Annotated in this window: 87 protein-coding genes, 2 tRNA genes, 1 other RNA gene and 3 pseudogenes (2 of these 93 running past the window's edge); 59 read left to right on the top strand and 34 right to left on the bottom strand. The window is 62.4% G+C overall.

Annotated elements, in window-relative coordinates:
• From IM733_RS22780 to IM733_RS22820, 9 genes are all read left to right on the top strand, one after another.
• Window positions 1–45, top strand: the 3' portion of a protein-coding gene (locus tag IM733_RS22780) for an efflux RND transporter periplasmic adaptor subunit (RefSeq protein WP_248918577.1). It extends 1272 nt beyond the left edge of the window; the window shows 45 of its 1317 coding nt (coding positions 1273–1317); its start codon lies off the left edge, out of view; its stop codon occupies window positions 43–45.
• Window positions 42–2138, top strand: a complete 2097-nt coding sequence (locus tag IM733_RS22785; protein ID WP_248918578.1) for an HlyD family efflux transporter periplasmic adaptor subunit — start codon at window positions 42–44, stop codon at window positions 2136–2138. The genes IM733_RS22780 and IM733_RS22785 overlap by 4 nt, the downstream gene beginning before the upstream one ends.
• A gap of 121 nt (window positions 2139–2259) precedes the next feature.
• Complete coding sequence (locus IM733_RS22790) at window positions 2260–3060, top strand: aspartyl/asparaginyl beta-hydroxylase domain-containing protein (RefSeq protein WP_248918579.1); 801 nt, start codon at window positions 2260–2262, stop codon at window positions 3058–3060.
• Window positions 3048–4031 carry a sulfotransferase family protein gene (locus IM733_RS22795; protein ID WP_248918580.1) on the top strand — a complete coding sequence of 328 codons (984 nt, stop codon included), beginning with the start codon at window positions 3048–3050 and terminating at the stop codon, window positions 4029–4031. Before IM733_RS22790 ends, IM733_RS22795 begins: the two co-directional genes overlap by 13 nt.
• A gap of 175 nt (window positions 4032–4206) precedes the next feature.
• Window positions 4207–4701: a GNAT family N-acetyltransferase gene (locus IM733_RS22800; RefSeq protein ID WP_248918581.1), complete on the top strand. Its 495-nt coding sequence runs from the start codon at window positions 4207–4209 to the stop codon at window positions 4699–4701.
• Between the two features lie 12 nt (window positions 4702–4713).
• Complete coding sequence (locus IM733_RS22805) at window positions 4714–5022, top strand: DUF6916 family protein (protein WP_248918582.1); 309 nt, start codon at window positions 4714–4716, stop codon at window positions 5020–5022.
• 75 nt (window positions 5023–5097) lie between these two features.
• The gene (locus IM733_RS22810; protein WP_248918583.1) at window positions 5098–5688 is read left to right on the top strand and encodes a phage tail protein; all 591 of its coding nucleotides are present in this window, start codon (window positions 5098–5100) and stop codon (window positions 5686–5688) included.
• 138 nt (window positions 5689–5826) lie between these two features.
• Window positions 5827–14130 carry an Ig-like domain-containing protein gene (locus IM733_RS22815; RefSeq protein WP_248918584.1) on the top strand — a complete coding sequence of 2768 codons (8304 nt, stop codon included), beginning with the start codon at window positions 5827–5829 and terminating at the stop codon, window positions 14128–14130.
• A gap of 62 nt (window positions 14131–14192) precedes the next feature.
• Window positions 14193–15689: a TolC family protein gene (locus IM733_RS22820; RefSeq protein ID WP_248918585.1), complete on the top strand. Its 1497-nt coding sequence runs from the start codon at window positions 14193–14195 to the stop codon at window positions 15687–15689.
• Between the two features lie 143 nt (window positions 15690–15832).
• Here IM733_RS22820 and cysC read toward each other — a convergent pair whose 3' ends face one another.
• Together cysC and IM733_RS22830 are read right to left on the bottom strand one after the other, a co-directional pair.
• On the bottom strand, window positions 15833–16396 hold the full coding sequence (gene cysC / locus IM733_RS22825) for an adenylyl-sulfate kinase (RefSeq protein WP_248918586.1): 564 nt from the start codon (window positions 16394–16396) through the stop codon (window positions 15833–15835).
• 64 nt (window positions 16397–16460) lie between these two features.
• Window positions 16461–17831, bottom strand: coding sequence for an HD domain-containing phosphohydrolase (locus IM733_RS22830; RefSeq protein WP_248918587.1), 1371 nt, complete (start codon window positions 17829–17831; stop codon window positions 16461–16463).
• Window positions 17832–18045: 214 nt separating this feature from the next.
• Here IM733_RS22830 and IM733_RS22835 point away from each other — a divergent pair, with 214 nt between their 5' ends.
• The 3 genes from IM733_RS22835 to IM733_RS22845 are packed head-to-tail and all read left to right on the top strand — an operon-like array spanning window position 18046 to window position 22258.
• Window positions 18046–19047, top strand: a complete 1002-nt coding sequence (locus IM733_RS22835) for a cytochrome-c peroxidase (protein ID WP_248918588.1) — start codon at window positions 18046–18048, stop codon at window positions 19045–19047.
• Window positions 19044–20858 carry a DAHL domain-containing protein gene (locus IM733_RS22840; protein ID WP_248918589.1) on the top strand — a complete coding sequence of 605 codons (1815 nt, stop codon included), beginning with the start codon at window positions 19044–19046 and terminating at the stop codon, window positions 20856–20858. Before IM733_RS22835 ends, IM733_RS22840 begins: the two co-directional genes overlap by 4 nt.
• Window positions 20855–22258 carry an ATP-binding protein gene (locus IM733_RS22845; RefSeq protein WP_248918590.1) on the top strand — a complete coding sequence of 468 codons (1404 nt, stop codon included), beginning with the start codon at window positions 20855–20857 and terminating at the stop codon, window positions 22256–22258. Before IM733_RS22840 ends, IM733_RS22845 begins: the two co-directional genes overlap by 4 nt.
• A gap of 93 nt (window positions 22259–22351) precedes the next feature.
• Here the strand turns inward: IM733_RS22845 and IM733_RS22850 are convergent, their stop codons facing one another.
• Entirely contained in the window at window positions 22352–23224 is an 873-nt protein-coding gene (locus tag IM733_RS22850) for a LysR family transcriptional regulator (protein WP_248918591.1), read from the bottom strand.
• Between the two features lie 201 nt (window positions 23225–23425).
• Between IM733_RS22850 and IM733_RS22855 the strand changes: the two genes are divergently transcribed.
• Window positions 23426–24967 carry an MFS transporter gene (locus IM733_RS22855; RefSeq protein WP_248918592.1) on the top strand — a complete coding sequence of 514 codons (1542 nt, stop codon included), beginning with the start codon at window positions 23426–23428 and terminating at the stop codon, window positions 24965–24967.
• A gap of 86 nt (window positions 24968–25053) precedes the next feature.
• Here IM733_RS22855 and IM733_RS22860 read toward each other — a convergent pair whose 3' ends face one another.
• From IM733_RS22860 to IM733_RS22900, 9 genes are all read right to left on the bottom strand, one after another.
• Window positions 25054–27609: a fimbria/pilus outer membrane usher protein gene (locus IM733_RS22860; protein ID WP_248918593.1), complete on the bottom strand. Its 2556-nt coding sequence runs from the start codon at window positions 27607–27609 to the stop codon at window positions 25054–25056.
• A gap of 84 nt (window positions 27610–27693) precedes the next feature.
• Window positions 27694–28446 carry a fimbrial biogenesis chaperone gene (locus tag IM733_RS22865; protein WP_248921223.1) on the bottom strand — a complete coding sequence of 251 codons (753 nt, stop codon included), beginning with the start codon at window positions 28444–28446 and terminating at the stop codon, window positions 27694–27696.
• Window positions 28447–28518: 72 nt separating this feature from the next.
• Window positions 28519–29118, bottom strand: a complete 600-nt coding sequence (locus IM733_RS22870; protein ID WP_248918594.1) for a fimbrial protein — start codon at window positions 29116–29118, stop codon at window positions 28519–28521.
• Between the two features lie 112 nt (window positions 29119–29230).
• Window positions 29231–29878 (bottom strand): response regulator, encoded by a 648-nt coding sequence (locus tag IM733_RS22875; RefSeq protein WP_248918595.1) that lies wholly within the window; start codon window positions 29876–29878, stop codon window positions 29231–29233.
• 69 nt (window positions 29879–29947) lie between these two features.
• Window positions 29948–33163: a hybrid sensor histidine kinase/response regulator gene (locus tag IM733_RS22880; RefSeq protein ID WP_248918596.1), complete on the bottom strand. Its 3216-nt coding sequence runs from the start codon at window positions 33161–33163 to the stop codon at window positions 29948–29950.
• An 88-nt stretch (window positions 33164–33251) separates the two neighbouring features.
• Window positions 33252–34445, bottom strand: coding sequence for an EAL domain-containing response regulator (locus IM733_RS22885; RefSeq protein ID WP_248918597.1), 1194 nt, complete (start codon window positions 34443–34445; stop codon window positions 33252–33254).
• Window positions 34432–37260, bottom strand: coding sequence for an ATP-binding protein (locus IM733_RS22890; protein WP_248918598.1), 2829 nt, complete (start codon window positions 37258–37260; stop codon window positions 34432–34434). Before IM733_RS22890 ends, IM733_RS22885 begins: the two co-directional genes overlap by 14 nt.
• Window positions 37261–37317: 57 nt before the next feature.
• On the bottom strand, window positions 37318–38307 hold the full coding sequence (locus IM733_RS22895) for a fimbrial protein (protein ID WP_248918599.1): 990 nt from the start codon (window positions 38305–38307) through the stop codon (window positions 37318–37320).
• Window positions 38308–38332: 25 nt separating this feature from the next.
• Window positions 38333–39040, bottom strand: a complete 708-nt coding sequence (locus tag IM733_RS22900; RefSeq protein ID WP_248918600.1) for a fimbrial biogenesis chaperone — start codon at window positions 39038–39040, stop codon at window positions 38333–38335.
• A gap of 205 nt (window positions 39041–39245) precedes the next feature.
• On the opposite strand from IM733_RS22900, the gene IM733_RS22905 reads away from it, so the two are divergent.
• The gene (locus IM733_RS22905; protein ID WP_248918601.1) at window positions 39246–39590 is read left to right on the top strand and encodes a hypothetical protein; all 345 of its coding nucleotides are present in this window, start codon (window positions 39246–39248) and stop codon (window positions 39588–39590) included.
• A gap of 115 nt (window positions 39591–39705) precedes the next feature.
• On the opposite strand, the pseudogene IM733_RS22910 reads toward IM733_RS22905, so the two are convergent.
• Window positions 39706–40070, bottom strand: a pseudogene (locus IM733_RS22910) (IS66 family transposase); the annotation flags it as partial.
• 625 nt (window positions 40071–40695) lie between these two features.
• Here IM733_RS22910 and IM733_RS22915 point away from each other — a divergent pair.
• The 5 genes and pseudogenes from IM733_RS22915 to IM733_RS25850 form a co-directional block, all read left to right on the top strand.
• Window positions 40696–40926 (top strand): helix-turn-helix domain-containing protein, encoded by a 231-nt coding sequence (locus IM733_RS22915; protein ID WP_432760440.1) that lies wholly within the window; start codon window positions 40696–40698, stop codon window positions 40924–40926.
• A gap of 3 nt (window positions 40927–40929) precedes the next feature.
• Window positions 40930–43116 (top strand): type I restriction-modification system subunit M, encoded by a 2187-nt coding sequence (locus IM733_RS22920; protein ID WP_248918602.1) that lies wholly within the window; start codon window positions 40930–40932, stop codon window positions 43114–43116.
• Entirely contained in the window at window positions 43113–44336 is a 1224-nt protein-coding gene (locus tag IM733_RS22925; RefSeq protein WP_248918603.1) for a restriction endonuclease subunit S, read from the top strand. Before IM733_RS22920 ends, IM733_RS22925 begins: the two co-directional genes overlap by 4 nt.
• A gap of 368 nt (window positions 44337–44704) precedes the next feature.
• On the top strand, window positions 44705–47989 hold the full coding sequence (locus IM733_RS22930; protein WP_248918604.1) for a type I restriction endonuclease subunit R: 3285 nt from the start codon (window positions 44705–44707) through the stop codon (window positions 47987–47989).
• A gap of 397 nt (window positions 47990–48386) precedes the next feature.
• Window positions 48387–48545 (top strand): annotated as a pseudogene (locus IM733_RS25850) (transposase); the annotation flags it as partial.
• A 51-nt stretch (window positions 48546–48596) separates the two neighbouring features.
• On the opposite strand, the pseudogene IM733_RS22935 reads toward IM733_RS25850, so the two are convergent.
• Window positions 48597–49034, bottom strand: a pseudogene (locus IM733_RS22935) (IS66 family transposase); the annotation flags it as partial.
• Window positions 49035–49370: 336 nt separating this feature from the next.
• On the opposite strand from IM733_RS22935, the gene IM733_RS22940 reads away from it, so the two are divergent.
• The gene (locus IM733_RS22940; RefSeq protein ID WP_248918605.1) at window positions 49371–50372 is read left to right on the top strand and encodes a restriction endonuclease; all 1002 of its coding nucleotides are present in this window, start codon (window positions 49371–49373) and stop codon (window positions 50370–50372) included.
• 65 nt (window positions 50373–50437) lie between these two features.
• Here the strand turns inward: IM733_RS22940 and ssrA are convergent.
• The 7 genes from ssrA to IM733_RS22975 all read right to left on the bottom strand — a co-directional run bounded on the left by ssrA (window position 50438) and on the right by IM733_RS22975 (window position 58234).
• Window positions 50438–50829: a transfer-messenger RNA gene (gene ssrA / locus IM733_RS22945) on the bottom strand.
• A gap of 85 nt (window positions 50830–50914) precedes the next feature.
• Entirely contained in the window at window positions 50915–51193 is a 279-nt protein-coding gene (locus IM733_RS22950; protein ID WP_248918606.1) for a hypothetical protein, read from the bottom strand.
• A gap of 228 nt (window positions 51194–51421) precedes the next feature.
• Window positions 51422–51658 carry a DUF3077 domain-containing protein gene (locus tag IM733_RS22955; RefSeq protein ID WP_248918607.1) on the bottom strand — a complete coding sequence of 79 codons (237 nt, stop codon included), beginning with the start codon at window positions 51656–51658 and terminating at the stop codon, window positions 51422–51424.
• Window positions 51655–51894 (bottom strand): hypothetical protein, encoded by a 240-nt coding sequence (locus IM733_RS22960; RefSeq protein ID WP_248918608.1) that lies wholly within the window; start codon window positions 51892–51894, stop codon window positions 51655–51657. Before IM733_RS22960 ends, IM733_RS22955 begins: the two co-directional genes overlap by 4 nt.
• A gap of 578 nt (window positions 51895–52472) precedes the next feature.
• Window positions 52473–55283: an FAD-binding and (Fe-S)-binding domain-containing protein gene (locus IM733_RS22965; protein ID WP_248918609.1), complete on the bottom strand. Its 2811-nt coding sequence runs from the start codon at window positions 55281–55283 to the stop codon at window positions 52473–52475.
• A 71-nt stretch (window positions 55284–55354) separates the two neighbouring features.
• Complete coding sequence (gene lldD, locus IM733_RS22970) at window positions 55355–56500, bottom strand: FMN-dependent L-lactate dehydrogenase LldD (protein WP_213659513.1); 1146 nt, start codon at window positions 56498–56500, stop codon at window positions 55355–55357.
• A gap of 63 nt (window positions 56501–56563) precedes the next feature.
• Complete coding sequence (locus IM733_RS22975) at window positions 56564–58234, bottom strand: lactate permease LctP family transporter (protein WP_248918610.1); 1671 nt, start codon at window positions 58232–58234, stop codon at window positions 56564–56566.
• A 326-nt stretch (window positions 58235–58560) separates the two neighbouring features.
• Between IM733_RS22975 and IM733_RS22980 the strand changes: the two genes are divergently transcribed.
• Window positions 58561–59328 carry an FCD domain-containing protein gene (locus tag IM733_RS22980; RefSeq protein WP_248918611.1) on the top strand — a complete coding sequence of 256 codons (768 nt, stop codon included), beginning with the start codon at window positions 58561–58563 and terminating at the stop codon, window positions 59326–59328.
• 99 nt (window positions 59329–59427) lie between these two features.
• Here IM733_RS22980 and smpB read toward each other — a convergent pair whose 3' ends face one another.
• On the bottom strand, window positions 59428–59910 hold the full coding sequence (gene smpB / locus IM733_RS22985; protein WP_011532120.1) for an SsrA-binding protein SmpB: 483 nt from the start codon (window positions 59908–59910) through the stop codon (window positions 59428–59430).
• 161 nt (window positions 59911–60071) lie between these two features.
• On the opposite strand from smpB, the gene IM733_RS22990 reads away from it, so the two are divergent.
• Window positions 60072–60506 carry a type II toxin-antitoxin system RatA family toxin gene (locus tag IM733_RS22990; RefSeq protein ID WP_248918612.1) on the top strand — a complete coding sequence of 145 codons (435 nt, stop codon included), beginning with the start codon at window positions 60072–60074 and terminating at the stop codon, window positions 60504–60506.
• A complete protein-coding gene (locus IM733_RS22995; protein ID WP_248918613.1) occupies window positions 60499–60807 on the top strand; it encodes an RnfH family protein in 309 nt (102 codons plus the stop codon). The genes IM733_RS22990 and IM733_RS22995 overlap by 8 nt, the downstream gene beginning before the upstream one ends.
• Window positions 60808–60874: 67 nt before the next feature.
• Here IM733_RS22995 and bamE read toward each other — a convergent pair whose 3' ends face one another.
• On the bottom strand, window positions 60875–61399 hold the full coding sequence (gene bamE, locus IM733_RS23000; RefSeq protein ID WP_248918614.1) for an outer membrane protein assembly factor BamE: 525 nt from the start codon (window positions 61397–61399) through the stop codon (window positions 60875–60877).
• A gap of 97 nt (window positions 61400–61496) precedes the next feature.
• On the opposite strand from bamE, the gene fur reads away from it, so the two are divergent.
• The gene (gene fur, locus IM733_RS23005) at window positions 61497–61901 is read left to right on the top strand and encodes a ferric iron uptake transcriptional regulator (RefSeq protein ID WP_008096237.1); all 405 of its coding nucleotides are present in this window, start codon (window positions 61497–61499) and stop codon (window positions 61899–61901) included.
• 172 nt (window positions 61902–62073) lie between these two features.
• Here the strand turns inward: fur and recN are convergent, their stop codons facing one another.
• Window positions 62074–63747, bottom strand: a complete 1674-nt coding sequence (gene recN, locus IM733_RS23010) for a DNA repair protein RecN (protein ID WP_248918615.1) — start codon at window positions 63745–63747, stop codon at window positions 62074–62076.
• A gap of 181 nt (window positions 63748–63928) precedes the next feature.
• Here recN and grpE point away from each other — a divergent pair, with 181 nt between their 5' ends.
• From grpE to IM733_RS23050, 8 genes are all read left to right on the top strand, one after another.
• Entirely contained in the window at window positions 63929–64483 is a 555-nt protein-coding gene (gene grpE / locus IM733_RS23015) for a nucleotide exchange factor GrpE (RefSeq protein WP_248918616.1), read from the top strand.
• Between the two features lie 101 nt (window positions 64484–64584).
• Entirely contained in the window at window positions 64585–66510 is a 1926-nt protein-coding gene (gene dnaK / locus IM733_RS23020) for a molecular chaperone DnaK (RefSeq protein WP_248918617.1), read from the top strand.
• Between the two features lie 212 nt (window positions 66511–66722).
• Window positions 66723–67850 (top strand): molecular chaperone DnaJ, encoded by a 1128-nt coding sequence (dnaJ, locus tag IM733_RS23025; RefSeq protein WP_248918618.1) that lies wholly within the window; start codon window positions 66723–66725, stop codon window positions 67848–67850.
• Between the two features lie 13 nt (window positions 67851–67863).
• A complete protein-coding gene (gene dapB, locus IM733_RS23030) occupies window positions 67864–68667 on the top strand; it encodes a 4-hydroxy-tetrahydrodipicolinate reductase (protein WP_011532128.1) in 804 nt (267 codons plus the stop codon).
• 327 nt (window positions 68668–68994) lie between these two features.
• Window positions 68995–70131, top strand: a complete 1137-nt coding sequence (gene carA / locus IM733_RS23035) for a glutamine-hydrolyzing carbamoyl-phosphate synthase small subunit (protein WP_248918619.1) — start codon at window positions 68995–68997, stop codon at window positions 70129–70131.
• A 106-nt stretch (window positions 70132–70237) separates the two neighbouring features.
• On the top strand, window positions 70238–73459 hold the full coding sequence (carB, locus tag IM733_RS23040; RefSeq protein WP_248918620.1) for a carbamoyl-phosphate synthase large subunit: 3222 nt from the start codon (window positions 70238–70240) through the stop codon (window positions 73457–73459).
• A complete protein-coding gene (gene greA / locus IM733_RS23045; RefSeq protein WP_011532131.1) occupies window positions 73456–73938 on the top strand; it encodes a transcription elongation factor GreA in 483 nt (160 codons plus the stop codon). The genes carB and greA overlap by 4 nt, the downstream gene beginning before the upstream one ends.
• The gene (locus tag IM733_RS23050; protein ID WP_248918621.1) at window positions 73916–74356 is read left to right on the top strand and encodes an MFS transporter; all 441 of its coding nucleotides are present in this window, start codon (window positions 73916–73918) and stop codon (window positions 74354–74356) included. The genes greA and IM733_RS23050 overlap by 23 nt, the downstream gene beginning before the upstream one ends.
• 69 nt (window positions 74357–74425) lie before the next feature.
• On the opposite strand, the gene yhbY is transcribed toward IM733_RS23050, so the two are convergent.
• Window positions 74426–74734, bottom strand: a complete 309-nt coding sequence (gene yhbY, locus IM733_RS23055; RefSeq protein WP_003249945.1) for a ribosome assembly RNA-binding protein YhbY — start codon at window positions 74732–74734, stop codon at window positions 74426–74428.
• A gap of 102 nt (window positions 74735–74836) precedes the next feature.
• Here yhbY and rlmE point away from each other — a divergent pair, with 102 nt between their 5' ends.
• The 16 genes from rlmE to IM733_RS23135 all read left to right on the top strand — a co-directional run bounded on the left by rlmE (window position 74837) and on the right by IM733_RS23135 (window position 91199).
• Window positions 74837–75463, top strand: a complete 627-nt coding sequence (gene rlmE, locus IM733_RS23060) for a 23S rRNA (uridine(2552)-2'-O)-methyltransferase RlmE (protein WP_248918622.1) — start codon at window positions 74837–74839, stop codon at window positions 75461–75463.
• A gap of 203 nt (window positions 75464–75666) precedes the next feature.
• On the top strand, window positions 75667–77574 hold the full coding sequence (ftsH, locus tag IM733_RS23065; protein WP_011532134.1) for an ATP-dependent zinc metalloprotease FtsH: 1908 nt from the start codon (window positions 75667–75669) through the stop codon (window positions 77572–77574).
• Between the two features lie 8 nt (window positions 77575–77582).
• Window positions 77583–78434 carry a dihydropteroate synthase gene (gene folP / locus IM733_RS23070; RefSeq protein WP_248918623.1) on the top strand — a complete coding sequence of 284 codons (852 nt, stop codon included), beginning with the start codon at window positions 77583–77585 and terminating at the stop codon, window positions 78432–78434.
• 16 nt (window positions 78435–78450) lie between these two features.
• Window positions 78451–79791, top strand: a complete 1341-nt coding sequence (glmM, locus tag IM733_RS23075) for a phosphoglucosamine mutase (RefSeq protein WP_248918624.1) — start codon at window positions 78451–78453, stop codon at window positions 79789–79791.
• 65 nt (window positions 79792–79856) lie between these two features.
• The gene (tpiA, locus tag IM733_RS23080; RefSeq protein WP_248918625.1) at window positions 79857–80612 is read left to right on the top strand and encodes a triose-phosphate isomerase; all 756 of its coding nucleotides are present in this window, start codon (window positions 79857–79859) and stop codon (window positions 80610–80612) included.
• A gap of 4 nt (window positions 80613–80616) precedes the next feature.
• Window positions 80617–81009 (top strand): preprotein translocase subunit SecG, encoded by a 393-nt coding sequence (gene secG, locus IM733_RS23085; RefSeq protein ID WP_011532138.1) that lies wholly within the window; start codon window positions 80617–80619, stop codon window positions 81007–81009.
• Between the two features lie 18 nt (window positions 81010–81027).
• Window positions 81028–81113, top strand: a tRNA-Leu gene (locus tag IM733_RS23090).
• 99 nt (window positions 81114–81212) lie between these two features.
• A tRNA-Met gene (locus tag IM733_RS23095) sits at window positions 81213–81289 on the top strand.
• Window positions 81290–81419: 130 nt separating this feature from the next.
• Complete coding sequence (gene rimP / locus IM733_RS23100) at window positions 81420–81878, top strand: ribosome maturation factor RimP (protein ID WP_044488659.1); 459 nt, start codon at window positions 81420–81422, stop codon at window positions 81876–81878.
• Window positions 81879–81937: 59 nt separating this feature from the next.
• Window positions 81938–83419 carry a transcription termination factor NusA gene (gene nusA, locus IM733_RS23105; protein ID WP_011532140.1) on the top strand — a complete coding sequence of 494 codons (1482 nt, stop codon included), beginning with the start codon at window positions 81938–81940 and terminating at the stop codon, window positions 83417–83419.
• A 27-nt stretch (window positions 83420–83446) separates the two neighbouring features.
• Window positions 83447–85999, top strand: a complete 2553-nt coding sequence (gene infB / locus IM733_RS23110) for a translation initiation factor IF-2 (RefSeq protein ID WP_248918626.1) — start codon at window positions 83447–83449, stop codon at window positions 85997–85999.
• A gap of 116 nt (window positions 86000–86115) precedes the next feature.
• Window positions 86116–86514, top strand: a complete 399-nt coding sequence (gene rbfA / locus IM733_RS23115) for a 30S ribosome-binding factor RbfA (RefSeq protein ID WP_050706985.1) — start codon at window positions 86116–86118, stop codon at window positions 86512–86514.
• Window positions 86515–86517: 3 nt separating this feature from the next.
• The gene (gene truB, locus IM733_RS23120) at window positions 86518–87435 is read left to right on the top strand and encodes a tRNA pseudouridine(55) synthase TruB (RefSeq protein WP_248918627.1); all 918 of its coding nucleotides are present in this window, start codon (window positions 86518–86520) and stop codon (window positions 87433–87435) included.
• 150 nt (window positions 87436–87585) lie between these two features.
• Window positions 87586–87855 (top strand): 30S ribosomal protein S15, encoded by a 270-nt coding sequence (gene rpsO / locus IM733_RS23125; RefSeq protein ID WP_029613930.1) that lies wholly within the window; start codon window positions 87586–87588, stop codon window positions 87853–87855.
• A 248-nt stretch (window positions 87856–88103) separates the two neighbouring features.
• Window positions 88104–90209: a polyribonucleotide nucleotidyltransferase gene (gene pnp, locus IM733_RS23130; RefSeq protein WP_248918628.1), complete on the top strand. Its 2106-nt coding sequence runs from the start codon at window positions 88104–88106 to the stop codon at window positions 90207–90209.
• Between the two features lie 639 nt (window positions 90210–90848).
• The gene (locus IM733_RS23135; RefSeq protein ID WP_011532146.1) at window positions 90849–91199 is read left to right on the top strand and encodes a BON domain-containing protein; all 351 of its coding nucleotides are present in this window, start codon (window positions 90849–90851) and stop codon (window positions 91197–91199) included.
• Window positions 91200–91283: 84 nt separating this feature from the next.
• Here IM733_RS23135 and IM733_RS23140 read toward each other — a convergent pair whose 3' ends face one another.
• Window positions 91284–92801, bottom strand: coding sequence for a nucleobase:cation symporter-2 family protein (locus IM733_RS23140; protein WP_248918629.1), 1518 nt, complete (start codon window positions 92799–92801; stop codon window positions 91284–91286).
• Between the two features lie 261 nt (window positions 92802–93062).
• The gene (locus IM733_RS23145) at window positions 93063–93428 is read right to left on the bottom strand and encodes a PilZ domain-containing protein (RefSeq protein WP_248918630.1); all 366 of its coding nucleotides are present in this window, start codon (window positions 93426–93428) and stop codon (window positions 93063–93065) included.
• 167 nt (window positions 93429–93595) lie between these two features.
• On the opposite strand from IM733_RS23145, the gene IM733_RS23150 reads away from it, so the two are divergent.
• The 3 genes from IM733_RS23150 to yjiA all read left to right on the top strand — a co-directional run bounded on the left by IM733_RS23150 (window position 93596) and on the right by yjiA (window position 96930).
• A complete protein-coding gene (locus IM733_RS23150; protein WP_248918631.1) occupies window positions 93596–95662 on the top strand; it encodes a carbon starvation CstA family protein in 2067 nt (688 codons plus the stop codon).
• 13 nt (window positions 95663–95675) lie between these two features.
• Entirely contained in the window at window positions 95676–95873 is a 198-nt protein-coding gene (locus IM733_RS23155) for a YbdD/YjiX family protein (RefSeq protein ID WP_248918632.1), read from the top strand.
• A gap of 79 nt (window positions 95874–95952) precedes the next feature.
• Window positions 95953–96930 carry a GTPase gene (gene yjiA / locus IM733_RS23160; RefSeq protein ID WP_248918633.1) on the top strand — a complete coding sequence of 326 codons (978 nt, stop codon included), beginning with the start codon at window positions 95953–95955 and terminating at the stop codon, window positions 96928–96930.
• Between the two features lie 105 nt (window positions 96931–97035).
• Here yjiA and glyA read toward each other — a convergent pair whose 3' ends face one another.
• Together glyA and IM733_RS23170 are read right to left on the bottom strand one after the other, a co-directional pair.
• Window positions 97036–98289: a serine hydroxymethyltransferase gene (glyA, locus tag IM733_RS23165; RefSeq protein WP_248918634.1), complete on the bottom strand. Its 1254-nt coding sequence runs from the start codon at window positions 98287–98289 to the stop codon at window positions 97036–97038.
• Between the two features lie 310 nt (window positions 98290–98599).
• The gene (locus IM733_RS23170; RefSeq protein ID WP_248918635.1) at window positions 98600–102430 is read right to left on the bottom strand and encodes a sensor domain-containing protein; all 3831 of its coding nucleotides are present in this window, start codon (window positions 102428–102430) and stop codon (window positions 98600–98602) included.
• A gap of 253 nt (window positions 102431–102683) precedes the next feature.
• On the opposite strand from IM733_RS23170, the gene IM733_RS23175 reads away from it, so the two are divergent.
• From IM733_RS23175 to gdhA, 3 genes are all read left to right on the top strand, one after another.
• Window positions 102684–103070: a hypothetical protein gene (locus IM733_RS23175; protein ID WP_248918636.1), complete on the top strand. Its 387-nt coding sequence runs from the start codon at window positions 102684–102686 to the stop codon at window positions 103068–103070.
• Window positions 103071–103263: 193 nt separating this feature from the next.
• Complete coding sequence (ettA, locus tag IM733_RS23180) at window positions 103264–104931, top strand: energy-dependent translational throttle protein EttA (RefSeq protein ID WP_248918637.1); 1668 nt, start codon at window positions 103264–103266, stop codon at window positions 104929–104931.
• Between the two features lie 288 nt (window positions 104932–105219).
• A complete protein-coding gene (gene gdhA, locus IM733_RS23185) occupies window positions 105220–106560 on the top strand; it encodes an NADP-specific glutamate dehydrogenase (RefSeq protein WP_248918638.1) in 1341 nt (446 codons plus the stop codon).
• A gap of 104 nt (window positions 106561–106664) precedes the next feature.
• Here the strand turns inward: gdhA and IM733_RS23190 are convergent, their stop codons facing one another.
• The 4 genes from IM733_RS23190 to IM733_RS23205 form a co-directional block, all read right to left on the bottom strand.
• On the bottom strand, window positions 106665–107162 hold the full coding sequence (locus IM733_RS23190) for a GreA/GreB family elongation factor (protein ID WP_248918639.1): 498 nt from the start codon (window positions 107160–107162) through the stop codon (window positions 106665–106667).
• Between the two features lie 69 nt (window positions 107163–107231).
• The gene (locus tag IM733_RS23195) at window positions 107232–107588 is read right to left on the bottom strand and encodes a hypothetical protein (RefSeq protein ID WP_248918640.1); all 357 of its coding nucleotides are present in this window, start codon (window positions 107586–107588) and stop codon (window positions 107232–107234) included.
• 151 nt (window positions 107589–107739) lie between these two features.
• Window positions 107740–109593 carry an Lnb N-terminal periplasmic domain-containing protein gene (locus tag IM733_RS23200; protein WP_248918641.1) on the bottom strand — a complete coding sequence of 618 codons (1854 nt, stop codon included), beginning with the start codon at window positions 109591–109593 and terminating at the stop codon, window positions 107740–107742.
• Window positions 109594–109671: 78 nt separating this feature from the next.
• Window positions 109672–110160 (bottom strand): DUF3015 domain-containing protein, encoded by a 489-nt coding sequence (locus IM733_RS23205; RefSeq protein WP_011532160.1) that lies wholly within the window; start codon window positions 110158–110160, stop codon window positions 109672–109674.
• 254 nt (window positions 110161–110414) lie between these two features.
• On the opposite strand from IM733_RS23205, the gene IM733_RS23210 reads away from it, so the two are divergent.
• The 5 genes from IM733_RS23210 to IM733_RS23230 all read left to right on the top strand — a co-directional run bounded on the left by IM733_RS23210 (window position 110415) and on the right by IM733_RS23230 (window position 115181).
• Window positions 110415–112853, top strand: coding sequence for a Lon protease family protein (locus IM733_RS23210; protein ID WP_248918642.1), 2439 nt, complete (start codon window positions 110415–110417; stop codon window positions 112851–112853).
• A gap of 162 nt (window positions 112854–113015) precedes the next feature.
• Window positions 113016–113354 carry a hypothetical protein gene (locus tag IM733_RS23215; protein WP_011532162.1) on the top strand — a complete coding sequence of 113 codons (339 nt, stop codon included), beginning with the start codon at window positions 113016–113018 and terminating at the stop codon, window positions 113352–113354.
• A gap of 173 nt (window positions 113355–113527) precedes the next feature.
• Window positions 113528–114016, top strand: coding sequence for a TIGR00645 family protein (locus tag IM733_RS23220; RefSeq protein WP_011532163.1), 489 nt, complete (start codon window positions 113528–113530; stop codon window positions 114014–114016).
• 155 nt (window positions 114017–114171) lie between these two features.
• Entirely contained in the window at window positions 114172–114477 is a 306-nt protein-coding gene (locus IM733_RS23225) for a DUF6482 family protein (protein WP_011532164.1), read from the top strand.
• An 86-nt stretch (window positions 114478–114563) separates the two neighbouring features.
• Window positions 114564–115181: an FKBP-type peptidyl-prolyl cis-trans isomerase gene (locus IM733_RS23230; RefSeq protein WP_011532165.1), complete on the top strand. Its 618-nt coding sequence runs from the start codon at window positions 114564–114566 to the stop codon at window positions 115179–115181.
• Window positions 115182–115257: 76 nt separating this feature from the next.
• Here the strand turns inward: IM733_RS23230 and IM733_RS23235 are convergent, their stop codons facing one another.
• Window positions 115258–115343, bottom strand: the final stretch of a protein-coding gene (locus IM733_RS23235) for a PA4570 family protein (protein WP_011532166.1). It continues 160 nt past the right edge of the window; 86 of the gene's 246 nt are visible here — the last part of the coding sequence; its start codon lies off the right edge, out of view; it ends in the stop codon at window positions 115258–115260.

Genomic DNA, 115343 nt, shown 5'->3' on the forward strand with positions numbered 1-115343 from the left:
CTGCGCCGGCCGTTGGCGGCGTTGCGCCAGGGGCTTGGACTGTGAGCCTGCCGCCGCTGCGGGCCGACTTGCAGCTGTCGGCGGCGGCGCCCGGCCACGACGGCGCGCCACAATGGACCCTGGCCGACCCGCTGCGGGGGCGTTATTTCAAGCTGGGTGGCGCTGCCGTGCGGCTGTTGCAGCACTGGCGCCTGGGCGACCCGCAACGGGTGCTGGCCGCCGCCAACGCCGAGCCCGGCCAGGCAGTCGATGGGCAGGCGCTGGAAGAGTTGCTGTCGTTCCTCGGCCAGCATGACCTGATCAGCGCCGAGGACGCCCGCCAGCGCGACAGCTACGCGACCAAGGCCGCCGCCACCCGGCAGAGCCTGTGGACGCGCGTGCTGCACCAGTACCTGTTCTTTCGTATTCCGCTGTGGCGCCCGGACGCCTTCCTCAACCGTACCTGGCCGCTGCTCGAGCGCCATGGCGGCTGGCTGCTGCGCATCGCCCTGCCGCTGGTGCTGGCGTTGGGCGTGTTCCTGGTGATGCGCGACTGGTCGCGCTTCATCGCCACCTTTCCGCACCTGTTCAGCCTGGGCGGCATTCTTGCCTTCGGCGTGGCGCTGGGGTTCGCCAAGCTGTGCCACGAGTTCGGCCATGCCTTCATGGCCAAGCGTGCCGGCTGCCGGGTGCAGAGCATGGGCCTGGCGTTCATGGTGCTGCTGCCGATGTTCTACACCGATGTCAGCGATGCCTGGCGAGTTCGTGACCGGCGTTCGCGGCTGCTGATCGACGCCGGTGGGGTATTCGCCGAACTGGTGCTGGCGGTGCTGGCGCTGCTGGCCTGGTCGCTGCTGCCTGATGGCCCGGCGCGCACGGCGGCGTTCATGCTGGCCAGCGCCACCTGGATCACCACGCTGCTGGTCAACCTCAACCCCTTCATGCGCTTCGACGGCTACTTCCTGGTCAGCGACCTGTGGGGCGTGGAGAACCTGCAGCAGCGCGCCTTCGCCCTGTGCCGCTGGCGCCTGCGCGAAGCGTTGTTCGGCTATGGCGAACCCGCCCCGCAAGCCTGGCCAGCCGTCATGCGCCGCCGCCTGTTGGTGTGGGGCTACGGCGCCTGGTTATGGCGCGCGGTGCTGTTCTTCGGTATCGCCCTGGCGGTGTATCACCTGTTCTTCAAGGTGCTGGGCATCTTCCTGATGCTGGTGGAGCTGGTGTGGTTCATTGGGTTGCCGGTGTGGAAGGAGTTGCAGCAGTGGTGGCTGCGCCGTGGCCAGGCGGCGCCGGGCAAGACCTTGCGGGTCGCAGGCGGGCTGGCGCTGCTGCTGGCTGTGCTGGTGGTGCCCTGGCGCGGCGCGGTGGACGTGCCGGCGATGCTCGAGGCGTCGCGTGTCAGCGCCTTGCACGCGCCGGTGGCGGCACGGGTGAAAAGCCTGCTGGTGGGCGAGGGGCAGCGGGTTGGCCAGGGTACGCTGCTGCTGGAACTGGAGTCGCCCGACCTGGCATCGCGCCAGTCCATCGTGCGTCGCGAGATCGACATCTTGCAGTTGCTGTTGCGCCGCCAGGCCGGGCGCAGCGAGACCGCAGGCGATGCCGGCGTGCTCGAACAGCAGCTGGCCGAAGCCGTGGCCGAATACCGTGGCTTGGCGGCCCAGCGTGAACGCCTGCAACTGCGTGCGCCGCGCAACGGGGTATTGCGTGACCTGCCGCCCGACCTTGTGCCCGGCCAGTGGGTCAGCCCGGCCCAGACCCTGGGGCGGATCGTCGAGCCGGGCGTGCGCCTGCGGGGTTATCTGGCCGAGGCCGACGTGTGGCGGGTGGCGGCCGGCAGTGAAGGGCGTTTTATCGCCGATGACCCGGCGCGGCCGGCAGTGCCGGTACGGGTGGAGCAGGTGGACGCCACTGGGGTGGCGGTACTGGAGCTGGAGGCGCTGGCCTCCGACCGTCATGGGCCAGTGGCCGTGCGGCGTGATGGCCAGCAGCGCGCGGAGCCGGTGCAGGCCCAGTACGGTGTGCGCTTGAGCCCGTTGGCCGAGGTGCCTGATGTGGGCCAGCCGGTGCGTGGGGTGGTGGTGCTCGCGGGCGCCCGGGAGTCGCTGCTGGGGGCCGCCTGGCGGCGGTTGGCGGCGCTGGGGGTGCGTGAGAGTGGTTTTTAGGGGCTCGCTGCTGGTGGCACAGAGCGCCGCTTGTGCGGCGCTCGATCTCCAGTGCGGCGCAAGGCTATCGCCCTGCGCCTGGTAGCCAACACACGATGAAAAGGCTCACCAAGGAACATCCATGACCGAAGTCCCACTACCGTTATGTTCCCGACTCCCGCTGGCAATAGACCTGCCAGCGCTGCTACCCGCCCTGGCCCAAGTCTCCCCGGACGCCTGGCAGACGCATTTCAACCGCGACTACCACGAAGGCGACTGGAGCGGGGTGGCGCTGGTTACCGCCGAAGATGCTCCGCTGCCGCTGGCTCCAGGCCTGGGGGCGCCGAAAAACCTGGCCTGGTGGCAGCGCGAAATGGCCTGGCAAACGGTGCTGGCGCCATTCCAGGCCTCATTGCGCGCCGCCCGCCTGTTGCGCCTGGGGGAGGGGGCCAGAATCCATGAACACCGCGACCCCGACCTGGGCCGCCCTGGTGGCTGCCTGCGCCTGCACATCCCGCTGCTCAGCCCGCCCGGCGTTGAATTCCTGGTGGACGGCCTGCAGGTGCCGATGCGCCCGGGCGAGTGCTGGTTCATCGACCTGTCGCGACCTCATCGCGTCAACAACCCAGGCCCCGGTGAGCGCATCCACCTGGTGCTCGACTGCGCGGCCGACCCTTGGCTGCTGGCATTGATCGAGGAAGGCCTGGCGCGCACGCCAACCTTGCAGCCGGGCAGGGCGGGGCAGGCATTCGAGCGGTTTCGTCAGCAGGTGGCCGAGTCGCTGGCATTGGCCACACGCCTACAGGCACTGGAGGACCCTCGGGCATTCGTCGCCGAAACCGTGCGCTTGGGCGCCGAGCAAGGGCTGGTTTTTTCCGACGCAGAGGTCCTGGGCGCCATGCGCCGGGGCAAGCAGGCATGGAGCGATCAATGGCGAGCATGAACACCCCGCTGGACTTCCAGGGTTGGCTGCCCATTCGCCTCTGGCAAGGCGACGCCGGCTGGCGGGTGGACTGGTGCTGGTTTGGCGAGCGGCGCCTGACCCGGCCATTCTTCCGCGACGATGCCGATGTGGCGCTGCGCCTGCCGTTCAACCAGGCCATGCGCCGCGAAACCGATGTCCAGGCGCTGTTCGACTGGCAGGCGCGTAGCCCGGGCCTGAACCCCACGGCCCTGGTGTTCCATGCCTCGCGCTGTGGTTCGACCCTGGTGGCCCAGTTGCTGGCCAGCCAGGCCCGCAACATCGTGCTGTCCGAACCCCCGCCGCTGGACAACCTGTTGCGCGCCGCGCGCCAGGACCCGGCCGCCGCAACCTGGCAAGCCGAGGCCTTGCGCGCGCTGTGCTCGGCCTATGGCCAGCGCCGCCAGGGTGACGAGCGGCAACTGCTGATCAAGCTCGACGCCTGGAACATTTTCGACGCACCGCTGCTGACGGCGCTGTATCCCGACGTGCCCCGAGTGTTTCTCTACCGCGACCCACTGGAAATCGTCGTCTCGCAACTGCGCCAGGCGGGCATGCACCGGGTGCCGGGGCTGCTCGGCGCGTCGGGCCTGGACAGCCTGCTGCCCGCCCCCCAAACCATGGGCACGGTGGAATACACCTGCCGGATGATTGGCGAAATTCTTACGGCTGGCCTAGCGTTGTGTGAACGCCACGGCGCCATCGCCGTGAACTACAGCGAATTGCCCGACGCCGTCTGGGGACGCCTCGGGTCGCTGTTCGGCATCCAGCCAGGCGAAGTGGCGAACCTGCGCGCTGTCGCGGCTTTCGATGCCAAGCAACCGGCCATGAATTTCAGCGCCGACAGCCAGCGCAAGCGCGAAGCGGCCAGCGACGAAATTCGAGCGGCGGTCACCCGTTGGGCCCAGCAGCCCTACAACGCGTTGGAATCCATACGGTTGCGAAACGTCTAGGAAATGGCGTCAAACTACCTCGAACGGGTGTTTGAGAAAAAAATAGGAAAGACCCTGTCAAGGTAGTGGCTATTTGCCCTGCTCTTCGGCTACGCTGCTGCAGATTGTGTAGGACAATTCACTTGGATGTGCGCCCCTCACCATGGGGTAACCTTACGCAGGGAAGCCATACCCGATGTTCACCCCCGAGGTTAACCTCCGTCCCATCGTGGATGCCGACCGGGCGTTCCTGCGCACACTCTATGGCACCACCCGTGCCGCCGAAATGGCCCTGGTGCCGTGGCCGCAGGCCGCCATCGATGCCTTCCTCGACCAGCAGTTCCAAGCCCAGCACGACCACTACCAGGCCCAGTTCGCCGGCGCCGACTTCCTTGTCATCGAAGTGGCGGGCGAGCCCGTCGGCCGCGCCTACCTGCACTGGGCGGACAGCCACGTGCAGTTCATCGACATGGCCCTGTTGCCCGCCTGGTGCGGGCGTGGCATCGGCAGCCGGTTGCTCGAGCAGTGGTTGGCACAAGCCGATGCCGACGGGCTCAGCGCCGGCCTGCATGTCACCCCTCACAACCCGGCCTTGCAGCTCTACCAGCGCCTCGGGTTCGAGGTGGTCGGCGAAACCGGCCTCTCTCTGAAAATGCGCCGAGCGGCGCTCACCACCGCCATTCGTGCCTGAAGGATCAGCCCCATGCATGCCATGCCCACGTTCGACGAACTGCAACAGGCCACCGGCAGCCACTTCCAGCTGTGGGTCAGCGACGAGCAGGCGCTCGAGGCGCAATTGCTGGCGGTGACCGAGGGCCAGGCCATGTCGCCACGCCACCAGCGCTTTGCGGCGGAATTCGCCCTGCCGGTCGGCACGGCGCTGCCGCAAGCGGTGTTCCGCCTGTCGCCACCGGGCGAGGAGGGGTGGCTGTTGATGATGACGCCGGTGGGCCCAGATACCGATGGGCGGCCGGTGCTGGAAGCGATTTTCCATGTCGACCGGTCGCTCTGAAGGCGCCTGTCTCGCGAATCTTTTTCAGCGGGCCATGGGGCCCGCCTACGTAGCGTTGTCATAGGAGAGCAGCAAATGAGTGAGCCGTTCCTGGGTCAAATCACATTGTTCGCAGGCAACTTCGCACCTCGGGGCTGGGCCCTGTGCAATGGACAGATTCTGCCCATCCAGCAGAACGCCGCGTTGTTCGCGATCCTGGGCACCACCTACGGTGGCAATGGCCAGAGCACGTTCGCGTTGCCTGACTTGCGTGGCCGTGGCCCCGTCCATGCCGGTCAAGGGATAGGGACGGACAACATCTTGCTGGGCGAGGCGGGAGGGGTGACAACGAACACCCTGACGCTTGCGAACATGGTGCCGCAGAACTTGAACATCCCCGCCGCAACGGTGCCGGTCGCCATCCCGGCCACCAGCGGCACCGCCGAGCTGGATACGCCGTCGAACGGTGCGGTGCTGGCCAAGTCGGTCGACACCACAGGCTCGGGGCCCGAGATCAAGATCTACACCGCCACGGCCACCAACACCACGCTCAAGCCGTTCAACATCACGGTCCCGGCCAGCACGGTAACGGTCCAGGGGAGCAACCTGCCGTTCACGAACCAGAGCCCTTACCTGGGCGTCAACTTCATCATCGCGCTCGAAGGGATCTTCCCGTCCCGTAACTGAGGCCGGGCAACCAGCAGGCAGGGCAGCGGGGCGCACATCGGCGCCCCGTCGTCCGTTCAGGATTTCCCAACAAGGACAGGCCGTCCTCATTCGCAAGGACGGCGCGCACAACCAGCCCCAGGGCTGAGCGAGGGCATCATGGCATTCTGGAAACGCGGCAAGGACACCCACACACAAAACGTTTCCACGAGCCGCCCGAGCCTTATCCAGGCCCTGGAGCCGCGCATGATGTTCGACGCCTCGGTGGGCGTGGTCGCCGACCAGGGCGCCCAGGCGGTCGAAGCCGCCGCGGCCGCCAGCGTGGCCAAGGACACCAGCGCCGCCAGCGATGCGGCCAGCACCCGCGACAGCGCCAGCCACGAGCCGGCCCACGAAGCGGCACCGGCCACCGCGCCCAACACCGCAGCCTCGGGCAACCACGAAGTGGTGTTCATCGACTCGGCCGTCAGCGACTACCAGAAACTCATCGCCGGCTTGCCCGCCGGGGTCGAGGTGGTGGTGCTGGAGAATGGCAAAGACGGTTTCAAGCAGATCGCCGATTACCTCAACGGCCGCAGCGACGTCACTTCGGTCGACATCATCAGCCACGGTGACCAGGGCTATGTCTACCTGGCCGGCAACGCCATCTGGGCCAACCAGCTGGCCAGCCATGGCGCGGACCTCGCCCGCATCGGCACCAGCCTGGCGCCGGGCGGCGACATCCGCTTCTTCGCCTGCAACACCGGGGCCGGTAGCGACGGCCAGTTGTTCGTCAACGAAGTGGCACGGCTCAGCGGCGCCGATGTGGGCGCTTCGTCCGACTCCACTGGCAACCGCGCCGGCGAGGACTGGGCGCTGGAGACCGTTTCCGGCGTGGTGGCCAGCGGCGTGGGCGTGCAGCGCGGCGACCTGTCGGCGTTCAACACATCGTTGGCGACCATCACCGTCACCAGCAAGAACGCCTCGCTCATTTCGGCCGGCGATGGCGGGGTGACCCTGGCCGAAGCCATCCAGGCCGCGAACACCGACACCTCGGTGGATGGCTCCGCCGCAGGCAGCGGCAATGACATCATCGTGTTCCACCAGAACCTGAAAGGCGAGACCATCCGTTGGACGACGTCCTCGGCGCTGCTCGTGACCAGCAACATCACCATCAATGGTGACGTAGACGGTGACGGCAAGGGCGACATCATCTTCAGCGGCGACGCCAATGACAACGGCATCCGCGATAGCGCAGACGCGTCGGGCCTGCAAAGCAACAGCGGTGGCGTGCTGACCGTGCGCAACCTGGATTTCCGATATTTCTCCAGCAACATCGCCGGCGGCGCGATCCGTGCCTTTAGCGGTTCCATCACGGTCGAGGACTCCAACTTCCAGGAGAACTACGGCACGGTGATCAACTCGGCGACCACGCTGGGGTCCACCGTGGTGGTGCGCAACACCACGATCCACGACAACAACACCAGCATCCTCGGCGGCACCGCCATGTCGACCCTGGTGCGCCTGGGCGGGGCCAACAACCATGTGCTGGAAAACGTGGCGATCTACAACAACACCGGCACCTATGGCGCCACCGGCACGGTGGCGGCCGGCTCGATCATTGTGCTGGGCAACAGCGGCGCCACGGTGCGCATCACCAACAGCACCGTGGCCAACAACGTGTTCCTCAACACCAGCAGCGGCAGCATCACCTCGGGCGGCCTCGGCTGGGCCAGCGGCCAGGCCGGCACGGTGACGGTGCAGAACAGCATCTTCACCGGCAATACCGTCAACGGCACCGCCCTCGATGCCGCCACCAACGGCGGCGTCGGCGGCGGTTATACCAGCACCACCAACCTGATCGGCGCCTCGGTCAACTTCGTCAACACCGGCGCCGGCGATTACCGCCTGGCCAGCACCGCCAGCAACGCCATCGACCAGGGCACCCAAAGCGGCGCGCCGGCCACCGACCTGCGCGGCTTCGACCGGCCTCGCGGCAGCGGTGTCGACATCGGTGCCTACGAGGTGCTGTACTCGGCGCCGCCGGTGGTCGACCTGGACACCGGCACCGGTGGCAACGACAGCACGGTCAACTTCACCGGCAGCCCGGTGGCCATCGTGCCGAACATCAGCCTCACCCAGACCGACGGCGACACCCAGGTCAGCGGCGCGACCCTCACCCTGGGCGGCGTGCTCGACGGCGGCAACGAAACCCTGTCGCTCAGCGCCGGGCAGATCGCCACGGCGGCCAGCTACGGCATCACCATCAGCGGCTCCGGCACCACGGTGCTGTCGCTCAGCGGCGTGGCCACCCTGGCCCAGTACCGCTCGATCCTCGCCGTGGTGGCCTACGGCAACAGCACCGGGGCCTACACCAGCGGCACCCGCAACGTCACAGTCAGCGTCAACGACGACATGGGCAGCACCACCCGCACCGCGTCGGTGGTGGTCCAGCCGCCCAATGCCGCGCCGGTGATCGCCAACCTCAACGGCGACAGCCAGACCTTCACCCAGGGCGCCGGCGCCGTGCTGCTCGACAGCGGCGGCAATGCCACGGTCACCGACAGCGACTCGGCGGACTTTGCCGGCGGCAACCTGACCGTGGCGGTCAGCGGCAACGGCGTGGCCGGCGAAGATGTGCTGGGCATCCGCAACCAAGGCACCGGCGCCGGGCAGATCGGTGTCGCCGGCGGCACGGTCAGCTATGGCGGTGTGGCCATCGGCACCTACACCGGGGGCACAGGTGGCGCCAACCTGGTGCTGACGTTCAACGGCAACGCCACCGCCGCGGCGGTGCAGGCGGTGGTGCGCAACCTCACCTACGACAACAGCAATGCCGCCAACAGCATCGGCCAGGCCACCCGCACCCTGTCGGTCACGGTCAACGATGGCGACGGCGGCACCTCGAGCGCGGCTTCGGTGTCGGTGGCCATCCACGAGACCGTCCCGCCCACCGCCACCATCACCCTCAGCGACTCGGCGCTGAAAGTGGGCGAGACCGCGACGGTGACCATCACCTTCAGCGAGGCGGTGAGCGGCTTCACCAACGCCGACCTGACCGTGGCCAACGGCACCCTGAGCGCGGTGTCCAGCAGCGATGGCGGCAGAACCTGGACCGCCACCTTCACCCCAACCAACAACCTCACCAACGCCAGTAACGTCATCACCCTGAACAACGCCGGCGTCACCGACCTGGCCGGCAACGCCGGCGCCGGCACCACCAGCTCGGCCAACTACAGCATCGACACGCAGCGCCCGACCGCGACCCTCGTGGTCAGCGACACCCACCTGGCCATCGGCGAAACCTCGCTGGTGACCATCACCTTCAGCGAAGCGGTGAGCGGCTTCACCCTCGCCGACTTGAGCGTGGCCAACGGCACTTTGAGCGGGCTGAGCAGCAGCGATGGCGGCATCACCTGGACCGCGACCCTCACGCCCACGAGCAATGTCGAGGACGCCAGCAACCTCATCACCCTGGATAACACCGGGGTGGCCGACCTAGCCGGCAACGCAGGCAGCGGCACCACCCTCTCGAACAACTACGCCATCGACACCCAGCGCCCGACCGCGACCATCGTGGTGGCCGACAGCAGCCTGAGCATTGGTGAAACGTCGCAGGTGACCATCACCTTCAGCGAGGCCGTGACCGGCTTCAGCAATGCCGACCTGACGGTGGCCAACGGTACCCTGAGCGCCGTCTCCAGCAGCGACGGCGGCATCACCTGGACCGCGACGTTCACCCCGACCAGCGCCATCACCGACGCGACCAATGTCATCACCCTGGACAACACCGGGGTGAGCGATGCCGCTGGCAACGTCGGCTCCGGCACCACCGACTCGAACAACTACGCCATCGACACCGTGCGCCCGACCGCGACCATCGTGGTGGCCAACCCCACCCTGGCCATCGGCCAGACGTCGCTGGTGACGTTCACGTTCAGCGAGGCGGTCAGCGGCTTCAGCAATGCTGACGTGACGGTGGCCAACGGCACCTTGAGCGCCGTGTCCAGCAGCGACGGCGGCATCACCTGGACGGCCACTTTCACCCCATCGAACACCATCACCGACACCAGCAACCTGATCACCCTGGACAACACCGGTGTGGCCGACCTTGCCGGCAACGCCGGTACCGGCAGCACCGATTCGAACAACTACAGCATCGACACCCAGCGCCCGACCGCGACCATCGTGCTGGCCGACAGCAACCTGACCGTCGGCGAGACCACCACGGTGACCATCACCTTCAGCGAAGCGGTGAGCGGCTTCACCCTGGCCGACCTGACGGCGCCCAACGGCGCCTTGAGCGGGCTGGCCAGCAGCGACGGCGGGATCACCTGGACGGCCACCTTCACCCCGGCGGTCAACGTGCAGGACGCCACCAACGTCATCACCCTGAGCAACACCGGGGTGGCCGACCTGGCCGGCAACGCCGGCGCTGGCACCACCAACTCCGGCAACTATACGGTCAGCACCCTGCAGCCCACCGCGACGGTGGTGGTGAGCAACCCGGCCCTGCGTGTGGGGGACACTAGCCTGGTGACCTTTACCTTCAGCGAGGCGGTGACCGGCTTCACCAATGCCGACCTGAGCGTGGCCAACGGCACGCTAAGCGCAGTAAGCAGCAGCGACGGCGGTATCACCTGGACCGCCACCTTCACCCCCACCAACAACATCACCGACAGCAGCAACCTGATCACCCTCGACAACAGCGGCGTGGTGGGTGCGAGCAGCGGCAATGCCGGTTCCGGCACCACCGATTCGAACAACTACGCCATCGACACTCAACGCCCGACCGCCACCATCGTGGTGGCCGACAGCAACCTGGCCATCGGCCAGACGTCGCTGGTGACCATCACCTTCAGCGAGGCGGTGAGCGGTTTCAGCAACGCCGACCTGAGCGTGGCCAACGGCACCCTGAGCGGGCTGAGCAGCAGCGATGGCGGCATCACCTGGACCGCGACCCTGACCCCGGCCGCCGGCATCACCGACACCAGCAACCTGATCACCCTCAACAACAGCGGCGTGACGGACAGCGCGGGCAACACCGGCACCGGCAGCACCGACTCGAACAACTACGCCATCGACAGCCAGCGCCCGACCGCCACCATCGTTATCGCCGACCCCACCCTGACCGCGGGCGAAACCACCACGGTGACCTTCACCTTCAGCGAGGCGGTGACCGGCTTCAGCAACGCCGACCTGACGGTGGCCAACGGCACCCTGAGCGCTGTGAGCAGCAGCGACGGCGGCATCACCTGGACCGCGACATTAACCCCGAGCGCCGGGGTGCGCGACCTCAGCAACCTGATCACCCTGAACAACACCGTTATCAACGACCTGGCCGGCAATGCCGGCGTCGGCACCACCTCATCGGCCAACTACACGGTCGACACCGTGGTCCCCACGGCCACCATCGTGGTCGCCGACAATGCCTTGCGGGCCGGCGAAACGTCGCTGGTGACCATCACCTTCAGCGAGGCGGTGACCGGCTTCAGCAATGCCGACCTGACCGTGGCCAACGGCACGCTAAGCGCTGTAAGCAGCAGCGACGGCGGCATCACCTGGACCGCGACCTTCACCCCGGCCAGCAACATCACCGACAGCAGCAACCTGATCACCCTCGACAACAGCGGCGTGGTCGGCGCGAGCAGCGGCAATGCCGGCGTCGGCAGCACCGACTCGAACAACTACGCCATCGACACCCAGCGCCCGACCGCCACCATCGTGGTGGCCGACAGCAGCCTGGCCATCGGCGAGACCTCGCTGGTGACCATCACCTTCAGCGAGGCGGTGAGCGGTTTCACCACCGCCGACCTGAGCGTGGCCAATGGCACCCTGAGCGGGCTGAGCAGCAGCGACGGTGGCATCACCTGGACCGCGACCCTGACTCCGGCCGCCGGCATCACCGACACCAGCAACGTCATCACCCTGGACAACAGCGGCGTGACGGACAGCGCGGGCAATGCCGGCACCGGCAGCACCGATTCGAACAACTACATCATCGACAGCCAACGCCCGACCGCCACCCTGGTGATGGCCGACAGCGACCTGCGCGCCGGCGAAACGTCGCTGGTGACCATCACCTTCAGCGAGGCGGTGACCGGCTTCAGCAACGCCGACCTGACCGTCGCCAATGGCACCCTGAGCGCCGTGAGCAGCAGCGACGGCGGCATCACCTGGACCGCCACCTTCACCCCGAACAGCGGGGTGCGGTCGGGCGCCAACCTGATCGTCCTGAACAACAGCGGCTACACCGACCTGGCCGGCAACGCCGGGGTCGGCAGTACCTCGTCGGCCAACTACATGATCGACACGGTGGTCCCCACGGCGACCGTCGTGGTCGCCGACAGCGCCCTGCGCGCCGGCCAGTCGAGCCTGGTGACCATCACCTTCAGCGAAGCGGTGAGCGGCTTCACCCTCGCCGACCTGAGCGTGGCCAACGGCACCCTGAGCGGGCTGAGCAGCAGCGACGGCGGCATCACCTGGACCGCGACCCTCACGCCCAGCAGCCCTGTCGAGGACGCCAGCAACCTGATCACCCTGGACAACACCGGCGTGGTCGGCACGGCCTCCGGCAACGCCGGGCTGGGCAGCACCGACTCCAACAACTACGCCATCGACAGCCGCGTCCCCAGCGTGACCAGTGTCGGCGGCCCGGTGGGCGTCTCTTACAACGCCGGCGATACCCTGGTGTTCGTGGTCAATGCCAGCGAAGCGGTGCAGGTGGCCGGTTCGCCGCGCCTGGCCCTGGACATCGGCGGGCACACGGTGTTCGCCGACCTGGTGGCCGGAGCGGGCACCGCCACCCTGGTGTTCCAGTACACCGTCCAGCCCGGCGACAACGACAGTGACGGCGTCACCGTGACCGGGCTCAACGCCAATGGCGCGACCCTGACCGACGCCGCCGGCAACGCCATGGACCTGACCCTCAACGGTGTGGCCGACACCCACCAGGTGCTGGTCGACACCCAGGCGCCGACGGCGGTAGGTATCGTCACCCTCGACCCGTCGCCGAGCAACGCCCAGAGCGTGCGCTTCACGGTGACCTTCAGCGAGCGGGTCAACGGTGTCGACCTGAGCGACTTCAGCCTGGCCACCAGTGGCTCGGCCAGCGGCACCTTGACCGGCCTGCAAGCGCTGGGCGGTGGCGTGTACGTGGTCACCGTCGGCGGCGTCAGCGGCACCGGTACCCTTGGGCTGAACCTGAACGCCAGCGCCACGGGCATCACCGATGTGGCCGGCAACGCACTGGTCGGTGGCCTTACCGGCGCTGTGTACAGCATCGACCGCGACGCGCCCACGGTGGGTAGCGTCAGCGTGCCGGTGGGCGTGCCCTATAACACCGGTGATGTGCTCACCTTTGTGGTCAACACCAGCGAAGCCGTGGTTGTCGACGGCGTGCCGCGCCTGGCCCTGGATGTTGGCGGGCGCACCGTGTACGCCGACTTCGTGGCCGGCTCCGGCACCCCGACGCTGGTGTTCCAGTACCAGATCCAGGCCGGCGACAACGACAGCGACGGCATCCAGGTGCTGGGCCTGTCGGCCAATGGCGCGAGCCTGCGCGATGCCGCTGGCAATGCGCTGACACCGGGCCTGAACAATGTCGGCGACACCCGTGGCGTGACCGTCGACGGCACCCCGCCGGCGGTGGCCTCGATCGTGGCCAACCCCTCGCCAACGCCTGGCAGCCAGTCGTTCACCGTGACCTTCAGCGAGAACGTCAACGGCGTCGACCTGAACGACTTCCAGTTGGTGAGCAACGGCAACGCCACCGGCACCTTGCAGTCGCTGACGCGCCTCGACGGCCGCACCTGGCAGGTCAATGTCAGCAGCGTGGCCGGCGCCGGCAGCCTGGCCCTGGCGCTCAAGGCCAGCGGCACCGGCATCACCGACAGCGCCGGCAACGCCCTGGTTGGCGGTTTCACCGGGCAAGGCGTGGCCTTGCAGTCCAACGACGGCGACCCGCAGTTCCGCGCCTACCCACCGGCGCAAACCGTGCCGGTCAGCACGGGCACGCCGGTCCTGGTGACGCCGGTGCTGGTGACCGCGCCTTACCAGTCGCCGTTGCTGCCACAGCCGCTGTTCGAGGTACCGAGCGCGGGCGCAGGCCTGCCGCCACTGGGCAATATCTTTATCAAGGACGGTGCATTGGCGCCCAGCTACCTGGCCCAGGTGTTCGCCGGCCAGCAGGGCGACAGTGGCATCGGTAACGGCTCGGGGGCCGGTTTCCTGGGCTTTGGTGGCGGCGACGCCAACGTATTCGGGGCCAGCAGCCTGGCCAATCTGTTCGACAAGACGCTGCCGGGTGATGGCGGCCAGTACGAGCTGAACGGTGGCAAGCCATTCAGCGAGGCAGGCAAGGGTTTGAGTGGGGCGCCAACCTTGGGGCAGCAGTTGCAGGCCTTCCGGGAGGGGGAACAGCGCCAGGCCAGGCAACTGGCCCAGGCGCTGGGGCAAGTCGAGGTACCCGCGCCGCAGGCATGAGCCTGCGGCCGCGAGCAAACCATTAGAAGAAAAGCAGTGCCGTACCAAGGGGGCGGACAGGGATGAGCAAAGCATCGAGGATATTCGCGGTAAGCATGCTGGCGCTGGCAGTGACGGGGTGCGCGGTCAAGACCCAGCCCATCGACCGCAGCGTCAGCGAACAGCGGGCAAGGGCGGACCTGGCCAACATGTTCAAGGGCCAGGAGGCGCTGCAAGGCCCGCTGACCCTGCACCAGGCCATGGCCCGGGCGGTGAAGTACAACCTGGAGGCACGCCTGAAGGTCATGGAGGAAGCCCTTGCCCAGCGCCAGGTGGACCTGGCCACCTTCGACATGTTGCCACGCATGGCGCTGTCGGCCGGTTACGCCGGGCGCAGCAACGTCAGCGCCTCGAGCAGCCGCAGCGTGCTGACCAACACCCAGTCCCTGGAACCCTCGACCTCCCAGGACCGCGACCGCGACGTCGCCGACCTGACCATGGTGTGGAACGTGCTCGACTTCGGTGTCAGCTACGTCAGCGCCAAGCAGCAGGGCGACCAGCGCCTGATCGTCCAGGAGCGTCGGCGCAAGGTGGTGCAGACCATCATCCAGGACGTGCGCTCGGCCTACTGGCGCGCGGTGGCCGCCGAACGCCTGCTCAAGCAGATCGACACCCTGATGGCCCGGGTCGAGCAGGCCCGCGACAACAGCCAGCGCCTGGGCGACCAGCGCATCGGCGACCCGATCCAGGCGCTCAGCTACCAGCGCGCGCTGATCGAAGCCACCCGCCAGCTGGAAGAACAACGCCGCGCCCTGTCCCTGGCCAAGACCGAGCTGGGCGCGCTGATCAACCTGCCGCCGGGCACCGAACTGACCCTGGCCGCCACCGACGACTACAGCGTGCCGGAGCTCAAGGTGGGGTTGGAGACGCTGGAGCAGCACGCCCTGGCCACCCGCCCCGAGCTGCGCGAGCAGGACTATCAAGCGCGCATCAGCGCCGCCGAAGTGCGCAAGTCGATGCTGCGCATGCTGCCGGGCCTGGAGTTCTCGGCGGGCGGGCACTACGACAGCAACAGCTTCCTGATCAACCAGCACTGGGCCGACTACGGCGTGAAGGTGACCTGGAACCTGTTCAACGTACTCTCGGGCCCGGCCTCCATCGACGTGGCCAAGGCCGGCGAGCAAGTGGTCGAGGCGCGCCGCCAGGCCATGTCGATGGCCATCCTGGCGCAACTGTACGTGGCCAACGCCAACTACAACGAAGCCCGCCGCCAGTTCGCCACCAGCCAGCAACTGGTGGCGCTGGACGAGCAGATCGTCGAGCAGTTGCGCAACCGCCACCAGGCGCAAGGTATCGGTGAGCTGGAGCTGATCCAGGGTGAGCTGAACGCGCTGCAAGCCGACCTGCGCCGCGACCTGGCCTACGCCGAGCTGCGCAACAGCTATGGCCAGGTGTTCGCCAGCGCCGGCCTCGACCCGCTGCCGCAAAGCCTGCCGTCCAACGAGCTGACTGACATCGCCCAAGCCCTGGGCAACAACGAAGCGCGCTGGCAACGCGGCGACATCACCCCCGGTTCCTGAACCGGAAAGGCAAACCAACACAAGCCTCTGTAGGAGCGGCTTTAGCCGCGATCACCCGCGAAGCGGGTGCCGGACACCGCGTTGTTTGCATCGCGGCTGAAGCCGCTCCTACAGGACCCCGCCGGCCACCTGCTAAAACCCCATCACCTCACAGCGGCCAACACATACGCCAGCAACTGCCCCACCGCCACTGGCAACGCCACCCGCCCGGTCTCCACCACCAACTCCGGCCCTTGCGGCGCCTCATACGGCGCATCGATCCCGGTAAACCCCGGCAACGCACCCGCCCGTGCCCGCCGATACAACCCCTTGGGATCACGCGCCTCGCAAACGGCCAGGTCCGCCTTCACATGCACCTCATGAAAACCCACCCCACAGGCCCGGCGCGCGGCGGCGCGGCCCTCGCGGTACGGCGAGATCAACGCCGCGATGCAGATCAGCCCGGCATCGGCGAACAGCGCCGCCACCTCGCCCGTGCGGCGGATGTTCTCGTGACGGTCTTGTGGCGAAAAGCCAAGGTCGGCGTTCAGGCCCGTGCGCAGCACATCGCCATCGAGCACATAGCAGGCATGCCCGCGCTCGGTGAGCTGCCGCGCCAGGCCCTCGGCCAATGACGACTTACCCGCGCCGGAAAGGCCGGTAAGCCAGACGACCGCGCCACGTTGCCGGCGCGGCGAAGGGTGTTGCTCGCTTCCTGCGTTGTGCACTTTGGGACTCTCCGACGTGAGGGAGCCCGCGCGGCCGCCACCCGGCACTGGCCGCGCAACCTGTTCAGCATTGCGCGGCGCCTGGAACCACAGGCGCCTGGTCGCACTCCGGCGGGACTCTGACAAAAATGCGATACGCACCATGTTCCATCGCTTCAAAGGCGATCAGTTTCTCCACCAATGGCCCGTTCAGCACCTTGCCGGCATTGAGCAGCAACATCCCGTTCTCGGCGCTGAGGTTGCGCGCCAGCACCATGCCCGCCACGAGTTCGTGGGTGGAGCACATCCGCACCAGCGGGTCCATCAGCGTGATGTCACTGAGGATCGCCGCGCAGACCTGGACGAAATCCTCCAGCAGGCCAGGGTCATACACGCGCCCGGCGTACTTTTGCAGATAAAGCAGCGCTTCGTCACTGTTCAGTTGCCGTTCGAGAATTAGGCCGCGCTGCAGTTCGGTGAAATCCACCGCCAGCTTGAGCAGCCGTGCGCCAAACGGGATGGCTTCGCCTTTGAGGCGGTCCGGGAAACCACTGCCATCCCAGTGCTCCTGGTGATGCAGGATCAGGCGGGCGGCATCCTTCAGTGGGTCCAGGGTCATCAGCAGCGCCTCGCTCTGGCGCGGGTAGTCGCGGTAGCGCTCGCGGTCCGTGTGCGTCAGCAGGTCCGCGGGGGCGATGACCATGCTGTCGGGCCAGCTCAGCTTGCCGATGTTGTAGAGCGCGGCAGCCATGGCCAGGTCGCGGCTGGTGGTTTCGTCCATGCCGTGCACCTGGCAGTAGTGGCGCACCAGCTCGATGATCTGCCGGTTGGTCTGCTTGGCCGGCGGCAGGCGCAGGTTGGCCAGCATCGAGAACACCTCGGTGCCGGTGACATAACTGTGCTTGAGCTCATCGTAGGCCAGGTCGAGCATGTCGGCGGTCTGTTGCAACTCGGCGGTGCGGGCCTTCACGCGTTTTTCGAGGTTTATGTTCAGCAGCTTCAGTTGCGCATTCTGCTTGCGCGTCAGGGCCTCCAGGCGCTGACGCTCCCGTTCCGAATGCTGGTGCTCCAGCGCCTGACGCAACATCAGCAGCATTTCGTCGTCGTTCCAGGGCTTGCTGATGTAGCGATGGATACGCCCTTCGTTCACCGCCTTGATGATGGTGCCCGGGTCGGCGTAGCCGGTCAGCATGATCCTGACGGCCGCCGGGTAGCGTTGATGCACATGCGCCAGCAAGGTGGCGCCATCCATCGAGGGCATGCGCGCGTCGCTCATCACCAGGTCCACCGGGTGAAGGGCCATGAGTGCCAGGGCCTGTTCGCCTCCGCTGGCCAGCAGCACGTCATACGGCTGGCCGCGCAACAACCGGCGCAGGCTGTTGAGAATCGGTTCCTCGTCGTCGACGAGCAATATCGTTGGGCGCTGCACTGTGACGGGCGTTGCTTGCTCTTCCATGGCTGGCCTCACGCGGACTGTCCATACGCCCGGGCATCGCTCACTCGCGAATGGCGTATCTCCAGGCGAAAGGCTAGATCATTTTTTTGCGACACGATCAGCCGGGCAGCGGCCGCGCGCCATAGGCAAAGCGCCGCTATCGCAACTAACCTGAAGGGACGTGGCGGCCCACGCGCCGCAGCATTGTCCGACCCGGGGTAAAGGAATCTCCCACATGATCGTACAAAGGATCTGTCGGTACATTTCCCTCAGGCGCCACCTGCACGTGTCCTGGCGCTGCCTGTGCCTGCTCATGCTGCTGGGCCTGGCCATCGGCGCAGCGGCCGAGCCGTTGAACGAGCCGCTCAAACCCCTGCCGGATACCCCCAGGCTGGACCCCAAGCGTGTCGAGCTGGGCCGCCAATTGTTCAATGACCCCCGGTTGTCGCTCGACAACAAGCTGTCCTGCGCCAGTTGTCATCGGCCCGACAAGTACGGCGCCGACGACCGTGCTTTCTCGCCGGGGGTCGATGGGCTGCCGCTGGCGGTCAATACACCGACGGTACTCAACGCCAGCCTCAACTTCCGCCAGTTCTGGGACGGGCGGGTCGAGTCGCTGGAGGAACAGGGCAACGCGGTCGTCACCAGTGCCCATGAAATGGGCGGGGACTGGCGCTTCATCGTCAAGCGCATCCAGGGCGACGGCGCCTTGGCCCAGCAGTTCGCCGCCGCCTACCCGGATGCCGTGACCAAGGCCAACATCCTCGCTGCCCTGGCCGACTACGAGCGGACCCTGCTCACCCATGGCGCGCGCTTCGACCAGTACCTGTTGGGCAATACCGGCATCCTTAGCCTGCAGGAGAAATACGGTTACCAACGGTTCAAGGACTATGGCTGCATTTCCTGCCACCAGGGCGTGAACATCGGCGGCAACATGTTCCAGAAGTTCGGCGTGTTCGAAGACTACATCGCCGCCCGCGGCAACCCGACCGAGGCGGACCAGGGGCGTTTCAACGTCACTGGCGACGAAGCGGACCGTGGGGTGTTCAAGGTGCCGAGCCTGCGTAATGTGGCAATGACCGCGCCGTATTTCCATGATGGCTCGGCAGCCACCCTCGAGGCGGCCGTCGATGTGATGTTCAAGTATCAGCTGGGGCGCGAGCCGAGCGAGGAAGACCGGACATTGATCGTGCTCTTCCTCAAGACCCTCACCGGTGAACAGGCAGGGCAGCCATGATGAGGCGCTCCCGGCGTGGCAGTTTTCTGTTGCTCAGCGGCGCGGTGCTTGCGTTCGCCTCGATGCTGGCCTTCCTGTATTTGAAGTCCGGAGCGGAGCAGACCCAGGTCTACAATGAAACGCGCGACCTGATACGCCAACTCAAGCAACAGGATGCCCTGTGGGAAGCCGAAGTGCTCAAGGCCCGGGTGGTCATCGCGAGTAACTACGATCCGCTGGTCACACCGCTCAAAACGATGAATCGCCTCTGGGCGCGCTTCGACAGCCTCGAATTCGAACATTGGCACAACCCATCGCAGCAATGGACCGATGCCCGCAATGGTTTCCTTGAAGCCTTGGGGCAGAAGGCTCGGCTGGTCGAACAATTCAAATCGCACAATGCCTTGCTGCGTAACTCCCTGGCGTTCCTGCCTGCCGCGGAAGACAGTATCCAGGCCCAGCTGGGCAAGGTTTCCGACCCCCATCGACCGGAAGTGCACGCATTCGCGACCGATACCTACGACCTGTTGCTCAGCGCCTTGGAGTTCGCCCAGGTGACCTCCGTGGACAGGGCCGCTGAAATCGACGTGGGGCTGGGGTTGCTGGCGGTCAACGGGCAAGGCTTGCCGGAGAATTTCCAGACTCCGGTCAAGCTCTTGAGCAACCACGTCGCCTTGATCCTGCGCGAGCAACCGATCGTCAACCGCCTGCTGGAGCAGATCGAGGCGATACCCGTCGCCGAGCGGCTGGACGACCTCAGCCGCCTGCTGGATCAGGATCAGCAGCAGGTCGAGCAGAATGACCGCCGGTACCACTTCTACACGCTGTTGCTTTCGGTGCTGCTGATGTGCTCGGTGGTGGGCCTGGCGGTGCTGTTGTTCCGCAGCTTTGCCGAGGTGAGGCGGGTGAACAACGCGTTGCAGGCGAGCAACGACGTATTGGAGCAGCGGGTCGAGGCGCGCACCCGCGAGCTCAAGGATGCCCAGAGCGAGCTGCTCAATGCCGCGCGTCAATCCGGCATGGCGGAAATCGCCACCAATGTCCTGCACAACGTCGGCAATGTGCTCAACAGCGTGAACACCTCGTCGGACCTGATTGCCCGCACCCTGCGCAGCAGCAAGACCCAAGGGCTGGGCAAGGCCATGCAGCTGATCAACGCACACCCCGACGACCTTGGGCAGTTTCTCACCGAGGACGCGAAGGGCAGGTTGTTGCCCGGCTACCTCAACCAGCTGGCCGACGCCATTGCCCAGGAGCAGCGCGACATGGCCGTGGAGCTGGAGCGGATGAACAAGAGTGTCGACCACATCAAGGAGGTGGTGGCGACCCAGCAATCCTACGCCGGTGCCAAGAGCCTGCCCGAACCGCTGTTCATCCATGAACTCATCGAGGATGCCCTGCGCATGAACACGGGGGCGCTGACCCGCCATCACGTGACGGTGGTGCGCGACTTCGGGCCGGTACCCCAGGTCATGGGCGACCGGCATCGCCTGTTGCTGATCCTGATCAACCTGATCAGCAACGCCAAATATGCCATGTCCGGCCCTGGCAACCGCCAACGGACCATGACCCTGGGCACACGGGTGGTGGAGGGGGCATTTTTGCAAGTGAGCGTCAGGGATGAAGGCGAGGGCATCGCCCCGGAGAACCTGCAGAAGATCTTTGCCCACGGCTTCACCACCCGCAAGGAAGGCCATGGCTTCGGCCTGCACAGTTGCGCCTTGGCCGCCATCGAAATGCATGGCCACCTTACCGTCCATAGCGACGGCCCCGGCAGGGGCGCGCTATTCACCCTGCAGATCCCGCTGGTCGCGGTCATGGAGGATGCATGAGCGACTTGTCCAACCGCCGTATCCTGCTGATCGACGACATGCCGTCGATCCACGAGGATTTTCACAAGATCCTGGCCTCGGCCAACACGCAAACGGAGGCGTTGGACGAGATGGAAGCCCTCCTGTTCGGCGAGCAGGCCAAGGCGCAACGGCCGGTTTTCGAACTCGCGTCGGCTTACGGCGGCGAGGAAGGCCTGGGCATGCTGATACGCGGTTTGCAGGCGCGCCAACCGTATGCGTTGGCGTTCGTCGACATGCGCATGCCCGACGGCTGGGACGGGGCGAAAACCATCGAGCAGTTGTGGCAGCACGACCCCCACTTGCAGGTGGTGGTGTGTACTGCCTATTCCGACTACTCCTGGGACGAGTTGCTCGATCGGCTGCAAGCCCACGACCGCCTGCTGATCCTGAAAAAGCCCTTCGACAACATCGAAGTGCAGCAGATGGCAAGCACCCTGCTGACCAAATGGGAGATGACCCAGCGCGCCTCGTTGCAGATGCACCAGCTCGAGCAACGGGTGGAGCAGCGCACCCACGAGCTCAGGCAGGCTGGCGAAGCCCTGCAACGGGAAATCGACGAACGCAAACAGCTGGAAAGCCAGCTGGTGCAATCGGAAAAGCTCGCCTCGCTGGGGCAGATGGCGGCCGGCGTGGCCCACGAGATCAACAACCCCATCGGCTTCGTGTCCTCCAACCTCGGCACATTGGAGGGGTATTTCAAGCAGCTGTTGACCCTGCTCGACGCCTATCGCGAGGCCGAGCCGGCGTTGGGCAACGGCGCGCTCGCGCAGCAACTGCAACGCTTGCGCGAGCAGACCGAACTGGGCTTTCTCAGCGAAGACATTCCCGTGCTGATCAGCGAAACCAAGGACGGGATCGGCAGGGTGAGCCAGATCGTCAAGGACCTGAAGGACTTTTCACGGGTCGACAGCACGCAACAGTGGCAGTGGGCCAACCTGCAGCAAGGGATCGACTCGACGCTGAACATCGTCGCCAGCGAGCTCAAGTACAAGGCCGATGTCATCAAGCAGTACCAACCGTTGCCCGAGATCGAGTGCCTGCCGTCGCAGATCAACCAGGTCATCATGAACCTGGTGCTCAACGCCGCGCAGGCCATGGGGCCGGCGCGCGGCACCATCACGTTGACCACCGCCCAGCAAGGCGACCAGGTATGGGTCGAGGTAACGGACACGGGCATGGGGATAGCCCCGGAGAACCTGCAGAAGATCTTCGATCCTTTTTTCACCACCAAGCCCGTGGGGCAAGGCACCGGGCTGGGCCTGTCGCTGTCCTACGGCATCGTGAAGAAGCACGGTGGCGACATCACGGTGGCGAGCCAGGTGGGCGTGGGGACGACGTTTCGCGTTCAGCTACCGGTCAGGCAGAAAGCGGATTGTTGAGCCGCCAGGGCTTTTGCAGGGTGCCCCTCGCCCCGACAGCAGAATGCCGCCTGGGCATGCCCGGTGAGGCCTCAAACGAGCGGCTTGCTGGAGTCATTCGGCGCCTCGGCGCACGCCCTCGATGTAGCGCATCACCGCCGGCGACTTCTCGAAGCGCCGATGCACCAGGCTCAACCACGAACTCGCCTGGCTGTCGGCGATCTGCCGGTAGTTGACCTGCGGCAGGCTGATGCGCTGCACCACCGACGCCGGCACCACCGCCACGCCCTGGCCCAGCGACACCAGGGTGAGCACCGCCACCAGGCTGCCCGGCTGCGGCCCCAGGCGCGGCGCGAAGCCGCCCAGTTGGGCGATCGCCAGGGTGCCGGAGATCTGCTCCGGCAGGATGAAGGTTTCGTCAGCCAGGCGCGCGGCGTGAATCGTCTTCAACTCGTTGAGCCGTGAGCTGGCCGGCAACGCCAGCACGAAGCCCTCCTCGTGCAGGGCGATGGCACTTAGTGTGTCCGGCAGCGCCATTGGCGAGCGCAGGTAGGCGAGGTCGAGCTGCCCCTCGTCAACCAAGGCCGGTAGCGCGAGCATCGGCACTTCACGCATGTTCAGGCACACCTCGGGGTAGCCCTCGGCGAACTGGCTCACCTGCTGCTGCAGGATGCCCGAGTAAGCCGCGGAGGCCACATAGCCCAGCTCGATCCGCCCACTCTCACCCCGCCCGGCGCGCCGCGCGCCCAGCTGTGCGGCATCGAACTGCCGCACCGCGTGCTCGGCCTCCACACGCAAAGCCTCCCCGGCCGCCGTCAGTTGCACCTCACGCTGGCTGCGCTGGAACAGCAGCACCCCCAACTCGGCCTCCATGTCCTGGATCTGCCGCGTCAGCGTCGGCGGGGCGATCCCCAACTGCTCGGCAGCACGGGTGAAATGGCCGTGCTGGGCCACGGCGAGGAAGTAGCGAAAGTGACGGATCTCCATGGGGCCTCGTTAGCCTGCGGCTAATGACGCCGAACGCGCCAGCTAACAAGCCCGGCGCCCGGCAGCGGTAAGGTGAGGACAACACTACAAGGCTGGCATCGTGACCGCAAAGCCGCCCCTATGCAAAACCCGTAGGCGCCGGCTTGCCGGCGAAAGGCTGCACACCGCCCACGCAGACCAGCCATCCAGCGGAGCCTTGCCATGCCCACCACCAGCGCCTCGGCGCGTTTTACCCTGTTCACCGCTTCGGCCGTGTGCGCCCTGATCATCCTCGACACCAACATCGTCGCCGTCAGCCTGCCGAGCATCGCCCGCGACCTGTCCGGCTCGTTCGCCGACATCGAATGGGTGGTCAGCGCCTACCTACTCGCCTTCGCCGCCTGCCTGCTGCCTGCCGGCAGCCTCGCCGACCGCTTCGGCCGCCGACGCATGCTGCTGCTCGGGCTGGGGCTGTTTGGTGCAGCCTCGCTGGCCTGCGGCGCCGCGCCGGACTTGCTATTGCTCAATCTCGCCCGCGCGGCGAAAGGCGTGGGTGCGGCGCTGTTGCTCACTGCTGCCCTGGCCGCCATCGGGCATCGCTTCCACGAGCCCGAGGAGCGCTTGCGTGCCTGGGCCTTCTGGGGCGCCTGCATGGGCGCGACCATCACCTTTGCGCCGCTGCTCGGTGGCCTGATCGCCAGCACCCTTGGTTGGCGTTGGATCTTCTACATCAACCTGCCATTGGTGGCTGTGCTGGCGCTGATGGTGCTGCGTAGCGTGGAAGGGTCCCGCGACACCGCCGCTGCCCGGCTCGATCCCTTCGGCAGCCTGACCTTCGCCGGCAGCCTGGGGTACCTGATCTGGGCGCTGATCGACGCCAACCGCGTGGGTTGGGACAGTGCGCCTACCCTCGGACGACTGGTGATCGCGGCGTTCCTGTTCGGGGTGTTCGTGATGGTCGAGCGCAGCCAGGCGCGGCCGATGATCGACCTGGCTTTGATGCGCAGCGGGCGGTTTATCGGGGCATTACTGGGGATGTTTGCCTACGCCGCGTGTGCCCAGGTGATGATGACCTTGCTGCCGCTGTACCTGCAGAACGGCTTGCAGCTTTCGGCGCTGGCCGCCGGGGCGGGGATGTTGCCGTTTGCACTGGCGATGTTGCTGACCCCACGGGTGGGGATGCGCCTCGCCAAGCGGCTGAGCGCGGCGCAGGTGTTTGCGTTGGGGTTGTTATTGGTGGGGATGGGTAACCTGGCCTGTGCCTGGGCGGTCGGCCACGGTGGGTACGGCGCTTTCGCCCTGGCCAGCCTGGTGCTTGGCGCGGGGGCAGGGCTGCTTAATGGGGATACGCAGAAGAACATCATGGCGTGCGTGCCGCGTGAGCGGACGGGGATGGCTTCGGGGTTGAGTACTACCACGCGGTTTACGGCGATTGTGCTGGCGATTGGGGTGCTTGGGGGGATTCTGGCGGGGCGGAGTGCGCAACTGCTGCGTGAGGCGATGGTTGGGGTGGCGCCTGAGGCGCTAGATAAGGTGGGGGAGATGGCTACTCGGGTGGCGGCGGGGGATTTGCAGGCGGCGTTGGGGGTGCTGGAGCCGGGGTTGCGTGGGGTGGTGGCACCGTTGGCGCAGCAGGCTTTTGTTGGTGGGTTTTCGGCGGTGTTGCAGGTCGCGGGAGTGATGGCGCTGGTGCTCGCGGTGGTGGTTGGGGGGCTGCTGGGGCGGCCGTTGCCAAAGGCCCAGGGGCAAATCGCTCAGGCATGAAAAAGGCCCATGGTTACCCAAGTGCCATTTGCGTAATCAATGGCCTGAGGGATTTTGACCCCCTTCTGTGGCCATGGACCTGGCTATCACGGCTGGCATACCAGGCGCTGGCGTTCATAGTTCAACGCCTTGTCGCGCGCTGGCAACTGGTAAGGCGCCGTGCACTGGTGCTCGCCCCAGTTGATGATCAGGTTGCCCTGATCCTGCTCCACCAGCACCAACGCTTTGCCGCTCGGGTCGGCAATTGCCAGTTGTTTGCCCTCGGCATCCTCCACCGAAGCACCAAACGGCATTCGTTGGCCGCCACTGTCGAACAACTCGAACTGCACGCGGCGCCCGCTCTTGCCGGTATAGCGGGCAACCACCACGGCGCCGCGGCGCGGTACTAGCTGCTGGGTGGCGTTGTCGATCTCGATGTCGCCGCCCAGGTCGCGGGTGTCTAGGCTGATCCAGTTGACCCGGTACGGCTGTGCATTGGGGATCACCGCATAGCCGTTGCGCCCGGTTTCAACACCGCTGTAGCTGCTGACTTTCGCGCCCTTCACCCCGGGCACTTCGACCAAGGCGAAGGTCTCGCTTACGGTCTGGCCGAGGTTTATGCCGCCACGGTGGGCCACCACCGCACCGGCTAGGTTCAGGTTCTGCGAGTCGTAGCCGCGTCCTTGGCTGTAGCCCAGGCTGATATCGGCCACCGAGGTGCGAGTGCTCAGGTTGGCCGAGGCGGAGCTGCCGCTGGTGCGGCTGTGCCCGCCCTGAACCGAGTAGAAAGTGTCGCTGTTTTCAGACAGGTAGCCATTGATGCCCGCTTGGGTGGTGGCGTTACCCTTCTGCGTGCTTGTGGTGACGAACGCACGCGGTGCGCGCACGCGACTGCCCAGCGGGAACGACACCGAGAGGTTGAACTGGGTATCGTCGCTTGATGGCCCGGAGGTACCCAGGTCCTTGGTTCGGCTGACGTCGATGTTGTATGTCACATCTCCCCAGTTGTTGCTGTAGCCGGCCGACACGCTCTGCGAGCCGCCGCGGTTCCAGTAGCGCTGATCGATGGCGGTCAAGTACAGGCTGCCGAACTCGCGATTGCGACCCAGGCTCTGGTTGATGGTCAGGTCGGTACGGGTTTTGGAGTTGCCGCTGCGCTTGCGCACGTCGGTACTGAGGTCCTCGATGTGGTTGGTTAGGCTGCGAAAACCCTCGGTGGAGTAGCGGTAGGCGGCCAGGGTGAAGTTGGTGTCGGTGCCGGTGAAGGTCTTGGCGTACAGCGCCCGCAGGCTGTTGCCTTGGGTGGTCTCGCCCTGGGCTTTGCTTGAGGAATGGGTGATATCTAAGGAAAACGCGCCCAGCAGGGTGTTCAGGCCGCTGCCTACGGCCAGCGCCTTGTAGTCATCGGTGGCTTGCAGGCCGATGACGCCGGTCAAGGTGTTGGACAGGCCGTAGGCCAGCGTGGTGCTGAGCATCTGCGGCGTGGCCAGGCCTTCGCTGTTGCTGTTGTAGCGCCCTGCGGACAGGCTGTACTTCACCTGGCCGCTGCGCACCATCAGCGGCAGGCTGGAGAACGCCTGCACGCTGATTCGCCGACGGCCATCGGCCTCGATGATGGTGATTTCGAGGTCGCCGTTGGAGCCGCTGGGGTAGATGTCGCTGATCTCGAACGGTCCGGGCGGCACGTTGGTGGTATACAGCACGTAGTTGTTCTGGCGGATCTCGACCGTGGCGCTGGTCTGTGCCACGCCGCGCACCACTGGGGCATAACCGCGTTCGCTGTCGGCACGCATGCCCTCGTCCGAGGCCAGTTTCAGGCCCCGGTAGCGCACGCTGTCGAACAGGTCGGAGTCGGTGAATATTTCGCCGGCGCTGAACTGGCCCTTAAGCGCGGTCACGTCGTGCTGCAGGTAACTGCGGTTGCTCTTGAACGTATCCGGCCGGCCGGTGCCGCTGCTGAAGTTCGACTCATTTCGCAGCCGCCATCCGCCCAGGTTGAAGCCATTGCGCAGGCTCAGGTTGTTGGCGGTGCGGGTCTGGTCGTCGCTGGTGCTGCGGCTGGTGTTGAACTGGTAGTTAACGAACGCTGCGGACACCCCGGCATCCCACAGTTGCGGGTCGACGTAGCCGCGCAGACCGCGCTTCATGGCGACCTGCGGGATGCTCGCGGCCAGGCGCAGGCGGTTCGAGTCGTAGCTCAGGCTGGCCTGGTCGATGAGTGTCGGCAGGTCATGGCAGGCTTGCTCGGTGCCCAGGCGCCCCTGTGCCTTGAGCTTGTCCATGTCGATACCCAGTTGCTCGAGCAGCTCAAGGGTCAGGCACGGCTCAACGCGCCCGGTCTGGTCATTGCGGTTGAAATCGATGTCACGTCGGCCCACCAGCACTTCGTTGCTGTACACGTCCACCCGATAGCTGCCCGGCAGTACGCTGTTGGCCGACAGCAGCAGTTGCAGGTCGACAGCGGATTGTGCGCCCTGCAGGAAGGTGGTGTTGAAACCCTGCAGTTGAGTGTCGGCGTCGGCGGCAGCCAGTCCAGGCAGGGCGGCGCAAATGACCAGCGACAAGGCGTTGCGCTGCCAGATCGGGCGAGGTGTGCAGCGATTCAACGCACGCGCGCCTGCGTCGGCGCCGCGTATTGGGCGAGCTGCGATGGACAGAGACATACGAGGAACCTATTTCATGTCCGACGGACTGGGTACGGGGAGGCCGCACGCAAACCGGCGGTACGAGGTAGGGCGCGACGATTTTCAGAAGTCGATAGTGGTTTCTGTGGGTTTGGCGTTTGCCGGCTGGGTAGTGCTCAGCTGCACCGAATATTTATGTTGGGCGCCATAGTCGTTAATGTTCTTGAACGTCAGTGTCATCGTACTTTGCGCGGGCTTAAGTGCTGACGTGAAGGTTTTCTGAGCGCCGGGTGCGATCATGGTCGAGTCGGCGTTGAAGATTGTTTGTTTACCTAGCTTCACTTCGATATCGGCCATGGATACGTGATAGAGGCTGGGGTTTTTAACGGTCAGTTGCGCTTTATCCCCGTTCGGGGTTATTTGCCAGACCAATTGTTCCGGCGCCAACAGGGCATTACCGGGCAAGTTGGCTGGGCGGTAGAAAATCTTGATACGCTGGCGCACGGCTAGTTGCAGGGTGTTGGCCTGGCCACTGGCTTGTGGAATTTCCTGGACGTTCAGCCATACCACCGATTCGCGATCGGTCGGCAGGCCTTGGCCTTCATAAAGAATGCGCAACAGTTGCTCTTGCTTGGGCAATACCCTGGCCAGCGGCGGGGTAATGGCGAACGGCACCTGTGCCAGCTCACTGTCGCCGCCATCCACCCAGGATTGCACCAGGACTTCCTGGTTGCCGTTGCGCACGGTGACGTTTGCTTCTTTATGCGCACCGTCGAACACGACGCGGGTGGCGCTCAGGGAAATGCTTGCAGTTGCCTGGGCAGCGATGAGCATGCCCAGCAACCCGAGGACGGAACACACAGAACGAGGCAACATGGTGGGGCACCTTGCGGGATGAAGAAATGGCGAGGCCTGTTCGGCCTCGCGCATGGAACACCTGCTAGGTGATTACTCGTATTGCAGGATGAACGGCAGGGTGGCGTCACCACGACCGGCGGTGGCGGTACCGGCGGCGCCGGTGGTCACGTAGGCTGCGGAGAAGCTCAGCGTTGCGTCCCCGCCTTCTGCGCCGGTACCGTGCACGTCGCTCTGGATCTTCGCGGTGGCGGCCGAGCTCAGGTCGATCAGGTTGCCGGCGGGGTCGAGCAGGGCGATGCCGACGTTGGCGGCCGTACCGGTGCCCTTGGTCAGGGCCAGGACCTTTTTGCCGGTCACCAGGCCCGAACCGCCGCTGTTGGCGTCGAAGACCATGGACACCTTGGTGCCCACGTTGCAGTTCACGTTGAGGTTGAAGTCCTTGCCAGTGACGCGGCCCGATGCCGGGTTTTCGGCGGTGCCCATGTCCTTGATCGAGACGGTGCCCATGTCCACGGCGATTACGCGGTCGGCATTGGCGCCGTCGACCGAACAAGCGTCATTGTTGATGACGCCGGTGAAGGCGATCTTGCCGCTTCCACCTTTGACCGGGCCGACAGGCTCGACGGCAAAGGCGCCGGCGGAAGCGGTGATCAGCGACAGGGTCAATGCGGCCAAGGAAAACTTTTTCATGTAGATGTCCACGCGATTATGAGTAAGTGCTGCATGTAAAATGCACGCTCACGATAGGTCGCATGGCGTTATGGGGACATCAGACGAATCTTAATAGCCTGATGCCACCTGTTCAATTGAACATATTACCGGCTAGACAATAGGCCAGTAGTTCCTGATCGCTGGTGACATCCAGTTTACGCATGGCGGAAATTTTTTGCGCGCTGATGGTCTTGGCACTTCGGTTTTGACTGCGGGCAATTTCACTCACACTTTGCCCGGCGACGAACAGGCGCAATATTTCGAACTCTTTGGGGGACAGGCTCTCGACCCGTTGATCGATCGCGGTAGTACAGGTAATGACCGAGTTTCTCGTGGGCTCCTGTGAACGGTACGTATTATTACGCGCGATTGCGTTAAGGGCTTTTTCTATTTCACTGTGCAATTGGTTCTTCTGGATGACACCCTCGACCCCGAGTTCATGCAGTCGTGTCAGAATCAGTGGGTTGGAGATCATGGTCAGTACCAGGATGCGTACCGCTGGGTAGTGGCGCTTGAGGTAGTCGATCAGTTTCAGGCCATCGCCATATGGCGAGTCGGCCGGCATGTTGTAGTCGGAAATGACTACGTCCACCGCTTGGCGTTCGAGCAGCTCGATAAGCCCTTGCGAGCAAACCGCTTCACCGACCACGCAGAAACGCGGGTCACGCTCGACCAGTTCGCGCACGCCGAGCAGCACGATGGGATGATCGTCAGCGATGATGACCTTGAGTTTTTCCATTTAAAGATGACCCGTTAGCCGGTGCGAATAGGAGGGGAGTTCCATTGGTGTTCGGTGTCAAGGTGGATTCTATTCGAGTGAGGCTAGGATTGCCGACAACCTGGCCAACACCTCGTCCACGCGCTCGACCAGGGATGCATCGATCGGCGCGCCGAGCAATGCGTTTTCCAGGGCGCAGCACTGCTCGGCAAGGGCTCGGGCCTGGACTGCGCCCAGTGCGCCTGAAATGCTGTGCAAGCGCTCGGCGAGGTACTGGCTGTTGCGCTGCTCAAGGGCTTGGAGCAGGTGCTTCATGTCGTCCCGCATGGTGCTGACGAACAGCGGGCGCATCGCCGCAGATAGCTGCACGGTGTCGTCGGGCGTGGGGGCGCTGAGGGGCTTGTGCTCGTCACCGCCTTTGACATTGACGCTGAGCGAGTCTGGCCGGCACAGTCGCACTAGGTGGGTACGCAGTGCCTGCAGGCTCAACGGCTTGACCATCCAAGCATTCATACCCATTTCGAGGCAGCGTTGGCCTTCTTCACGTAGCGCATTGGCGGTAACACCGATGATCGATATCTCTGTGTCGAGCTGGCGCAGTGTCCTGGCTAGTTCGTAGCCGTTCATCAAGGGCATGTTCACGTCGGTCAACACCACATCGAACAGGCCAGGTTGCCACTGTTGCATGGCCTGCTCGCCGTTGGCTGCAACCACCGTGCTGCAGCCCAGCGTTTCGAGCTGTTCCTTCAGAATCGCCTGGTTGATCGGATTATCCTCTGCCACGAGGACATGCAGGCCTAGGGCGGTGCGTTGCTGCTGCGCTATCACATGGTTTTCTGTCGTGTCGCCGTTGCGGACCTGGCCGATGACCCGGGCAATTGCGCGAACGTCGTGCATGTTCACATGCCAGCGGTCGTTCTTGAATTCGCCGGGCACGGGCCCGTCGCTACTGGCGCAGATCCGCTGGCCTTGCCAAGGTTCGCAGTTCGTGCAGTCGAGCATGTCTACCACCAGGGCCTGGGCGTTGTCCTGCTCTTGGGAGGGGATCGTCAGGGTCGCGGCGATGCCCAGCCGCTGGAGCCAGTCGACGCAATGCTGTGCCAGCTCTGGTATTGGTGCACGGACATACACCGGGGTCGGATCGGGAACCAGCGACGGGCAGTCGCCTAGTACACCCTGTGCCAATGGCAAGCTGACCTTGAGTGAGAAGCTACTGCCCAGGCCCGGTTCGCTCACCACCTTGATTTGTCCACCCATCATGTCCGCCAGCCAGCCACAGATCGGCAGGCCTAGGCCTGCGCCACCCTCGCTGGTGGCATCCATGACTTGATAGAACAACTCAAAGAGCCGGGCCTGTTGGGCTTCGGAGATACCGATACCGCTGTCGGTCACCTGCCATTCCAGGCTGACCTGGGTGGCTTCGATCGCCAGTACGCGAGTACGTAGCACTACCCGACCAGTGTCAGTGAACTTGATGGCGTTGCTCAGCAGGTTGTTGAGAATCTGCCGGATGCGTATCGGATCGCCCACTACTTGGGCAGGCAGGCGGGCATCGGTGCATGCATAAAGCAGCAGGCCTTTGCGCTCGGCAAAAGCGCAGTAGGTGCGCAGGGTGTCCTCAAGCATGTCCAGTGGGCAGAAAGCCACGGGCTCCAAGGCCATTTGGCCGGACTCGATTTTGGACACATCAAGCACGTCGCTGATCAGCTGAAACAAGGTTGCCGAGGAGCGCTGAATGGTATGCAGGTAGCCTTGCTGACGGCTATCCAGTTGTGTCAGTCCGAGCAGTTCGAGTGTACCCAGTACGCCATATAGTGGGGTGCGGATTTCATGGCTCATGGTCGCGAGGAACAAGGTCTTGGCCTGGTTAGCCGCGTCGGCGGCGCGGCGGGCATCTTCTAGCGCCTGGGCGTCTTCGATGTGATGAGTGACATCGTTGAAGGCAAGCAGCTTGACGTCCTCACCTTGATAGCGAGTCGAGACGAAGCCGACTTTGAAATGGCGGCCGTCGATTTGCACGTGATCTTCTCCGCTGCAGTTGTTGTTCAACTGAGGCGCAAGCGTTTTGATCAGCTCACCGGTGCCGTGCCATTGTTGAGCACACTGGTTTTCCAACAGCAAGGTATGGTCGGCGTTGCGCACTACGCAAAGCCCGGTCGGTGCGGTATCTATGACCACACGGCTGAAGGCCTCGCTCTCGGCGATGGTTGCGTGTGCGGCGCGCGCAGGCATGATGACCCGCCACTGGTACCAGCGGATGGCCAACCGGCCCAGCCCGAAGATGACGAGGAAGATTACGGCCAGGCTGACTAGCGACCAGAAGGCGTAGCGGAAGAAACGCTGGTAGGTCACGGTGTAAACCGCGCTCCACCCGCCGCCTGCCTGTTCATACAGGTGGAACACCAGGCCATTGGCCTTGAAATTCAAGCCTTCGTGCAGGCCAGCTAGTGACAAGGCGTCGCCAATGAGTACCCTGCCGGACGGCGTGATCAGGGTAAAGCGGTCATACACGGTCCAGGCCATGATTCGTTCGAAGTCGTTGATCTGGGCCAGGTCGACGAGCGACGCTATTTGGAACCTGCCAGCGCCCGCGCGTGTCGAGTTCATGGGAACACTGGCATACGCCAGCAACCGCGCTGGGGATGCATGGTTGGGATGGGGGACGTAGCTGCGCCAGATTACCGCGTCATCCTGCGCCCAGGCGCTCTCTTCGGGAAGGCGCGTGGCCACCTGCCCGATCACCTCCAGGAATGGCTCGTTGCCACTAATTGTTTGACCCCGTCCACGGCCGGCCGCGGGCACGGCAATATCGTAGTGCAGGTTCGGCGAGAACAGGAACACCTGGGGTGAGCGGTAATGGGCGGCAGACCAGAAGCTACTGTAGAAGGCTGCTAGGTTTGCGCCCTGGCTGAAGATGCGCGGCATTTCGCTGCTATTGACCCGCTCAAAGTCGAGCTTGACGCTGAATGGCAGGGTATACGGGAACGCCTGACCCTGGAAAATCCCCTGACCTTCTTCGGGCAAGGGCGTCAACGCTGCATCCAACGGGTGGTGGCGCTCAAGCAACTGGCCTTCGACGCTTTGCCGCACAAGACTCCTGAGGAAGTACTCCTGCTCGCGGATGTTCTCCATCAGCCGGGCGAAGTGAATGTTCACTGTGTCGTTGTGTTCGTCGACCAGGCGTTGGAGCGACCAGATGCCGAAAGCAATCAGTAGTAGGGCCAGCCCCAGTAGCGCGATCATGCCTTTGTTCAGGCGCAGTGAGCTGCGGGCCAGGTTGTCCAGCAGGACGTTGTACTTTTTCATGAAAAACGGGATCCGCAAGATCTGGAGGGCGTCGATATCAAATGGATACTACCTCCGATGCTCAGCCCATACAGCGAGTTACAACAAGTTAAAAGGCCAACGGTGGGCCGTCGCTGCGCAGCAGGCGCTGGAACTGGTCCACCGACACGGCATGGGAGATGAGGAAGCCTTGCGCCTGATTGCAGTCGACCTTGCGCAGCATCTCAAGTTCTTGGGGGGTCTCGACGCCTTCGGCGACCACGGTGAGGCCGAGCTTGCGGCCAAGAGCGACGATACTGGCGAGGGCTGAGGACAGGCTCTCGCTCTCATCGCAGCGCTGCACCAGCGCCCGATCGATCTTCAGTTCCGTGAAAGGGGTCGATACGAGGCTCATGTATGAGCTATAGCCTTTGCCAAAGTCATCCTGAGACAGTCCGAAGCCTTTCATCCGCAGGCGGCAGGCACCGGCGTAGAAGTTGCTCAGGTCCTTGGGAACCGAACACTCCATCAGTTCGAAGCACAGCTTGCCGGGCACCCCTTGGTGATGCAGAACGAATTCCAGAAGTCGGTCGGCCAAGTCGTGGCTGTTGAGCAGATGGGTCGGCAGGTTGATTGAAACCGGGATGTCATAACCCTGCTCGCGCCAACGAGCCTGAGCATCCATGGCTTGCTTGAGCATCACCCACAACAGGCGCTCTTCCAAGCCGAAGGCGTTGAGGGTTGGCAGGAAGGTACTGGGTAACAGCACGCCTTGCTCCGGATGCATCCAGCGCACCAGTGCCTCGGCCGCCACGATACGGCCATTATGCAAGGACTTCTTGGGCTGGAACCAGGCCTGAAAGGCGTGATTGTTCAGGGCATCCACCAAGGTCTGGCGGTTGAACTCGGAAATGACCGGCTTGGCTTGCACGGTTGCTTGCTGGCGCAACTGCAGTTGATCGATGAGGCTGCGTAAAGCAGCGTGCTCGACTGGCTTGGAGATCAGTCCGAGCACGTCTACGCCGAGGTTCTTGGCTACGAGGCTGGCTGCCATGAGCATGCGCCGCGAGGCGGCGCTCATGATCGCCAGGCCCGGTTTGTGCGGCAGGCCGGTGAGGTGCTGGATGAACTGCACGCCGTCCATGCCCGGCATCAACAGGTCGGTCAGCACCAGGTCGAAATCCTGTTGACGCAGGCGTTCCAGCGCTTCCTGGCCATCGCGCGCCATATCCAGCCTGAAAGCGCCTAGTTCGTTGAACAGGTGCTGCAGGTACATATGCTGGAAAGGGTGGTCTTCGACGATCAGGATGTTAAAGCACTTCAAGACGGCTACCTCTATACGGGGCCAGGCAGTTAAACAGGGCCAGCAAGTTGAAAGGTTTGATCAGGCAGCGGTCCATGCCGGCGGTCAGGCACAGCGCTTCCTCACCGCGCAGGGCGTTGGCGGTGGCACCGATGATGGGCAGATTGCAACCTTGCTGGCGCAGGGCACGGGCAAGTTCATAGCCATTCATGATCGGCATGTTGACGTCGGTCAGCACCAGGTCGAATGGCTCGCGCTGCCAGGTCTGCAGGGCCTGGTCGCCATTACAGGTCAAGGTCACGCTGCAACCCAGTTCTTCGAGCTGATCGCGCAAGATCAACTGATTGATGACATTGTCCTCGGCAACCAGCACGTGCAGCCCTAGTGGTTCCGGCGTGGCTGTGCTCGCCGCGTTTTCGCTGCGCACACGATGCAGGCCTTGTGCTTGGCTGATAGCGTGATGCAGCGCGCCCAGGTCGTTGAGGTTCACCTGCCATTGGCCGTTATCATCACGAGCCTCCCAGCTTCCAAATGCACTCGCCACGATGTGCGGGCCGTCCCAGTCGGCTACCAACCACTGGTCGAAGCTGCCGGGGTGCAATTCAAGTAGTAGTTCGGCGGGGGAGTGGTTACCGGCGGACGGCACACCGACTTGCGCGCGCGCGCCCCAGCGGCACAGCCAGCCTGCGAAGGTTTCGGCCAGCTCATGGATTGGAGAGACCACCTGGATGCGTTCGGCCAGCAGGTTAAAGGGGGCGAGGGGTGGGGCACTCCCTGCGGATACGACTTCCAGTGGCAAGGTCAGGCTGAAACTGCTGCCCAGGCCCAGTTCGCTAACCAGGCGCAGTTGGCCATTCATCAATTGTGTCAGGCGCTGGCAGATGGCGAGCCCCAAGCCCGTGCCGGGAACTAGCTGTGTATAGCCGCCACTTTGGTAGAAGGGGTCGAAGATAGATGCCTGATCCTGTTCGGCAATACCTTTGCCAGTGTCTGCGACCTGCCACAGTATGGATGAGCGCTCGTCCTCGCGGTGGAGCAGCCTGGCTCGTAGGACCACCCGCCCACAATCGGTGAATTTCACGGCATTGCTCAGCAGATTGTTGAGTATCTGGCGGATCCGGTTGACGTCGCCGAGCAAACGTTCGGGTAAATGCGGATCCAGGCAGGCGTAGAGCTGCAAGCCTTTGTTCCTGGCCGCAGCGCTGTAACTCTGGATTACTTCCATGGCCAGCTCCGAGACGCAGAACTCGCTGTGCTCCAGAGCCAGTTGGCCGGCCTCGATCTTCGACACGTCGAGTACATCGCAGATCAGTTGCAGCAGTGTCGCCGACGAGCCTTCGATGGCTTGCAGGTAATCGCGTTGTTGCCCATCGAGGGCGGTGCGTGACAGCAGCTCCAGGGTGCCAAGCACGCCGTACAGGGGCGTGCGGATCTCGTGGCTCATCGTGGCCAGGAACTGGGTTTTGGCTTCGTTGGCACTGTCGGCCGAGCGTCGGGCATCTTCCAGCGCAGCTTCGATCTGCTTACGTGCACTGATATCGCTGAAGACGCAGAGCGCCACGTCCTCGCCTTTGTAGCGGGTCGGCGCACAGCTGAGGTAGAGATGCCGGCCATCACTGGTTTCGAAGTAATCGCTGCCCGCGACATTTGGCACGGCGAACGCCTGATCAATCCATGCCGCGCTGCGTGATACGCGGGCTTCGCCCAGCCACTGCTGTGCCAGGTGATTTTCCAGCACCACCTGGCCGTCGCTGCGACGCAGGACGCACAGGGCGACCGGTGCGGTCTCGATCACGTCACGGTTGAACAGCTCGCTCTCAACCAATGCCCGTATGCGTTGCACCGTCGGGGTGATGAACCGTTGCTCGAAGCGGCGGATCAACAACAGCATCAGACTGATGCTGAGCAGGCAGAATAGTAGGGCGCCCAGCAACTGCACCCAGAGCCCCGATAGGATGGAAAGCAGGTCGATCCCATATACCAGCTGCCAGTCCGACGACATCAACGGTTTGTTGATGACCAGGTACTCAGGTACCAACCCCTGGCCGATGAAGCCGAAGAAGTCACTGCCCTGGTGGGCTCGCAACATCTGGCTCAGCGCCTGGTCGGAGCTGTTGCTGAAGACCAGCATGCCATCTGCGTTGTACATCATGAACTTGCCCGAGCTCGCGTCATCCAGGGTCGGGGAAACTTCACGGCTGTCGATCTCCAGGCCCAGCCAGCCGGAGTCTGGGTCGCGCTGGTCCAGGCGCTGGAAAATGTAGAGGTGCGTGTGCTGCTCATCCTTGTCGGCCAGCCATAGCTCATTGACCGTGGTGGGCAGACGCTTTTGTTCGGTTTGCAAGCGTTCCAGCAGCGCCGTGGAGGGAGTGTGCGTGTGCGCAATGGTGCTGTACAGCCAGCGTGCCTGGGCCTGAGGGCCGGCGCCGACGTACAGCAGGTTGACCTGCTTGGTGCGCAGGTAGTCGCACATGCGTTGGCTTAGCCACAGGCTCCATTGCTGGCCGGGCTTGTTGCCCAGTAGCAGGTGCACTTCCTCGCTGGGCGTCTGCGTCATGTGCATGCCGCTTGGTGACGTTCGGGTAATGGCCGAGAGGCTCAGGCTTTCCAGCAGGGCTTCACGGTTGGTGAAGAAGGTGTGCGCCTCGGCAATCGCACTGCTCATGTAGCCGCGGCGCTGGGATATGTCGGTATTGAAGCTGAGCAGCAGAAAGCTGTAGGCGCCACCGAGTATGCCCGCCGACAGCACCAGCGCTAACAAGCGAAGCAGGTGGCGGGCTGCTTCCGGGTTGGAGAACAGTGGGTTGATCTGTTGCAGGTAGGTTTTCAGTCGCATGAAGCGACTTTAGATACGGAGGTGGCAGTACGACATCAGACGATCCTTAAACCGTGACTACTTGAAAAGCAGCTCGACGAGGGCCGAGGCTTCGAACGCACCGGGGGTTGCCGGGGCACGCCAGACCAGGTCGGCGCGGAATTCGTTGCGGATCAACCCGGGCGTCGTCAGCTCGCTGAGCTTGAACCAGTCCCCGAAGGGGACCGGCTGATTGCTGTCCTGACGCGTCAGTGCGATACCTACGGAGGTGTTCTGGGTGGGTACTAGCATTTTGTCGATGACGCTTGCCGTGCCAGCGACGGGTGTGAAGCGGGCGTTGACTGCATAGGGGGTGTCGCAGTTTCTGATCAGGTCGAGGCTGAAGTTGGCTGAACTGGCAACTTGGCCAACTTGCGCCGAACTTGTCAGGGCTCGGCGGAAGTTGACCACGGACGGTGTGATGGTCAGTTCAGGTGAGCAGGGAACGAAGCGGATGTTGTTCATGCCGGTGATGACATAGTTCAGGTTACTGTCAGGCTTTGGGTTCAGGCCACCCTTGCCGTCCAGTTGAAAAACCCGGTACTCGCTGGCGGTACTGGCCTGTCCGTTGGCTGGCGTATTGCCGAACTTTTCGATGAAGACACTAAAGTTCAGAGTGAATTTTGCTTTGTCCCATCCCGCGCAGTTGGCCCAGTCGCACCCATAAAGTGAACTGTAGCCCGTGCTGACAGTCCCCGAGGCTTGGGTGATCAACTGTGATTTGTAGCGGATACCCACTCGTATTCCCTGGCCGACACTTGCCTTGGCAGGGTTGATGTAGAAATAGATGGTTTCATTCAGACCCGTCTCGTAATCATCCGCACAGATCACCGGCAACGCGCGCTCGGCCGACTCCCAGATGATTGTGCCATCGGGCGCGTCGGCTGGTACGGCCAGCGTGGTGCCCAATGCCTCCTTAAAAATGGCTGTCTTGGAGGGGTCGAGCTTGCACGACAGCGCGTAGCTGGTGGTGGGGCATGCAGCGGCAATGAGCAGTAGGCCCAGCAGGTGTTTCCTGGTCGGTGGCATGGGGGAGCATCCTGTGGCGGTGTCATTACGGCAGCGACGCGCTGTGGCTCTGCAACAGGCCGCTGTCGGCGATTTCGGTGAATGCGACACGACTGCCGGCAGGCACGGGTGAGCGCGTGTCGAGGGTTATTGATGCGCCCGGTTGGAGCAGCACGTAGTCTGTTAGGGGCTGATGAAGGCCTGGGCCTTCGAGCGCAAGATCCACCAGTGAGAGGTGAAAGGCACTTCGGTTACGAATTTCGATACGCTGTGAATGCCGATGCCATTGCAAATCTCGCACTGCATCGCTGGTCGAGCCCTGCAGCCCTGCAGGGCGATAGAACAGCTTGAGTCGTTGTCGAATTGCGAACTGCATGCTGTCAGCGTGTTCGGACTTGCGCGGGATTTCGAGGATGTTCAGCCAGAACATCGACTCCCGATCGGTGGGCAGGCCCTGACCGGCATAGAGCACGCGCAGCATTTGGTGGCCTTGCGGGGGTAACAAGGTCAGAGGCTGGACAACGGCGAATGGAATATCGTCACCGTCTTGCGGGTGGCTGACCCAGCTCTGCATGACGGTCTCTTCGCCACTGCGATTGATAACGTTGATGCTGGCTTCCCTGTCCTGTCCAAGGTAGATCAAGCGGGTGCCTTCGACCTTGAGCTGCGCCCAGGCACTACTCGCCAGGCATAACAAGGCGAGTAGGGGGGCGGCCTTGAGCGGAAACAAGGGTAAGCGCTGCGGCGTTGACAAGTAACGGCTCCGGTGAGGCTGACTGGGGTAGTCGGGAGCCATGCTAGAAGCTGATAGTCCTGCTGGCTTTGAGACGTTTCTTAAAAGGTCTCGATGTGCATCCGTTTTTCGCTGTCCGGTTTGTGAGCGGGCTCACACCTTGGGCGGTGCTTGTCACCTTTTATCGGATAGGGTGAAGGTAGTGGGTTCACTGGGGAGTGAAGCAATGGACATCAAGACTTTTACGGTGTGTGCAATGAGCTGCCTGGGGTCGGTTGCGCAGGTGCATGCAACCAGCGATATCAGTTCGGGGGTGCTGCAGTTCACCGGCAGCATCGTTGAGCCTTCCTGCCGTGGAGGTGCGGGGGATTGGGGGGTGCGGCTGGACGAATGTCCATCAGGGACCCTAGGCAGCCACATCGATGTCCAGAGTGTGGAAAGCCAAGGAGAGACTGTGCAGATCATCAGCAATGGCACCCTTGGCCGGACCAGTCACAGTTACAGGCTGGTCGATGCCAGCGGTAAACAGCTGTCAAAAGGTAGTTATGTGGTCATCCTGACGTCGCCTTGACACCCTGCGCTTTTGCCCGCAGGGATTCTAGGCAGTGTGCGACTCGAGCGGTGCGCACTGGTCTTGCCAAGCCATTGCGCACCAATTGATAACAGCCGGCTTTGGGTTGAGTGATGCTGACGTCTTCGCCTGTACGTTGAAGCTGGTAGCCACAGGCACACCGGGTGTTTGGGGGAGCGTGGTAAAACTGCAGCCATAATGGCGCACGCTCGGACGATTGCTGTAGTTCGGTCTTCGGCGAAGCCGGGAGGAGTTGCTTCAGCTCCGCCTCGGTACTCTCGAGATCCGTATTGAGCAGGTCATCCAACAAACGGCCTTGCGCCGTTTGAGACGGGCGATTTCATCGGTGAGCTGCTCGAAGATGGTTCCATCGTTCTGAATCTTCTTGATCATCGCCTCGACCTAAGACTGTAACTACAATGCTTGCGCCGCAAGAGGCTGTTTTGGGGCGATCTGGTCGAGGTATGACAAAGAAGTCATGCCGCGGGTTGTGCCAGAGCAGGCGCTCGACGACGATAAGTAGACTGGCTAAATGGTCGGTGTTTACAGGTATTACCCAGGCAAAATGATCCATTTGGGCACAAAAAAGGCACTTGAGCTTTTCGCTAAGTGCCTGATTTGTAAAGGATGTTTGGTGGGCCGGGGTAATCTGAAACGAATTTATATATTATTGAAAAATAATAGATAAATTCGGTTGGGCTTTACCGTGGAATACCATTTGGAGTACCAGTGGTCGGATTTTAACTCGAGGATGCTAAATTACGAATCTTTGAGGCTGCTCCACCGCTCTCTTGCTGAAGCAGCAACCCTGTTTGCTGCTTCATGCGTCAACTAGTTAAACGCCTTCCTCAATTTCCATTCTCACCCCTGGCAATGGCACGTATCGGATATACCGGCATGTCCGTGAGGACATGGTGGATGTGCTTCCGGGACTGTTCCGTCGTGCCAGCTACCTGTGCAACGCGGCTACGAAATACTATGGGGATCATCATCGTAGGTTCGATGCAAGTAGGATTAGCTAGCTGGCGCGATTTGTAAGGGCAGGCAGGCTGCATGTTCTGCCTGCCGCTGATAGAATCGAGTCGATTTGAACGACTATGGCAGCTTGAGCGCAACCACCATCAATACTGAACCCTGGGTTACTGCTGAGGTTGCCCTTCACTTGGGGGTGGCTAAGGATACGGTCTATCGATGGCGTGAGCGGCGTGGCATGCCTGCACATCGCATTGGCAGGCTGTGGAAGTTTAAGTTGTCGGAAGTAGATGGCTGGGTCTGTGCTGGAGGAGCCGATGAGTCGGCTTCGCTGTCCGCCCCTTCCGCAGCCCCCAAGGAATGATTGATGAACGTCCAGCAACTTGAAAATGAACTGTGGGAAGCAGCCGATCAACTGCGTGCCAACTCCAAACTGACTGCTTCCGAGTACGCAATGCCGGTGCTTGGGCTGATTTTCCTGCGCCACGCGGACAATCGCTTCAAGGCTTACCTCCCAGAGATCGAGGCCGAGATCCATCCCAAAATGCCGGATACCCAGCGCGAGAAGCTGATTCGGCTTGGCTTCCAGGGTAAAGCGGCTATCTATCTGCCAGAAAAGGCACGTTTCGATCGCATCGTGAGCTTGCCCCAGGGCGCTAACGTAGGCGAGGCCATCGACATTGCGATGGATGTGATCGAAGCCGAATATGACGTGCTCAAAAGCGCACTTCCGAGGGGATACACGGCCTTCGAGCCTGACTTGTTGGCAGACCTGGTCAAGATCTTCGACCGACCGGCGATCAAGGCTGCGACGGGCGATGTGTTTGGGCGCATCTACGAATATTTCCTCAACAAATTCGCCATGAGCGGCGCCCAGGAGGGAGGCGAGTTCTTCACGCCGCCGTCCTTGGTGCGGATGATCGTGAACGTGATCGAGCCCGATCATGGCTTGGTGGTGGATCCGGCATGCGGGTCGGCCGGTATGTTTGTGCAAACCGGCCACTTCATCGAAGACGAGCGTCATGCAGTGGTCAACGATGCCGTAACTTTTCACGGCCAGGAAAAGAGCGACACCAACACCAAGCTGGCACGCATGAACTTGGTTGTGCATGGTCTCGATGCATCCAACATTCGCCAGGGCAACACCTTTTACGATCAGGCCGAGCACCTGATTGGACAGTGCGATTTCGTCATGGCAAATCCACCGTTCAACGTGGACGGCGTGGATACCAAAAAGGTTGCTCCCCAGGAGGACCCCGCCGGTCGTCTACCGTTTGGCCTGCCTGGCACCAATGCGAAAACAGGTGCCATTAGTAATGCCAACAGCCTTTGGATTCAGTACTTCTACGCCTACCTGAATAAAATGGGGCGCGCCGGCTTTGTCATGGCCTCCAGTGCCTCTGATGCCGGCAACAAGGATCGCGATATTCGCGAGAAGCTGATTAGAACCGGTCATGTCGACGTGATGATGGCCATCGGTAACAAGTTCTTCTACACCCGCAGTCTGCCGTGTACGTTGTGGTTCTTCGACAAGGGCAAGCCCCAGCATCTGAAAGACCAGGTACTGATGATCGACGCTCGCAACGTCTACCACGTTGTATCCGCGCGCTCGCATGTGTTTACTGAAGAGCAACTGGCCAACCTCAATGCCATCGTTTGGTTGTACCGTGGCGAGCAGGAGAAGTTTGTAGCGCTGGTGGGCCGTTACCAGCGTCAGGTAGACGAATGGCTGGCGGTGCTGCCCGAGCGCGTAGCCGCTGACACTGCTGCAGTGAATAGCTTGGCCACCAAGCTTTGCGCCTTTGCTGAAGGCTCAAACTTGGCTGAGCTAAATGCGGAGCAAGCGGAGGACGCTAAGCTCACACAGGCGATGCTAGATGCCTACAAAGCAGAGCTTGCTACTGCCAGTGTTGACACTGCAGTCACTGAAAGTATTGCGGCGACTCTGAAAGCATGCACGCAGATTCGCTCCGCCATCGCAGCAGCGGATATGAGCGAACACGCTAGCCAGGTAACCCTGCAAGCCAAGTTGGATAGCTTGGCTCCACAACTGAAGGCTGCGTCCAAGGTGCTGGAAGCTCGCCATAAGCAGTGGTTCAAGCTGCTGGATACGGCCGAGAAATCCCTACGCGCCCGGCTCTCCAATTCCTTCGATGGCAAAGCAGTCCGTGAAGCCAAGCGTGCGTTGTTGGCTGCCGATGCCAAGAAGAACGAATCGCCTAGCGTGCGTGATTTGGTGCTGGAATCGTTCAAACAGGCGGTGTATTTCACCCATCAAGGGCATTGGCTGCATAGCCGATTCCCCAGTGGCGCGTTCGAGAACGTGCCTGGCTTGTGCAAAGCGGTACCTGTAGAGGGTGAAAATAGCATCGCTGGCAACGACTATTCATTAACACCAGGCCGCTATGTTGGGGTGGCGCCGGCCAGTGCCGAGGATGAAGAGGACTTTGCCGAGAAACTACTTGAGATCCGCAACGAGTTGGCCGAGTTGAACGATAAGGCGATTGAGCTGGCAGATCGTGTTGGTCGTAACCTTGAGGAACTGTTGGGATGAGTTGGGCAGAAATTTCTATCGGCGAACTCGGTCGGGTAGTTACTGGGGATACACCGCCACGCAAGAATCCCGAGTATTACGGTGGTGCATACCCGTTTATTAAGCCAACCGACATGAAAGTTGGATCTAGGTTAACGGTTGACTACGAAGAGGGGTACTCGGAAGAGGGGTTCGCGAAATACCGAAAGAAACTAATTCCCAGCGGTTCAACGGCTGTTGTTACAATAGGAAGTATCGGTCAGAAATTGACTTTTCTACAGTCAGATAGCTTTGTAAATCAAGCTGTGAATGCTGTGGTTCCTGATCAGGGTAAGTTTGACTGTTTGTATGTCTATTACTTGCTTAAGCATAATCTAAATCTGGTCAAGCAGGCGGACACTGGTGCTTCATCTGGACGGGAAAATGTTAGTAAAAGCAATTTCTCTGCGCTGAAAATTTGGGCGTGTCTTGATTTAAGAACGCAGAAGCGTATCGCGGAAGTTTTGGATGCTATTGACTCAACGATAGAGGTGAACCAGCGTCGTATAGCCCAGCTCGAAGAGGCCGCCCGCCAAATCCATCGCGAGTGGTTCGTAAATCTGCGCTTCCCTGGCCATGAATGTGTGCCGTTCAAGGAGGGGGTGCCCGAGGATTGGCAAATGGTACCCCTGACTGAGATTGCTGACTTCATAAATGGTTTTGCTTTCAAACCTGAGCATCAGCAAGAGTCTGGCTTGCCTATAGTTAAGATTCCTGAGCTGCGTGCGGGAGTCAGCAGCAAAACACCGCGAAATTCCGGGCTCGCAGTGCCAGCGCGAAACCATATCGATACCGGAGATGTTCTTTTTTCTTGGTCTGCCACGTTGCTTGTGAATGAATGGGGCGAGGGACCTGCGCTTCTCAATCAGCACCTGTTTAAAGTGGTGCCCAAAAATCCAATTCATAGGCGGCTGATTAGATTCACGGTCGAAGCTGCAATTCCGCTGTTAGCCGGACAGTCTGTGGGGGCTACAATGCAGCATATTCGGCGAAGTACTCTTGACACCTATTTTATGGCTGTTCCCAATCAGCCTATTGCTGATGCATTTGCCACTCTCGTCGACCCAATGATGGATATGGTGCTAAATCTTCATGCTCAGATTAGGCAGTTGACTTCGACCAGAGATACACTTCTTCCCAGGCTTATGTCCGGCCAACTAGACGTGAGCAATATTCCGCTGCCTGAAGAGGTAGCTGCATGACCACCGTTTCCGGCTCTGTGCCTATGCTGCGATGGGCAGATCGGCGTGCACGCCTGCATGACGATGATCTGGCTGCGTGTTTCCGAAAATGGCCCTTATGGCTAAGTGAAGGCGCAACCAACGCTCAAGCAACTCGAAGACTTCGCCAAGCTGAGGCATACGAGCGCATTAAAATCCCGAGCGTGCGCATCGGCTTGGGGCTACGTTTTATGACAGCCTATGAAATGTTGGGGAAAGAAAAGCGAAGTTCGTTTTGGGTGGTGCCCAGTAGAGATTGCGGCTTCAGCAGTCAGTAATGGTTGGATGATGATTAGATTTTTGGCCTTGGTGCGCCGAGTGCGTAGCTGGGGTATGGGGGAAGGAAACCGATGGCCAAGAAAGACTACACCGAAGATTTGTTGATTCAGGCTCCGACTGCCGAGTTTTTGGAACAGAAGCTGGAATGGATCAGTGTCTTCGCCCAGGACGAAGGTGGCTTTGGTCCCGATAGCCTCCTTGGTCGCGCCTCGGACAGCGAAGTGGTTCTGACCCGAGAGGTGAGGGCTGCACTCGAACGCTTGAATCCAGGCTTGCCTGAAGAGGTCTATCGTCAGGCGCTGACTCAGATCGTACGGGATGACATCACCAAAACGCTGATTACCCACAACGAAGAAAAGTACAAGCTGCTACGCGATGGCGTTCCGGTGAGTTACCGCGATGCTACTGGGCGCGTGGTAGATAAGCGTCTGCGCCTGGTCGACTTCAAGGAGTCAACCAACAACAGTTATCTGGCTGTGCGAGAGCTGTGGGTGCGCGGCAAGCTGTGGCTGCGTCGGCCGGATATCATCGGTTTTGTGAATGGCCTGCCTCTGGTGTTTATCGAACTCAAGCGCTTCGAGGCGCATATCGACAGCGCCTATAAGAAGAATTACGCCGACTACCTGGATACGATTCCACACCTGTTCCATTGGAATGCGCTGGTCATCATCTCGAATGGTCATGACGCCCAATATGGTTCGATCACCTCGACCAAAGAGCACTTCTATCGCTGGAAGCGCCTGGATGAAGACGATCCGGAACCAAACAAAGATCAACCTCTGCTCCCCATTCTGCTGGCTGGGATGCTGCATAAGCAGCGGTTGCTGGATATCGTCGAAAACTTTGTTCTGTTCGATACCAGTGAGGGGATCACGCACAAGATCGTGGCACGTAACCACCAGTACCTTGGCGTGAACCGCGTGATTGACCGTCTGACCTCTGAGGATGAGCAGATTCGTGCTGAGGTGATGGCTGGACAGCTCGGCGTCTTCTGGCACACCCAGGGCTCGGGCAAGTCGTACTCAATGGTGTTTCTGACAGAGAAGATCCATCGCAAGGTTTCCAGCAGCTACACCTTCGTGGTGATTACTGACCGCACTGAGCTGGACGATCAGATTGCGTCGACCTACACCAATTGTGGGCGTGCCAATAGCAAAAGCGATCAGGCCAAAAATGGCGAAGCGCTGCGCAAAATGCTGCGTGATCAGAACCGACGCTATGTCTTCAGTCTGATCCAGAAATACCGTGAGCGGGTGATCGAGCCCTATTCGGGGCGTGATGATATTATCGTTATCAGTGACGAGGCTCACCGTAGCCAGTACGGGCGCTTGGCTTTGAATATGCGCAAAGGGCTCCCGCGCGCGAAGTTTCTCGGCTTTACCGGCACTCCCCTGATTGAGTCGGGTGAGACGCAACTGACCCGCGAGGTGTTTGGTGAGTACGTATCGATTTACGACTTCCAGCGTGCCGTAGCTGATGGCGCGACTCTGCCGCTGTTCTATGAAAATGCAGGTGAGAAGCTGAAGATCATTGATCCTTCGGTGAGTGATCGTATCGCCGAGCACATTGAGATTGCTAAGCAGTCGGCGACGCTTGATGACCCATGGACCGATGAGAAAGAAGAAAAACTGTACCGTGAGTTGTCGCGAGACTATCCGATTCTGACCGCTCCGACCCGGCTGGATAAGGTGGCCCAGGATTTAGTCGATCACTTCCATCAGCGCTGGCGCGTTGTGGAAAACGGTGGGGGCAAGGCGATGATGGTTTGCCTCGACAAAATCACCTGCGTGAAGATGCATGATCTGATCGTGGCCAAGTGGCAAGAGAAAACAGCTCAACTCGATGCCAAAGTCAGCACTGAAGAGGTCTTGTTTGCTGCCAAGGGCAAGGCCACCACCACGCTGCTGAAACAGCGTCGCGAACAAGTGGAGTGGATGAAGGCCACGGAGTGCTGTGTGGTGGTCTCCCAGGAGCAGGGCGAGGTTGCCGAGTTCGCCAAGTGGAAAAACTTCCGCGACGAGCCGCTGGATATCACTACGCACCGCGAGAAGATGGTCAAGCGTGATCTAGAGAAGGAGTTCAAGAAAGCAGATAACCCCTTCCGGATTGCCATCGTGTGCGCCATGTGGCTAACCGGTTTTGACGTGAAGTGCCTGGCCACTCTGTATCTGGATAAGCCGATGCAGGGCCATACACTGATGCAGGCCATCGCCCGGGTAAACCGAGTGGGTGGCGGGAAGAAGCACGGTCTGATCATCGATTACAACGGCATGATTAAAAGCCTGCGACGTGCGTTGGCGACCTTTGCTCAGGGCGACCGTGCTGGTACCGGCAAAGGTGAAGGTGAGCAGGATACCGTACGTGACGATACCGCTGCGTTGGCCGAGTACGCAAATAGCCTAAGAGCTGCGCGTGATTTCCTGGCCGGGTTGGGGTTTGATCTTGATGCACTGATTGGGGCGCATGGTTTCGATAAGCAACAGCAAATTCTAGTGGCGGTGAACCTGCTTTGCGAAGGTGACGAGTGTCGGAAAACCTACCAGGTGATCGTCGAGGATGCCCAGGCCCGCCAACGAGCTCTGTTCCCGCATCCGGGCTTGTTCGGCTTTGATGCTGAGGAGAGCGCACTTACAGCAATCTACAACAAAATGCAGGATGCGCGTGTCTCACCAGACGTGAGCGCCTTGTTGCAGGACTTGTATGAGGTGGTGGATGTGGCGGTTGCTACAGAGGCACTGACGGCCAAAGAAACACGAGCCCGCTATGACCTATCGAATGTCGACTTTTCCCGTCTAAGGGCTGAGTTCGAAAAAACGCCATTCAAGAACATTGTAGCGATGAACCTGATGGAGAAAATTGAGGAACGTTTGGCTGCAATGTTGGCACGGAACCCAACTCGGGTGGACCTCTATGAGCGTTATCAGGAGATCGTGCAGGCGTACAACAAGGACAAAGATGTTGCGGAAATTCAGAAGGTGATGGATGACCTTTTTTCTTTCAACGACACCTGCTCGGAAGAGGAAAAGCGATACCTACGCGAAGGGCTGGAAAGCGAGGATCAGCTGGCTGTATTCGATTTGTTGCAGAAAGATTCGCTCAGCAAGGAGGATCGCGATGCTATCAAAAAGGCCGCCCAGGAGCTGCTGGGCAAACTGACTGGCGGCAAGCTGCAGATCGATCGCTGGCGTGAGAAAGCCGCTGCTCAGGCCCAGGTCAAGGCCGAGATCATCAAGCACTTGTGGGGCAATCTCCCCTTATCTGTCTATGACGCAGACGAGATTGATCTCAAGGCGAGCGCGGTTTTTTCCCACATTTACACCTCCGCTATCGGAGACGAATCGAGGGTGTATCACTGAATTTGTATGCGAGGTTGGTCTGCCTCGGGGGAAGCCCGCGAAATCTGTAATCATGTCCAATCTAGAAAATAAATGCTTGTGCGGAGAGGGGCTTATGGCTCCCCTCTCCTTATCAAAAAAACCTAGTCTTACTTCTGCCTCGTGAGGTTGAAAGGGAGTTATTGCCTAAGATAGCCCAGCGGCTGATCCTTGCTGTCGAAGCACAGGATGGCTTCCCAGGTGCCGCCTAGCTGGTCGGCATTCGATTCGCGGATGTCCGGTAACCACTTATCCAGCTCTGTGATTGGTACCTTCTTGGTAAGCGTCCGGCGAACTCACCTTCCGAACTCCAGCATTAAGGGCGATGGTGTCCGCGTATTTTTAAGCGGACGCGATCACCCTTATCGCCAGGATTTCCATGCGCCAACGAAGCTCTTATCCGAAACCGTTCAAAGCCCAGGTCGTTCAGGAATGCCTGCAACCTGGCGCAACCGTGTCCAGTGTCGCCATCAACCACGGCATCAATGCCAACGTCATCCGCAAATGGCTGCCGCTCTATCGAGATCAGCCCGCAGCGGCTTCACTACCAGCTTTCGTCCCGCTAAAAGCCGCACCTAAACGGCCAGCCCAATCGCTCCAGCCCGTCCTGTGCGGCCAGCGCGTTGTAACCGGCGTAGTCGTCGGTCATGACATAGCCGCGATAGCCGTCCAGCAGGCGCACCGGCACCTCCTGCGCTCGGCTGGTGGCGTAGTCGAAAAGGATCACCGGGCGATCAGGTGGACCGCCGGTTTGCACCCACATCCAGGATTGGCTGCTGGGCTCACGACTAGGCTCTTTCAACACCTGCACACGTGTTTCATCACAGTGGATGATCCGACTGTTCAACAGGCTTTCGCGCATCAGATTCAGCAGCGGCTGAAAGTGCTCGCTGCATTGAGTCACCCAGCGTGCCAGGGTTTGGCGCGGGATATCGATACCGTGACGCCCCAGCACTTTTTCGAAGCGGTGAAGCGGCAAGCCGTCTACGTATTTGGTGGTCAGTAGCATGGCCAGCACACTCGGGCTAGGTGGTGTGATGCGTCGGGCTCACAGGGAGGGGTTGATAGAAAAGACAGGGCGTGTAAAACCGACTACGCAACCAGAAAGCCACGGCACCGATATAACGGTCTGGCGTTCACTAATATTTGTCGCCGCAGGCGTATAGACGCGTACTTGATCAGCCCAGAGGCTATGAGGTCGGATACCGCTGGTGAGCCAGTAGTTCTGTATTCCTGTCGGGCTCTTGAGAACGCAGGCATGCTCTTCGTAGCCTTCAGTTCTGTCTGCCGTGCTTTCCATTCACACCAGCGTTCAGCATTGCTACAGTCTCGCCTCGATTCTGTGAAAGCAATGAGTATCAACATGCCCGCGATGTGGATGATTCGAGGTGATGGTGGCCGTCTCTATGACGATTTCAGGGATCGCAGTCTTGCTGCCATCGGGTGGGCTCAGCTAGCGCTTGAGGCCAAGCCCGGCGTTTCCAGGAAGGCGTTGATCCAAGCCTATAAAGACCTTCAACCAGGAATAAAGGACGCGAGTGCCGTAGCGGGGGCGTCGCAGGTCTTCCGTTTCGTTAACGAAATTAACATTGGCGATACGGTCGTTACCTATTCCCCTGCAAACCGGACCTACCTGGTAGGTCGCTTCAGCGGAGCGTGCCTGCTCCGCCCCGATCTGGCAGATGATGGTATGTCTTTGACCCGCCCTGTTGAGTGGTACACGCAGGAGGTCGATCGCGACAAGCTAACAGGCGCTAGCAGAAACAGCCTGGGGTCTACGTTAACCGTATTTAAAGTGTCTGAGGATGCTCAGAAAGAGCTGCTTGCCCTCGCTACTGGTAAAAGCGTATCCACACCACCGAAAGACTCGGTTGAAGACTCCGATGTTCTGGAAGACCCGTTGAAGGGGGTTCAGGAAATTGCGTTTGAGCGGATCAAAGACCAAATCAACAGCCTGGATTGGGCTGAGATGCAGGAGCTGGTGGCCGGAATCTTACGTGCAATGGGCTACAAGACACTGGTGTCTCCGGCCGGTGCTGATCGCGGCAAAGACATCATTGCTTCACCCGATGGTTTCGGATTTGAGCCGCCGCGCATCGTTGTGGAGGTCAAGCACCGGAATGCCCGTATGGGAAGTAACGAGATCCGTAGCTTTCTCGGCGGCAGGCACAAGGATGATCGAGGGCTGTACGTGAGTACTGGCGGATTCACGAAAGAGGCGTTGTATGAAGGTGAGCGAGCCAATGTGCATCTGACGATGTGGACGCTGGATGAGCTGGCTCGGACGCTGATGGCGCATTACCCGTCCACCGATCCGGAGACGAAGCGGTTGGTACCGTTGACTTACTTCTACATGCCTGCGTGAAACGCACTCTCACCAGATCCCAGGCACAAAAAAAAAACGCCCGAGGGCGTCTTCTTCTTTGGATTTGGTGGAGCCGGGGGGATTTGAACCCCCGTCCGCCAGTACTCCGCTGTCGGTACTACATGCTTAGCCGTGTCTACTGATTTAATCCGCAGCCGCCCGACGGGCAGGGTGCTTTGGATGAGTTGGGTAAGTTTTAGTCGCTTCGCCCCCAACGTGCTGCACGACGATCCTGTTCTGTATGACAATCATTTCGGGTTTACAGGCATCCCCTGATGATTGCTGGAGCCGAAGCTACCAGGAGAGCGGGCTCAGCTGCTTACGCAGCGAGAGCGTAGCCCTCGTAGTTTTCGTCATTGGCAACTATAGAAAGTTGCAACAGTGGATTTACGAGTTCTGTTACCAACTCGGCATGCACCTAGAGTTTCGCTACCGGCGTCGAATCCTAATCGGCCCCACACTCAGCTCTAGCTGACCGTACCTTTCGGCACGTGCAGCGGAGTATACGCCTTTGCGCGGGCCGCGTCGACAGGCGGGCCGTTTCAGGTGCCGTTGCCGCCTTTCTCGGTTTTCTCCAGGCGCTCCAGCACCTTGCTGGTGATGGCGATGCATTCCTTGGTGTCGCCGGAAGCCTGGGCGGCCTTGGCTTTGTCCACGTGCTCGGTGAGGGCCTTGTCGAGGCCTTCGGAGGTGGCGCCGGCGGTGGCCATGGCGTCGTCGATCTTCTGCAGGTTCATGGCGCACAGGTCGTCGGCGGCGAAAACGGGCGAGGCCAGCAGGGTTGCGGCCGCGAACAGGGCGGATAGCGCAGTGCCTTTCATGGGTGTCTCCTCGTTAGGCCTCTGGAGGGTGGGCCTGAAGGGTGGACTGCGTGGCGTTGGCGGGGGTTCCATCGGAGTTGTGAAGCACGCTGGCCTGTAGGAGCGGCCTTGTGCCGCGAAAGGGGCGCGCAGCGGCCCCCGGGTTTCAGTGTTGAGCAACGATCGCCGGGGCCGCTTTGCGGCTCTTTCGCGGCACAAGGCCGCTCCTACAGGGGGAGAGGTGGTGGTTTAGTGGGTGGATTTTTCCAGGGCTAACTCCATGTCGTCGATCAGGGCCTTGGCCATGGCGCTGAGGATGCGCGCCGAGCTGCCGGCGAGCAGGTCGCCCTCCATCTCGGCTTCACAGGTCAGGTGGCGGATGCAGCCGAGCAGTACCGACAACTCGCTGAAGGCATCGGCGAACGGGATGTCGGGCTGCACGCTGAACATGTCCATGCAGGTGGTCTTGCCTGGGGTAACGGTCATGGCTGCGCTCCTGGCTTGTGTTCGAGCAGTGCACAGGCGAGCTGGCCGAGGTAGTCGCTGGCGGTGAACAGGCGGTCGCGGTGGGCGCCGGGCTCGGTCTTGAAGTAGACATCGAGTACATCGGAAATGGCGGTGGCGACCTCGACGGCGGCGGCCATGGCGTGTTCGCGGGTGAGGGTGGGGGAGATGGTGAGGTAGGACGCGATGTGGGGTGGGTCTGGGACGAGCTTTTTCATTTTTGGAACTCTTGTGCTGTCTCAAGGAAGCACCACCCCAAGGCAATTCTCACAAGACAAAGGGTGGCAGCCGTGAACAGGGTGAGAATCCGGGGCACAAGAAACCCGGTCAGACCGAAGTCTGCCCGCACACGGCTGCCATAGAAGGAATGCCGAATTTCTTGAGCTTCGGGACTCTCACACCCCGGTCACCAAATGTGGCGACGGAGTGACGTTATCCCTGGGGTATTTCCCCGGCAACGCGGCGGCTTCCGACAGGTGCGTAGGATAGATCCCAAGCTGGTTTGGCTTGAAGCATTTGGTTGCAGGTTCGGAAATGTCGTACGGCTTGAGGGTGGTTCGCCGGCAAGGCCGGCTCCTACGAGGGGACTGTCCACAAGTCTTTAGAAGCGGGTTTACCCGCGAATCCGGCACCGCGGGGGATGGCACCGGCTTTGCCGGTGTTCGCGGATAAATCCGCTCCTACAGGGGCCGTGCCGGCCTTGGCATCGGCATCGTACCTGTAGGAGCCGGCGTTGCCGGCGAATTGGCCGGCAACGCCAGCACAAGGCTGTTTTGCGTCCGTGGCCCCGGCGATTTCAGACCGCCCGCGCCCGTGTCACGCGGTCCACCAGGTACACGAGGCCGTGATAGTCGATGCCGCTATGGCTCGACAAGCCGATCTCGCAGGTGCGGCTGGTGGAGATGCCTTCGCTGCAATACTGCACCGCGTCCTTGAGTGTGCGCAGCGAGTGGGCATTGAGCTCTGGCGTGGTGAAGCCTTTGTCGCCGGCGAAGCCGCAGCAGTGGATGCCCTCGGGGATCACCACTTGCTTGCTGCAGCGCCGCGCCAGGTCGATCAGCGCCTGGCTTTCGCCCAGATGCTGGGTGCTGCAGGTCACGTGCACGGCCACCGGCTCCTCTTGCGGAGTGAACTCCAGTTTGTCGACCAGGTGGGTGCGGATGAAGCGCACCGGGTCGTACAGGTCCAGCCGCGTTTCGCCCAGGTCCTGCACCAGGCGCAGGGTGCAGGGGCTGGTGTCGCAGTAGATCGGGTCGAGGCCGCCGCGGCTGGCGTGCAACAGCGCGGTGATCAGCTCCTGGCGCTTGTGCTCGGCTTGTTCGGGGTAACCCTTGGAGGCGAACGGCTGGCCGCAGCACAGGCTGTCGGCGTTGTCCGGGAACACCACCTGGTAGCCGGCCTTCTCCAGCAGGGCGCGGGTCTTGTCCAGCAGCGAACTTTGCTCGCGGTCGGCGTAGGCGGGGCCCATCACCCGCGATACGCAGGCGGCCAGGTAGACCACGCGCGGGCGGGCATCCTGGCTTGGGGCACTGAATTCGATGGCGCGCAGCGGCTGTGGCATGGCGGGTGTCCACTGTGGCAGGCGGCCTTTGCTGGCCTTGCTCAGGCGGGCGCTGAGGCGGCTCATGCGCGGGGCGCCGAGCAGCTTGCGGGCGCCATTGGCGGCGGCGAGGGTGAAGCGGGCGCCGCGCAGGGTGGCGTGGAAATGCTCGGCCAGCCAGTCGGCGGCCTTGCCATGCTCGGCCGCCTGGCCGCGCAGCTTCTTCACCAGCTCGCCGGTGTTGATGCCCACCGGGCAGCGCTGGGCGCACAGGCCGGTGGCGGCGCAGGTGTCGAGGCCCTGGTACTGGTAGGTGCGCAGCAGCTCGCGGGTGTCTGCGCCGGCGCGCTTTTTCGCCTGGATGTCGCGCCACATGACGATGCGTTGGCGGGGGCTTAGGGTCAGGCCTTTCGATGGGCACACCGGCTCGCAGAAACCGCACTCGATGCACTTGTCGACGATCTCGTCGGCGGCCGGCAGTGGCTTGAGGTTTTTCAGGTGGATGTCCGGGTCGCTGCTCAGCACCACGTCGGGGTTGAGGATGCCGTTGGGGTCGAGCAGGTGCTTGAGCTGCCACATCAGCTGGTAGGCGTCCTTGCCCCACTCCAGCTCGACGAAGGGCGCCATGTTGCGCCCGGTGCCGTGCTCGGCCTTGAGCGAGCCGCCGAATTCCACCGCCACCAGTTGCGCCACGTCGTCCATGAACGCCTGGTAGCGGGCGACTTCTTCAGCGCTGTTGAAGCCCTGGGTGAAGACGAAGTGCAGGTTGCCTTCCAGGGCGTGGCCGAAAATGATCGCCTCGTCGTAACGGTGTTTGTCGAACAGCTGGATCAGGCGGTTGACGCCCTCGGCCAGTTGCTCGATGGGGAAGGTCACGTCCTCGATGATCACCGTGGTGCCGGTCTGGCGCACGGCGCCGACGGCGGGGAAGGTGTCCTTGCGGATCTTCCACAGCTGGTTGTACACCGTGGGGTCTTCGCTGAAGGCGACCTTCTGCTCCAGTGGGAACTCGGCGATCGATGCCATCACCTGGTCGAGCTGTTCGTGCAGCAGGCTCTGGCTGGCGGCGCGGGACTCGATCAGCAGGGCACAGGCGGTGTTGGACAGGCCTTTCACCCAGGCCGGCATGCCGGGCATGCCCTGCACCGAGCGCAGGCTGCGGCGGTCCAGCAGCTCCACGGCAGACACCGGCTGCGGCTTGAGCAGGGTCACCGCCCGGCAGCAGCTCTCCACGCTGGGGAACACCAGCAGCGCACTGGCCTTGTGCGGGTGGTCGGGCACGGTGTCGTAGGTGACGGCGCTGATGAAGCCGAGGGTGCCTTCGGAACCAACCAACAGATGTTGCAGGATGTCGAGCGGCTGGTCGTAGTCCACCAGTGCGTTGAGCGACAGACCGGTCGTGTTCTTCAGTCGGTACTTGTGCCGGATACGCTCGGCCAGGGCGAGGTTGGCGCGGGTTTCGCGGCCAAGGCGGGCGAGTTCATCCAGCAGGCCGGCGTGGCTGTGCTCGAACGCGGCGACACTGGCCGGGTCTTCGCTGTCCAGGCGGGTGCCGTCGGCCAGCACCAGGCGCAGGCCGGCGAGGGTGTGGTAGGTATTCTGCGCGGTGCCGCAGCACATGCCGCTGGCGTTGTTGGCGACGATGCCACCGATCTTGCAGGCGTTGATCGAGGCCGGGTCCGGGCCGATCTTGCGCCCGTAGGGGGCAAGCCAGGCGTTGGCCTGGGCGCCGATCACGCCGGGCTGCAGGCGGATCTGCGTGCCCTGGCCGCGGATCTCGCGGCCATTCCAGTTGTCGCCGAGCACGATCAGCACCGAGTCGCTGATGGCCTGGCCCGACAGGCTGGTGCCGGCGGCGCGGAAGGTCACCGGCACGTGCTCGCGCTGGGCCAGTTTCAGCAGCGCGACCACTTCGTCCTCGGACTCCACGCGCACCACCAGCTTGGGGATCAGCCGGTAGAAGCTGGCGTCGGTACCGAAGGCCAGGGTCGAGGTCGGGTCGTCGAAGCGGCGTTCGGCGGGGATCAGGCGCTCGGCATCACGCAGGAACGCGGCGGGCAGGCTCATGCAGTCTCCTCGCGGGGCAGCGGCGTCTTCTGCGCGGCGTGCCCCGGGCAATCAGGCGTTGGCGGGCGGGCTCAGGCGCCCAGTTCGCGAACCAGCGAGTCGCGGGTGATCTCGCTGATGGACTTGGCGCCGGTCAGCACCATGGCCACGCGCATCTCTTTCTCGAACAGCTCCAGCAGGTTCTTCACCCCGGCTTCGCCGTGGGTGGCCAGGGCATAGAGGAAGGCGCGGCCGATCAGCACGGTGTCGGCGCCCAGGGCGATCATGCGCACCACGTCCAGGCCGCTGCGGATGCCGGAGTCGGCGAGGATCTTGATATCGCCCTTCACCGCGTCGGCGATCGCCGGCAGGGCGCGGGCGCTGGACAGCACGCCGTCGAGCTGGCGGCCGCCGTGGTTGGAGACGACGATGCCGTCGGCGCCGAACTTGACCGCGTCGCGGGCGTCGTCGGCGTCAAGGATGCCCTTGATGATCATCGGGCCGTCCCAGAATTCGCGGATCCACTCCAGGTCTTTCCAGGAGATGGACGGGTCGAAGTTGTTGCCCAGCCAGCCGATGTAGTCGGCCAGGCCTGTGGGGTTGCCACGGTATTTGGAGATGTTGCCCAGGTCGTGGGGGCGGCCGAGCAGGCCCACATCCAGCGCCCACTGTGGGTGGGTCATGGCTTGCCAGACGCGGCGCAGCGGCGCGTTCGGGCCGCTCATGCCGGAGTGGGCGTCGCGGTAGCGGGCGCCGGGCACGGGCATGTCGACGGTGAACACCAGGGTCTTCACGCCAGCCGCTTTCGCCCGCTCCAGGGCGTTGCGCATGAAGCCGCGGTCTTTCAGTACGTACAGCTGGAACCACATCGGCCGGTCGATGGCCGGGGCCACTTCCTCGATCGGGCACACCGACACGGTGGACATCGTGAACGGGATGCCATGGGCCGCCGCCGCGCGCGCCGCCTGCACTTCGCCACGGCGGGCATACATGCCGGTGAGGCCGACTGGGGCCAGGGCCACGGGCATGCTCAGGGTTTCGTCGAACAGCCGGGTCTCGAGGCTCAGGTCCGACATGTTCTTCAGCACGCGCTGACGCAGGGCGATGCTGGCCAGGTCGGAAACGTTGTGGCGCAGGGTGTGCTCGGCGTAGGCACCGCCGTCGGCGTAGTGGAACAGGAAGGGGGGCAGCTTGCGTTGGGCCGCGGCGCGATAGTCGGTGGAGGCGGAAATGATCATGGATTCTCGCAGCGTGGGTTGAAGGTGACGCCGGGCGCTGGTGGGCGCCCGGCCCCTCTCACTTTAGTGATGAACCAGCATGCCGGTCAGCCAGTAGGCCTGGATCAGGGTGATCAGGCCGACGATGGTGGCGAAGAACAGGCTGTGCTTGACGGTGAAGCGGAACAGGTCGGACTCCTTGCCCACCAGGCCGGTGGCGGCGCAGGCCACGGCGATCGACTGCGGCGAGATCATCTTGCCGGTCACGCCGCCGCTGGTGTTGGCCGCCACCAGCAGGGTGTCGTTGACCCCGATCTGGTGCGCGGTGGTGGCCTGCAGCGAGCTGAACAGGGCGTTGGACGAGGTGTCCGAACCGGTCAGGAATACGCCCAGCCAACCGAGGAACGGCGAGAAGAACGGGAACGCAGCGCCGGTGCCGGCCAGCACCAGGGCCATGGTCGAGGACATGCCCGAGTAGTTGGTGACGAAGGCGAAGGCCAGCACCATACCAATCGACAGGATCGGCCAGCGCAGTTCCCAGAAGGTCTCTTTGAAAGTGGTAAGACCAGTTTTGACGTTGATCTTCAGCACCCACATCGACACCAGCGCGGAGAGGAAGATCGCGGTGCCGGTGGCGGAGATCGGGTCGAGCTTGAACACCGCCGGCATGGCGGTCGGCGCGGTGACGATTGGCGCGGTCTTGACCACCAGCTGGTCGAGGTGCGGGATGGCGAAGTTGAACACGAAGTTGTACATCGCGCCGCCCGGGGCGAAGGCCGCCTTGAACGGCTTCAGGGTCCAGATGGTGACCAGCACGGTCAGGATCAGGAACGGCGACCAGGCCTTGAAGATCTCGCCGAAGCTGTATGGCGAAGGCTGGCTGCCACCCGACTGCACGACGGCGGCGCCAACGCTGCCCTTGGCTGCGGCGAACGAGCGCTTGGGCTGCCAGACTTTCAGGAACAGGGTCAGGGCGATCAGGCTGGCCAGGGCCGAGGTGATGTCTGGCAGCTCCGGGCCGATGAAGTTCGAGGTGAAGTACTGGGTGACGGCGAAGCTGGCGCCGGCGACCAAGGCGGCGGGCCAGGTTTCTTTCACACCGCGCAGGCCGTCCATCATGAACACCAGCCAGAACGGCACGAACAGCGACAGCAGCGGCAGTTGGCGGCCGGTCATGGCGCCGATGTGGAAGGCGTCGATGCCAGTCACCTGCCCGGCGACGATGATCGGGATGCCGAGGGCGCCGAAGGCCACCGGTGCGGTGTTGGCGATCAGGCACAGGCCGGCGGCGTACAGCGGGTTGAAGCCCAAGCCCACCAGCAGCGCGGCGGTGATGGCCACGGGGGCGCCAAAGCCGGCCGCGCCTTCGAGGAAGGCGCCGAAGCAGAAGCCGATCAGCAGCACTTGCAGGCGCTGGTCGTCGGTGATCGACAGCACCGAGCTGCGGATGACTTCGAACTGGCCGCTCTTGACCGTGAGTTTGTAGAGGAACACCGCGGCGACGATGATCCAGGCAATCGGCCACAGGCCGTAGAGGAAGCCATAACCCGCGGCGGCAAAGGCCATGTCGACAGGCATCTGGAAGGCGAAGATCGCCACCAGGATCGACAGCGCGAGGGTGATGCTGCCGGCGACGTGGCCCTTGAGGCGGAACACGGCGAGGGCGAGGAAGAAGAACACGATGGGGATGACCGCCGCCAGCGCGGACAGGCCAAGGCTACCAAGCGGGGTATAGAGTTGTTGCCAGGTTTGCATATGGGGTGGCCCCTAATTGTTGTTGGTCAAGGCACTGGCATTGGATAATTGGTAATACCAATTTACAATGGCTGGGCGCTAGGTTAAAAGCCTGATCAGGGGTGTGTCAATTTGTCCCAAGCAAAACTTTGGTCGGGCTCCGATGAGCGGCCGTTTGAAGGGGTTGGATGGCAGGGGTGGCGCATTCGGGTTTTTCGCGGCTGCCGTGGCTCCCAATCGCCTGTGTATCGACGGCTTGTGCGGGGTTGCGCCTCTGTCGCCCCGCTGCGGATAAGCGCAGAATAAGCGCCCCCGAAATCGGTGCCGGGGCATGTGGAGAGCAAGCAATGGTTTTTGATCAGGTCCGCCAGCGGCGCCTGTCCGACGACATCGTCGATCGGTTGGAAGGGATGATTCTCGAAGGCACGTTGACTTCGGGGCAGCGCCTGCCCGCCGAGCGCGTCCTTGCCGAGCAGTTCGGCGTGTCCCGCCCCTCGCTGCGCGAGGCGATCCAGAAGCTGGTGGCCAAAGGGTTGCTGGTCAGTCGCCAGGGTGGCGGCAACTACGTGGCCGAAGCCTTGGGTTCCACCTTCAGCGACCCGCTGCTGCAGCTGCTGGAGCGCAACCCAGAGGCCCAGCGCGACTTGCTGGAGTTTCGCCACACGTTGGAGGCGTCATGTGCCTACTATGCGGCCCAGCGCGCCACCGAGCCTGATCGCGAGCGGTTGAAAATCGCATTCGACGCGCTGCAGGACTGCTACAACCGTGTCGGCGAGGTGGACCGGGCAGAGGAGGGCGCGGCCGATGCGCGTTTCCACCTGGCCATTGCCGAGGCCAGTCACAATGCTGTGCTGCTGCACACCATCCGTGGTTTGTTCGACCTGCTCAAGCGCAACGTGGTGACCAATATCGGCGGCATGTACCAACAGCGCACGGAGACACGCGACATGCTGATCAGCCAGCATCGCGAGTTGTATCAGGCAATTGTCGAAGGGCGCGCGGAGGATGCGCGGGAGGTTTCCAGCCGGCACATTTTGTATGTGCAAGAGGTGCTGGAAGAAGCGCAGCAGCAGGCGCAGCGGGTAGCGCGGGCGGAGCGGCGCAGCGGGCGTTGAGCGTTGTGGCTTATCGCGGATGAATCCGCTCCTACAGGGGGGTGAAACCTGTAGGAGCGGATTCATCCGCGATGCAGGCGCCGCACTGCGAAGGGCTGCTTACTCTTCTTTGCCCTTGTTGCGCATGGTGCGCTGCAGCTCGCGGTTGGAGTCGCGCTCGCGCACGGTGTCGCGCTTGTCGAACTCCTTCTTGCCCTTGCCCAGCGCGATCTCGCACTTGATCAGGTGCTTGCTCCAGTACAGCGACATCGCCACGCAGGTGTAACCCTTTTGCGCCACGGCCGCTTCCAGGCGCTCCAGCTCGCGCTTGTTCAGCAGCAGCTTGCGGGTGCGGATGGGGTCGGCGATGACGTGGGTGCTGGCGGTGGTCAGCGGGGTGATATGGCTGCCGAACAGCCAGGCTTCGCCGTCCTTGAGCAGCACGTAGCTGTCGGTCAGGTGCGCCTTGCCGGCCCGCAGGCTCTTTACTTCCCAGCCGGACAGGACCAGCCCGGCCTCGAACTTGTGTTCGATGAAGTAATCGTGTCGCGCCTTTTTGTTCTGCGCGATGGTCCCGGTCGGATGTTTCTTTTGCTTAGCCATAGGGGCGGCATTATAGGGAGAGTCCGCGTCCTCGGCTACGGGGTTTAGGTGCGCTTGAGCCAGTTGTGTGAATCCCGGACAATACAGGCCTCATTCTGCCGTGCAGAACCGTATTCGAGGCGCTGCAACGCGCCGCCGCCCAGATTGGAAGTGACGCCTGGATGACTACCCATATTCAACGCTCCGCCCTGCTGCCATACCCTGCCCAGGCGCTCTACGACCTGGTCAATGATGTGGCCAGCTACCCGGAGTTCCTGCCCTGGTGCTCGGCTTCGACGGTGATTGACGCCAGCGACACGCACATGCGCGCCAGGCTCGAAGTGGCCAAGGGTGGGATGAGCCAGCAGTTTGTCACAAGCAATGTGTTGGTGCCGGGGCAGTCGATCGAGATGAACCTCGAGGAAGGGCCGTTCAGCCAGTTGCACGGGCTGTGGATCTTCAAGCCGCTGGGCGACAAAGCCTGCAAGATCAGCCTCGACCTGTCGTTCGATTACGCTGGGGCGTTGGTGCGCGCCACCCTGGGGCCGCTGTTCAACCAGGCCGCCAATACCATGGTCGACGCCTTTTGCCAGCGTGCCAAGCAGCTCCATGGCTGAAACTTCGTTGCGCATCGAGGTGGTCTACGCCACGCCTGAGCGGCAATGGCTACTGGCGTGCGAGGTGCCGGCCGGGGTCTCGGTGAGTGAAGCGCTGCGTTTGTCCGGGGTGGCCGAGCAGGTGCCTGGGCTGAATCTGCTGAGCAGTCCTGTGGGCATCTTTGGCAAAGTGGTGAGTGACCCAGCTGCGCGCCTGGTAGAAGAAGGCGATCGGCTCGAGGTTTACCGACCATTGCTGGCCGACCCCAAAGAGATTCGCAGGCAGCGAGCAGCTAAGGCCAAGGCGGCGCGCGAACGTTGAATGCCCTTGCCTGCAGAGCAGGCAATAAAAAGCCCGGATCCAGTCCGGGCTTTTTTGTCCGCCGCAATTACTGCGGAGAGGTTTCCAGTGGTGCTGGCGTCGGGACTGGGGTGGTCTCGATGGTGTCGATCTCTTTCTGCAGGGTGTCTTCCAGCGAACCTGGCTTGGCCGGTTTTTCCTGCGGCTGGCTTGGTTGGTTGTTTGGGCTTACCGTGGTGTCGCCGCTGCCGCCGAGAATTTCCTGGTCGCGGCTCACACCTGGCATGAAGTCACCGGACAGGCTGACCAGTTGGTCGCTTTCGTTGAAGAAGATGCTCATGCGTTCTTGCTGACGCTGGCCACCACCGGGCTGCAGGCTATAGAGATAGTCCCAGCGATTGGTGTGGAAGGTGTCCTGGATCAGTGGGTTGCCCATGATAAACCTTACTTGCCGACGGGTCATTCCGGGGCGCAATTGGTCTATCATGTCCTGCGTGACGACATTGCCCTGCTGGATGTCGATTTTGTAAACCCCGGGAAACGAGCAACCGGCGAGTGCGAGCAGTCCCACGAGAGTGAAACTGGTTAGCAAGAGCTTGGTGTTGTTTTGCATCGGTGGGCGACTTCCACTATCTTGGCTGGACAACGTAAACCCCGATCATACCCGTATTAAGAGAAGCTGCGAAGCAGCATCGGCGAGAAAGCTGACCATGGTTGAAAATAGCGAATTGCGCAAAGCGGGCCTCAAGGTAACCCTACCTCGAGTCAAGATCCTTCAGATGCTCGACTCCACCGAGCAGCGTCACATGAGTGCCGAGGATGTCTACAAGGCGCTGATGGAAGCTGGCGAGGATGTCGGTCTGGCGACCGTGTATCGCGTACTGACCCAGTTCGAAGCGGCGGGTCTGGTGGTTCGCCACAACTTCGACGGCGGCCACGCGGTGTTCGAGCTGGCCGATGGCGGCCACCACGACCACATGGTCAACGTGGAGACCAGTGAGGTCATCGAATTCATGGATGCTGAAATCGAGCGCCGTCAGAAAGAGATCGTGGCCGAGCACGGCTACGAGCTGGTGGACCACAATCTGGTCCTCTATGTGCGTAAGAAGAAGTAACGATTTCGATCGTTATCGACAGCAAAGGCGACCCTAGGGTCGCCTTTGTGTTTTTCGGGGGGAAACTGCAGCGGCCCCTGTAGGAGCTTTAGCCGCGATCACCCGCGAAGCGGGTGCCAGGCACCGCGCTGCTTGCATCGCGGCTAATGCCGCACCTCCAGGCGAACAAGTCTCAAGCCTTGCTGCTCACCACCATCTTGCGTGCATGGGCCAGCGATTCCTTGGTCAGGTCGATCCCGCCAAGCATCCGCGCCACTTCCTCGACCCGCTCGCGCTTGCCCAGGTTGGCGACGGCGGTGTGTGTGGTGCCACTGTTGCGCACCTTGTGCACGAACAAGTGATGGTGCCCCTGCGCCGCCACCTGGGGCAGGTGGGTCACGGTCAGTACCTGGCCGCGTTCACCCAGCCGGCGCAGCAACTGGCCGACGATCTCTGCCGTGGGGCCACCAATGCCCACGTCCACTTCGTCGAACACCAGCGTCGGGATGCGCGAGGTCTGCGCGGTGATCACCTGGATCGCCAGGCTGATACGCGACAGCTCGCCGCCCGAGGCGACCTTGGCCAGCCCTTTGAGGGGTTGCCCGGGGTTGGCGCTGACCAGCAGCTCGATCTGCTCCAGGCCATGGGGTGAAAGCTCGCCGTTGTCGAAGGGCGTGAGCGCGATGCAGAAGCGCCCGCCCGGCATCCCCAGGCGTTGGATCTCCTGCTCGACGGCCGTGGCCAGTTGCTTCGCGGCCTGCTGGCGCAGGGCGCTGAGTTCGCATGCTTTCTCTTTATAGTGGTGGGCGTAGGCTGCCAGCTCGTCGCCCAGGCGCTCGATCGACTCGTCGCTGGCATTCAAGCCTTCCAGCTCTTCCATCAGACGCTGTTGCAGGTGCGGCAGCTCAGTAGGGTGCACGCGGTGCTTGCGGGCGAGGGTGTAGATGGTGTCGAGCCGCTCTTCCAGTGCTTGCAGGCGCATGGGGTCGGCGTCGAAATGGTCGAGAAAGCGATTGAGTTCGCCGACTGCTTCCTCCACCTGGATCTGCGCGCTGGCGATCAGGTTGACCGCTTCGCCCAGCGCCTTGGGGGCGTTATTTACGGCGGTAAGCCGGTTGAGGCTGACGGTCAGGGCGTTCAGCACGTTGCCCGAATCGCTTTCGCTGCACTGGTCGATGACCTGGCGGCAGATGCCGAACAGGGCCTCTGCATTGGTCAGGTTCTTATGCTCCTGCTCCAACTGCTCCAGTTCGTGCTCGCCCAGCCCCAGGTTGTCCAGCTCTTCGAGCTGATAACTGAGCAGTTGGTGGCGCGCACGCTGTTCGTCCCCTGAGTTGCTCAGCCGCTCCAGCTCCAGGCGGGTTTGGTGCCAGCGCTTGGCGGCCAGTTGCACCTGGCGTGCGAGATCAGTGGCGCCGGCGTACTCGTCGACCAGGCGGCGGTGGGTGTCGGTTTTCAGCAGCGACTGGTGCTCATGCTGGCTGTGGATATCGATCAGCAGTTCGCCCAGCGCCTTCAGGTCGCCCAGCGGGCAAGGCGTGCCGTTGATGTAACCACGGCTGCGGCCTTCGGCAGTGATCACCCGGCGCAGGATGCATGGGCCGTCGCTTTCCAGGTCGCGCTCCACGAGCCAGTCGTGGGCTTCGGGGATGTCGACCAGGTCGAAGGTGGCGAGGATGTCGGCCTTGTCCGCGCCCGGGCGCACCACGCCGCTGTCGGCGCGGTCGCCCAGTGCCAGGCCGAGGGCGTCGAGCATGATCGACTTGCCAGCCCCGGTCTCGCCGGTGATCACGGACATGCCGCGGGCGAGTTCGAGGTCGAGGTGTTCGACGATGGCGTAGTTGTGGATGGACAGGTGCACCAGCATGGGGCGGCTCCCGAGGGGTCGTGTCTGGATATTTATACAGTGCTTTTCACGGCTCTGCCAATAGCCGCCGATGAATGTGGAAAAGCGCCTCGCCCCTTGAACCTGGTTTTTCCGGCCCCATATAGCCGGCAAGACATGGCGAGCCTGGCTCGTACAACAGAAATTGCGGAGGAGAAACCTAATGGCTGACGAACAGCTGGATGAGAAGAACCTGAATTCCGAAGAAACCGGCGCAACGAATGTCGATGCCCGCGTCCAGGAGCTCGAGGAGCAGCTGGCCGCCGCCAAGGACCAGTCCCTGCGCGCCGCCGCCGACCTGCAGAATATCCGCCGCCGTGCCGAGCAGGACGTCGAGAAGGCCCACAAGTTCGCCCTGGAGAAGTTCGCCGGCGACCTGCTGCCGATCATCGACAGCCTGGAGCGTGGCTTGGAGCTGTCCAATGCCGACGACGACACCATCAAGCCGATGCGCGAAGGTATCGAGCTGACCCTGAAAATGTTCCACGACACCCTCAAGCGCTACAACCTGGAGGCCCTCGAGCCGCACGGCGAGCCGTTCAACGCCGAGCACCACCAGGCCATGGCCATGCAGGAAAGCGACAAGGTCGAACCGAACACCGTGGTCAACGTGTTCCAGAAGGGCTACCTGCTCAACGGCCGTCTGCTGCGCCCCGCCATGGTGGTGGTCAGCAAGGCGCCAGCACCGGCGCAACCTTCTATCGATGAGAAGGCTTGAAATCCGTCGGGGCATCCCCATCTAGGTGTCAAGCATTCAAGTATTACCGCAGTTGGCCAATGTAGCCGCTGCCACCTAATTCAAGTTTCGGGAGAGTAAACATGGGTAAAATCATCGGTATCGACCTGGGGACCACCAACTCCTGCGTCTCCGTGCTGGAAAACGGCACCGCCAAAGTCATCGAGAACGCCGAAGGCGCGCGTACCACCCCTTCGATCATCGCCTACGCCAACGACGGCGAGATCCTGGTCGGCCAGTCGGCCAAGCGCCAGGCGGTCACCAACCCGCACAACACCCTGTTCGCGGTGAAGCGCCTGATCGGCCGCCGCTTCGACGAAGAAGTCGTGCAGAAAGACATCAAGCTGGTGCCTTACAAGATCGTCAAGGCCAGCAATGGTGACGCCTGGGTACAAGCCAGCGGCAAGGACATGGCACCGCCGCAAATCAGCGCCGAAGTCCTGAAAAAGATGAAGAAGACCGCCGAAGACTACCTCGGCGAGCCCGTCACCGAAGCGGTCATCACCGTGCCGGCCTACTTCAACGACAGCCAGCGTCAGGCGACCAAAGACGCCGGCCGCATCGCTGGCCTGGACGTAAAACGCATCATCAACGAACCGACCGCCGCCGCGCTGGCTTACGGCATGGACAAAGCCAAGGGCGACCACACCGTCATCGTCTATGACCTGGGTGGTGGTACCTTCGACGTGTCGGTCATCGAAATCGCCGAAGTCGACGGTGAGCACCAGTTCGAAGTACTGGCCACCAACGGCGACACCTTCCTGGGTGGCGAAGACTTCGATATGCGCCTGATCGACTACCTCGTCGACGAGTTCAAGAAAGAGTCGGGCATGGACCTGAAGAACGATCCTCTGGCCCTGCAGCGCCTGAAAGAAGCCGCTGAAAAGGCCAAGATCGAGCTGTCTTCGGCTCAGTCGACCGACGTCAACCTGCCGTACATCACTGCAGACGCGACCGGTCCTAAGCACCTGAATGTGAAGATCTCCCGCGCCAAGCTGGAAGCGCTGGTCGAAGACCTGGTCACCCGTACCATCGAGCCATGCCGCATTGCCCTGAAAGACGCCGGCATCGACGCCAGCAAGATCGACGACGTGATCCTGGTCGGTGGCCAGACTCGTATGCCGATGGTGCAGAAGGCGGTTGCCGATTTCTTCGGTAAAGAGGCACGCAAGGACGTCAACCCGGACGAAGCCGTCGCCATGGGTGCCGCGATCCAAGGTGCGGTATTGGCCGGTGACGTGAAGGACGTGCTGCTGCTGGACGTCAGCCCGCTGACCCTGGGTATCGAAACCATGGGTGGCGTGATGACCGCGCTGATCGAGAAGAACACCACCATCCCAACCAAGAAGTCGCAGGTGTTCTCGACCGCCGACGACAACCAGGGCGCCGTGACCATCCACGTGCTGCAAGGCGAGCGCAAGCAAGCTTCGCAGAACAAGTCGCTGGGCAAGTTCGACCTGGCCGATATTCCACCAGCACCGCGTGGCGTGCCGCAAATCGAAGTGACCTTCGACATCGACGCCAACGGCATCCTGCACGTCGGCGCGAAAGACAAGGCCACCGGCAAGGCTCAGTCGATCGTGATCAAGGCCAACTCCGGCCTGTCCGACGAAGAAGTCGAGCGCATGGTGCGTGACGCCGAGGCCAACGCCGAGGAAGACCGCAAGTTCGAAGAGCTGGCCGCTGCCCGCAACCAGGGTGACGCGCTGGTGCACTCGACCCGCAAGATGGTCGCTGACGCCGGTGACAAGGTCACCGCTGAAGAAAAAACCGCCATCGAGGCGGCCGTGGTTGCCCTGGAAACCGCCGTCAAGGGCGACGACAAGGCTGCCATCGACGCCAAGGTCGAAGAGCTGTCCAAAGTATCGGCCCCTGTCGCTCAGAAGATGTACGCCGAGCAGCAGGCCGAGCAGCCACAGGGCGGCGCCCAGCAGGCTGAGCCGGAAGCCAAGCACGATGACGTGGTTGACGCCGAGTTCGAAGAAGTCAAAGCCGACGACAAGAAGTAATCGTTGCATGTTGTCGGCCAGTTCACCGCCGTTTGGCGGTGAACTGCTAGGATGTCGCCGCGCGGGGGCTTGCTCCCGCGTTGGCGTGTCTGGAACACGAGAATTATTTACAGCATCTGTCTGGGCGCATTCGCGTATGGCGGCAGGTGCTGACGGCATGGCGCACAGATGCGCAGAGGTATGCCGAACGCCCCCAAGAGTGCATATGACCTATGGCAAAGCGTGATTTTTATGAGGTCCTGGGTGTCGAGCGCGGCGCCAGCGAAAGTGATCTCAAGAAGGCCTACCGCCGTTTGGCGATGAAGTTCCACCCGGACCGCAACCCGGGCGACAAGGAATCGGAAGACAAATTCAAGGAGGCCAACGAGGCCTACGAAGTGTTGTCCGATGCCAGTAAGCGCGCGGCCTACGACCAGTACGGCCATGCCGGCGTCGACCCGAGCATGGGTGGTGGCGGTGCCGGCTTCGGTGGCGCCAACTTCTCCGACATCTTCGGTGATGTCTTCAGTGATTTCTTTGGTGGTGGTCGTGGCGGTTCGCGCAGCGGCGGCGCCCAGCGCGGTAGTGACCTGCGCTACACCCTCGAGCTGAACCTCGAAGAAGCGGTGCGTGGCACGACTGTCAGCATTCGCGTCCCCACGCTGGTCAACTGCAAGCCGTGCGACGGCTCCGGCGCCAAGAAGGGTTCGACTCCGTCGACCTGCCCGACCTGCGGCGGTATCGGCCAGGTGCGTATGCAGCAAGGCTTCTTCGCCGTGCAGCAGACCTGCCCACGCTGCCATGGCCAGGGCAAGATCATCACCGACCCGTGCAATTCGTGCCATGGCGAAGGCCGTGTCGAAGAGTACAAGACCCTGTCGGTCAAGGTGCCGGCCGGTGTCGATACCGGTGATCGCATCCGTCTGTCCGGCGAGGGCGAGGCGGGCACCCACGGTGGCCCGACCGGCGACCTCTATGTGGTCATCAACGTGCGTGAGCACGACATCTTCCAGCGCGACGGCAAGCACCTGTACTGCGAAGTGCCGATCAGCTACACCGACGCAGCCCTGGGGGGCGAGCTGGAAGTGCCGACCCTCGATGGCCGCGTGAAGCTGAAAATCCCCGAAGGCACCCAGACCGGCAAGCAGTTCCGTCTGCGTGGCAAGGGCGTGGCGCCGGTGCGCGGTGGCGCGGCGGGCGACCTGCTGTGCCGCGTGGCGGTGGAAACCCCGGTCAACCTCAGCCGTCGCCAGCGTGAGCTGCTCGAAGAGCTGCGCGACTCGCTCGAGGGCGACAGCTCCCATTCGCCCAAGGCCAGTGGCTGGTTCGAGGGTGTGAAGCGCTTCTTCGGTGATCTCTGAGAAGGAACAGGTTATGCGACGTATTGCGGTAATGGGCGCGGCAGGGCGAATGGGCAAGACCCTGATCGAAGCCGTGCAGCAAACCCCAGGTGCCGGGCTGACTGCGGCGATCGATCGCCCGGACAGCTCCCTGGTTGGGGCGGATGCCGGTGAACTGGCGGCGCTGGGGCGGATCGGCGTGCTGCTGTGCGACGACCTGGCCAAGGTTGTCGACGAGTTCGACGTGCTGATCGACTTCACCCACCCGTCGGTGACGCTGAAGAACCTGGCGTTCTGCCGCAAGGCCGGCAAGGCGATGATCATCGGCACCACCGGTTTCAGCGTCGAGGAGAAGCAGCTGCTGGCCGAAGCGGGCAAGGAGATCCCGATCGTCTTCGCCGCCAACTTCAGCGTTGGCGTCAACCTCAGCCTCAAGTTGCTGGACATGGCGGCCCGTGTGCTGGGTGACGACGTGGACATCGAGATCATCGAGGCCCACCACCGGCACAAGGTCGACGCGCCGTCGGGTACCGCGCTGCGCATGGGGGAAGTGGTTGCCAATGCGCTGGGGCGTGACCTGCAGGAAGTGGCGGTGTACGGCCGCGAGGGTCAGACCGGCGCTCGTGATCGCAAGACCATCGGTTTCGCCACCGTGCGTGCGGGTGATGTGGTCGGTGACCACACCGTGCTGTTCGCCGCAGAAGGCGAGCGCCTGGAAATCACCCATAAAGCGTCGAGCCGCATGACCTTCGCCAAGGGCGCGGTGCGTGCCGCGCTGTGGCTGGATGGGCGCGAGCCTGGGCTGTACGACATGCAGGACGTGCTCGAGCTGCGCTGATGGCTCCGTCCTTCGTGCAGGGGTAGTTGTAGGAGCGGCTTCAGCCGCGATGCAGGCGACGCGGTGTCTGGCACCCGCTTCGCGGGTGATCGCGGCTAAAGCCGCTCCTGCAACGGATTGCGCAATTTCCCTCTGTCGCAATCCTGTGTTTTAGAGGCACATTCCAGGTAGACCCAAAACGCATTTTTCTGTAAGCTACAGCTTTAGTGTGTCCACTAAAAGCGCGCAGACTAATTCAGCATAAAAGCGGGGTGACGTGTCCATACGTCATTCCGCTTTTTTGCAACCTGCGATCGCCCTTTCAGGCTTGATTTACGGGAGGTCTTCTTGACTAAGCCAGCCATACTCGCCCTTGCCGATGGCAGCATTTTTCGCGGTGAAGCCATTGGAGCCGACGGTCAGACCGTTGGTGAGGTCGTGTTCAATACTGCAATGACCGGCTACCAGGAAATCCTCACAGACCCTTCCTACGCCCAGCAAATCGTTACCCTGACCTACCCGCACATCGGCAACACCGGCACCACCCCGGAAGACGCCGAATCCAATCGCGTCTGGTCCGCCGGCCTGGTCATTCGAGACCTGCCGCTGCTGGCAAGCAACTGGCGTAACACCCAGTCCCTGCCCGACTACCTGAAAGAACACAACGTCGTCGCCATCGCTGGCATCGACACCCGTCGCCTGACCCGCATCCTGCGTGAGAAGGGCGCCCAGAATGGCTGTATCCTGGCCGGTGACAACATCAGCGAAGAGGCTGCCATCGCCGCTGCCCGCGCCTTCCCCGGCCTGAAAGGCATGGACCTGGCCAAGGTCGTCTCCACCAAGGAGCGCTACGAGTGGCGCTCCAGCGTGTGGGAGCTGAAGACCGACAGCCACCCGACTCTCGAAGCCGCCGACCTGCCGTACCACGTCGTGGCCTTCGACTACGGCGTCAAGCTGAACATCCTGCGCATGCTGGTCGCCCGTGGCTGCCGCGTCACCGTGGTACCTGCACAGACCCCGGCCAACGAAGTCCTGGCGCTCAACCCCGACGGCGTGTTCCTGTCCAACGGCCCAGGCGATCCCGAGCCGTGCGACTACGCGATCCAGGCGATCAAAGAGATTCTCGAGACCGAGATCCCGGTGTTCGGCATCTGCCTCGGCCACCAGCTGCTGGCCCTGGCCTCAGGCGCCAAGACCGTGAAAATGGGCCACGGCCACCACGGTGCCAACCACCCGGTCCAGGACCTGGACACCGGCGTGGTCATGATCACCAGCCAGAACCACGGTTTCGCCGTCGACGAAGCCACCCTGCCGGGCAATGTCCGCGCCATCCATAAGTCGCTGTTCGATGGCACCCTGCAGGGCATCGAGCGCACCGACAAGAGCGCGTTCAGCTTCCAGGGCCACCCTGAAGCGAGCCCAGGCCCGACCGACGTCGCGCCACTGTTCGATCGTTTCATCGATGCCATGGCCAAGCGCCGCTGAGCATCCTGCAGCAAGGCCCCGGGCCGGCAATCGCCGCGCCCGGATGCGCCTGACCCAGATTGTTCAAGACGGCTTGCCGACTGACCCGCGGATTTGAGTGACAACCATGCCAAAACGTACAGACATCAAAAGCATCCTGATTCTCGGCGCTGGCCCGATCGTGATCGGCCAGGCCTGCGAATTCGACTACTCCGGCGCCCAGGCGTGTAAAGCGCTGCGCGAGGAAGGTTTCCGCGTCATCCTGGTGAACTCCAACCCAGCCACCATCATGACCGACCCGGCCATGGCCGACGCCACCTACATCGAACCGATCAAGTGGCAGTCGGTGGCCAAGATCATCGAGAAAGAGCGCCCTGACGCAGTACTGCCGACCATGGGTGGCCAGACTGCACTGAACTGCGCCCTGGACCTGGAGCGCCATGGCGTTCTGGAAAAGTTCGGTGTAGAGATGATCGGTGCCAACGCCGACACCATCGACAAGGCCGAAGACCGTTCGCGCTTCGACAAGGCGATGAAAGACATCGGCCTGGAGTGCCCGCGCTCCGGCATCGCCCACAGCATGGAAGAGGCCAATGCGGTCCTTGAGAAGCTCGGCTTCCCGTGCATCATCCGCCCATCGTTCACCATGGGCGGCACTGGCGGTGGTATCGCCTACAACCGTGAAGAATTCGAAGAAATCTGCACCCGTGGCCTGGACCTGTCGCCGACCAAGGAGCTGCTGATCGACGAATCGCTGATCGGCTGGAAGGAATACGAGATGGAGGTGGTCCGCGACAAGAAGGACAACTGCATCATCGTCTGCTCGATCGAGAACTTCGACCCGATGGGCGTGCACACCGGTGACTCCATCACCGTGGCTCCGGCACAGACCCTGACCGACAAGGAATACCAGATCATGCGCAACGCCTCGCTGGCGGTGCTGCGTGAAATCGGTGTCGAGACCGGCGGTTCCAACGTGCAGTTCGGTATCTGCCCGAACACTGGCCGCATGGTCGTGATCGAGATGAACCCGCGCGTTTCGCGTTCCTCGGCCCTGGCATCGAAGGCCACTGGCTTCCCGATCGCCAAGATCGCTGCCAAGCTGGCCATCGGTTACACCCTCGACGAGCTGCAGAACGACATCACTGGCGGCCGTACCCCGGCGTCCTTCGAGCCGTCGATCGACTACGTCGTCACCAAGCTGCCACGCTTCGCCTTCGAAAAATTCCCGAAAGCCGACGCTCGCCTGACCACCCAGATGAAATCCGTGGGTGAAGTCATGGCCATCGGCCGTACTTTCCAGGAATCCCTGCAGAAAGCCCTGCGCGGCCTGGAAGTCGGTGCCTGCGGCCTCGACCCGAAAGTCGACCTGGCCAGCCCGGAAGCCGCCAGCATCCTCAAGCGCGAACTGACCGTGCCGGGTGCCGAGCGTATCTGGTACGTCGCCGACGCCATGCGTTCGGGCATGACGATCGAGGAAATCTTCCAGCTGACCGGCATCGACCTGTGGTTCCTGGTGCAGATGGAAGACCTGATCAAGGAAGAAGAGAAGGTCAAGACCCTGGCCCTGTCGGCGATCGACAAGGACTACATGCTGCGCCTCAAGCGCAAGGGCTTCTCGGACCAGCGCCTGGCCAAGCTGCTGGGTATCACCGACAAGAACCTGCGCCGTCACCGCCACAAGCTGGAAGTGTTCCCGGTGTACAAGCGCGTCGACACCTGCGCCGCCGAGTTCGCCACCGACACCGCCTACCTGTACTCCACCTACGAGGAGGAGTGCGAGGCCAACCCGTCGACCCGCGACAAGATCATGATCCTGGGTGGCGGCCCGAACCGTATCGGCCAAGGTATCGAGTTCGACTACTGCTGCGTGCACGCCGCCCTGGCGCTGCGTGAAGACGGTTACGAGACCATCATGGTCAACTGCAACCCGGAAACCGTCTCCACCGACTACGACACCTCCGACCGCCTGTACTTCGAGCCGCTGACCCTGGAAGACGTGCTGGAAGTCTGCCGTGTCGAGAAGCCGAAAGGTGTCATCGTCCACTACGGCGGCCAGACCCCGCTGAAACTGGCCCGTGCCCTGGAAGAAGCCGGTGTGCCAATCATTGGTACCAGTCCGGACGCCATCGACCGTGCTGAAGACCGTGAGCGCTTCCAGCAGATGGTTCAGCGCCTGAACCTGCTGCAGCCGCCAAACGCCACCGTGCGCAGCGAAGAAGAAGCCATCAGCGCCGCTGGCGGCATCGGCTACCCGCTGGTGGTGCGCCCGTCCTACGTACTGGGTGGCCGCGCGATGGAAATCGTCTACGAACTGGACGAGCTCAAGCGCTACCTGCGTGAGGCCGTACAGGTGTCGAACGACAGCCCGGTACTGCTCGACCACTTCCTCAACTGCGCCATCGAGATGGACGTGGATGCGGTCTGCGACGGCACCGACGTGGTGATCGGCGCGATCATGCAGCACATCGAGCAGGCGGGTGTTCACTCCGGTGACTCCGCATGCTCGCTGCCACCTTACTCGCTGAGCCAGGAAGTGCAGGACGAAGTCCGCGTTCAGGTCAAGAAAATGGCTCTGGAACTGGGCGTGGTCGGCTTGATGAACGTGCAGTTGGCCCTGCAGGGCGACAAGATCTACGTGATCGAAGTCAACCCGCGCGCCTCGCGTACCGTGCCGTTCGTCTCCAAGTGCATCGGCACCTCGCTGGCGATGATCGCGGCCCGTGTCATGGCAGGCAAATCGTTGAAAGAGCTGGGCTTCACCCAGGAAATCATCCCGAACTTCTACAGCGTCAAGGAAGCCGTCTTCCCGTTCGCCAAGTTCCCAGGGGTTGACCCGATCCTCGGCCCTGAGATGAAATCGACCGGTGAAGTCATGGGTGTCGGTGACAGCTTCGGTGAAGCGTTCGCCAAGGCCCAGATGGGTGCCAGCGAAGTGCTGCCGACCGGTGGTACCGCGTTCATCAGCGTGCGCGACGACGACAAGCCACAAGTGGCTGGCGTTGCCCGTGACCTGATCGCCCTGGGCTTCGAAGTGGTTGCTACTGCAGGTACCGCCAAGGTTATCGAAGCGGCCGGCCTGAAAGTGCGCCGCGTGAACAAGGTGACCGAAGGTCGTCCGCACGTGGTCGACATGATCAAGAACGACGAAGTGTCGCTGATCATCAACACCACCGAAGGGCGCCAGTCGATTGCCGACTCCTACTCGATTCGTCGCAATGCGCTGCAGCACAAGATCTACTGCACGACCACCATTGCGGCCGGTGAAGCCATCTGCGAGGCGTTGAAATTCGGTCCGGAAAAGACCGTTCGTCGCCTGCAGGATCTGCATGCAGGACTCAAAGCATGAGCATTACCAAGTACCCGATGACCGTCCAGGGCGCTCGCGCCCTGGAAGAAGAGCATCTGTTCCTGAGCAAGACCGAGCGCCCGCGCCTGAGCCAGGCGATCGGTGAGGCCCGAGAGCTGGGTGACCTCAAGGAGAACGCCGAGTACCACGCCGCCCGTGAAGAGCAGGGCATGGTCGAGGCGCGTATCCGCGATATCGAAGGCCGTTTGCAGAACTCGGTGGTGATCGATGTCACCACCATCGCCCACACCGGCAAGGTGATTTTCGGCACTACCGTGGTGCTGGCCAACACCGAAACCGATGAAGAGGTGACCTACCAGATCGTCGGTGAAGACGAAGCTGACGTGAAGCAGGGCAAGCTCTCGAGCGGTGCGCCAATTGCCCGTGCCATCATCGGCAAGGAAGAAGGTGATACTGTCGTCGTCAAGACGCCAAGCGGCACGGTCGAGTACGAGATTGTCGAAGTCAAGCACATCTGACCGGCGCCAGCGGGCGCCATCCCTCGAGGGTATCCTCTGGCAGCTGGCCCAGGTGTTCTGGGTCGGTGGCCTGTGGGTGTTCCATGTGGGGTTGGTGCCGGCGCTCAAGGTGAGTGGCCTTGCGCCGTTACTGGTGCATGACGTGGCTGCGCAGATCGACCGCTGGTTGATCGGCGTGGCGTTGCTTGGGTTGCTTACCCAGCTGGCGGTACTGGCGAGGGTGGACGGCCTGGCGGCCTGGTGGCGGCAGTTCCGCGGGCAGATGCTGTTGCTCGGTTTTGCGGCCTGCGTCAGCTACTACACGCTGCGCTACGGGATTTCCGTGGGCGAGCGTTGGCAGATGTTCTGTTTCCTGGTGCTGGGCTTTTCCGGCATCGTGCTGGTGGCTCAGCCGGTCCCGGTCAAGGTGCGCCGTTGACAGCTCGATGCCTGTAGGGGCCGGCTTGCTGGTGATCGCCGGCAAGCCGGCCCCTACAGGACGCTACCGTCACTTGTAACGGTGGATGTTTGACAGCTGCTTGTTCGGCTGCGGGTTCTTGCGGTAGATCAGCGCCTTCTTGCCGATGGTCTGTACCAGCTCGGCGCGGCCGGCCTTGCACAGTTCGGCGATAGTCTCGGCGCGTTCTTCGCGATCTTCCGAGCGAATTTCGACCTTGATCAGCTCGTGGTCGACCAGTGCGCGTTCCAGTTCGGCGATCACGCCTTCATTCAAACCGTTGCCAGCAACGATCAGGACCGGCTTCAGGTCATGACCAATGGACTTGTACTGCTTCTTCTGCTCGTTATTGAGCGGCATAATCTGACCCTTTTCGTCTGATTCTGTAAAATTGACGGGCATTTTACCCGAGGGCCTGTGGCTCCGCCCAGTCAAACACGACGCATATCATCGAGGTGCCCCGTGGTACAACGTTCCAAAAGCAGCGCAAACTGGCTGCGAGAACATTTCAACGATCCTTTCGTCAAGCAGGCGCAGAAGGATGGCTATCGCTCGCGCGCGAGCTACAAGCTGCTGGAGATCCAGGAAAAGGACAAGCTGATCCGTCCTGGCATGAGTGTGATCGACCTAGGGGCCGCGCCCGGTGGCTGGTCGCAGGTGACCAGTCGTCTGATCGGTGGTCAGGGGCGGCTGATCGCATCGGACATCCTGGAAATGGACTCGATTCCGGATGTTACCTTCATTCAGGGGGACTTCACCCAGGACGAAGTGCTCCAGCAGATCCTGCAGGCGGTCGGTGATTCGCATGTAGACCTTGTGATTTCCGACATGGCTCCCAATATGAGTGGTACGCCCGCGGTGGACATGCCGCGCGCCATGTTCCTCTGTGAGCTGGCCCTGGATTTGGCAACCCGCGTGCTCAAGCCTGGCGGCGATTTCCTGATCAAGATTTTCCAGGGCGAAGGTTTCGACATGTACCTGAAGGACGTGCGCAGCAAGTTCGACAAGGTGCAGATGCGCAAGCCGTCGTCCTCGCGGGACCGTTCCCGTGAACAGTACCTGTTGGGCAAAGGGTTCAAGGGCGCGTGAGCGGTGTTTTGCGGGGGCTCCGATAGTTAAAACCAATCGGTCACCCCGTCTGGATCGTCCGAACTTCGTGTAGTCTAGCTTTCACAAAGGGTTACAGACGGTGCCTGCGGATGCGTGGGTAATGTAGTAAGTTAGGGCGATGAATATCATGCGAGGCACGGCTGCGTCGTGCGCCGGCCTCAGAGGGTAGCGAATTGAACGACATGGCAAAGAATCTGATCCTCTGGTTGATCATCGCCGCCGTCCTGGTGACGGTGATGAACAACTTCTCCAGCCCTAACGAGCCGCAGACCCTCAACTATTCCGACTTTATCCAGCAGGTCAAGGATGGCAAGGTCGAGCGCGTGACCGTCGACGGCTACATCATTACCGGCAAGCGCACCGACGGCGACAATTTCAAGACCGTACGTCCGGCCATCACTGACAATGGTCTGATCGGCGACCTGGTCGACAACCACGTCACTGTCGAGGGCAAGCAGCCTGAGCAGCAGAGCATCTGGACTCAACTGCTGGTGGCTAGCTTCCCGATCCTTGTGATCATCGCCGTGTTCATGTTCTTCATGCGTCAGATGCAAGGCGGCGCTGGCGGCAAGGGCGGCCCGATGAGCTTCGGCAAGAGCAAGGCGCGCCTGCTGTCCGAGGACCAGGTCAAGACCACCCTGGCTGACGTTGCTGGTTGCGACGAAGCCAAGGAAGAGGTCGGCGAGCTGGTCGAGTTCCTGCGTGACCCAGGCAAGTTCCAGCGCCTGGGTGGTCGCATTCCGCGCGGCGTGCTGATGGTCGGCCCGCCCGGTACCGGTAAAACGCTGCTGGCCAAAGCCATTGCTGGTGAAGCCAAGGTGCCGTTCTTCACCATTTCCGGTTCGGACTTCGTCGAGATGTTCGTCGGCGTGGGCGCCAGCCGTGTGCGTGACATGTTCGAGCAGGCCAAGAAGCACGCCCCCTGCATCATTTTCATCGACGAGATCGATGCCGTGGGTCGCCACCGTGGCGCCGGCATGGGCGGTGGTCACGATGAGCGCGAACAGACGCTGAACCAGTTGCTGGTCGAGATGGATGGTTTCGAGATGAATGACGGCATCATCGTCATCGCTGCCACCAACCGTCCTGACGTGCTCGATCCTGCGCTGCTGCGTCCTGGTCGCTTCGACCGCCAGGTGGTGGTCGGTTTGCCAGACATTCGCGGTCGCGAGCAGATTCTCAAGGTGCACATGCGCAAGGTTCCGGTCGGTGAGAACGTTAATGCTGCGGTCATTGCCCGTGGTACGCCAGGCTTCTCCGGTGCTGACCTGGCCAACCTGGTAAACGAGGCGTCGCTGTTCGCCGCCCGCGCCAGCAAGCGCTTGGTCGAGATGAAGGAGTTCGAGCTGGCCAAGGACAAGATCATGATGGGTGCCGAGCGCAAGACCATGGTCATGTCTGAGAAGGAAAAGCAGAACACCGCGTATCACGAAGCCGGCCACGCCATCGTTGGTCGTGTGGTGCCCGAGCATGACCCGGTGTACAAGGTCTCGATCATTCCGCGTGGCCGAGCCCTGGGTGTGACCATGTTCCTGCCCGAAGAAGATCGCTACAGCCTCTCCAAGCGAGCGCTGATCAGCCAGATCTGCTCGCTGTATGGTGGTCGTATCGCCGAGGAAATGACCTTGGGCTTCGACGGTGTTACCACCGGCGCTTCCAACGACATCATGCGTGCCAGCCAGATTGCTCGGAACATGGTCACCAAGTGGGGGCTTTCCGAAAAGCTCGGCCCGCTGATGTACGCTGAAGAAGAAGGCGAGGTGTTCCTCGGTCGCAGCGCGGGCAGCCAGCACGCCAGCGTTTCGGGTGAGACCGCCAAGCTGATCGATTCGGAAGTGCGCAGTATCATTGACCAGTGCTATGCCACGGCCAAGCAGATCCTGACTGAAAACCGCGACAAGCTCGACGCCATGGCCGAGGCCCTGATGAAGTACGAAACCATCGATGCCGACCAGATCGACGACATCATGGCGGGCCGCACGCCACGCGAGCCGCGAGACTGGGACAACGATGCCGGCACTTCCGGCAACCAGGCCTCCCAGGGTGACCGTCCGGAATCGCCGATCGGCGGCCCAGCGGCTCAACACTAAGGGCTTCTATGACCTCACAGCAGTACCCGACCCGGTTGCCTTGCGGCAACCGGGTTCTTGATTTGTCCCGTACCCATGTCATGGGTATCCTCAATATCACCCCTGATTCCTTCTCCGACGGTGGGCGCTTCAGTCAGCGCGACGAGGCGTTGCGCCATGCCGATGCGATGGTGGCGGCCGGTGCAACATTGATCGATGTCGGGGGAGAGTCCACTCGTCCTGGTGCTCGGGCCGTTTCACCCACGGAAGAACTGGAGCGAGTCGCGCCCATCGTCGAGGCCATAAATGCTCGGCTGGACGTAATCATTTCCGTCGACACCTCGACACCTTCTGTCATGCGCGAATCAGCCCGTCTCGGCGCTGGCCTGATTAATGACGTGCGTGCCCTGGAACGTGACGGCGCCCTTGACGCTGCGGCTGACACCGGCCTGCCCGTTTGCCTGATGCACATGCGCGGGGAGCCGGGTAACATGCAGGACAACCCGCATTACGAAAACGTGACCGCCGATGTGGGGCGCTACCTCGAGCAGCGTATGGCCGCCTGCGCGGCGGCGGGCATCGGCGCTGAACGCATCATCCTCGATCCGGGTTTCGGTTTTGCCAAGACGCTTGAGCACAACCTCAGTCTGTTCAAGCACATGGAGGCGCTATGCCGCCTCGGGCGCCCGCTATTGGTAGGGGTGTCGCGCAAGAGCATGATCGGCCTCACGTTGGATCGGCCAGTGGACGAGCGGCTTTACGGCAGCCTCGCACTGGCGGCCTTGGCGATGACCAAGGGCGCGAGGATCCTGCGTGTGCACGATGTGGCCGAAACCGTCGATGTGGTGCGTATGATCGCCGCCGTGCAGGGCGCCGAATAAGAACATTGGAGTTCCCATGAGCAGAAAATACTTTGGTACCGATGGTATCCGTGGCCGCGTTGGCCAGTTCCCGATCACCCCGGACTTCATGCTGAAACTGGGTTGGGCGGCGGGCATGGCCTTCCGCAAGCAGGGGCATTGCCGTGTGTTGGTGGGCAAGGACACTCGGATTTCCGGTTACATGTTCGAGTCCGCGCTTGAGGCCGGGCTGTCCGCAGCCGGTGCCGACGTCATGCTGCTTGGGCCGATGCCCACGCCGGCCATTGCCTACCTGACCCGTACCTTCCATGCCGAAGCCGGGATCGTCATCAGTGCCTCGCACAATCCGCATGACGACAACGGCATCAAGTTCTTCTCGGGCAGTGGTACTAAGCTACCCGATGAAGTCGAGCTGATGATCGAGGAGCTGCTCGATCAGCCGATGACGGTCGTCGAGTCCGGCAAGCTGGGCAAGGTGTCGCGAATCAACGATGCCGCAGGTCGTTACATCGAGTTTTGCAAGAGCAGCGTGCCGACCAGTACCAGCTTCGAAGGGCTCAAGATCGTCGTGGATTGCGCCCACGGCGCCACCTACAAGGTTGCGCCGAGCGTGTTTCGTGAGCTGGGAGCCGAGGTGACGGTGCTGCACGCAGCGCCTGATGGCCTCAACATCAATGAGAATTGCGGCTCGACCCATATCGAGTCGCTGCAAGCCGCGGTGCTGGTGGGGCATGCCGACCTGGGTATTGCTTTCGATGGCGACGGTGACCGGGTACTGATGGTCGACCATACCGGTGCCATCGTCGACGGTGACGAGTTGCTGTACATCATCGGTCGTGACCTGCATGACCGCGGCAAGCTGCAAGGGGGGGTGGTCGGCACGCTCATGAGTAACTTGGGCCTGGAGCTGGCCTTCAAGGAGCTGGACATCCCGTTCGTGCGGGCCAAGGTCGGCGACCGTTATGTCATGGCTGAGTTGCTCGAGCGCGAGTGGCTGCTGGGTGGCGAGAACTCCGGGCATGTCGTGTGCTGCAGCCACACCACTACCGGCGATGCCATCATTGCTGCGCTGCAGGTGCTGATGGCCCTCAAGCGTAAAGGCGAAACCCTTGCCCAGGCGCGTCAAGGCGTGCGCAAGTGCCCGCAGGTATTGATCAACGTGCGCTTTGAAGCGGGTAAGAGTGACCCGTTGAAAAACCCGCTGGTGAAAGAGGCCAGCGACAAGGCAACCGAGGCCATGGCTGGGCGCGGGCGGGTGCTGCTGCGCAAGTCCGGCACCGAACCGCTGGTGCGTGTGATGGTCGAAGGCGACGATGAAAACCAGGTGCGTGGCCATGCCGAAACCTTGGCGAAACTCGTTGCTGAAGTTTGTGCCTGAATAGACTTGCCAGCGCAGATCGGGTTGGGTAAGATCTGCGCCCACTTTGACCGACGAGGTAAAGCATGCGTCGCCCCATGGTAGCTGGTAACTGGAAGATGCACGGTACCCGCGCCAGCGTCGTAGAGCTGACTCAGGGCTTGGGCAATTTGTCCTTGCCCAGCGGTGTGGAAGTCGCGGTGTTTCCGCCTTCGCTGTTTATCACTCAAGTGATTGACGGGCTGGAAGGTAAAGGGATCAACGTAGGCGCACAGAATTCTGCTGTACAGCCTGAACAAGGCGCGCTGACCGGCGAAGTTGCACCGAGTCAGTTGGCTGAAGTAGGTTGCAGGTATGTCTTGATCGGCCACTCCGAACGGCGCCAGATTATTGGTGAAACTGACGAAGTGCTGAATCAGAAGTTTGCAGCGGCTCAGCAAAGTGGTTTGACGCCGGTGCTCTGTATAGGGGAAACTCTCGCAGAGCGCGAGGCAGGCGAGACGCTCGAAGTTGTAGGGCGTCAACTAAGCAGTGTTATCGATGTGTTCGGTATCAAGGCTTTTGCCAATGCAGTAATTGCCTATGAGCCTGTTTGGGCCATCGGTACTGGTTTGACGGCCTCGCCACAGCAAGCCCAGGATGTGCATGCAGCCATCCGTAAGCAGTTGGCGGCGATGGACGCCGAAGTCGCAGGAAATATGCGGCTTCTCTACGGCGGCAGCGTGAAGGCGGCCAATGCGGCTGAACTGTTCGGCATGCCGGATATCGATGGGGGGCTCATTGGTGGAGCGTCCCTGAACGCAGACGAATTCGGTGCAATTTGTCGCGCCGCAGGAAACTGAACAAATGCTGGAAACAGTCGTAGTTGTTTTTCATCTGTTAGCAGCGTTGGCACTGGTTGTAATGGTGTTGCTGCAACAGGGTAAAGGTGCGGAAGCAGGTGCATCTTTCGGCGCAGGTGCTTCAAATACTGTGTTCGGAAGCCAAGGTTCCGCTACCTTTTTGAGTAAAGTTACTGCTATACTTGCCGCCACTTTCTTTTTGACTGCACTTGGGTTAGGATACTTCGCCAAGCAGCAAGCTCACCAGCTGACTCAAGCTGGTCTGCCAGATCCAGCAGTGCTGGAAGTCAAAGAGCAAAAGCCGGCAGTCAATGATGATGTACCGGTGCTCCAGCAGCAGAAGAGTGAAACCACCAACTCCGGTGACGTACCTCCTCCAGCGAAAGAGCAGCAGTAACGGGTTTCAAGTAGTATTGCCGAGGTGGTGGAATTGGTAGACACGCAACCTTGAGGTGGTTGTGCCCATAGGGTGTAGGGGTTCGAGTCCCCTTCTCGGTACCAATTGAAGCATGAAAGCCCGCTTTGAGCGGGCTTTCTTGCAGGTGGAGGTCGGATTGACCCAGCAAAGGGTTCAGTCTTATACTTTCGCCCCAGCTTTGTCGCGGGGTGGAGCAGCTTGGTAGCTCGTCGGGCTCATAACCCGAAGGTCGTTGGTTCAAATCCAGCCCCCGCAACCAGCTTCAGCAGAGCCCCTTTTCAGGGGCTTTTTGCTAGCCGAACAGTTTTAGGCGTCGTTGTCCAACGGCGCTTTCAGGGATGGGCGCTTCGCCCATTTTTTATTTGCACAGCATGCACGAGGGGGTTCAGGTGTCGAGCAAGCTAGAACAGTTGCAGGCCTTGTTGGCCCCGGTTGTCGAGGGTCTGGGCTACCAATGCTGGGGGATCGAATACGTCTCCCAGGGCAAACATTCGGTACTGCGTATCTATATCGACAAGGAAGGCGGCATTCTGGTGGACGACTGCGAAGCTGTCAGCCGTCAGGCCAGCGCCATCCTCGATGTGGAAGATCCGATCAGCTCTGAATATACCCTCGAGGTGTCCTCTCCAGGCATGGATCGCCCGCTGTTCACCCTTGAACAGTTTGCTTCGCATGCCGGCGAGCAGGTGAAGATCAAGCTGCGTACGCCCTTCGAAGGTCGTCGTAACTTCCAGGGCCTTCTCCGTGGTGTGGAGGAGCAGGATGTGGTGGTCCAGGTGGACAATCACGAGTTCCTGTTGCCGATCGACTCGATCGACAAGGCCAATATTATTCCCAGTTTTGACTGAGACGTGCCGGGCCCGGAGGACTTTCCGGGGCCAATGGCTTGCGCAAGGCGAGGCGTACGATGAGCAAAGAAGTACTGCTGGTTGTTGAATCGGTATCCAACGAAAAGGGTGTACCACCCGGCGTCATTTTCGAAGCGCTGGAAGTGGCCCTGGCCACTGCAACCAAAAAACGTTTTGAGGACGAAGTCGACCTGCGTGTGGAAATCAACCGCCACACGGGTAGCTACGAGACCTTCCGTCGCTGGACCGTGGTCGACGAGAACGACCTGGACGATCCGGCCATCGAGACCTGGCTGAGCAAGATCCAGGACACGCACCCGGACGCCAAGATCGGTGACGTGATCGAAGAGAAGATCGAGTCGATCGAGTTCGGCCGCATCGCCGCTCAGACCGCCAAGCAGGTCATCGTGCAGAAGGTTCGCGAGGCTGAGCGCGCGCAAGTCGTCGACGCCTACCGTGAACGCGTGGGCGAGATCATCTCCGGTACCGTGAAGAAGGTCACCCGCGACAACGTCATCGTCGACCTTGGCAACAACGCCGAGGCGCTGTTGGCGCGTGAAGACATCATCCCCCGTGAGACCTTCCGGGTCGGCGTGCGCCTGCGTGCGCTGCTCAAGGAAATCCGCACCGAGAACCGCGGTCCGCAGTTGGTCCTGTCGCGCACCGCGCCGCAGATGCTGATCGAGCTGTTCCGCATCGAAGTGCCGGAAATCGCCGAAGGCCTCATCGAAGTCATGGCCGCCTCCCGTGATCCGGGATCGCGTGCCAAGATCGCCGTCCGCTCCAAGGACAAGCGCATCGACCCGCAAGGCGCCTGCATCGGCATGCGTGGTTCGCGCGTCCAGGCCGTATCCGGCGAGCTGGGTGGCGAGCGTGTGGATATCGTCCTTTGGGACGAGAACCCGGCGCAGTTCGTCATCAACGCCATGTCGCCAGCAGAGGTTGCTGCGATCATCGTTGATGAGGACGCCCATGCGATGGATATCGCGGTGGCCGAGGATAACCTGGCCCAGGCCATCGGACGTGGCGGCCAGAACGTCCGTCTGGCCAGCCAGCTGACTGCCTGGACCCTGAACGTGATGACCGAGAAGGACATCCAGGCCAAGCAACAAGCGGAAACCGGCGACATCCTGCGTAATTTCATCGATGAACTGGAAGTCGACGAAGAGCTGGCACAGGTGCTGGTCGACGAAGGCTTCACCAGCCTCGAAGAAATTGCCTACGTACCGTTGGAAGAAATGCTCAACATCGATGGCTTTGACGAGGACATCGTCAATGAGCTGCGTGCTCGTGCCAAGGACCGTTTGTTGACCAAGGCCATCGCTACCGAAGAAAAACTGGCAGACGCCCATCCGGCCGACGACCTGCTCTCCCTCGAGGGCATGGACAAGGACCTGGCGGCCGAACTGGCGGTGCGCGGCGTGGTTAACCGCGAAGACCTGGCCGAGCAGTCGATTGACGATCTGCTCGACATCGACGGCATCGACGAAGAGCGTGCCGGCAAGTTGATCATGGCCGCCCGAGCCCACTGGTTCGAGTAATTAGGCGCGGCCTGAGGAGAGAAGTGCATGACGCAAGTCACGGTGAAAGAACTGGCCCAAGAGGTCGAGGCACCGGTAGAGCGCCTGCTGCAGCAGATGCGTGAGGCAGGTCTGCCGCACACCGACGCCGGTCAGGTAGTGACCGACAATGAGAAGCAGACGCTGCTGACTCATTTGAAAAGCAGCCACAAGAGCAAGGCGGAAGAGCCGCGCAAGATCACCTTGCAGCGCAAGACCACCAGCACTCTGCGTGTCGCCGGTAGCAAGAGCATCAGCGTAGAAGTACGCAAGAAGAAAGTGTTCGTGCAGCGCAGCCCGGAAGAGATTCAGGCCGAGCAGAAGCGCGAGCAGGAAGAGCGCCGCGCCGCTGAGAACGCTGCGCGCGAGAAGGCTGACGCCGAAGCTCGCCAGCGCAACGAAGAGCAAGCCCGTCGTCAGACGGCTGAAGCCCCTGCGGCCGCTCCTGTGGCCAAGGCAGATCCAGCTCCGGCTGTCGCCGCGGCTGCAGCGCCTGCAGTGGCCGAAGCGCCGGTGTCCGAAGACGCCGCCGCCCGTGCCGCCGAGCGCAAGAAGGACGAAGCCCGCCGCAATGAAAGCCGCACCCGTGACGATGATCGTCGTGGCGGTGGTGTTGCCGGCGAGCGCCGTGGCGAAGCGCCGCGTGTGTCCATCAAGGTCAAGGTCAAGGAGAAGGAAAAGGCTCCGACTCCGCGTGCCGCGCCACGCACCACCGACGAAGAGAGCGATGGTTTCCGTCGCGGTCGCGGTGGCAAGGGCAAGCCGAAGAAGCGCAACCAGCACGGCTTCCAGAACCCGACCGGTCCAGTCATCCGTGACGTGACCATCGGCGAGACCATCACCGTTTCGGACCTGGCGCAGCAGATGTCGGTCAAAGGCGCTGAAGTCGTCAAGTTCATGTTCAAGCTGGGTACCCCGGTCACCATCAACCAGGTGCTCGACCAGGAAACCGCTCAGCTGGTCGCCGAAGAACTGGGCCACAAGGTCACCCTGGTCAGCGACACCGCCCTGGAAGATTCCCTGGCCGAATCGCTGAAGTTCGAAGGTGTCAGCGAGTCTCGCGCACCGGTCGTGACCGTCATGGGCCACGTCGACCACGGCAAGACTTCGCTGCTCGACTATATCCGTCGTGCCAAGGTTGCCGCTGGCGAAGCCGGTGGTATCACCCAGCACATCGGCGCCTACCACGTGGAAACCGACCGCGGCATGGTCACCTTCCTCGACACCCCGGGCCACGCAGCGTTCACGCAAATGCGCGCCCGTGGTGCCAAGGCGACCGACATCGTCATCCTGGTGGTGGCGGCGGACGACGGCGTGATGCCGCAGACCCGCGAAGCCGTCCAGCACGCGAAAGCCGCTGGTGTACCGCTGGTTGTCGCCGTGAACAAGATCGACAAGCCGGGTGCCGACCTCGATCGCATCCGTAACGAGCTGGCCGTCGAAGGCGTGACCTCCGAGGACTGGGGTGGTGACACGCCGTTCGTCAAGGTTTCGGCGAAGATGGGTACTGGTGTCGACGAGCTGCTCGAAGCCGTCCTGCTGCAGGCCGAGATCCTCGAACTCAAGGCCACCCCGACCGCACCTGGTCGCGGTGTCGTGGTCGAGTCGCGCCTGGACAAGGGCCGTGGCCCGGTGGCCACCATCCTGGTTCAGGACGGTACCCTGCGTCAGGGCGACATGGTCCTGGTCGGTTCCAACTATGGCCGCGTGCGTGCCATGCTCGACGAGAACGGCAAGCCTGTGAAGGAAGCCGGCCCGTCGATTCCGGTCGAGATCCTCGGCCTGGACGGCACCCCGGACGCGGGTGACGAGATGTCCGTGGTCGCCGACGAGAAAAAGGCCCGTGAAGTTGCCCTGTTCCGTCAAGGCAAGTACCGCGAGGTCAAGCTGGCCCGTGCTCACGCCGGCAAGCTGGAAAACATCTTCGAGACCATGGGTCAGGAAGAGAAGAAGACGCTCAACATCGTCCTCAAGACCGATGTGCGTGGTTCGCTCGAAGCGCTGCAGGGTTCGCTCAGCAGCCTGGGCAACGACGAAGTCCAGGTGCGCGTGATTGGTGGCGGCGTCGGTGGTATCACCGAGAGCGACGCCAACCTGGCGCTGGCTTCGAACGCGGTGCTGTTCGGCTTCAACGTGCGTGCCGATGCCGGCGCGCGCAAGATCGTCGAGCAGGAAGGTCTGGACATGCGTTACTACAACGTGATCTACGACATCATCGAAGACGTCAAGAAAGCGTTGACCGGCATGCTCGGCAGCGATGTTCGCGAGAACATCCTGGGTGTGGCCGAAGTGCGTGACGTGTTCCGTTCGCCGAAGTTCGGCGCCATCGCTGGCTGTATGGTCATCGAGGGTACCGTGTACCGCAACCGTCCGATCCGCGTACTGCGCGAGGACGTGGTGATCTTCGAAGGCGAACTGGAATCGCTGCGTCGCTTCAAGGACGATGCCTCCGAAGTGCGTAACGGCATGGAGTGCGGTATTGGCGTCAAGAGCTACAACGACGTCAAGGTCGGCGACAAGATCGAAGTCTTCGAGAAAGTCCAGGTGGCTCGTACCCTGTAAGGGGCGAGCGTGGCGCAGGCCCCGTCGCAAGGCGGTTGGCAGCGCCTCACAAGGTAGCGCCCGGTCAGGCTTCAGCCTGACCGGGCGTTTGCCGCTTTACGTTACAGGTAGCAAGAATGGCAAAAGAATATAGCCGTACCCAACGCATCGGCGATCAGATGCAGCGTGAGCTGGCCGAACTGATCCGCCGTGAAGTCAAAGATCCGCGCGTCGGCCTGGTGACCATCACCGCAGTCGACGTCAGCCGTGACCTTGGCCACGCCAAGGTCTTCATCACGGTCATGGGGCAGGATGGCACCGATGCCGTGCCGCAGACCCTCAAGGCCCTCACCAGTGCCGCGAGCTTCCTGCGCCTGCACCTGGGCCGCGTCATGCAACTGCGCAGCGTGCCGCAACTGCACTTCCACTTCGATGAAAGCGTCAGCCGTGGTGTCCACCTGTCGGCGCTGATCGAGCGTGCAGTGGCCGAAGACCGCCTGCACAAGGATGCCGACGAGCTGGACGCCAAGGAGTAAGCGGTGGCCCAGGTCAAACGTATCCGCCGCAATGTCAGCGGCATCATCCTGCTCGACAAACCATTGGGGTTCACCTCCAACGCCGCCTTGCAGAAGGTCCGCTGGTTGCTCAACGCGGAAAAGGCCGGCCATACCGGCAGCCTCGACCCGTTGGCCACCGGCGTGCTGCCGCTGTGCTTCGGTGAAGCGACCAAGTTCTCCCAGTACCTGCTCGATTCCGACAAGGGCTACGAGACGGTCATGCAGATGGGGCAGACCACCACCACCGCGGACGCCGAGGGTGAAGTCCTGCAGACTCGCGAAGTGACCGTTGGTCGCGCCGATATCGAGGCCGTGATCCCGCGTTTTCGGGGTGACATCCTGCAGGTACCGCCGATGTACTCGGCGCTCAAGCGTGATGGCCAGCCGCTTTACAAGCTGGCGCGTGCAGGAGAGGTAGTGGAGCGCGAGGCGCGTTCTGTTACTATTGGCCGCTTGGAGTTGCTTGAGCACGAAGGTACCCGTGCGCGGCTGTCGGTTGGATGCAGCAAAGGCACCTATATCCGCACGCTGGTCGAGGATATCGGTGAGGCGCTGGGCTGTGGAGCCTACGTCGCCGAACTGCGTCGCACCCAGGCCGGGCCTTTCGCGCTGGCACAGACCGTGACGCTCGAGGAACTCGAACAGGCTCATTCTGAAGGTGGCAACGAAGCGCTCGATCGCTTCCTGATGCCTTCCGACAGCGGGCTGCAGGACTGGCCACTGGTGTTGTTGTCCGAGCACAGCGCGTTCTACTGGCTGCATGGCCAGGCGGTACGTGCACCGGACGCACCGCAGTTTGGCATGGTCCGCGTACAGGATCACAATGGTCGCTTCATCGGTATCGGTGAAGTGAGCGAAGACGGGCGCATTGCGCCGCGTCGGCTGATTCGGTCTGAATGACCGAAACCACAGGGCGAGGCTTCGGCCCCGTCCTGCGGAATCGAGGATGGCTGTCAGTAGGCACGGTCATGCCTCTTTTTATTAATACAGGGATCTTGTCCCTGGCCTATTGGACCCCGCTCGCGGGATCCGTTTATCAGGAGAAGCCAAATGGCCCTCAGCGTCGAAGAAAAAGCTCAGATCGTTGCCGATTACCAGCAAGCCGCCGGCGATACCGGTAGCCCGGAAGTGCAGGTTGCTCTGCTGACCGCCAACATCAACAAGCTGCAAGGCCACTTCAAGGCCAACGAAAAAGACCACCACTCCCGTCGTGGTCTGATCCGTATGGTCAACCAGCGTCGTAAGCTGCTGGACTACCTGAAGGGCAAGGACACCACTCGTTACAGCGCCCTGATCGGTCGCCTGGGCCTGCGTCGCTAATAGCGGCCTGGCCAGTGGTGTTGCATGGTGTGTCGCATTCTTCGGCATCGCTGCCTGTCAGCGTCGCCGTTGGGCACGCCGCGCGATCTGCGAGGTTGGCAGCCTGGTTCGCCGTGCGGTTCATCCGCCCGGCGCCAGGCTCCCAGCCTCGTGTTGTATCTGGACGGTCAATGGGGCCGATTCCCCGTTCTGCCCAAGAATTCGCAAGAACCAGTTCCCCCAAGAGCCACTGAAAAAGGTAGGAAACCGTGAACCCGGTAATCAAGACATTCCAGTTCGGTCAATCGACCGTTACGCTCGAAACGGGCCGTATTGCCCGTCAGGCCACCGGCGCTGTGCTGGTCACCGTCGACAACGACGTCACCGTGCTGGTGACCGTGGTCGGCGCCAAGCAAGCTGACCCGGGCAAGGGCTTCTTCCCGCTGTCCGTGCACTACCAGGAAAAGACCTACGCCGCTGGCAAGATCCCGGGTGGTTTCTTCAAGCGTGAAGGCCGTCCTTCCGAAAAAGAAACCCTGACCTCGCGTCTGATCGACCGTCCGATCCGTCCGCTGTTCCCTGAAGGCTTCATGAATGAAGTCCAGGTCGTCTGCACCGTCGTTTCGACCAGCAAGAAGACCGATCCGGACATCGCCGCGATGATTGGTACCTCGGCTGCCCTGGCCATCTCGGGCATCCCGTTCGAAGGCCCGATCGGCGCCGCCCGTGTTGCCTTCCACGAAAGCACCGGCTACCTGCTGAACCCAACCTATGAGCAACTGGCTGCCTCGAGCCTGGACATGGTCGTTGCCGGTACTGAGTCCGCCGTGCTGATGGTTGAGTCGGAAGCCCAAGAGCTGACCGAAGACCAGATGCTGGGCGCCGTACTGTTCGCCCACGACGAATTCCAGGCCGTGATCAAAGCGGTCAAAGAGCTGGCCGCCGAAGCCGCCAAGCCGACCTGGGACTGGAAACCGGCTGATAAGAACTCCGCGCTGTTCGACGCCATTCGCGCCGAGTTCGGCGAGGCGGTCTCCCAGGGCTACACCATCACCGTCAAGGCCGACCGTTATGCGCGCCTGGGTGAGCTGCGCGACCAGGCGGTTGCCAAGTTTTCCGGTGAGGAAGGCCAGCCATCGGCCAGTGAAGTCAAAGACATCTTCGGTGAAATCGAATACCGCACCGTTCGCGAAAACATCGTCAACGGCAAGCCACGTATCGACGGCCGCGACACCAAGACCGTACGTCCGCTGAACATTGAAGTCGGCGTTCTGCCCAAGACCCACGGTTCGGCACTGTTCACCCGTGGCGAAACTCAGGCCCTGGTCGTCGCGACTCTGGGTACTGCCCGTGACGCCCAGCTGCTGGACACCCTCGAAGGCGAGAAGAAAGACCCCTTCATGCTGCACTACAATTTCCCGCCGTTCTCGGTGGGCGAGTGTGGCCGCATGGGCGGTGCCGGCCGTCGCGAAATCGGCCACGGCCGTCTGGCCCGCCGTTCGGTCCAGGCCATGCTGCCGGCCGCCGACGTGTTCCCGTACACCATCCGCGTGGTGTCGGAAATCACCGAATCCAACGGCTCCAGCTCCATGGCTTCGGTCTGTGGCGCATCCCTGGCCCTGATGGACGCCGGTGTACCGATGAAGGCGCCGGTTGCCGGTATCGCCATGGGCCTGGTCAAGGAAGGTGACAAGTTCGCCGTGCTGACCGACATCCTGGGTGACGAAGACCACCTGGGCGACATGGACTTCAAGGTAGCCGGTACCGCCAAGGGCGTCACCGCGCTGCAGATGGACATCAAGATCAACGGCATCACCGAAGAGATCATGGAAATCGCCCTGGGCCAGGCCCTGGAAGCGCGCCTGAACATCCTCGGCCAGATGAACCAGATCATCGGCGAGTCGCGTACCGAACTGTCGGCCAACGCCCCGACCATGATCGCGATGAAGATCGACACCGACAAGATCCGTGACGTCATCGGTAAAGGTGGCGCCACCATCCGCGCCATCTGCGAAGAAACCAAGGCCTCGATCGATATCGAGGACGACGGTTCGATCAAGATCTTCGGCGAAACCAAGGAAGCCGCGGACGCTGCCAAGCAACGCATCCTGGGTATTACCGCTGAGGCCGAGATCGGCAAGATCTATGTCGGTAAGGTCGAGCGCATCGTCGACTTCGGCGCCTTCGTCAACATCCTGCCGGGCAAGGACGGCCTGGTGCACATCTCCATGCTGAGCGATGCTCGCGTCGAGAAAGTCACCGACGTGCTGAAGGAAGGTCAGGAAGTCGAAGTGCTGGTACTGGACGTGGACAACCGCGGCCGTATCAAGCTGTCGATCAAGGACGTTGCCGCTGCCAAGGCTTCGGGCGTCTGAGCGACTGACGCGTAACAGGAAAGGGCCCTTCGCAGACTGTGTGAAAACCTAGCAATCTGCCCGGCCCTTTAAGAGAATGCTCCGTATCGGAAGATACGGAGCATTTTTCGTTATGGGCTATGTCCAAGGAGAGTCTCGCAGCCAGACCAGTCTGTTCCCGGTCTCGCTGGAGGAACTGATCCTCGAATGGCCAACAATTCCAGGCATGTGAGGAAGCCTCCATTACCGCGTACGTGCCGCCAAACCGAACCTCCAACCCAGGCGGCGAGGCATTATTCGAGCGCAAGGACTTTATCTACGACGCCGAACAGGATCGGTACCAGTGATACGACCTCTGTAGGAGCGGCTTTAGCCGCGATCACCCGCGAAGCGGGTGCCAGACACCGTGGTGTTTGCATCGCGGCTAAAGCCGCTCCTACAGGCGAACGGGCCGAAAGCTGCTTGCGAACATGCATCTTGCACATCGTTTTTTCAGCCGCATTGCAGATTGCACGATCCTATGGGCATGTTTAATTTAATAAGTTATTGATTGTTAAGTGATTTTATAAAAATCCAAAGCTGGCACAGCGCGTGCAACTCCCTTCATACCTGTCGCCAGGATTCACGGCGCAGACCTTTCGAAAAACAGGAGTGACTCACATGAAGAAGTTCGCCATTGCTGCCGCTACTGCTACCGCTCTGACCCTGACCCTGGCTAATGCGGCGTTCGCCCAACAGTCCACCCAGGCCCCGATGACGCTGGCGGCCGGTGAGGTGACCAAAGCCAAGGAGGCTACCTCCGATACCTGGATCACTACCAAGGTGAAGGCTGACCTGATGACCGAGAAAGGCGTGCCAGGCAGTGACATCAAGGTTGAAACCAACAAAGGCGTCGTGTCCCTGTCCTCGGACGTGGCCATTACCGATGCCCAGAAGGACATGGCGGTTGCCATCGCCAAGAAGATCAAAGGCGTGCAGGCCGTCTCGGCTGATGGCCTGAAAGCCGAGTAAGGGATGTCCCGTCGGCCAAAGGGACTTGGCCACCTTTCAAGCAAAAGCCCCGGCATGTGCCGGGGCTTTTCATTGGTCGCCTGCTCAGTGCTCGGTGGCCGTTTCCCGTCGCCGGACAGGCTCGCCTTCGCTGTTCACTTCCATCACCGGGACTTCGTTGCCATCGGCGTCGAACAGCTTGCCATCCTTGAAGTAGTCGCCATCGCGCAGCGCGGAAATGTCCGCGTAGTTGATGGTGCGCTCATAGGCGGCGGCGAATACCGACTGCTGGTCCGAGTTGCCGGTGGTGAAGTGGTTGAAGATCAGGTTCAGCAGGATGGCCATGATCGCCGCGGAGCTGATGCCCGAGTGGAAGATGGTTTCGAACCAGTTCGGGAAGTTGTGGTAGAAGGTCGGCGCCGCGATCGGGATCATGCCGAAGCCCAGCGAGGCGGCAACGATGATCAGGTTGACGTTGTTCTTGTAGCTGACCTTGGACAAGGTGCGGATGCCGCTGGCGGCCACGGTGCCGAACAGCACGATGCCGGCGCCGCCCAGCACGGGGGTTGGTACCGCGGCGATGACCCGGCCCATTACCGGTAACAGGCCCAGCACTACCAGGATCACGCCACCGGTGGCCACCACGTAGCGGCTCTTCACGCCGGTCACGGCCACCAGGCCGACGTTCTGGGCGAACGCGCTTTGAGTGAACGAACCGAAGATCGGCGCCAGTATGCTCGACGCCATGTCGGCGCGCAGGCCATTGCCCAGGCGCTTGGAGTCGACTTTGGTGTCGATGATCTCGCCGACCGCGAGGATGTCCGCGGAGGTTTCCACCAGGGTCACCATGATCACGATGCACATCGACAGGATCGCGGCGATGTGGAACGTCGGCATACCGAAATGGAACGGGCTGGGGAAGGCAAACATCGGGCCTTCGCTGACCTTGCTGAAGTCGGTCATGCCCAATGCCCAGGCGATCAGGGTACCGACCACCATCGCCAGCAGGATCGACAGGCGCGAGATGGTCGCGTTGCCCAGCTTGCTCAGCAGCAGGACGATGGCGAAGGTCAATGCCGCCAGGCCAATGTTGGCCACGCTGCCGAACTCGGGCGAGGCGCTGTTGCCACCCATCACCCAGCGCGCGGCCACGGGCATGAGGGTCAGGCCGATGGTGGTGATGACGATACCGGTCACCAGGGGCGGGAAGAACTTGGTGATGCGCGAGAACACGGGTGTGATCAGAAAACCGATCAATGACGCCGCCATGACCGCGCCAAGTACGCCTTGCAGCCCGCCGCCGCCCTCACTGCTGATGATGGCGCCCATGGTTGCCACGCCAGCGAACGACACCCCCTGCACCAGCGGTAGCTGGCAGCCGAAGAACGGCAGGCCAAGGGTTTGCAGCAATGTCGCCAGGCCACCCGCGAACAGCGAGGCGGCGATCAGCAGGCCGATCTCCGCGGGGCCCAGGCCGGCAGCCTGGCCCAGGATCAGCGGGACGGCGACGATCCCTCCGTACATGGTCAGGACATGTTGCAGCCCGTAGGCCAGGTTGGCGCCGAGGCCGAGATTTTCGTCCTCGGGGCGCGGGGCGGGAGACGTGCTGGGGGACGTGGTCATTGGAGCAGGCTCTCTGTTTATTGTTGTGCCGCTACTGTAGACAAGTCTTACAAAACATTGCCACAAGAATTGTATACAAAGTTTTGATCGTAGCGTCGGCATAGGTGCTTCCAGGGTGCGAAAAACCTGGATGCACGTTGCGTTCCAACATGCACGGAGCTGTTCTAGAGGGGTGTGTACAAACGTGTGCGGCGGGGGATGGAAGCTGTCTGGCTGGACAGGAAAGCTGTCACAGCCAGATTGTTAGCAGGCTAAGAGATATCAATCTTCGATGAGTTCGCGCAGCTCGCGCATCATTTCAGGGCGGTCTGCCAGGTTCAGTTCCACAAGACGGTGCAGGTGAGTGGCCGAGTTGATATCGATCTTGAGGCAAATGAAGCCAAGCTTGGTCGCTTCTTCGTGACGCAGTTCGATCAGCATTTCCAGCGCGACATCGGGTGCCAGATGGATGATTGCTTCGAAATCCTGGGATAGGTCGGGCTCCCAAGGATCCGGACGCTCTATGAGCAGCCCCTTGAGCGACAGGTCGAGAAGCTTCGCAGGCCAGCGGCGTTCTCCCTGGCGCAGCTCGGCGGGGGCATCGAAGGCGATGCGTTGGAAACGGCGGCGTTCGTCGTGATCGCTCATGGGAAAGGCCCTCGGGGGTTCAACCTGACTATAGTTAATTGTGGCGTTTTATCAGGTACCGCAATCTGGCCGCAGAGGCTCTAGACCAAAGCAAGTGTGGCAATGCGCATTGACTCGCCCTAGACTCGATGGGCGGTCTTTTCCAATCCACCAGCTGGAAGTAAACCATGAACAACAATAATAGCCTGCTACGCCACATTCCGTGGCTGGCGCTGGCAGTCATAGGGGCCTGCGCGCTGGGTGTGGTCGCCCTGCGTCGCGGTGAGGCAATCAACGCCTTGTGGATCGTGGTCGCGGCAGTGGCCATCTACCTGGTTGCCTACCGTTACTACAGCCTGTTCATCGCCACCAAGGTGATGCAGCTCGATCCTCGCCGGGCCACGCCCGCGGTACTCAACAATGATGGCCTGGACTACGTCCCGACCAACAAGCACATCCTCTTCGGCCATCACTTTGCCGCCATTGCTGGTGCCGGCCCGCTTGTGGGCCCGGTGCTCGCGGCGCAGATGGGCTACCTGCCCGGCACATTGTGGCTGATCGCCGGCGTGGTGCTGGCTGGCGCGGTGCAGGACTTCATGGTCCTGTTCCTGTCCACCCGCCGCAACGGCCGGTCGCTGGGCGACATGGTCCGTGAGGAGATGGGCCGTATCCCCGGCACCATCGCCCTGTTCGGCTGCTTCCTGATCATGATCATCATCCTCGCGGTGCTGGCGCTTATCGTGGTCAAGGCCCTGGCCGAGAGCCCATGGGGGATGTTCACGGTGATGGCGACCATCCCGATCGCGATGTTCATGGGTATCTACATGCGCTACATCCGTCCGGGGCGCATCGGCGAGATCTCGGTCGTCGGTGTGGTCCTGCTGCTGCTGTCGATCTGGCTGGGGGGCCAGATCGCCGCGGATCCGGTGTGGGGCCCGGCATTCACCTTCACCGGTGTGCAGATCACCTGGATGCTCGTGGGCTACGGCTTCGTCGCCGCCGTGTTGCCGGTGTGGCTGGTGCTGGCGCCGCGTGACTACCTGTCGACCTTCCTCAAGATTGGCACCATCGTCGGCCTGGCGATCGGCATCCTGGTCATCGCGCCCGAGCTTAAAATGCCGGCGCTGACACAGTTCACCGATGGCACGGGCCCGGTATGGAAGGGCACCCTGTTCCCGTTCCTGTTCATCACCATCGCCTGTGGTGCGGTGTCCGGCTTCCATGCGCTGATCTCTTCGGGCACCACGCCCAAACTGCTGGATAACGAAGCCAACGCCCGCTACATCGGCTACGGCGGCATGCTGATGGAGTCGTTCGTCGCCATCATGGCCATGGTCGCCGCCTCGGTGATCGAGCCGGGCGTGTACTTCGCCATGAACAGCCCGGCCGCAGTGGTCGGTGCCGACGTCGCGTCGGTGGCGCAGACGGTCAGCAGTTGGGGCTTCATGATCACCCCCGAGCAGCTCGAGGCCACCGCCCGTGACATCGGCGAGCACACCATCCTGGCCCGTGCCGGTGGTGCGCCGACGCTGGCGGTGGGTATCGCGCAGATCCTGCACCAGGTATTGCCGGGTGAGAACACCATGGCGTTCTGGTACCACTTCGCGATTCTGTTCGAGGCGCTGTTCATCCTCACCGCGGTGGACGCGGGTACCCGTGCCGGTCGCTTCATGTTGCAGGACCTGCTGGGCAGCTTTGTGCCGGCCCTGAAACGCACCGAGTCGTGGACCGCCAACCTGATCGGCACCGCGGGTTGCGTGGCGCTGTGGGGCTACCTGCTGTACCAGGGCGTGATCGACCCGCTGGGCGGCATCAATACGCTCTGGCCGCTGTTCGGCATCTCCAACCAGATGCTCGCCGGTATCGCCCTGATGCTCGGCACCGTGGTGCTGATCAAGATGAAGCGCCAGCGCTATGTCTGGGTCACCCTGTTGCCAGCCGTGTGGCTGCTGATCTGTACCACCACCGCAGGCCTGATCAAGCTGTTCGATCCGAACCCGGCCGTAGGCTTCCTGGCCCTGGCCAAGAAGTACAGCACCGCGCTGGACGCCGGCCAGGTACTGGCCCCGGCCAAGGATATCGGGCAGATGCAGCACGTGATCTTCAACGCCTACACCAACGCCGGCTTGACCGTGCTGTTCCTGATGGTGGTGTTCAGCGTGCTGTTCTTCGCCGTCAAGGTCGGCCTGGCCGCTCTGGGCCGCAAGGAGCGCACCGACAAGGAAACTCCGTTCCAGGCCCTGCCTGACGCTTGAGAGGATCGCAGTGATGTTCAATGACCTGGGTCGACTGGGTAAGTACCTGGGGCAGGCAGCCCGCCTGATGGTCGGCATGCCCGACTACGACAACTATGTCGAACACATGCGCACCAAGCATCCGGACAAGCCGGTGATGAGCTACGAGGCGTTCTTCCGCGAACGCCAGGAAGCGCGTTATGGTGGCAAGTCCGGGCCAAAGTGCTGTTGAACCCGCGACATGCGTGACTCAGTGGGAGCCCGGGCAACCGGGCTCCCACTGTCATTTTCAGCTCCAAGGAGATTTCTGCGTGCAAACGCCCATTCCCGTTACCGTGCTGACCGGCTTCCTTGGCGCCGGTAAGACCACATTGCTCAAATACATGCTCAAGGCCGAGCACGGCCTGAAGATCGCCGTGATCGAGAACGAGTTCAGCGAGGCCGGCATCGACAGCCAGTTGCTCGGTGACGAACCGGTGCAGGTGATGACCCTGGCCAACGGCTGCGTGTGCTGCAGTATCCATGGCGACCTGACCCGTGCGCTGTACCTGCTGCTCGAACGGCTTGATGCTGGCGAGATCGCTTTCGATCGCCTGGTCATCGAATGCACCGGCCTGGCTGATCCGGCGCCGGTGGCGCAGACCTTCTTCATCGAGGAAGACCTGCGTGATCGTTACCTGCTCGACGGCATCGTCACCCTGGTCGATGCGGCCCACGCCGAACTACACCTGACCCAGGCCATCGCCCAGGCTCAGGTGGGTTTTGCCGACCGACTGCTGCTGAGCAAGACCGACCTGGTCGAGCCGCAGGCGCTCGATGCCCTGCGCGAGCGCCTGGCCCGCATCAATGGCCGCGCGGCGATCCGTGTGGTCGAGCATGGCCGTATCGACCTGGCCGAGCTGCTCGATGTACGGGGGTTCAACCTCAACCCGGAGCTGGGTATCAGCCTAAAGCCGGCATTGCGCCCTGTGCTCAAGCCGACCACCCCGGACCGCATATCGACGTTGGTATTGCGCACCGGGACGCCATTGAACATCGACCGCCTCAGCGACTTCATGAACGAGTTGCTGGAGGCGCATGGCAAGCAGCTGCTGCGCTACAAGGGCGTGCTGAACATTGCCGGCGAGGACCGCCGCCTGGTGTTCCAAGGGGTGCTCAAGCTCTATGGCTTTGATTGGGACGCCGAGTGGAAGGACGGCGAAGCGCGGGAAAGCTTGATGGTGTTCATCGCCGATGAGCTTCCGGAGGAGACGATCCGGGCAGGGTTCGAGGCTTTGACCGAGGCGTGAGTCGAGCTTGAGGCTGGTGTGCGCCGGCAAGCCGGCTCCTAGGGGGGTAGCGCAATGAAAAAGCCCGGCACATGGCCGGGCTTTTTTACATCAGTTGGCTGCCAATCAGTTGCCGTAAACCGGCAGCTTCTTGCAGATGGCCTTGACCTTCTCACGCACGGCGTCGATCACCGCTTCGTTGTTCAGGTCGGCCAGGATGTCGCAGATCCAGCCAGCCAGCTCGCGGCACTCGGCCTCTTTGAAGCCACGGGTGGTGACGGCAGGGGTGCCGAAACGCAGGCCCGAGGTGACGAACGGGGAGCGTGGGTCGTTGGGTACCGAGTTCTTGTTGACGGTGATGAAAGCCTTGCCCAGGGCGGCGTCGGCGTCCTTACCGGAGATTTCCTGCTTGATCAGCGACAGCAGGAACAGGTGGTTCTGGGTGCCGCCGGAAACGACGTCGAAACCACGCTCGATGAACACTTCGGCCATGGCCTGGGCGTTCTTCACGACTTGCTGCTGGTAAGCCTTGAACTCAGGCTGCAGGGCTTCCTTGAAGCAGATCGCCTTGGCGGCGATGACGTGCTCCAGCGGGCCGCCTTGGGCGCCTGGGAAGACGGCGGAATTCAGCTTCTTCTCGATGTCGGCGTTGGCACGGGCCAGGATCAGGCCACCACGTGGACCGCGCAGGGTCTTGTGGGTGGTGGTGGTGACGACGTCGGCGAACGGAACCGGGTTCGGGTACACGCCAGCGGCGACCAGGCCAGCCACGTGGGCCATGTCGACGAACAGGTAGGCACCGACTTTGTCGGCGATGGCGCGGAAGCGTGGGAAGTCCAGGACCTGCGAGTAGGCGGAGAAGCCGGCGACGATCATCTTCGGCTTGTGCTCCAGGGCCAGCGCTTCGACTTCGTCGTAGTCGATCAGGCCGTTGGCGTCGATGCCGTACTGGATGGCGTTGTACAGCTTGCCCGAGGAGGAAACGCTGGCGCCGTGGGTCAGGTGACCACCGTGGGCCAGGCTCATGCCCAGGATGGTGTCACCGGCCGACAGAAGCGCGAGGTAGACAGCGGCGTTGGCTTGGGAGCCAGCGTGCGGCTGGACGTTGGCGTAGTCGGCGCCGAACAGCTCCTTGGCGCGGTCGATGGCCAGTTGCTCGACCACGTCGACGTACTCGCAGCCACCGTAGTAGCGCTTGCCTGGGTAACCTTCGGCGTACTTGTTGGTCAGAACCGAACCCTGGGCCTCCATGACCGCCGGGCTGGTGTAGTTTTCCGAAGCGATCAGCTCGATATGCTCTTCCTGGCGCAGGGCTTCTTGCTGCATGGCTTCGAAGAGCTCGGCGTCGTACTTGGCAATGGTCAAATCACGGCTGAACATGGCGGTCCTCAAGGATCGGGCTGAATTGGGGGGGCATTCTAACCGATTGATTCGCCGCTGGCATATGAAGTGGCATCAAGTCGCGGACCAATGGCCTTCATGTTGCAACCCGCGCCGTGTCTGGGCTCGAGTTGACTTTCGGGTCCGTTTTTTCCGCTTCGGCACCGCACCCTGTAGGAGCGGCCTTGAGCCGCGAAAGGGCCGCAAAGCGGCCCCGGCGATCTTCGCCTCAACACTGAACCCTGGGGCTGCTGCGCAGCCCTTTCGCGGCTCAAGGCCGCTCCTACAGGGATCGTGTGATACCGGGCGGTTACTGGAACATGAACAGCGTTTCGTTGCTGAACTGCGCCTCGAACTGGTTGGCCGGCATCGGCCGGCCGAACAGGTAGCCCTGCACTTCGTCGCAACCGTGCTCGCGCAGGAACTCCAGCTGTTCATGGGTTTCCACGCCCTCGGCGATCACCGCCAGGTTCAGGCTGTGGGCCATGGCGATGATCGCCCGGGCGATCTGTGCGTCCTGTTCGCCCTCGGGCAGGCCGTCGACGAAGGTGCGGTCGATCTTCAGCACGTCGATGGGGAACTGCTTGAGGTAGTTGAGCGATGAATAGCCGGTACCAAAGTCGTCGACCGCGATGCTCAGGCCGAGGTTCTTCAGGCTGTCGAGGATCTGCATGGCTTCATTGACTTCGCGCATCAGGATGCTTTCGGTCAGCTCCAGCTCCAGGCACGCCGGGGGCAGGCCGGTTTCTTCCAGGATGGTCGCGATCCGTGTGCCCAGCTGGCCGTCGGAGAACTGCCGCGCGGAGATGTTCACCGACACTTTCGGGACCCGCACCTTCTCCTTGTGCCAGGCCTTGAGCTGGCGGCAGGCCTCGCGCAGCACCCAGTCGCCGACATCCACCACCAGGCCCAGCTCCTCGATCACCGGGATGAAGTCGCCAGGCGGTACCAGGCCGCGGGTCGGGTGGCGCCAGCGCAGCAGGGCTTCGGCGCCGGTCAGGCGCTTGCCGTCGCCGCTGAACTGCGGCTGGTAGTAGAGGATGAACTCGTTCTGCTCCAGGGCGTGGCGCAGGTCGCTCTCCAGCTCCAGGCGCTCGAGGGCGCTGGCGTTCATGTCGGCCTGGTAGAACTGGAAGTTGTTCTTGCCGCGCTCCTTGGCGTGGTACATGGCGGTGTCGGCGTTCTTCATCAGTTGGCTCAGCTCGCTGCCGTCCTGCGGGCTGAGGGCGATGCCGATACTGGCGGTGACGAAGAACTCGCGGTTCTCCAGCACGAAGGGGGTCACCAGGCTGTCGAGGATGTGCTCGGCCACGTGGATGGCACGGTTGAGCGCCAGTTCGCGGGTGGCTTTCGGTTGCAGCAGCAGGGTGAATTCGTCGCCACCCATGCGCGCCACGGTGTCGTCGTTGTCGACACAGGCCAGCAGGCGCTCGGCCATGTCCTTGAGCATGCGATCGCCCGCAGCGTGGCCAAGGGAGTCGTTGATCGGCTTGAAGCGGTCGAGGTCGAGGAACATCAGCACCACCCAGGCCTTCTGCCGCTCGGCCTGCTGCAGGGCGGTGTACAGGCGGTCCTGGAACAGCGTGCGGTTGGGCAGGTGGGTCAGGGCGTCGTAGTAGGCCAGGCGGTGGATACGTTGTTCGCTGGCCTTGCGTTCGCTGATGTCGGTGAAGAAACACACATAGCTGGCCAGGTCGCCTTCGTCGTCGAGCACCGCGGTGATGCCCACCCACGCTGGGTAGTGCTCGCCGTTACGGCGCTTGAGGAACACTTCGCCCTCCCAACTGCCGCGCTGGTTGAGCTGCTTGAGCACGTAGCCCAGGTGCGCGTCCTGTTGCTGCTCGACGGTGAGCATGCCGGGCAGTTGGTCGAGCACTTCGGCGACGGCGTAGCCGCTGACCCGGCTGAATGCTTCGTTGGCCTGGACGATGTAGCCGGCCGGGTCGGTGATCAGGATGGCCGAGGTGGAGTGTTCGAACACCGTGGCCGCCATGCGCAGGTCTTTCTCGGCCCGGCGCTGCTGGCTGATGTCACGGCCCACGCCCAGCACGCCCTCGAAACGCTCGTGTTCGTCCCACACCAGCACCAGGCGCAGTTCAATGGGGATCTTGCGGCCATCGGCGCGCAGGCAGTCGAACAGGAACAGCTGCGTGGGCAGGGTGGTGCGCAACTGCGCCAGTTGTTCGGCGTTACCCTGTGCCTTGCTGACCCGTTCGATCAGGTCATAGGCGCCGCTGAGCTGGGCGGGGTTGGCGATGATCGACTGCCAGCCATTGGCGAAGATCCATTCGGCCTGGTAGCCCAGCACCGCCAGCACTGAGGGGCTGACATAGTTGAGCCGCAGCTGGTTGTCGGTGGAGAAGATCACGTCGCTGATGCTCTCGGCGAGCATGCGGTAGCGCTGCTCGCTGTCACGCAGCGACTCACTGGCCTCGATCTGCACCGTGACGTCCTTGCCCACGCCGATGATGCGGGTGACCAGGTCGTCGCTGTCGCGGGTCAGCACCTGCTCGCGGATGTCGTAGCAGCGCCAGCCGCCATCACGGTGACGGAAGCGCAACTGGCAATGCAGCGACTGGCCGTAACTGGTGTTCAGCTGTTGCTGGCGCAGGGCGCGGTAGTGCGCGGCGTCCTCGGGGTGCAGCAGTAACTCCCAGAAGCGTTCGCCCATCTGTGCCAGCTCGGCGCGGTCGTAGCCCAGGGTCTGGCCGAGGTGGCGGTTGCTGAAGATCATCCGCTGGCTCTGCACGTCCTGCACGTAAAGCTGGTCGGGCACGGTACGTACCACGTCCGACCAGAAACTCTCGCGCTCGAGCAGGGACAACTCCACCTGCTTGCGGCTGGTGATGTCGCTGATGCTCAGGATCACCGCTTGGTAGTCGCGACGTTGCCGGGGCATGCGCACCATCAGCCACAGGTGCAGCTCGCCGCCCAGCGGCGCGGGGAGGCGTACCTCCAGCTCAAGCTGCTCACGTGCCTCGATCAACGCGTCGATCAGTTGCATGCCGACACTGTCGCGACCGTCGCCACTGCCCTCGATCAGGCGCTGCCAGGCCCCCTGGTGGCAGTCGACGTTGAGCAACTGGCGGGCTACCTGGTTGATCTCGGTGATCTTCAGCTCAGCCAGCAGCGAACGCCGCAGGCTGGCGTCCAGGGCCAGGCTGTGGCGCAGGGCCGCGTGATTGCGCAGGTGGTAGCGGTCGAGCTGGCCGGGCAGGCTGGACAGGTCGAGCACGCACAGGGCTACGCCTGTGCCTTCGAAGATCTCCTGGTAGCGTCGACGGTCTTCCTGCAGGGCGCGCTGGCGACGGCGCATGTTGATCAGGGCGAGCACCGGCAGCAGGGCGCAGAACAGCACCAGCACACACTTGCCGATCAGCGCCGGGAGCAGCTTGTCGCGGGCCAGGCCTGCGTCGAACAGGCCGCGCAGTTGCCAGGTACTGTTGTCGATGAAGGCCAGCATCACGCTCTGCAACGGCTCGTTGCTGGTCGGTTGCGTGCCGTGGCGTTCGATGACCTTGCCGTTGCGACTGTTTTCCAGCAGCCACGAAGGGTGGCCCGAGGCGTCCAGATGCTGGGTCAGCTCCTTGTAATAGGCAGGGCTCAGCCGCAGCAGCCAGTAGCCGCGATCCTGCTCGGCGCTTTGGCGCAACAGCAGGTAGACCAGCTGGTTGTCGGGCGCGTTGCTGTAGAAATAGACGCGACCCTGGTTCAGTTGCAGGATCTCGTCAATCATCTGGCGGTCGGGGCTGCCGTCGAGGGTGTCGCTGCGCACCTGCCCGGAGCTGTCCAGCCAGGCCATATGACGCAGCGCGGGGAGGTGCGCGCGCAGTGTCGCGAAGAGGCTGGGCAGGGCGGCGGGCGCCGGAGGTTTGACGTAGGGTTGGACCAGGTTCAGCGCCTGCTGGGCCTTGAGTGCCATGTTCAGGCCCAGATGGTCGGCCAGCTCGGCGCTGGTCGCCAGGCTTTGCTGGCGCAGGTCGGCCTGGGTGTGACGGAACTGGGTGAACAATTGCCACAGCAGCAACCCCAGCAAAACCAGGGCCAACAGGGCCAACGCCCCCTTGAGCGAGCCACGCAGGTGTGTGCCGGCCGATGAGTTGGCAGGGCGCAGGGGTGACGAGTGCGTGAGATTGGTCAAGCGTTGGGTCCTGCGATTTGGCTGACGATGGCAGGGGGGTGTTTCACGGTGCATGCATGGCGCGTGCCGCGCGTGTCGGGCGCACTATAAGCCGCACAAGTGAAGCCGCCTAGAATGCCTTCAAATATGGCAAAGTGCCAGTCCGCGTGTCTCCAGCCGAGGTGCAGCCGGTCATGCCGGTTCGGCAAGACCCTGCGACCTGTGCGAGAATGCCGCCCGCTTCAAATAGTCAACGCATCGGAGAAGTACGGTTTTGGTTACCCACTATTCCACCAATGGCCTCGATTCCGCCTGTGGGCGCAGCAGTGAGACGCTGGTCAGCACTGCCGTGGCCGAGGACGTGTCCTGCAAGACCTGCCAGCGCTCGCTGGCCAAGCCGGAGGCGGCCGCCTCGAAGAACAAGACGCCATCGCTGGCCGAACTGCGCAAGACCGCCAAGGCGGCTGCGCAGCCGGCTGCAGTCGCAGCCAAGCCGGCGACCAAGGTGACCCGCGCACCTGCCGCCAAACCAGCCAAGGCCGTCGAGAAGGCCGCCCGCAGCGGCGGCTTCAGCGTCAAGGCTGCCTGGGCCGCGCGCTTGGCCGAGCAATCGGACCGTTGCCGCCTGCCGCGTGGCAAGGCCAAGCAAGCGCACGTCTGAGCCTGCGCCACCGCCATCGCGGGCTTGACCCGCGATGGCCATCGAACGGCGCCGCCATCTAGCCATCTGTGCAACGCCACGACTTGGCGTAGAATGGCCCACTTTGTTCAATGACACCCCGTAAACACATCCCCCTGGTCACCTGGCCGGGGCGAACGTCGATGTCTTTACCTATCTGATAGAGGGCTTGGTTTTGGCTCAATACGTCTACACCATGCATCGGCTGAGCAAGGTCGTGCCGCCGAAGCGGGAAATTCTCAAGAACATTTCCCTGTCGTTCTTCCCGGGCGCCAAGATTGGCGTGCTGGGCCTGAACGGCGCGGGTAAATCGACCCTGCTGCGGATCATGGCGGGCGTCGACAAGGAATTCGACGGCGAAGCCCGTCCGATGCCCGACATCAACGTCGGCTACCTGCCCCAGGAGCCGCAGCTGGACCCGAGCAAGACCGTGCGTGAAGTGGTCGAGGAGGCGGTCAGCGTGATCAAGGACGCCCAGGCCCGCCTGGACGAGGTCTACGCCGCCTACGCCGACCCCGACGCCGACTTCGACAAGCTGGCCGCTGAGCAGGCCAAGCTCGAGGCCATCCTGCAGGCCGCCGACGGCCACAACCTGGAGCGCCAGCTGGACGTCGCCGCCGACGCCCTGCGCCTGCCGGCCTGGGATGCCCGCATCGAACACCTGTCCGGTGGCGAGAAACGCCGCGTGGCCCTGTGCCGCCTGCTGCTGTCGGCGCCCGACATGCTGCTGCTGGACGAACCGACCAACCACCTGGACGCCGACTCGGTGGCCTGGCTGGAGCGCTTCCTGCACGACTTCCCCGGCACCGTGGTGGCGATCACCCACGACCGTTACTTCCTCGACAACGTCGCTGGCTGGATCCTCGAACTGGACCGCGGCGCGGGCATCCCGTACGAAGGCAACTACTCGGGCTGGCTGGAAGCCAAGTCGGAGCGTCTGGCGCAGGAATCCAAGCAGCAGAGCGCCCACGAGAAAGCCATGAAAGAGGAACTGGAATGGGTGCGCAAAGGCGCCAAGGCCCGCCAGTCCAAATCCAAGGCTCGTCTGCAGCGCTTCGAAGAGATGCAGTCGCAGGAGTTCCAGAAGCGCAGCGAGACCAACGAGATCTACATCCCGGCCGGTCCACGCCTGGGTGACAAGGTCATCGAGTTCAAGAACGTCTCCAAAGGCTATGGCGACCGCGTGCTGATCGACAACCTGTCGTTCGCCATGCCTAAAGGCGCGATCGTCGGCGTGATCGGTGGTAACGGTGCCGGCAAGTCGACCTTGTTCCGCATGTTGATGGGCAAAGAACAGCCGGATTCGGGCAGCATCGAGATCGGCGAAACCGTGCAACTGGCCTGCGTCGACCAGAGCCGCGAAGACCTGGACGGCAGCAAGACCGTGTTCCAGCAGATCTCCGACGGTTCCGACCAGATCCGCATCGGCAACTACGAGATCCCGTCGCGTACCTACGTTGGCCGCTTCAACTTCAAGGGTGGTGACCAGCAGAAGTTCGTCAAGGACCTCTCCGGCGGTGAGCGTGGCCGCCTGCACCTGGCCCTGACGCTGAAAGAGGGCGGTAACGTCCTGCTGCTCGACGAACCGTCCAACGACCTCGACGTCGAAACCCTGCGTTCGCTGGAGGAAGCCCTGCTGGACTTCCCAGGCGCCGCCATCGTGATCTCCCACGACCGTTGGTTCCTGGACCGCGTGGCGACCCACATCCTGGCGTACGAAGACGATTCGAACGTGGTGTTCTTCGAAGGCAACTACACCGAGTACGAAGCCGATCGCAAGAAGCGCCTGGGCGACGCCGCTGCCCAGCCGCACCGTGTGCGTCACAAGAAGCTGGCCCAGTAAGCCGGTTTTCGTTGCACAAGAATGGGGCCCTTCGGGGCCTCATTTTTGTGCCTGGCTCTCGGGCTGTTCGCCGGCAAGCCGGCTCCTGCACGTGCCGCATTGCCAGCCCTTCCTGTAGGAGCGGACTCATCCGCGGAAGAAGGCGACGCGATTCTGATCTTGTATACAGTTATAGAAATTGCACCAAATAATTTCATAAAAACGACATTGCGCCCTGTTCCAGTGCGATTGGTTCTTGGTACATTCCCGAAAAAACCAAAAACAATCCCTCTTGGTGAGATGTCTACCATGATCGAATCCGTCGACCATTTCCTGGCTCGTCTGCAACAGCGCGACCCGGCCCAGCCCGAGTTCCACCAGGCCGTGGAGGAGGTGCTGCGCAGCCTATGGCCCTTCCTCGAACAAAACCCCCACTACCTCGAAGCCGGCATCCTCGAACGCATGGTCGAGCCTGAGCGCGCGGTGCTGTTCCGCGTTTCCTGGGTCGATGACCAGGGCAAGGTCCAGGTCAACCGCGGCTACCGCATCCAGATGAGCAGCGCCATCGGCCCGTACAAGGGCGGCCTGCGCTTCCACCCGTCGGTGAACCTGGGCGTGCTCAAGTTCCTCGCCTTCGAGCAGGTGTTCAAGAACTCGTTGACGTCGCTGCCCATGGGCGGCGGCAAGGGTGGCTCGGACTTCGATCCGAAGGGTAAGAGCGACGCCGAGGTCATGCGCTTCTGCCAGGCGTTCATGAGCGAGCTGTACCGGCACATCGGTGCGGACCTGGATGTGCCGGCCGGCGACATCGGTGTCGGCGCCCGCGAGATCGGTTTCCTGTTCGGCCAGTACAAGCGCCTGGCCAACCAGTTCACTTCGGTGTTGACCGGCAAGGGCATGACCTACGGCGGCAGCCTGATTCGCCCCGAGGCCACGGGGTACGGCTGCGTGTATTTCGCTGAAGAAATGCTCAAGCGCCAGGACAAGCGGATCGACGGTCGCCGGGTGGCCATCTCAGGCTCCGGCAACGTCGCCCAGTATGCCGCGCGCAAAGTGATGGACCTGGGCGGCAAGGTGATTTCGCTGTCCGACTCCGAAGGCACCCTGTTCTGCGAAGCCGGGCTGAACGATGAGCAGTGGGAGGCGCTGATGGCGCTGAAGAACGTCAAGCGAGGCCGCATCAGCGAGCTGGCCGGGCGTTACGGGCTGGAGTTCCGCAAGGGCCAGACGCCGTGGAGCCTGGCGTGCGACATCGCGCTGCCGTGTGCCACCCAGAACGAGCTGAACGCCGAAGACGCCCGCACCCTGCTGCGCAATGGCTGCATCTGCGTGGCGGAAGGCGCCAATATGCCGACCACCCTCGACGCTGTGGATATCTTTATCGAGGCTGGCATTCTCTACGCGCCTGGCAAGGCCTCCAATGCCGGTGGCGTGGCGGTGTCGGGCCTGGAAATGTCGCAGAACGCCATGCGCCTGCTGTGGACCGCTGGTGAAGTGGACAGCAAGTTGCACCACATCATGCAGTCGATCCACCATGCCTGCGTGCATTACGGCGAAGAGGCCGATGGCCGCATCAACTATGTGAAAGGCGCCAACATCGCAGGCTTCGTGAAAGTCGCCGATGCCATGCTGGCGCAGGGCGTGGTCTGATTCGGGGACCATGGGGCTGCTGCGCAGCCCTTTCGCCGGCAAGGCTGGCTCCTACAGGATGGACGCTGTCCCTGTAGGAGCCGGCCTTGCCGGCGAATGGGCGCTCATGCTTCAGGCTCGATCAAGACGATCTCGATCCGTTGATCTCCCGCAGGCCGTCGCCACAATACTTCATCTCCTGGCCCGGCCCCCAGCAGCGCCCGTCCCAACGGCGAACCCCAATTGATCAGCCCATGCAGGGCATCGGCCTGATCTTCACCTACCAGTTGCACCTGGTGCTCCTGGCCACCCTCATCGACAAACCGCACCCGGCTGCCAATCTGCACCTTCTGCGTGGACGTGGCGGCAGGCACCTGTTGTGCGCTCTGCACACGGGACGTGAAGTAACGCAGGTCGCGCTCGGTGTCGGCCAGGCGTTGCTGATCGGTGCGATCGCCTTCGGCCAGCAGTTCGCCGTGCAGTGCCTTCAGCGCGGCCACGCGCTGCTGCAACTGGGCCAGGCCGCTGGCGGTCACATAGTTGGGCTGGTCGCTGACACGCCGCTCCACCGGCTGGCTGGCCTGGGCGGCGGCCTGGTCCTCGTTGACGAATGCTCGGCTCATGCGGGGCCTCCTTGTGCTGGAGACCATGGTGGCAGGTCACAGGTTGCAGCGGTTGTCCGTTTGCGACCTCTAGTTGCGACGATAGGCACGGGCGGCGTCGCGGTCCTTTTCCTGCTGCCACTCGCGGTCGCGCTCGTCCCAGTAGCGCTCGCGGTACTCGCGCAGGTCTTCGTTGGACTGCATGGCGTGACACTGGCGAAAACCGTCGTCCCAGCCGCTTTCGTACTGGCGGTTGTGCAGGTAGCGCGGGACGTCCTTGCGAAAGTCGCCGGCCATCAGCCCGGCGGCCTGGCGACCGCTGCTGCAGCCGTCCTGGAAACCGTCGGCGTAGGCGGGGGGGTAGCCTTTATTGACCATCTGTTCGTGGGTGGTTTCACAACCCGCCAGCAGCAACGCGACACACAGCCCCAACCAGTACCGCGACATATCCACAAGACCTTTGACGTGATGGTGGAAAGTCTAGGGGGGGAATTGTTGGCGGGATGTCAAAACGCTGTCGAAGGATCGCGGCGGGGCTGTTCGCCGGCCAGCCAGCTCCTACGAAGTGCTCTGTAGGAGCCGGCTTGCCGGTGCACCATCAGTACTGGTACCACTTCAATTCCAGCATCACCTCGTTCTGTGCCGTAGCCAACTGGCTGAACTGCCGCGAAGCGCTCAACCTCAGCCCGAGATTCTGGCTGATCTCCCACTGCTGGTTCAGGCTCACGCTGCGTCGCACCTCGCCATTGGTGAAATAGTCACCCTTGGCTTCCAGGGTCAGGTTGCCCAGCCCGTTGCGCCACAGCAGCCCACCATTGAACCCGGCCGCCGGCGAGACGAACTCGGCGAAGTCGTTGTGGTGTTCCACCCGTACCGTCCCCAGGGCGAAGCCGAGCAGGTCGTCGCTCAGTTGCCAGGTTCCGCCGGCGCCGCCGTTGACGTGGCTGACCAGCACCTCGTCGGCATGCTTGCCCGGCACCCGTTCCAGCCCACCGGCGACCTGCCACGACCACGGTTTGAGCAGCGCGTTGCGTGGCGTCAGCGAGCGGATGGTGGCCAGGTCCAGGCGCTGCACCTGCCAGTCGTTGCCCTCGTACTGGCGCAGCTTGAGCTGGAGGATCTCGATCTGGGCGCCGAGCGGGAAACCGTACAGGTTGTCGTTGAGGTCGTGGTAGGCCATGCGCAGGCCATATTCAGCGAAGGCGCGGTCCTCGCGGGTACCCACGCCCAGTTGCCAGGTGCGCGACTGGTGGCCGTCTTCCGGCAGCCCCGGGCGCTCTATCTGCAGAGGCGGCGGCGGGTTGCGGTTGATCGCCTTGAGCAGCTCGAAGCTGCGCGCGGCCTGGCCGGCGTCGCGCTCCTGGCCATTGGCCCGGTAACGCTCCAGGCGGTAGGCGGCGTCCTGCACCAGCGCCTGACGGTCGCGGGGCAGGGCAGTGAAGTCGGGGCTTTGCAGATGGCCGGTGTCGGCGCTGATGGCCAGCACTTGCTGTTGCTCGGCGTGGTCAAGTGGTTCGGCGCGGGCCAGCAGCTCGCGTTCGCGGGAGGGGCGGTAGCGCACGTCGGTGACCAGCCCGGATTGCTTGACCGCCTTGACGGTGTCGGTGGGGATGGCGGTCAGCGGGAACTGCGAAGTCAGGTCCAGGCTCGGGCGCGCCACCTGCAGCAGTTCCAGCAGGCGGTAGGAGCAGTTCTCGTCGAAGAAGAAGTAGTCGAACTTGATCTGCTTGAGTTCCCACACATGCTCGACCATGCGCCCGGTCTCTTGCGGGGTCAGGTCCAGCTGGTACTCCCACAGGTCACGGTTCTCCAGGCTGCGGTACTCGGAGAGTTTCTCCTGGTAGGGCATCATCGCGAACAGGCCCGGGTAGCCGCCCATCAGGCCTTTCCAGGCGTAGAGGATGCTGTTGTCGCTGCCTTCGATGTAGGCACCGAAGTTGATCGCGTAGCTCAGCAGTGTCGTGTCGTCGCGGCGGGTATTGGACTGGTCGATGCGCAGCAGCGTGTGGCCGAACATCGACGAAGGGCTGTTGAGGTAGGCGGCCGGGAAGATCAGCGCCGTGCTGTGCGGGTCGATGGACGTGTACCAGGTGTTGAATTCCTGGCAGTCCGGGCGAGGCAGGTCGTTCAGCGCCAATTGCTCGCGCAGCCAGCGGGTGCGGGCCGGAAATACGCATTGGGGGTGCTTGTCGCCGAGGCTCGCCGGGGCGTACAGCGCCGCCACCGTGGCCGCGAGCTCCTGGTCGGGATGGTGGGCGCCATCTTCGGCGAGGAAGAAGCGCGGGTCATCCACATAGCTGCGCCAACCGCCGAGCTTGGCGGTCTCGTAGTGGCCCAGGGCGATCCAGTAGGGCGTGGCCGCCAGCTGCTGCGCGCGGGCAGGGTCGATCTGTGGTGCGGCGTGAAGCGGGGCGCTGACCAGTAGCGCCAGGGATGCGAGGCGTTTGAGCATGTCGGGCAACTACTTCCTGATGATGCCGAAAGATGAATCGCCAAGCCCGCCCCGGTGCCGGGGCGGGAGGCGTGGGGCTCAAGCCTCGGTGGCGTACTTGGCCAGTTGCGGGTCGCGCTTGAGCACGGCCAGGGTGTTGCTGTGGACCGCTTCAGCCGTCACGTTGGCGCTGCTGAAGATCTGCTGGAAGTGCTCGTGGGTGACGGCGGCGAAGTGCGCGCGGTCTTCAGGTGCCACGCCCAGGACCACGGCGTAGGTGGTCAGGGCTTCGCCCTGGCCCTTGGCCATGTCCTCGGACAGTTCGTTCATCATGCCATTCATGGCGAACCAGGACTTGCCGCCATAGGTGAGGGAGGCCTTGGTCGAGCAGCCGTTGGTGCCCGAGGTCATGCCGAAGGTTGCGTTGCCGGAGGTGCCGTTGGTGGTGGAAGCAAGGAAGTGGGCCGGTGTACCGCGCTGGCCCTCGAACAGCATGTTGCCCCAGCCGCAATTCGGGCCGCCCGGCGCTTCGGCCATGGCGTTGATCGAGACTGCGGCGAACAGGGTACCCAGAAGAATCCGTTTCATAGCGTTGTTCTCATTCTCAAGTGGCATACCAATGGTCAGGGTTCTGGCAACGCGGTTGCCAGGTCGGAAAGGCCCTACGGCCCCCCGCGCAGTTTGGAGTTTAGGCACGATCCAAAGGTTGCGTTGTTTATTGCGAAAAATTGCTTGCGTGACGGGCCTTGATGGACAGCGACATAAAGTCCCGCGGAGCCTTGCCGCTGCGCGCTGGCAGCGCCAGAATGCGGTCATCCGCCCCGCCGAAGTAAGGAAACCCAATGCCCGATCCTGTCGCCTCGCGCCTGCGTCTCGCGCCCGAAGCCCTGACCCGGCGTTTCTCCGCTGAACAGTTTGCCTTCTCCAACACCGATGATCTGGAGCCGTTTCGTGGTGTCCTGGGCCAGGAGCGTGCCGTCGAGGCCCTGCAGTTCGGCGTGGCCATGCCGCGCCCCGGTTACAACGTTTATGTGATGGGCGAGCCGGGCACTGGCCGGTTCTCGTTCGTGAAGCGTTATCTCAAAGCCGAAGGCAAGCGCCAGCACACGCCCGCCGACTGGCTCTACGTGAACAATTTCGAGGAATCTCGCGAGCCCCGCGCGCTGGAGTTGCCGGCCGGCAGCGCCAACGAGTTCATCAGCGACATGAACGGGCTGATCGACAACCTGCTGGCGACCTTCCCGGCGGTGTTCGAGCACCCCTCCTACCAGCAGAAGAAAAGCGCCATCGACCGCGCCTTCAACCAGCGCTACGACCGTGCCCTGGATGTCATCGAGCGCGCTTCGCTGGAAAGGGACGTGGCCCTGTATCGCGACAGCAGCAACGTCGCCTTCACACCGATGGGCGATGGCAAAGCGCTGGACGAAGCCGAGTTCGCCCAATTGCCGGAAGAGGTGCGTGAGCGCTTCCACGAGGACATCGCCGAGCTCGAGGAGCGTTTGAACGAAGAGCTGTCGAGCCTGCCGCAATGGAAGCGTGAGTCGAACAATCAACTGCGCCAGCTCAACGAAGAGACCATTACCCTGGCCTTACAGCCCCTGCTGGCGCCGCTGTCGCAGAAGTACGCGGAAAACGCCGCGGTTTGCGCCTACCTGCAGTCCGTCCAGCTGAACCTGCTGCGCACCGTGGTCGAGCAACTGGTCGACGACAGCAAGACCGACGCCGTGGCGCGCAAGATGCTCGAGGAGCAGTACGCCCCCAACCTGGTCGTCGGGCACCCCCACAAGGGCGGCGCACCCGTGGTGTTCGAACCGCACCCGACCTACGACAACCTGTTCGGGCGGATCGAATACAGCACCGACCAGGGCGCGTTGTACACCTCTTATCGCCAGTTGCGCGCGGGGGCCTTGCACCGTGCCAACGGCGGCTTCCTGATTCTCGAAGCCGAGAAGATGCTCAGTGAGCCGTTCGTCTGGGACGCCCTCAAGCGCGCCCTGCAGTCGCGCAAGCTGAAGATGGAGTCGCCGTTGGGCGAACTGGGGCGGGTCGCCACGGTCAGCCTCACGCCGCAGATGATCCCGCTCAACGTCAAGCTGGTGATCATCGGTTCGCGTCAGCTGTACTACGCGCTACAGGATCACGACTCGGACTTCCAGGAGATGTTCCGGGTGCTGGTCGACTTCGACGAAGACATGCCCATGGTCGACGAGAACCTGGAGCAGTTCGCCCAGCTGTTGCGCACCCGCACCAACGAAGAGGGCATGGCGCCGCTGACCAGCGACGCGGTGGCGCGCCTGGCCACCTACAGCGCACGCCTGGCGGAGAACCAGTCCCGGCTTTCGGCACGCATCGGCGACCTGTTCCAGCTGGTCAGCGAGGCGGACTTCATCCGCCAGCTGGCCAATGAAACCATGACCGATGCCGGGCACATCGAACGGGCGCTCAAGGCCAAGGCCACGCGCACCGGGCGCGTGTCGCAGCGGGTGCTCGACGACATGCTCGCCGGCATCATCCTGATCGACACCGAAGGGGCGGCCATTGGCAAGTGCAATGGCTTGACCGTGCTGGAGGTCGGCGACTCGGCGTTCGGCATGCCGGCGCGGATCTCCGCCACCGTCTACCCGGGCGGCAGCGGCATCGTAGACATCGAGCGCGAGGTGAACCTGGGGCAGCCGATCCACTCCAAGGGCGTGATGATCCTCACCGGGTACCTGGGCAGCCGCTATGCCCAGGAATTCCCCCTGGCGATCTCGGCGAGCATCGCCCTGGAGCAATCGTACGGCTACGTCGACGGCGATAGCGCCTCGCTGGGTGAGGCCTGCACCTTGATCTCGGCATTGTCGCGCACGCCGCTCAAGCAGTGCTTCGCCATCACCGGCTCGATCAACCAGTTCGGTGAAGTGCAGGCAGTGGGTGGGGTGAACGAGAAGATCGAAGGTTTCTTCCGCCTCTGCGAGGCCCGTGGGCTGACCGGTGAGCAAGGGGTGATCATCCCGCGGGCAAACGTCGCCACACTGATGCTCGACGAGCGCGTGCTGCAGGCGGTCGAGGCCGGGCAGTTCCATGTCTACGCCGTGAGCCAGGCCGACGAAGCCCTGAGCCTGCTGGTGGGCGAGGAGGCCGGTGCCTTGGACGACAAGGGCGAGTTCGCCGAAGGCAGTGTCAACGCACGGGTGGTGGAACGCCTGCGGGTGATCGCCGAGATGATCGGCGAGGAAGAGATCAAGGAAGCCGAGAAGGAGCGGCTGGAAGAGGTCATCGCCCAGGGCAAGCCCGCCTGAGTCAATAAAACGGCGCTGGCGGCCAAGTGCTACCGTTCAGCGCCGGTTTTCTAACTTTTTCACAGGTCGGCTAAAGTGGAACTTAGGGACGGTATCAGGGTTCAGGATGGAAACAGCCCGACGCTTGCGGGCTGAACAGGGCTTCACAGAGGGGACGCCGCCATGCGCAACCTCAGCCTCACCCGCCAGTGCCTGGGCCTGGTGACCCGCATCGAATGCTGCATTCGTCCATTGGCCGGCGACAACGGCATGTGGACCTTGCTCTTCGCCGCCGGCATGGCCGGCGAACAACCCTCGGCGATCAAGGCCCAGGGGCCGTTCCATGGCCCGCTGGTGGCCGAGTCGGTGATGAACGCCATCGTCGACAGCCTCACCCTCCATGGTTATCAGGTCGCGCAAGACCCGCAGATCTGGTGCCTGCACCTGCAGGCGCAACTGCGCAAGATCAACGGCGAGCGCTGCCGGAATCTGGGGGACTACCAGTTCCACCCGGAAACCTGAATATCACGCATTTCGTAGGCGCCAGCCTTGCTGGCGAACCTCAGCAGCCCGGTTCGCCAGCAAGGCTGGCGCCTACAGGCATATCGCGAAACGACCGCAGGCTTTTGCTGTCACAGGTGGCTGGCTATACTCGCGCCCGCTTTTCCAGTCACCTCAAGAGTCCCTAACTGTCCATGGAACGTATCCTCGAAAATGCGATGTACGCCTCGCGCTGGCTGCTCGCCCCCATCTACTTCGGCCTCTCGCTGGGCCTGCTGGCACTGGCGCTGAAGTTCTTCCAGGAGATCATCCATGTCCTGCCCAATGTCTTCACCCTGGCCGAGGCGGACCTGGTCCTGGTGATCCTGTCACTGATCGACATGTCGCTGGTCGGTGGCCTGTTGGTGATGGTGATGATCTCGGGCTACGAGAACTTCGTTTCGCAATTGGACATCGACGACAGCAAGGAGAAACTGAGCTGGCTCGGCAAGATGGACTCCTCGTCGCTGAAGATGAAAGTCGCAGCGTCGATCGTCGCCATCTCCTCGATCCACCTGCTGCGGGTGTTCATGGATGCGCAGAACATCTCCACCGATTACCTGATGTGGTACGTGATCATCCACATGACCTTCGTTGTCTCGGCGTTCGTCATGGGTTATCTGGACCGGATCACCAAGCACTGATCCGTTGTAGGAGCCAGTTTGCTGGCGAACCGGTCAGCAGGGTTCGCCAGCAAGCTGGCTGCTACGGAAGTTTGCGATGGGCGGTGGCTTGCACTTTTGTCGATGCTGTATAAAAAATGAGCACTCATGCGTGGTTCCCGCAGCGAGGTACGCCCATGAACCTGCATCAGCTCAATACCGAGGCCAGGGCCGGCCATGTCGACGAACTCAACCTGATCGCCATCGAAGGTGGTGATTACCTGCTCGAAGCCCGGGTCAAGGGCCGTGCCCACCCTCTGGATGATGCCCGTGGCAAGCGCCTGCGCGTGCACTCGGTCGAGGATGCACGGCAACTCCTGCAATCGCTTCCCCTGCTGTCGATGAACCTGGTGCACTGGTCCGTGCAGGACGAGATGTGTGGCTTGGGCACGCACCCGGAAGAAGACCTCAAGGTCCCGATTTCCCAGCGTTCGGCCTGGTAGCTGCTTCGCGCCGCGCCAGTGTGCTAGGCTGCTCGCCCTTTTCATCAAGGGCGCGGATGCAGTGCGCCCTTCAGTGGAGCAAGCCCATGTCCGAACTCAACCTGTCCACCGACGAAACCCGCGTCAGCTACGGCATCGGCCGCCAGCTGGGCGGCCAACTGCGTGACAACCCGCCACCAGGCGTCAACCTGGAGGCCATCGTGGCCGGCCTGACCGACGCCTTCAACGGCGCCGACAGCCGTGTCAGCGAAGCCGACCTGTCGGCGGCTTTCAAAGTCATCCGCGAAGTGATGCAAGCCGAAGCCGCAGCCAAGGCTGAAGCCGCTGCTGCCGTTGGCAAGGAATTCCTGGCTGACAACGCCAAGCGCGAAGGCATCGTCACCCTGGCCTCGGGCCTGCAATACGAAGTGCTGACCGCAGGCGAGGGCGCCAAGCCTTCGCGCGAAGACAACGTGCGCACCCACTACCACGGCACCCTGATCGACGGCACTGTGTTCGACAGCTCCTACGAGCGTGGCCAGCCGGCTGAATTCCCGGTGGGTGGCGTGATCGCTGGCTGGACCGAAGCCCTGCAACTGATGAACGCCGGTAGCAAATGGCGCCTGTACGTGCCAAGCGAGCTGGCTTACGGCGCCCAAGGCGTTGGCAGCATCCCGCCGCACAGCGTGCTGGTGTTCGACGTCGAGCTGCTCGACGTTCTGTAATGCCCCGTTCGCCGGCAAGCCGGCTCCTACCGATGGCGAATACCTAGCGTAGGAGCCGGCTTGCCGGCGAAGCTCTTCAGTTCCAATCCGTTCCTCCCGGGCGCAATGCCCGCGCATAGCAGAACAGGAACAGGTTGCGCACCACCTCCTTGAGCACTCCAG

Source organism: Pseudomonas entomophila, assembly GCF_023277925.1.
Classification (GTDB): Bacteria; Pseudomonadota; Gammaproteobacteria; order Pseudomonadales; family Pseudomonadaceae; genus Aquipseudomonas; species Aquipseudomonas entomophila_D.

Bases quoted from the DNA above. Each gene is read 5' to 3' on its own strand.
- IM733_RS22875 (WP_248918595.1), bottom strand. From the start codon at position 29,878: ATGGAAAAACTCAAGGTCATCATCGCTGACGATCATCCCATCGTGCTG.
- IM733_RS22925 (WP_248918603.1), top strand. From the start codon at position 43,113: ATGAGTTGGGCAGAAATTTCTATCGGCGAACTCGGTCGGGTAGTTACT.
- lldD (WP_213659513.1), bottom strand. From the start codon at position 56,500: ATGATCATTTCCGCCTCCACCGACTATCGCGCCGCGGCCCAACGCAAG.
- IM733_RS23135 (WP_011532146.1), top strand. From the start codon at position 90,849: ATGAAGAAGTTCGCCATTGCTGCCGCTACTGCTACCGCTCTGACCCTG.
- IM733_RS23200 (WP_248918641.1), bottom strand. From the start codon at position 109,593: ATGCTCAAACGCCTCGCATCCCTGGCGCTACTGGTCAGCGCCCCGCTT.
- IM733_RS22820 (WP_248918585.1), top strand. From the start codon at position 14,193: ATGAGCAAAGCATCGAGGATATTCGCGGTAAGCATGCTGGCGCTGGCA.
- gdhA (WP_248918638.1), top strand. From the start codon at position 105,220: ATGATCGAATCCGTCGACCATTTCCTGGCTCGTCTGCAACAGCGCGAC.
- IM733_RS22965 (WP_248918609.1), bottom strand. From the start codon at position 55,283: ATGAGCCTGCCCGCCGCGTTCCTGCGTGATGCCGAGCGCCTGATCCCC.
- secG (WP_011532138.1), top strand. From the start codon at position 80,617: ATGCTGGAAACAGTCGTAGTTGTTTTTCATCTGTTAGCAGCGTTGGCA.
- IM733_RS22800 (WP_248918581.1), top strand. From the start codon at position 4,207: ATGTTCACCCCCGAGGTTAACCTCCGTCCCATCGTGGATGCCGACCGG.
- IM733_RS22990 (WP_248918612.1), top strand. From the start codon at position 60,072: ATGACTACCCATATTCAACGCTCCGCCCTGCTGCCATACCCTGCCCAG.
- IM733_RS22890 (WP_248918598.1), bottom strand. From the start codon at position 37,260: ATGCGACTGAAAACCTACCTGCAACAGATCAACCCACTGTTCTCCAAC.
- IM733_RS22895 (WP_248918599.1), bottom strand. From the start codon at position 38,307: ATGCCACCGACCAGGAAACACCTGCTGGGCCTACTGCTCATTGCCGCT.
- glyA (WP_248918634.1), bottom strand. From the start codon at position 98,289: ATGTTCAGCCGTGATTTGACCATTGCCAAGTACGACGCCGAGCTCTTC.
- yhbY (WP_003249945.1), bottom strand. From the start codon at position 74,734: ATGCCGCTCAATAACGAGCAGAAGAAGCAGTACAAGTCCATTGGTCAT.
- IM733_RS22975 (WP_248918610.1), bottom strand. From the start codon at position 58,234: ATGCAAACCTGGCAACAACTCTATACCCCGCTTGGTAGCCTTGGCCTG.
- nusA (WP_011532140.1), top strand. From the start codon at position 81,938: ATGAGCAAAGAAGTACTGCTGGTTGTTGAATCGGTATCCAACGAAAAG.
- ftsH (WP_011532134.1), top strand. From the start codon at position 75,667: ATGGCAAAGAATCTGATCCTCTGGTTGATCATCGCCGCCGTCCTGGTG.
- IM733_RS23145 (WP_248918630.1), bottom strand. From the start codon at position 93,428: ATGAGCGATCACGACGAACGCCGCCGTTTCCAACGCATCGCCTTCGAT.
- IM733_RS22960 (WP_248918608.1), bottom strand. From the start codon at position 51,894: ATGAAAAAGCTCGTCCCAGACCCACCCCACATCGCGTCCTACCTCACC.
- fur (WP_008096237.1), top strand. From the start codon at position 61,497: ATGGTTGAAAATAGCGAATTGCGCAAAGCGGGCCTCAAGGTAACCCTA.
- IM733_RS23195 (WP_248918640.1), bottom strand. From the start codon at position 107,588: ATGTCGCGGTACTGGTTGGGGCTGTGTGTCGCGTTGCTGCTGGCGGGT.
- rpsO (WP_029613930.1), top strand. From the start codon at position 87,586: ATGGCCCTCAGCGTCGAAGAAAAAGCTCAGATCGTTGCCGATTACCAG.
- dnaK (WP_248918617.1), top strand. From the start codon at position 64,585: ATGGGTAAAATCATCGGTATCGACCTGGGGACCACCAACTCCTGCGTC.
- IM733_RS22930 (WP_248918604.1), top strand. From the start codon at position 44,705: ATGGCCAAGAAAGACTACACCGAAGATTTGTTGATTCAGGCTCCGACT.
- IM733_RS22955 (WP_248918607.1), bottom strand. From the start codon at position 51,658: ATGACCGTTACCCCAGGCAAGACCACCTGCATGGACATGTTCAGCGTG.
- IM733_RS22860 (WP_248918593.1), bottom strand. From the start codon at position 27,609: ATGTCTCTGTCCATCGCAGCTCGCCCAATACGCGGCGCCGACGCAGGC.
- IM733_RS22810 (WP_248918583.1), top strand. From the start codon at position 5,098: ATGAGTGAGCCGTTCCTGGGTCAAATCACATTGTTCGCAGGCAACTTC.
- dapB (WP_011532128.1), top strand. From the start codon at position 67,864: ATGCGACGTATTGCGGTAATGGGCGCGGCAGGGCGAATGGGCAAGACC.
- tpiA (WP_248918625.1), top strand. From the start codon at position 79,857: ATGCGTCGCCCCATGGTAGCTGGTAACTGGAAGATGCACGGTACCCGC.
- dnaJ (WP_248918618.1), top strand. From the start codon at position 66,723: ATGGCAAAGCGTGATTTTTATGAGGTCCTGGGTGTCGAGCGCGGCGCC.
- IM733_RS22980 (WP_248918611.1), top strand. From the start codon at position 58,561: ATGGTTTTTGATCAGGTCCGCCAGCGGCGCCTGTCCGACGACATCGTC.
- folP (WP_248918623.1), top strand. From the start codon at position 77,583: ATGACCTCACAGCAGTACCCGACCCGGTTGCCTTGCGGCAACCGGGTT.
- IM733_RS22845 (WP_248918590.1), top strand. From the start codon at position 20,855: ATGAGCGACTTGTCCAACCGCCGTATCCTGCTGATCGACGACATGCCG.
- grpE (WP_248918616.1), top strand. From the start codon at position 63,929: ATGGCTGACGAACAGCTGGATGAGAAGAACCTGAATTCCGAAGAAACC.
- glmM (WP_248918624.1), top strand. From the start codon at position 78,451: ATGAGCAGAAAATACTTTGGTACCGATGGTATCCGTGGCCGCGTTGGC.
- IM733_RS22920 (WP_248918602.1), top strand. From the start codon at position 40,930: ATGAACGTCCAGCAACTTGAAAATGAACTGTGGGAAGCAGCCGATCAA.
- IM733_RS23205 (WP_011532160.1), bottom strand. From the start codon at position 110,160: ATGAAACGGATTCTTCTGGGTACCCTGTTCGCCGCAGTCTCGATCAAC.
- IM733_RS23150 (WP_248918631.1), top strand. From the start codon at position 93,596: ATGAACAACAATAATAGCCTGCTACGCCACATTCCGTGGCTGGCGCTG.
- IM733_RS23190 (WP_248918639.1), bottom strand. From the start codon at position 107,162: ATGAGCCGAGCATTCGTCAACGAGGACCAGGCCGCCGCCCAGGCCAGC.
- IM733_RS22905 (WP_248918601.1), top strand. From the start codon at position 39,246: ATGGACATCAAGACTTTTACGGTGTGTGCAATGAGCTGCCTGGGGTCG.
- IM733_RS22850 (WP_248918591.1), bottom strand. From the start codon at position 23,224: ATGGAGATCCGTCACTTTCGCTACTTCCTCGCCGTGGCCCAGCACGGC.
- IM733_RS22805 (WP_248918582.1), top strand. From the start codon at position 4,714: ATGCATGCCATGCCCACGTTCGACGAACTGCAACAGGCCACCGGCAGC.
- IM733_RS22865 (WP_248921223.1), bottom strand. From the start codon at position 28,446: ATGTTGCCTCGTTCTGTGTGTTCCGTCCTCGGGTTGCTGGGCATGCTC.
- IM733_RS22995 (WP_248918613.1), top strand. From the start codon at position 60,499: ATGGCTGAAACTTCGTTGCGCATCGAGGTGGTCTACGCCACGCCTGAG.
- IM733_RS22840 (WP_248918589.1), top strand. From the start codon at position 19,044: ATGATGAGGCGCTCCCGGCGTGGCAGTTTTCTGTTGCTCAGCGGCGCG.
- rbfA (WP_050706985.1), top strand. From the start codon at position 86,116: ATGGCAAAAGAATATAGCCGTACCCAACGCATCGGCGATCAGATGCAG.
- IM733_RS22815 (WP_248918584.1), top strand. From the start codon at position 5,827: ATGGCATTCTGGAAACGCGGCAAGGACACCCACACACAAAACGTTTCC.
- IM733_RS23225 (WP_011532164.1), top strand. From the start codon at position 114,172: ATGAACCTGCATCAGCTCAATACCGAGGCCAGGGCCGGCCATGTCGAC.
- smpB (WP_011532120.1), bottom strand. From the start codon at position 59,910: ATGGCTAAGCAAAAGAAACATCCGACCGGGACCATCGCGCAGAACAAA.
- greA (WP_011532131.1), top strand. From the start codon at position 73,456: ATGAGCATTACCAAGTACCCGATGACCGTCCAGGGCGCTCGCGCCCTG.
- recN (WP_248918615.1), bottom strand. From the start codon at position 63,747: ATGCTGGTGCACCTGTCCATCCACAACTACGCCATCGTCGAACACCTC.
- IM733_RS23220 (WP_011532163.1), top strand. From the start codon at position 113,528: ATGGAACGTATCCTCGAAAATGCGATGTACGCCTCGCGCTGGCTGCTC.
- IM733_RS22880 (WP_248918596.1), bottom strand. From the start codon at position 33,163: ATGAAAAAGTACAACGTCCTGCTGGACAACCTGGCCCGCAGCTCACTG.
- bamE (WP_248918614.1), bottom strand. From the start codon at position 61,399: ATGCAAAACAACACCAAGCTCTTGCTAACCAGTTTCACTCTCGTGGGA.
- infB (WP_248918626.1), top strand. From the start codon at position 83,447: ATGACGCAAGTCACGGTGAAAGAACTGGCCCAAGAGGTCGAGGCACCG.
- IM733_RS22940 (WP_248918605.1), top strand. From the start codon at position 49,371: ATGCCCGCGATGTGGATGATTCGAGGTGATGGTGGCCGTCTCTATGAC.
- IM733_RS23140 (WP_248918629.1), bottom strand. From the start codon at position 92,801: ATGACCACGTCCCCCAGCACGTCTCCCGCCCCGCGCCCCGAGGACGAA.
- carB (WP_248918620.1), top strand. From the start codon at position 70,238: ATGCCAAAACGTACAGACATCAAAAGCATCCTGATTCTCGGCGCTGGC.
- IM733_RS22870 (WP_248918594.1), bottom strand. From the start codon at position 29,118: ATGAAAAAGTTTTCCTTGGCCGCATTGACCCTGTCGCTGATCACCGCT.
- IM733_RS22790 (WP_248918579.1), top strand. From the start codon at position 2,260: ATGACCGAAGTCCCACTACCGTTATGTTCCCGACTCCCGCTGGCAATA.
- IM733_RS22835 (WP_248918588.1), top strand. From the start codon at position 18,046: ATGATCGTACAAAGGATCTGTCGGTACATTTCCCTCAGGCGCCACCTG.
- IM733_RS22830 (WP_248918587.1), bottom strand. From the start codon at position 17,831: ATGGAAGAGCAAGCAACGCCCGTCACAGTGCAGCGCCCAACGATATTG.
- IM733_RS23215 (WP_011532162.1), top strand. From the start codon at position 113,016: ATGCGCAACCTCAGCCTCACCCGCCAGTGCCTGGGCCTGGTGACCCGC.
- IM733_RS23230 (WP_011532165.1), top strand. From the start codon at position 114,564: ATGTCCGAACTCAACCTGTCCACCGACGAAACCCGCGTCAGCTACGGC.
- IM733_RS23210 (WP_248918642.1), top strand. From the start codon at position 110,415: ATGCCCGATCCTGTCGCCTCGCGCCTGCGTCTCGCGCCCGAAGCCCTG.
- IM733_RS22950 (WP_248918606.1), bottom strand. From the start codon at position 51,193: ATGAAAGGCACTGCGCTATCCGCCCTGTTCGCGGCCGCAACCCTGCTG.
- IM733_RS22855 (WP_248918592.1), top strand. From the start codon at position 23,426: ATGCCCACCACCAGCGCCTCGGCGCGTTTTACCCTGTTCACCGCTTCG.
- IM733_RS23155 (WP_248918632.1), top strand. From the start codon at position 95,676: ATGTTCAATGACCTGGGTCGACTGGGTAAGTACCTGGGGCAGGCAGCC.
- IM733_RS22795 (WP_248918580.1), top strand. From the start codon at position 3,048: ATGGCGAGCATGAACACCCCGCTGGACTTCCAGGGTTGGCTGCCCATT.